The 115343-nt window shown below is 42.8% G+C and carries 114 protein-coding genes, 3 tRNA genes, 1 other RNA gene and 1 pseudogene (2 of these 119 cut by a window edge); 51 read left to right on the forward strand and 68 right to left on the reverse strand.

The genetic code is table 11. From position 1 onward, the window contains the following. Nucleotides 1-2323: the 3' portion of a PAS domain-containing protein gene (locus tag C1E24_RS11225; protein WP_138481482.1), read on the forward strand. 1943 nt of this gene lie to the left of the window's left edge; only the last 2323 of its 4266 coding nucleotides appear in the window; the start codon falls outside the window, past its left edge; the stop codon is at nt 2321-2323. A 59-nt stretch (nt 2324-2382) separates the two neighbouring features. Here the strand turns inward: C1E24_RS11225 and maoP are convergent, their stop codons facing one another. Further along, nucleotides 2383-2727: a DUF413 domain-containing protein gene (gene maoP, locus C1E24_RS11230; RefSeq protein WP_138481483.1), complete on the reverse strand. Its 345-nt coding sequence runs from the start codon at nt 2725-2727 to the stop codon at nt 2383-2385. Between the two features lie 269 nt (nt 2728-2996). On the opposite strand from maoP, the gene C1E24_RS11235 reads away from it, so the two are divergent. The 4 genes from C1E24_RS11235 (at nt 2997) to C1E24_RS11250 (ending at nt 6723) form a co-directional block, all read left to right on the forward strand. Then, nucleotides 2997-3701 carry a spondin domain-containing protein gene (locus C1E24_RS11235; RefSeq protein WP_138481485.1) on the forward strand — a complete coding sequence of 235 codons (705 nt, stop codon included), beginning with the start codon at nt 2997-2999 and terminating at the stop codon, nt 3699-3701. Between the two features lie 10 nt (nt 3702-3711). Further along, nucleotides 3712-4422, forward strand: a complete 711-nt coding sequence (locus C1E24_RS11240; RefSeq protein WP_138481487.1) for a spondin domain-containing protein — start codon at nt 3712-3714, stop codon at nt 4420-4422. Nucleotides 4423-4513: 91 nt separating this feature from the next. Beyond that, on the forward strand, nt 4514-5248 hold the full coding sequence (locus C1E24_RS11245) for a response regulator transcription factor (RefSeq protein ID WP_138481489.1): 735 nt from the start codon (nt 4514-4516) through the stop codon (nt 5246-5248). Further along, complete coding sequence (locus C1E24_RS11250; RefSeq protein WP_138481491.1) at nt 5245-6723, forward strand: sensor histidine kinase; 1479 nt, start codon at nt 5245-5247, stop codon at nt 6721-6723. The genes C1E24_RS11245 and C1E24_RS11250 overlap by 4 nt, the downstream gene beginning before the upstream one ends. A gap of 17 nt (nt 6724-6740) precedes the next feature. Here C1E24_RS11250 and C1E24_RS11255 read toward each other — a convergent pair whose 3' ends face one another. Together C1E24_RS11255 and C1E24_RS11260 are read right to left on the reverse strand one after the other, a co-directional pair. After that, nucleotides 6741-7751, reverse strand: a complete 1011-nt coding sequence (locus C1E24_RS11255; protein ID WP_138481493.1) for a helix-turn-helix domain-containing protein — start codon at nt 7749-7751, stop codon at nt 6741-6743. Next, on the reverse strand, nt 7748-8659 hold the full coding sequence (locus C1E24_RS11260) for a GGDEF domain-containing protein (RefSeq protein WP_138481495.1): 912 nt from the start codon (nt 8657-8659) through the stop codon (nt 7748-7750). Before C1E24_RS11260 ends, C1E24_RS11255 begins: the two co-directional genes overlap by 4 nt. 323 nt (nt 8660-8982) lie before the next feature. Between C1E24_RS11260 and C1E24_RS11265 the strand changes: the two genes are divergently transcribed. Both C1E24_RS11265 and C1E24_RS11270 read left to right on the forward strand, forming a co-directional pair. Then, a complete protein-coding gene (locus C1E24_RS11265) occupies nt 8983-11769 on the forward strand; it encodes a TonB-dependent receptor (RefSeq protein ID WP_138481497.1) in 2787 nt (928 codons plus the stop codon). Nucleotides 11770-11815: 46 nt separating this feature from the next. Continuing rightward, complete coding sequence (locus tag C1E24_RS11270; protein ID WP_138481499.1) at nt 11816-13108, forward strand: metallophosphoesterase; 1293 nt, start codon at nt 11816-11818, stop codon at nt 13106-13108. Nucleotides 13109-13384: 276 nt separating this feature from the next. Here C1E24_RS11270 and C1E24_RS11275 read toward each other — a convergent pair whose 3' ends face one another. From C1E24_RS11275 to C1E24_RS11295, 5 genes and pseudogenes are all read right to left on the reverse strand, one after another. Then, nucleotides 13385-15046, reverse strand: coding sequence for a hypothetical protein (locus C1E24_RS11275; protein ID WP_138481501.1), 1662 nt, complete (start codon nt 15044-15046; stop codon nt 13385-13387). 218 nt (nt 15047-15264) lie between these two features. After that, a complete protein-coding gene (locus C1E24_RS11280) occupies nt 15265-16002 on the reverse strand; it encodes a substrate-binding periplasmic protein (protein WP_138481503.1) in 738 nt (245 codons plus the stop codon). A gap of 124 nt (nt 16003-16126) precedes the next feature. Beyond that, on the reverse strand, nt 16127-16552 hold the full coding sequence (locus C1E24_RS11285) for a group I truncated hemoglobin (RefSeq protein ID WP_138481505.1): 426 nt from the start codon (nt 16550-16552) through the stop codon (nt 16127-16129). A 2-nt stretch (nt 16553-16554) separates the two neighbouring features. Continuing rightward, nucleotides 16555-17387: pseudogene (locus tag C1E24_RS11290) on the reverse strand (DUF3034 family protein). Further along, nucleotides 17384-18046: a methylamine utilization protein gene (locus tag C1E24_RS11295; RefSeq protein WP_138481507.1), complete on the reverse strand. Its 663-nt coding sequence runs from the start codon at nt 18044-18046 to the stop codon at nt 17384-17386. Before C1E24_RS11295 ends, C1E24_RS11290 begins: the two are co-directional and overlap by 4 nt. 196 nt (nt 18047-18242) lie before the next feature. Here C1E24_RS11295 and C1E24_RS11300 point away from each other — a divergent pair, with 196 nt between their 5' ends. Continuing rightward, a complete protein-coding gene (locus C1E24_RS11300) occupies nt 18243-19295 on the forward strand; it encodes a YjgN family protein (RefSeq protein ID WP_138481509.1) in 1053 nt (350 codons plus the stop codon). 4 nt (nt 19296-19299) lie between these two features. Further along, nucleotides 19300-20322, forward strand: a complete 1023-nt coding sequence (locus C1E24_RS11305; protein WP_138481511.1) for a M48 family metallopeptidase — start codon at nt 19300-19302, stop codon at nt 20320-20322. A gap of 249 nt (nt 20323-20571) precedes the next feature. Here the strand turns inward: C1E24_RS11305 and rnpB are convergent. Continuing rightward, nucleotides 20572-20932: RNase P RNA component class A (rnpB, locus tag C1E24_RS11310), an RNA gene on the reverse strand. A gap of 49 nt (nt 20933-20981) precedes the next feature. Continuing rightward, nucleotides 20982-21842, reverse strand: coding sequence for a 16S rRNA (cytidine(1402)-2'-O)-methyltransferase (gene rsmI, locus C1E24_RS11315; protein ID WP_138481513.1), 861 nt, complete (start codon nt 21840-21842; stop codon nt 20982-20984). 64 nt (nt 21843-21906) lie between these two features. On the opposite strand from rsmI, the gene C1E24_RS11320 reads away from it, so the two are divergent. The 4 genes from C1E24_RS11320 to dolP are packed head-to-tail and all read left to right on the forward strand — an operon-like array spanning nt 21907 to nt 25338. Beyond that, nucleotides 21907-23793, forward strand: a complete 1887-nt coding sequence (locus C1E24_RS11320; RefSeq protein ID WP_138481515.1) for a penicillin-binding protein activator — start codon at nt 21907-21909, stop codon at nt 23791-23793. 23 nt (nt 23794-23816) lie between these two features. Then, nucleotides 23817-24182: a YraN family protein gene (locus tag C1E24_RS11325; RefSeq protein WP_138481517.1), complete on the forward strand. Its 366-nt coding sequence runs from the start codon at nt 23817-23819 to the stop codon at nt 24180-24182. Between the two features lie 2 nt (nt 24183-24184). Next, complete coding sequence (locus tag C1E24_RS11330) at nt 24185-24772, forward strand: SIS domain-containing protein (protein ID WP_138481519.1); 588 nt, start codon at nt 24185-24187, stop codon at nt 24770-24772. Next, complete coding sequence (dolP, locus tag C1E24_RS11335; protein WP_138481521.1) at nt 24772-25338, forward strand: division/outer membrane stress-associated lipid-binding lipoprotein; 567 nt, start codon at nt 24772-24774, stop codon at nt 25336-25338. Before C1E24_RS11330 ends, dolP begins: the two co-directional genes overlap by 1 nt. A 431-nt stretch (nt 25339-25769) precedes the next feature. Here dolP and C1E24_RS11340 read toward each other — a convergent pair whose 3' ends face one another. The 8 genes from C1E24_RS11340 to zapE form a co-directional block, all read right to left on the reverse strand. Then, nucleotides 25770-26195, reverse strand: a complete 426-nt coding sequence (locus tag C1E24_RS11340) for a ClpXP protease specificity-enhancing factor (RefSeq protein WP_138481523.1) — start codon at nt 26193-26195, stop codon at nt 25770-25772. Then, nucleotides 26195-26821 (reverse strand): stringent starvation protein SspA, encoded by a 627-nt coding sequence (gene sspA, locus C1E24_RS11345; protein ID WP_138481525.1) that lies wholly within the window; start codon nt 26819-26821, stop codon nt 26195-26197. The genes C1E24_RS11340 and sspA overlap by 1 nt, the downstream gene beginning before the upstream one ends. A gap of 100 nt (nt 26822-26921) precedes the next feature. Continuing rightward, nucleotides 26922-27659 (reverse strand): cytochrome c1, encoded by a 738-nt coding sequence (locus C1E24_RS11350; protein ID WP_058028618.1) that lies wholly within the window; start codon nt 27657-27659, stop codon nt 26922-26924. Then, the gene (locus C1E24_RS11355) at nt 27656-28954 is read right to left on the reverse strand and encodes a cytochrome b (RefSeq protein ID WP_058028617.1); all 1299 of its coding nucleotides are present in this window, start codon (nt 28952-28954) and stop codon (nt 27656-27658) included. The genes C1E24_RS11350 and C1E24_RS11355 overlap by 4 nt, the downstream gene beginning before the upstream one ends. Beyond that, on the reverse strand, nt 28954-29541 hold the full coding sequence (gene petA, locus C1E24_RS11360) for a ubiquinol-cytochrome c reductase iron-sulfur subunit (protein ID WP_138481527.1): 588 nt from the start codon (nt 29539-29541) through the stop codon (nt 28954-28956). The genes C1E24_RS11355 and petA overlap by 1 nt, the downstream gene beginning before the upstream one ends. A gap of 499 nt (nt 29542-30040) precedes the next feature. Then, nucleotides 30041-30430: a 30S ribosomal protein S9 gene (gene rpsI / locus C1E24_RS11365; protein WP_138481529.1), complete on the reverse strand. Its 390-nt coding sequence runs from the start codon at nt 30428-30430 to the stop codon at nt 30041-30043. An 11-nt stretch (nt 30431-30441) separates the two neighbouring features. After that, nucleotides 30442-30870, reverse strand: coding sequence for a 50S ribosomal protein L13 (gene rplM, locus C1E24_RS11370; protein ID WP_138481531.1), 429 nt, complete (start codon nt 30868-30870; stop codon nt 30442-30444). 245 nt (nt 30871-31115) lie between these two features. Further along, nucleotides 31116-32204: a cell division protein ZapE gene (gene zapE / locus C1E24_RS11375; RefSeq protein ID WP_138481694.1), complete on the reverse strand. Its 1089-nt coding sequence runs from the start codon at nt 32202-32204 to the stop codon at nt 31116-31118. 153 nt (nt 32205-32357) lie between these two features. Here zapE and C1E24_RS11380 point away from each other — a divergent pair, with 153 nt between their 5' ends. The 3 genes from C1E24_RS11380 to C1E24_RS11390 all read left to right on the forward strand — a co-directional run bounded on the left by C1E24_RS11380 (nt 32358) and on the right by C1E24_RS11390 (nt 35550). Continuing rightward, nucleotides 32358-32816, forward strand: a complete 459-nt coding sequence (locus tag C1E24_RS11380) for a YhcB family protein (RefSeq protein WP_138481532.1) — start codon at nt 32358-32360, stop codon at nt 32814-32816. 160 nt (nt 32817-32976) lie between these two features. Then, on the forward strand, nt 32977-34329 hold the full coding sequence (locus C1E24_RS11385; RefSeq protein ID WP_138481534.1) for a Do family serine endopeptidase: 1353 nt from the start codon (nt 32977-32979) through the stop codon (nt 34327-34329). A gap of 135 nt (nt 34330-34464) precedes the next feature. Continuing rightward, the gene (locus tag C1E24_RS11390) at nt 34465-35550 is read left to right on the forward strand and encodes a trypsin-like peptidase domain-containing protein (protein ID WP_138481536.1); all 1086 of its coding nucleotides are present in this window, start codon (nt 34465-34467) and stop codon (nt 35548-35550) included. A 144-nt stretch (nt 35551-35694) separates the two neighbouring features. Here C1E24_RS11390 and murA read toward each other — a convergent pair whose 3' ends face one another. From murA to C1E24_RS11425, 7 genes are read right to left on the reverse strand one after another with little or no spacing between them, the layout of a single operon-like run. Beyond that, complete coding sequence (murA, locus tag C1E24_RS11395; protein ID WP_138481538.1) at nt 35695-36954, reverse strand: UDP-N-acetylglucosamine 1-carboxyvinyltransferase; 1260 nt, start codon at nt 36952-36954, stop codon at nt 35695-35697. Nucleotides 36955-36964: 10 nt separating this feature from the next. Beyond that, on the reverse strand, nt 36965-37222 hold the full coding sequence (gene ibaG / locus C1E24_RS11400; RefSeq protein WP_058028609.1) for a BolA family iron metabolism protein IbaG: 258 nt from the start codon (nt 37220-37222) through the stop codon (nt 36965-36967). A gap of 5 nt (nt 37223-37227) precedes the next feature. Continuing rightward, nucleotides 37228-37527 (reverse strand): STAS domain-containing protein, encoded by a 300-nt coding sequence (locus tag C1E24_RS11405; protein WP_138481540.1) that lies wholly within the window; start codon nt 37525-37527, stop codon nt 37228-37230. Then, a complete protein-coding gene (locus tag C1E24_RS11410; RefSeq protein WP_138481542.1) occupies nt 37514-38188 on the reverse strand; it encodes an MlaC/ttg2D family ABC transporter substrate-binding protein in 675 nt (224 codons plus the stop codon). The genes C1E24_RS11405 and C1E24_RS11410 overlap by 14 nt, the downstream gene beginning before the upstream one ends. A 2-nt stretch (nt 38189-38190) precedes the next feature. Continuing rightward, nucleotides 38191-38736: an outer membrane lipid asymmetry maintenance protein MlaD gene (mlaD, locus tag C1E24_RS11415; protein WP_138481544.1), complete on the reverse strand. Its 546-nt coding sequence runs from the start codon at nt 38734-38736 to the stop codon at nt 38191-38193. 15 nt (nt 38737-38751) lie between these two features. After that, nucleotides 38752-39531, reverse strand: coding sequence for a lipid asymmetry maintenance ABC transporter permease subunit MlaE (gene mlaE, locus C1E24_RS11420; protein ID WP_130255578.1), 780 nt, complete (start codon nt 39529-39531; stop codon nt 38752-38754). Next, nucleotides 39528-40334, reverse strand: a complete 807-nt coding sequence (locus tag C1E24_RS11425) for an ATP-binding cassette domain-containing protein (protein WP_083496624.1) — start codon at nt 40332-40334, stop codon at nt 39528-39530. The genes mlaE and C1E24_RS11425 overlap by 4 nt, the downstream gene beginning before the upstream one ends. A gap of 224 nt (nt 40335-40558) precedes the next feature. On the opposite strand from C1E24_RS11425, the gene C1E24_RS11430 reads away from it, so the two are divergent. The 12 genes from C1E24_RS11430 to mgtE all read left to right on the forward strand — a co-directional run bounded on the left by C1E24_RS11430 (nt 40559) and on the right by mgtE (nt 49810). After that, nucleotides 40559-41518, forward strand: coding sequence for a calcium/sodium antiporter (locus tag C1E24_RS11430; RefSeq protein ID WP_138481546.1), 960 nt, complete (start codon nt 40559-40561; stop codon nt 41516-41518). 14 nt (nt 41519-41532) lie between these two features. Then, nucleotides 41533-42504 (forward strand): KpsF/GutQ family sugar-phosphate isomerase, encoded by a 972-nt coding sequence (locus C1E24_RS11435; protein WP_138481548.1) that lies wholly within the window; start codon nt 41533-41535, stop codon nt 42502-42504. Beyond that, entirely contained in the window at nt 42505-43056 is a 552-nt protein-coding gene (kdsC, locus tag C1E24_RS11440; RefSeq protein ID WP_138481550.1) for a 3-deoxy-manno-octulosonate-8-phosphatase KdsC, read from the forward strand. It abuts the gene before it with no gap. Then, nucleotides 43053-43607 carry an LPS export ABC transporter periplasmic protein LptC gene (gene lptC / locus C1E24_RS11445; protein ID WP_138481552.1) on the forward strand — a complete coding sequence of 185 codons (555 nt, stop codon included), beginning with the start codon at nt 43053-43055 and terminating at the stop codon, nt 43605-43607. Before kdsC ends, lptC begins: the two co-directional genes overlap by 4 nt. Beyond that, a complete protein-coding gene (gene lptA / locus C1E24_RS11450; protein WP_138481554.1) occupies nt 43597-44121 on the forward strand; it encodes a lipopolysaccharide transport periplasmic protein LptA in 525 nt (174 codons plus the stop codon). The genes lptC and lptA overlap by 11 nt, the downstream gene beginning before the upstream one ends. Nucleotides 44122-44123: 2 nt before the next feature. Beyond that, nucleotides 44124-44849 carry an LPS export ABC transporter ATP-binding protein gene (lptB, locus tag C1E24_RS11455; protein ID WP_138481556.1) on the forward strand — a complete coding sequence of 242 codons (726 nt, stop codon included), beginning with the start codon at nt 44124-44126 and terminating at the stop codon, nt 44847-44849. Between the two features lie 47 nt (nt 44850-44896). Then, nucleotides 44897-46417, forward strand: a complete 1521-nt coding sequence (locus tag C1E24_RS11460) for an RNA polymerase factor sigma-54 (protein WP_138481558.1) — start codon at nt 44897-44899, stop codon at nt 46415-46417. Nucleotides 46418-46445: 28 nt separating this feature from the next. After that, nucleotides 46446-46733 (forward strand): ribosome hibernation promoting factor, encoded by a 288-nt coding sequence (gene hpf, locus C1E24_RS11465; protein WP_138481560.1) that lies wholly within the window; start codon nt 46446-46448, stop codon nt 46731-46733. Between the two features lie 2 nt (nt 46734-46735). Then, nucleotides 46736-47188 (forward strand): PTS IIA-like nitrogen regulatory protein PtsN, encoded by a 453-nt coding sequence (ptsN, locus tag C1E24_RS11470; RefSeq protein WP_138481562.1) that lies wholly within the window; start codon nt 46736-46738, stop codon nt 47186-47188. Between the two features lie 17 nt (nt 47189-47205). Continuing rightward, nucleotides 47206-48054, forward strand: a complete 849-nt coding sequence (gene rapZ, locus C1E24_RS11475) for an RNase adapter RapZ (RefSeq protein WP_138481564.1) — start codon at nt 47206-47208, stop codon at nt 48052-48054. A gap of 3 nt (nt 48055-48057) precedes the next feature. Then, nucleotides 48058-48333, forward strand: coding sequence for an HPr family phosphocarrier protein (locus C1E24_RS11480; protein WP_138481566.1), 276 nt, complete (start codon nt 48058-48060; stop codon nt 48331-48333). Between the two features lie 118 nt (nt 48334-48451). Beyond that, complete coding sequence (gene mgtE, locus C1E24_RS11485) at nt 48452-49810, forward strand: magnesium transporter (RefSeq protein WP_138481568.1); 1359 nt, start codon at nt 48452-48454, stop codon at nt 49808-49810. Between the two features lie 58 nt (nt 49811-49868). Here mgtE and pmbA read toward each other — a convergent pair whose 3' ends face one another. Continuing rightward, a complete protein-coding gene (gene pmbA / locus C1E24_RS11490) occupies nt 49869-51218 on the reverse strand; it encodes a metalloprotease PmbA (RefSeq protein ID WP_138481570.1) in 1350 nt (449 codons plus the stop codon). A 130-nt stretch (nt 51219-51348) separates the two neighbouring features. Here pmbA and yjgA point away from each other — a divergent pair, with 130 nt between their 5' ends. The 7 genes from yjgA (at nt 51349) to C1E24_RS11525 (ending at nt 55199) form a co-directional block, all read left to right on the forward strand. Then, nucleotides 51349-51870 (forward strand): ribosome biogenesis factor YjgA, encoded by a 522-nt coding sequence (yjgA, locus tag C1E24_RS11495; RefSeq protein WP_138481572.1) that lies wholly within the window; start codon nt 51349-51351, stop codon nt 51868-51870. A 330-nt stretch (nt 51871-52200) separates the two neighbouring features. Beyond that, nucleotides 52201-52277: transfer RNA gene (locus C1E24_RS11500), tRNA-Ile, on the forward strand. Between the two features lie 178 nt (nt 52278-52455). Continuing rightward, nucleotides 52456-53127 carry an OmpA family protein gene (locus C1E24_RS11505; RefSeq protein ID WP_138481574.1) on the forward strand — a complete coding sequence of 224 codons (672 nt, stop codon included), beginning with the start codon at nt 52456-52458 and terminating at the stop codon, nt 53125-53127. Between the two features lie 163 nt (nt 53128-53290). Further along, complete coding sequence (locus tag C1E24_RS11510; RefSeq protein ID WP_138481576.1) at nt 53291-53662, forward strand: rhodanese-like domain-containing protein; 372 nt, start codon at nt 53291-53293, stop codon at nt 53660-53662. Nucleotides 53663-53802: 140 nt separating this feature from the next. Next, a complete protein-coding gene (locus C1E24_RS11515) occupies nt 53803-54237 on the forward strand; it encodes a transcriptional repressor (RefSeq protein WP_058028574.1) in 435 nt (144 codons plus the stop codon). A gap of 69 nt (nt 54238-54306) precedes the next feature. Beyond that, entirely contained in the window at nt 54307-54774 is a 468-nt protein-coding gene (locus tag C1E24_RS11520; protein WP_138481578.1) for a chemotaxis protein CheX, read from the forward strand. Then, on the forward strand, nt 54771-55199 hold the full coding sequence (locus C1E24_RS11525; RefSeq protein WP_138481580.1) for a secondary thiamine-phosphate synthase enzyme YjbQ: 429 nt from the start codon (nt 54771-54773) through the stop codon (nt 55197-55199). Before C1E24_RS11520 ends, C1E24_RS11525 begins: the two co-directional genes overlap by 4 nt. Before the next feature lie 34 nt (nt 55200-55233). Here the strand turns inward: C1E24_RS11525 and alr are convergent, their stop codons facing one another. The 17 genes from alr to orn form a co-directional block, all read right to left on the reverse strand. After that, nucleotides 55234-56322, reverse strand: coding sequence for an alanine racemase (gene alr, locus C1E24_RS11530; protein ID WP_138481582.1), 1089 nt, complete (start codon nt 56320-56322; stop codon nt 55234-55236). Between the two features lie 47 nt (nt 56323-56369). Beyond that, complete coding sequence (gene dnaB, locus C1E24_RS11535; RefSeq protein WP_138481584.1) at nt 56370-57749, reverse strand: replicative DNA helicase; 1380 nt, start codon at nt 57747-57749, stop codon at nt 56370-56372. Between the two features lie 146 nt (nt 57750-57895). Continuing rightward, nucleotides 57896-58834, reverse strand: coding sequence for a DUF4097 family beta strand repeat-containing protein (locus C1E24_RS11540; protein WP_138481586.1), 939 nt, complete (start codon nt 58832-58834; stop codon nt 57896-57898). 10 nt (nt 58835-58844) lie between these two features. Next, nucleotides 58845-59321, reverse strand: a complete 477-nt coding sequence (locus tag C1E24_RS11545) for a hypothetical protein (protein ID WP_138481588.1) — start codon at nt 59319-59321, stop codon at nt 58845-58847. Continuing rightward, nucleotides 59314-59877 (reverse strand): RNA polymerase sigma factor, encoded by a 564-nt coding sequence (locus C1E24_RS11550; RefSeq protein ID WP_138481590.1) that lies wholly within the window; start codon nt 59875-59877, stop codon nt 59314-59316. Before C1E24_RS11550 ends, C1E24_RS11545 begins: the two co-directional genes overlap by 8 nt. A gap of 174 nt (nt 59878-60051) precedes the next feature. Further along, nucleotides 60052-61884, reverse strand: a complete 1833-nt coding sequence (locus C1E24_RS11555; RefSeq protein ID WP_138481592.1) for a DUF7305 domain-containing protein — start codon at nt 61882-61884, stop codon at nt 60052-60054. Next, nucleotides 61881-62417, reverse strand: coding sequence for a prepilin-type N-terminal cleavage/methylation domain-containing protein (locus C1E24_RS11560; protein ID WP_171040877.1), 537 nt, complete (start codon nt 62415-62417; stop codon nt 61881-61883). The genes C1E24_RS11555 and C1E24_RS11560 overlap by 4 nt, the downstream gene beginning before the upstream one ends. Next, a complete protein-coding gene (locus tag C1E24_RS11565; protein ID WP_138481596.1) occupies nt 62401-62826 on the reverse strand; it encodes a type IV pilus modification PilV family protein in 426 nt (141 codons plus the stop codon). The genes C1E24_RS11560 and C1E24_RS11565 overlap by 17 nt, the downstream gene beginning before the upstream one ends. Continuing rightward, complete coding sequence (locus C1E24_RS11570) at nt 62817-63281, reverse strand: GspH/FimT family pseudopilin (protein ID WP_138481598.1); 465 nt, start codon at nt 63279-63281, stop codon at nt 62817-62819. The genes C1E24_RS11565 and C1E24_RS11570 overlap by 10 nt, the downstream gene beginning before the upstream one ends. Then, nucleotides 63265-63690 carry a type IV pilin protein gene (locus tag C1E24_RS11575; protein ID WP_138481600.1) on the reverse strand — a complete coding sequence of 142 codons (426 nt, stop codon included), beginning with the start codon at nt 63688-63690 and terminating at the stop codon, nt 63265-63267. Before C1E24_RS11575 ends, C1E24_RS11570 begins: the two co-directional genes overlap by 17 nt. Nucleotides 63691-63959: 269 nt before the next feature. Continuing rightward, entirely contained in the window at nt 63960-64412 is a 453-nt protein-coding gene (gene rplI, locus C1E24_RS11580; protein ID WP_138481601.1) for a 50S ribosomal protein L9, read from the reverse strand. Nucleotides 64413-64448: 36 nt separating this feature from the next. Beyond that, complete coding sequence (rpsR, locus tag C1E24_RS11585) at nt 64449-64676, reverse strand: 30S ribosomal protein S18 (RefSeq protein WP_010386263.1); 228 nt, start codon at nt 64674-64676, stop codon at nt 64449-64451. Nucleotides 64677-64687: 11 nt separating this feature from the next. Continuing rightward, the gene (gene priB, locus C1E24_RS11590; RefSeq protein ID WP_130254141.1) at nt 64688-65011 is read right to left on the reverse strand and encodes a primosomal replication protein N; all 324 of its coding nucleotides are present in this window, start codon (nt 65009-65011) and stop codon (nt 64688-64690) included. Between the two features lie 29 nt (nt 65012-65040). Continuing rightward, nucleotides 65041-65382, reverse strand: a complete 342-nt coding sequence (gene rpsF, locus C1E24_RS11595) for a 30S ribosomal protein S6 (RefSeq protein WP_058028561.1) — start codon at nt 65380-65382, stop codon at nt 65041-65043. 191 nt (nt 65383-65573) lie between these two features. Beyond that, nucleotides 65574-65649 (reverse strand) — tRNA-Gly (locus C1E24_RS11600). Between the two features lie 173 nt (nt 65650-65822). Next, a tRNA-Gly gene (locus tag C1E24_RS11605) sits at nt 65823-65898 on the reverse strand. Nucleotides 65899-66088: 190 nt separating this feature from the next. Continuing rightward, entirely contained in the window at nt 66089-66634 is a 546-nt protein-coding gene (orn, locus tag C1E24_RS11610; RefSeq protein ID WP_058028560.1) for an oligoribonuclease, read from the reverse strand. 202 nt (nt 66635-66836) lie between these two features. Between orn and rsgA the strand changes: the two genes are divergently transcribed. Further along, nucleotides 66837-67895, forward strand: coding sequence for a small ribosomal subunit biogenesis GTPase RsgA (gene rsgA / locus C1E24_RS11615; RefSeq protein ID WP_138481603.1), 1059 nt, complete (start codon nt 66837-66839; stop codon nt 67893-67895). Between the two features lie 60 nt (nt 67896-67955). Next, a complete protein-coding gene (asd, locus tag C1E24_RS11620; protein WP_138481605.1) occupies nt 67956-68813 on the forward strand; it encodes an archaetidylserine decarboxylase in 858 nt (285 codons plus the stop codon). Between the two features lie 144 nt (nt 68814-68957). Here the strand turns inward: asd and rpmG are convergent, their stop codons facing one another. From rpmG to radC, 3 genes are all read right to left on the reverse strand, one after another. Then, nucleotides 68958-69113, reverse strand: a complete 156-nt coding sequence (gene rpmG / locus C1E24_RS11625; RefSeq protein ID WP_005493124.1) for a 50S ribosomal protein L33 — start codon at nt 69111-69113, stop codon at nt 68958-68960. Between the two features lie 11 nt (nt 69114-69124). Next, complete coding sequence (rpmB, locus tag C1E24_RS11630) at nt 69125-69361, reverse strand: 50S ribosomal protein L28 (RefSeq protein WP_058028557.1); 237 nt, start codon at nt 69359-69361, stop codon at nt 69125-69127. A gap of 272 nt (nt 69362-69633) precedes the next feature. After that, nucleotides 69634-70308 carry a RadC family protein gene (gene radC, locus C1E24_RS11635; protein ID WP_058028556.1) on the reverse strand — a complete coding sequence of 225 codons (675 nt, stop codon included), beginning with the start codon at nt 70306-70308 and terminating at the stop codon, nt 69634-69636. A 132-nt stretch (nt 70309-70440) separates the two neighbouring features. Between radC and coaBC the strand changes: the two genes are divergently transcribed. The 3 genes from coaBC to C1E24_RS11655 all read left to right on the forward strand — a co-directional run bounded on the left by coaBC (nt 70441) and on the right by C1E24_RS11655 (nt 75499). Then, nucleotides 70441-71628, forward strand: a complete 1188-nt coding sequence (gene coaBC, locus C1E24_RS11640; protein ID WP_138481607.1) for a bifunctional phosphopantothenoylcysteine decarboxylase/phosphopantothenate--cysteine ligase CoaBC — start codon at nt 70441-70443, stop codon at nt 71626-71628. Nucleotides 71629-71834: 206 nt separating this feature from the next. Continuing rightward, nucleotides 71835-72425, forward strand: a complete 591-nt coding sequence (gene slmA / locus C1E24_RS11645; RefSeq protein ID WP_138481609.1) for a nucleoid occlusion factor SlmA — start codon at nt 71835-71837, stop codon at nt 72423-72425. Between the two features lie 317 nt (nt 72426-72742). Next, nucleotides 72743-75499, forward strand: a complete 2757-nt coding sequence (locus tag C1E24_RS11655) for a S9 family peptidase (protein WP_138481613.1) — start codon at nt 72743-72745, stop codon at nt 75497-75499. A gap of 75 nt (nt 75500-75574) precedes the next feature. On the opposite strand, the gene C1E24_RS11660 is transcribed toward C1E24_RS11655, so the two are convergent. The 7 genes from C1E24_RS11660 to C1E24_RS11690 form a co-directional block, all read right to left on the reverse strand. Then, entirely contained in the window at nt 75575-76060 is a 486-nt protein-coding gene (locus C1E24_RS11660) for a DUF3016 domain-containing protein (RefSeq protein WP_138481614.1), read from the reverse strand. Between the two features lie 114 nt (nt 76061-76174). Further along, nucleotides 76175-79228 carry an efflux RND transporter permease subunit gene (locus C1E24_RS11665; RefSeq protein WP_138481616.1) on the reverse strand — a complete coding sequence of 1018 codons (3054 nt, stop codon included), beginning with the start codon at nt 79226-79228 and terminating at the stop codon, nt 76175-76177. Next, nucleotides 79228-80292, reverse strand: coding sequence for an efflux RND transporter periplasmic adaptor subunit (locus tag C1E24_RS11670; protein WP_240722003.1), 1065 nt, complete (start codon nt 80290-80292; stop codon nt 79228-79230). The genes C1E24_RS11665 and C1E24_RS11670 overlap by 1 nt, the downstream gene beginning before the upstream one ends. Before the next feature lie 245 nt (nt 80293-80537). Next, nucleotides 80538-81797, reverse strand: a complete 1260-nt coding sequence (locus C1E24_RS11675) for an endonuclease/exonuclease/phosphatase family protein (protein ID WP_138481618.1) — start codon at nt 81795-81797, stop codon at nt 80538-80540. A gap of 182 nt (nt 81798-81979) precedes the next feature. Then, on the reverse strand, nt 81980-83626 hold the full coding sequence (gene groL / locus C1E24_RS11680) for a chaperonin GroEL (protein ID WP_138481620.1): 1647 nt from the start codon (nt 83624-83626) through the stop codon (nt 81980-81982). A gap of 39 nt (nt 83627-83665) precedes the next feature. Beyond that, nucleotides 83666-83953, reverse strand: coding sequence for a co-chaperone GroES (locus C1E24_RS11685; RefSeq protein ID WP_138481622.1), 288 nt, complete (start codon nt 83951-83953; stop codon nt 83666-83668). Between the two features lie 146 nt (nt 83954-84099). After that, a complete protein-coding gene (locus C1E24_RS11690) occupies nt 84100-84642 on the reverse strand; it encodes an FxsA family protein (protein ID WP_138481624.1) in 543 nt (180 codons plus the stop codon). A 188-nt stretch (nt 84643-84830) separates the two neighbouring features. Here C1E24_RS11690 and cutA point away from each other — a divergent pair, with 188 nt between their 5' ends. The 5 genes from cutA to accC all read left to right on the forward strand — a co-directional run bounded on the left by cutA (nt 84831) and on the right by accC (nt 89456). Beyond that, on the forward strand, nt 84831-85151 hold the full coding sequence (cutA, locus tag C1E24_RS11695) for a divalent-cation tolerance protein CutA (RefSeq protein WP_138481626.1): 321 nt from the start codon (nt 84831-84833) through the stop codon (nt 85149-85151). After that, nucleotides 85151-86917 (forward strand): protein-disulfide reductase DsbD, encoded by a 1767-nt coding sequence (locus C1E24_RS11700; RefSeq protein ID WP_138481628.1) that lies wholly within the window; start codon nt 85151-85153, stop codon nt 86915-86917. The genes cutA and C1E24_RS11700 overlap by 1 nt, the downstream gene beginning before the upstream one ends. Nucleotides 86918-87148: 231 nt before the next feature. Then, complete coding sequence (gene aroQ / locus C1E24_RS11705; RefSeq protein WP_138481630.1) at nt 87149-87610, forward strand: type II 3-dehydroquinate dehydratase; 462 nt, start codon at nt 87149-87151, stop codon at nt 87608-87610. A gap of 17 nt (nt 87611-87627) precedes the next feature. Further along, on the forward strand, nt 87628-88089 hold the full coding sequence (gene accB / locus C1E24_RS11710; protein WP_138481632.1) for an acetyl-CoA carboxylase biotin carboxyl carrier protein: 462 nt from the start codon (nt 87628-87630) through the stop codon (nt 88087-88089). A 23-nt stretch (nt 88090-88112) separates the two neighbouring features. After that, on the forward strand, nt 88113-89456 hold the full coding sequence (accC, locus tag C1E24_RS11715) for an acetyl-CoA carboxylase biotin carboxylase subunit (protein WP_138481634.1): 1344 nt from the start codon (nt 88113-88115) through the stop codon (nt 89454-89456). Between the two features lie 75 nt (nt 89457-89531). Here accC and tldD read toward each other — a convergent pair whose 3' ends face one another. The 9 genes from tldD to C1E24_RS11760 form a co-directional block, all read right to left on the reverse strand. Beyond that, complete coding sequence (gene tldD / locus C1E24_RS11720; RefSeq protein WP_138481636.1) at nt 89532-90971, reverse strand: metalloprotease TldD; 1440 nt, start codon at nt 90969-90971, stop codon at nt 89532-89534. Beyond that, entirely contained in the window at nt 90964-91788 is an 825-nt protein-coding gene (locus C1E24_RS11725) for a carbon-nitrogen hydrolase family protein (protein WP_138481638.1), read from the reverse strand. Before C1E24_RS11725 ends, tldD begins: the two co-directional genes overlap by 8 nt. Beyond that, nucleotides 91788-95756: a YhdP family protein gene (locus C1E24_RS11730; protein WP_138481640.1), complete on the reverse strand. Its 3969-nt coding sequence runs from the start codon at nt 95754-95756 to the stop codon at nt 91788-91790. The genes C1E24_RS11725 and C1E24_RS11730 overlap by 1 nt, the downstream gene beginning before the upstream one ends. A gap of 15 nt (nt 95757-95771) precedes the next feature. Then, entirely contained in the window at nt 95772-97244 is a 1473-nt protein-coding gene (gene rng, locus C1E24_RS11735; RefSeq protein ID WP_138481642.1) for a ribonuclease G, read from the reverse strand. Continuing rightward, nucleotides 97237-97815, reverse strand: coding sequence for a Maf family protein (locus tag C1E24_RS11740; RefSeq protein WP_138481644.1), 579 nt, complete (start codon nt 97813-97815; stop codon nt 97237-97239). Before C1E24_RS11740 ends, rng begins: the two co-directional genes overlap by 8 nt. Further along, a complete protein-coding gene (mreD, locus tag C1E24_RS11745; RefSeq protein WP_138481646.1) occupies nt 97812-98291 on the reverse strand; it encodes a rod shape-determining protein MreD in 480 nt (159 codons plus the stop codon). Before mreD ends, C1E24_RS11740 begins: the two co-directional genes overlap by 4 nt. After that, on the reverse strand, nt 98284-99123 hold the full coding sequence (gene mreC / locus C1E24_RS11750) for a rod shape-determining protein MreC (RefSeq protein ID WP_138481648.1): 840 nt from the start codon (nt 99121-99123) through the stop codon (nt 98284-98286). The genes mreD and mreC overlap by 8 nt, the downstream gene beginning before the upstream one ends. Next, nucleotides 99123-100166 (reverse strand): rod shape-determining protein, encoded by a 1044-nt coding sequence (locus C1E24_RS11755; protein WP_058028534.1) that lies wholly within the window; start codon nt 100164-100166, stop codon nt 99123-99125. The genes mreC and C1E24_RS11755 overlap by 1 nt, the downstream gene beginning before the upstream one ends. A 68-nt stretch (nt 100167-100234) precedes the next feature. Beyond that, the gene (locus tag C1E24_RS11760) at nt 100235-102301 is read right to left on the reverse strand and encodes an SUMF1/EgtB/PvdO family nonheme iron enzyme (protein WP_138481650.1); all 2067 of its coding nucleotides are present in this window, start codon (nt 102299-102301) and stop codon (nt 100235-100237) included. Between the two features lie 213 nt (nt 102302-102514). Between C1E24_RS11760 and C1E24_RS11765 the strand changes: the two genes are divergently transcribed. Next, nucleotides 102515-103429: a 1-aminocyclopropane-1-carboxylate deaminase/D-cysteine desulfhydrase gene (locus C1E24_RS11765; protein ID WP_138481652.1), complete on the forward strand. Its 915-nt coding sequence runs from the start codon at nt 102515-102517 to the stop codon at nt 103427-103429. On the opposite strand, the gene C1E24_RS20950 is transcribed toward C1E24_RS11765, so the two are convergent. From C1E24_RS20950 to C1E24_RS11790, 4 genes are all read right to left on the reverse strand, one after another. Beyond that, entirely contained in the window at nt 103415-105064 is a 1650-nt protein-coding gene (locus C1E24_RS20950; RefSeq protein ID WP_206078130.1) for an EAL domain-containing protein, read from the reverse strand. The genes C1E24_RS11765 and C1E24_RS20950 overlap by 15 nt on opposite strands. Nucleotides 105065-105246: 182 nt before the next feature. Beyond that, nucleotides 105247-105912, reverse strand: coding sequence for a single-stranded DNA-binding protein (ssb, locus tag C1E24_RS11780; RefSeq protein ID WP_138481658.1), 666 nt, complete (start codon nt 105910-105912; stop codon nt 105247-105249). Between the two features lie 17 nt (nt 105913-105929). Further along, nucleotides 105930-107297 (reverse strand): MFS transporter, encoded by a 1368-nt coding sequence (locus C1E24_RS11785; RefSeq protein WP_138481660.1) that lies wholly within the window; start codon nt 107295-107297, stop codon nt 105930-105932. 68 nt (nt 107298-107365) lie between these two features. Beyond that, complete coding sequence (locus tag C1E24_RS11790; RefSeq protein WP_240722004.1) at nt 107366-108145, reverse strand: substrate-binding periplasmic protein; 780 nt, start codon at nt 108143-108145, stop codon at nt 107366-107368. A gap of 127 nt (nt 108146-108272) precedes the next feature. Here C1E24_RS11790 and uvrA point away from each other — a divergent pair, with 127 nt between their 5' ends. From uvrA to C1E24_RS11805, 3 genes are all read left to right on the forward strand, one after another. Further along, complete coding sequence (uvrA, locus tag C1E24_RS11795) at nt 108273-111092, forward strand: excinuclease ABC subunit UvrA (RefSeq protein WP_138481662.1); 2820 nt, start codon at nt 108273-108275, stop codon at nt 111090-111092. A gap of 275 nt (nt 111093-111367) precedes the next feature. Continuing rightward, on the forward strand, nt 111368-112345 hold the full coding sequence (locus C1E24_RS11800; RefSeq protein ID WP_138481664.1) for a hypothetical protein: 978 nt from the start codon (nt 111368-111370) through the stop codon (nt 112343-112345). A 53-nt stretch (nt 112346-112398) separates the two neighbouring features. After that, complete coding sequence (locus C1E24_RS11805) at nt 112399-113541, forward strand: hypothetical protein (protein WP_138481666.1); 1143 nt, start codon at nt 112399-112401, stop codon at nt 113539-113541. Here the strand turns inward: C1E24_RS11805 and C1E24_RS11810 are convergent. Beyond that, nucleotides 113522-113911 carry an acyl-CoA thioesterase gene (locus tag C1E24_RS11810; RefSeq protein WP_138481668.1) on the reverse strand — a complete coding sequence of 130 codons (390 nt, stop codon included), beginning with the start codon at nt 113909-113911 and terminating at the stop codon, nt 113522-113524. The two genes, C1E24_RS11805 and C1E24_RS11810, sit on opposite strands and share 20 nt — an antisense overlap. A 29-nt stretch (nt 113912-113940) precedes the next feature. Between C1E24_RS11810 and C1E24_RS11815 the strand changes: the two genes are divergently transcribed. Next, on the forward strand, nt 113941-114657 hold the full coding sequence (locus C1E24_RS11815; RefSeq protein WP_138481670.1) for a 2OG-Fe(II) oxygenase: 717 nt from the start codon (nt 113941-113943) through the stop codon (nt 114655-114657). Nucleotides 114658-114677: 20 nt separating this feature from the next. Here C1E24_RS11815 and C1E24_RS11820 read toward each other — a convergent pair whose 3' ends face one another. After that, nucleotides 114678-115049 (reverse strand): YacL family protein, encoded by a 372-nt coding sequence (locus C1E24_RS11820; protein ID WP_138481700.1) that lies wholly within the window; start codon nt 115047-115049, stop codon nt 114678-114680. A gap of 131 nt (nt 115050-115180) precedes the next feature. Here C1E24_RS11820 and C1E24_RS11825 point away from each other — a divergent pair, with 131 nt between their 5' ends. After that, nucleotides 115181-115343 carry the start of an AEC family transporter gene (locus C1E24_RS11825; RefSeq protein WP_138481672.1) on the forward strand. It continues 749 nt past the right edge of the window, so 163 of the gene's 912 nt are visible here — the first part of the coding sequence; it begins with the start codon at nt 115181-115183; the stop codon falls past the right edge of the window.

Consider the following 115343-nt stretch of genomic DNA (forward strand, 5'->3'; position numbering starts at 1 on the left):
TAAGACAACATATAATGAACGCTGGGCCAATATTTTAGGTTACAAACTAAAAGAACTTGAACCCACCAACACTTTGACTTGGGTTGACCTTGTTCACCCTGAAGATTTTAAATATTCAGAACATGCACTGCGAGAACATTGGAACCGAGAGAATGAGCTATATCTGTGCGAAATTCGCATGAAACACAAACTCGGTCACTGGGTCTGGATATTAGACACCGGCCGTGTGGTTGAGTGGCACATTGATGGCTCGCCAAAACGCATGATTGGTACCCATTTAGATATCAGTGCCTCTAAGCAAGCCGAACAAGAGATCCAAGATAAAAACGAGCGTATGGCACTGGCCGCCGACTCTGCAGGTATTGGTATTTTCGACTACAACTTAGAGGATGACTCCTTAAGCTGGGATAATTGGATGTTTAAATTGTATGGCATTCCGGAGTCTGATTTTTCGGCCGCGTATAACGCATGGGAGCAATCTCTTCACCCTGACGATAAAGTAAAAACAGAAGCATTATTAAGTGACGCGATTAAGCATGATAGTAAATTTGACACTCAATTTAGAATTATCTTACCCAATGGCCAAATTCGACACATAAAAGCGTCAGCCATCAACAAAGTCAATGAACACGGTCTAGTTACAAATGTCGTAGGTGTGAACTATGACGTAACAGAACGTGTGCAATACGAACAAGCATTACAACAAGCGAAAACCGCAGCCGAAACCGCGGTGGTGGCCAAAAATGAATTCTTAGCCAGTATGAGCCATGAGATCAGGACACCAATGAATGGGGTGATTGGTATGCTTGATTTACTCACAAGCAGTGAACTTTCGGATGAACAGCAGCACCGAGTCTCAATTGCACAAAGTAGTGCAAACTCACTACTGACCCTTATCAATGACATTCTTGATTTTTCTAAGATTGATGCAGATAAACTCGAATTAGAAAATATCCCTTTTAATCTTACGACTTTGCTTGGTGAACTGTGCGAGTCATTCGCCATGACCGTCGAAGCTAAGGGGCTAGAACTGATCCTCGACACAACCGAATTACCTAACCAATTGATTGTTAGCGACCCAGGAAGAATTAGGCAAATTCTCACAAATCTAATCGGTAATGCAATTAAATTTACCCATAACGGCGAGATTTTAGTTTCAGCTTATTTACAAGGTACTGACTTAAATAACCTAACTCTTATCTTAAAGGTTAAAGATACTGGCATTGGTATCGCGCAAGACAAGCAAGTACATGTTTTTGAAACCTTCAGCCAAGCTGACTCCTCTACAACCAGAAACTATGGGGGAACAGGCCTTGGCTTGGCCATTGTTAAAAAGCTCTGTAATCGTATGAATGGCTCAATCTCTTTACAAAGTACGCTAGGAGATGGCAGTGAGTTTACCTGTTCACTCCAAGTCTCTAGCTGTGAAAAGAATCACACTAAGGTGCCTGATGTAGACATTTCCTCACTGAATATTTTGGTCGTCGACGACAACGAAACCAATAGAGAAATTATAGACAAGCAATTATCGCAATGGGGCGCAAAAGTCACGACCTGCCATAATGGTGAGCAAGCCTTAACCATTTGTAAGAGCCAAACGGGAGCTATGTTTGATATCGCTATTTTAGATATGCAAATGCCAAATATGGATGGTGCTCAACTTGCACAACACTTGCAAAGTATCCCTGAGTGCGAGCAGATGCAACTTATCATGATGACCTCTATGCAAACCCGAGGTGACGCAAAATATTTTGCCAACTTGGGCTTTAAAGGGTATTTTCCAAAACCCACAACGACACAAGATTTATTAGGTGCACTCAAGATTATCTCTGATCAGGGAGACTCGTTAGAAAACGCCAAACCGCTTGTCACACATCATTATATTAATGAGTTGCAGCAGACTGATGACGCCCCTGAGATGGCTGACCAAAGCCCACTCCCACCATTGAACATTTTGCTTGTTGAGGATAATCCTGTGAACCAAATTGTGGCTAAAGGTGTGTTGAAAAGCTTAGGGCTGGAGTGCGATTGTGCTGAAAATGGGCAACAAGCTTTAACGCAACTAAAATCACAAGCAACGCCTTATGATGTCATCTTGATGGACATACAAATGCCCGAAATGGATGGTTTTCAAGCCACACGTCTTATCAGACAGGGTAAAGCGGGTTCACACCATCAATCTACCTATATCATTGCCATGACAGCCAATGCCATGAAAGGCGACAAAGAAAAGTGCTTAGATGCGGGAATGAACGAATATATTGCTAAGCCTATTAATCTTGAAGCACTGAGAAGCCAACTCTTAACTAGCCTAAAAAACTAATTGTCGGAATATATTAATATAATAACGCCCACGTAATGTGGCCGTTATTACTAAAGATTTTATTCGGAAAAGCTATATTCATTTCCATTATCGTGAAATGTCCGACCACTACTTTTTGAAAAACTATGACACACCTTTTGCTTATCTATCACTTTCAAATACTTTTTCCATAGCTTTGTAGCATATAAAGAGCATTCACCTATTTGACTGAGCTGTTCGACAAATACTTGCTCTTCTTCATTTTCAGGCAATAAACTTTGGTCAGCTAATCCACTTAACGTTTTTCCATATACCTCTAATGCATCAGCTTCTTTTAGAGTGAAATGCCCACTTCTTGCTAATCCATGAGTAAACATCTGATGACCATAGAATAACGTTTTACCTTTTCGAATCGTCGTATTCATATTTCCCCCTATTGGTTAGTCATACAACGGTAGATAAAATAAAATACAGCGCTTTATCTATACTCTGCTTTTATGAAAGAAGTATTTCATTTCTTAAAAATTACAAACCGCGAATATAGCCCAGCACATAAACTATTCTTTGAACTTTAAAATTAGAGTTTTAAAATTCCCCACACTCTTGTGATAAATTTGTGAATAATTAGCCATAGTTTCGCGATAACTGTCTTGCAAACTAGATTTGTGTTTAACAAAACTATAAAGAGCAAGACATGAACAAAGCAACAAGTGCACTCATCGCAGGACTAACATTAATGGCAGGCGGTACAGCAATGGCCGCTGATGTAGAAGTAAAAGTTACCAACCTCACACAAGGTATTTATTTCACCCCGCTCCTTGTCGCAGCACACAGCAGTGACGCACACCTTTACCAAATTGGCAGTAAAGCGTCTGAGCCATTACAAGCAATGGCTGAAGGCGGTGATATTTCAGGTCTTGCAGATGTGCTGTCAGGTATCGATGCAAGCGCTGCAGCAAACCCAGCTGAAGGGTTATTAGCACCTACCGCATCCACTATGGCGATGGTTGAAAGTTCTGAAACTAATTCAACCCTGTCTATTGTCGCCATGATGTTACCAACCAACGATGGCTTTGTAGGCCTGGATGCATGGCCTATTCCAACCGAAGCAGGCACATATCATATCTACCTAAATGCTTATGATGCAGGCACAGAAGCAAACAACGAGCTGGTTGTTGATGGTTCTGGTGCACCTGGCTCATTGGGTATTCCAGCCTCTCCGGGTATGGCTCCTGGTACGCAAGGCAGTGGTGTCACCAGTGAAGAAACCAACATGATGGTACATATTCACCGCGGGAATTTAGGTGATGACGAAGCAACAGGTGGTAAAAGCGATTTACACAATACAGTACACCGTTGGTTAAACCCAGTAGCTAAAGTGACTGTAACAGTAAAGTAAGGGGCCTAACATGAAAGCACTCAAAATATGTGCGCCTGTATTTGCAGGCCTATTACTCGCAGGTTGTGGCAGTGACGACAATGATGTGATGCTAGAAACACCTACGCCAACGCCACCAGCAGCAGAAGAAATTATGCTAAAAGTGACAGCAGTTAACCTCACTAACGGACAGCCACTTTCTCCTATAGGTATTGCACTACATAAAGAAGGACAATTTTGGCAAATCGGTGAGGCGGCCAGCGCCGAATTAGAAACCTTAGCTGAAGGAGGAGATAATTCCGGGCTACTCGGATTAGATGTGGTCATGATGTCGAGTTCAGCAGATGCCCCACTTGCACCTGGTGCAAGCCAAGAGTTAATGCTCACTACCGAAAGCCTTGAAGACTATAAATTGTCTGTAATTACCATGATGGTGAATACAAATGATGGGTTTACCGGTCTTAATGCTATGGACGTATCAAACCTAGCAGAAGGCGACAGTATTTCTATGCGTACCCATGCGTATGATGCAGGTACCGAAGCAAATACTGAAGCACAAGGCACTATTCCTGGTCCTGCAGATGGCGGAGAAGGCTTCAATAGTGCCCGAGAAGCCATGGATAAGGTCGCAATGCATCCTGGCGTTGTTGGTAATGATGACGGGCTCTCTAGCTCAGTGTTAGATAGCACGCATAAATTCGATAACCCACTGATGATGGTCACAATAACAAGAATGAAATAGGCCCTACATGCCCATTACACGGCGTGTAATGGGCATTGCAAAGTAAATCACAGCTTATTAGAGCTGAGATTTACTTTAAGAGGGTTGAAATATGCAGCATAAAGTATTGGTCGTTGAAGACGATCTCGATATTGCAGGGTTAGTTCAAGTGCATTTAAAAGAATTGGCACTTGATGTGGAGCACGTAAGCGATGGGGAAAGCGCCATGGCAAAATTAATGCAAGACCACTTCGACATCGTGCTACTCGATATTATGTTGCCTGGCATGGACGGTCTTAGTGTTTGCCGAGAGATCAAATCTCTATTTCCTCATATCAGCGTGGTATTACTGACCTCTAAAAGCAGTGAGATGGACAGAGTAATTGGCCTAGAGATTGGTGCCGATGACTATATTTGTAAACCTTTTAGCTATCGAGAATTCCAAGCAAGGATCAAAGCACAGATCCGCCATATAAAATTGCTCAAAATGCAGCAACAGCCAACTGATACAATCGCAACAGCGCCAACTGCCTTGATGTTAGGCACGCTGCAAATAGATACCGGAGGTCATGAAGTCTTTATCAATGATCAACTTATTGACCTCACCGCAACCGAATTTGATCTGATCCACTTCTTTGCCAAACACCCCAATCAAGTATTTTCACGTGCCCAATTACTCGAATCAGTTTGGGGTTATGACCACTCAGGTTACGAACATACCGTTAATTCACACATAAACCGTCTACGCAGTAAGTTAGGTAACTTATGCCAACAAGACATTATCGAAACCGTGTGGGGGGTGGGTTACAAACTTAACGCCAAATCATTGCAACAGGCATCATTATGATCCAATCTCTTTATCAGCGCCTCAGTCTGACCATTTCAACGGTGCTTTTCATCATACTCATTTCGTTTGTGACTTGGACACAATGTGTGTCTGAAGTGTCTCGATCTCAAGCTGAGCAAAAACTACATTTAGGCCTTGCAGAGCACCTCGCCAATGACAACCCCTTGCTAAAACAAGGCGTTTACGACTATAAGGCCCTTGAAAGCCTATTTCATACCTTAATGGTACTGGGCCCGTCTTTTGAATTTTACTTTGTCGATCCTAGCGGTAAATTAGTCACCTACTCCGCTAAACCTGGTGATGTTAAAAAGCAAAGTGTCGATTTACGCCCTTTGTTACAGTTGATAGAAGAGCCACACAACTTGCCAATTTTTGGCGATGACCCGCGCAGTTTTGATCAACAAAAAATCTTCTCTGTTGCACCGGTTTATAACAACGACACGCTTCAGGGGTATTTATATGTGATTATTGGCTCTTCAGCCTATGACTCTATTTTTACCCAGATCAGTAGTTCAGATCATTTATTTCAACATTCTGCTGGTTTGTTGATCTTAGTGATCATTTTACTATTCGTAGCGGTGTTATTGTTTCGCTATATCACTTCGCCTCTTAAACAACTTGGCGACTTTATTCACAAAGCAGAAGAGGCTAAATTCAATTTAACTGAGTTGACTATGCCCCAGTGGTCAAACTCTGATAACGAAGTCCACCAGCTTGGCAACAGCGTTAATCAAATGCTGGTGACCATTAATCAGCAGATGGCACAACTCACAGAACTCGACTCACAACGCCGTCAATTATTGGCCCACCTCTCTCATGATTTGCGTACTCCGCTTGCTTCATTGCAAGGGTACTTAGAGTTAATTGAAAAGCAGCATGCTAAGCCCGAGCAACAGATGCATTACCTTCAAGTTGCGCTGAAGAATTGCACCCAATTGAAAAGCTTAATCGACCAAATATTCGAGCTTGCACACCTTGAATCTGGTCATGCCAATGTACAATTTGAAGTGTTTAATTTAGGTGAGTTGATTTATGACATTCTGGCAAAGTTCGCGTTAAAAACTGAGCAAGCCAATATTACTTTAACTGTGCAACCCAAAACCTTTGATGCCCAAGTTTACTCTGACATCGCCAAATTAGAGCGGGTGCTAACGAACTTGATTGATAACGCCATTCGACATATGCCGTCGGGAGGAAACATCACCATCGAAGTCAGCGAACACAATAAACAATATGCGTTAGCTGTGCGTGATACCGGACTGGGTATCAATGCCAAAGAGCTGCCTTATATCTTTGAAGCCCGTTACAAAGCAAGTAACAGTCAGGGCTGTAAAAAGACCCATGCAGGTTTAGGACTGGCGATAACCTCCCGTCTTATTCGCTTATTAAAATCAGAGATCAAAGTTGATAGCGAATTAGGTAAAGGCACTGAATTTACTTTTGCTGTGCGTAAAGCCACAGATGCACTTAATTAGCCTGAACCTGGATTAATTTAATTAAACAACTTTCTTAGCTCGCTGGGCGTCATACCCGTCCAGCGTTTAAAGTTACGGCGAAAGTTTGTCACATCTGCATAATCTAGTTGTTGCGCAACTTGCTCGTTTGAGCACCCACGCTCACTAATATGGATCACCGCTTGCTGCTTTTGCAGTTGATCTTTCAATAACTGCAAACTGGTATTATGGGCTTTTAACTTCCTTTTTAACGTCGCAACACTTACACCTAAACATTCACTGAGCTCAGTTGCAGATTGCTTGGGGTTCAAAGCGAGTAATGAACAAACATACTGTAAAAACCCAACATGAGCTTCTGCATGCTTTGATTGTTGTAAATAGAAACCACGCATAGAAGTTAACGCTAAAGTTTGTGGCCGATACATGTAAGTAGTGGGCACACTCACCATAAAACAAGGCTGTGAAAAATGATATTGCAGCTGCAAATGCGATTGGTATTGTTCCACATGTTCAGGTTGAGTATAGGGCAGCTTGACTGTCAAATGCGACACCATGTCAAAGCGCCATCGGCATAATTGGTCAATCACGGCTATCAGAAATTCGGCCATAAACTCCATGCAAGGTGCTGACACCTGAGCTATCGCGGGATTCACGACAAAATGGTGCGCATTTGCGCTACGATAACTTTGAAAGAACATCAATGGCCAAATTTGCGCTTGCCTAACTTGTAAGACTCGACTCATATCTAACAAATTCCGGCTATTAAGTAGCGCCTGGAAAGCCGCTTCAGGTTGGCTAAATAGCCAATGTCTCGCCACTAAAAAGCTCACGCCATCTTGACGTAGGAGCGTTTGAGCATTGTCAAAAATTTGCGCTACCTGATTAAAACTCACTCGCTTGTTAGGCTGATGTAAGTCTTCATTAAACAGACGACTGCCTTTGAGTAACTTATGACTACTCACACCTCTTTGTTCAGCCATCTCAATCAAAGGCAGTAATAATGGCTGCATTACCAAAATAGGACTGTCATTTTCAAATACTTGCCTCATGCCGCGACCGCCTTGAGTTCTTTTAAGCTTTGGCTTAAACGTTGTAACAGGGTGTTGTGATCGTCATCTTTGCGCCCTGCCATACATTGCCATTGCACACCTTCAAACCCCAATACGCTATTATGATTATCATACGGCGTATGACTGGCCACCATTTGCGCCACCTGTTCAATCACGGCATGTGCTTCCACTAAATCAGTATCAGGTAATAACACAATAAACCTATCAGAGGCATAGCGGCAGGCCAAATCGGACTCCCGCAAGTTAAGCGTGATGATCTGACCAATATCTGAGAGCAAACTATTGCTTCGTACGCCCCCATATTTACGATTAAATTCACTGAACCCTTTGATATCAAGTAAAGCCATACAAAATCCATTACCACTGTCGCGGTAAGCGTGCAACTCGCGAGCGACCTGTTTTTTCATATAATCAGCGCGGTACAAACCAGTAATAAAATCTGTTAAGCCATGCTCACGATAGAAACGCTCTTTCTTTTGCAATAGGTGATTTAAGACCTGCTGTTCGTGATACCAAAAATACATTGCTAAACTCATCAGCCCCATTCCTAAAGTCGCAGGAAGCGCTTCTAAACTCGTTAACCAGTCATATTCAAGATCAAAGCGATAAAACTCATCTAAGAAGTCGAGCAACAAAGAAATATGTAAAGCACTCAAGCCAAGAAACAATAAGTTCGTTACCTTGCCTTTGGGTCGGGTGAGCAAGGTGGCCAGTAACCAAATCAAGGTCATCACCGCGATACCGCCCTCACCAAAGCAGTCAATCCAATCTATCTCGTTGGCAGGCTTGGCACTACCAAAAAGGCTCACCATGCATATTGCTGCGGCAATAAACACTCCTAGCAATAGTAATAGTCGCGTGTGAAGTTTTAAAAATGAATCGGTCATAACAGCAAATAAGCACTTAAAAGTATCACCATGCTACAAAGCTGGCAGGTTTTATCGTAGGGTCACTTTAGCTCATCAAAGGTGCTGCGATTATGACAACTCGGCACTTTTCCCCATGTTTTATGGCACTTAAAACAATCACACCAAGATTGTAGGGGGTCATATTGGCTCAATAAGGCAAAAAATACCGACGAAAAACCTCGTTTTTAGCGAATTTTGCCTACTTTGCTTTTGTACTGACATATTTCTTTAATCTGAGTTCTCTACTTTTGCCGTCGTTATCAATAAACCCAAATACTCCTGTGCAAACTGAGAAGAGAAAGATGAAAACACATAAACCGTCTAGATTTACTCGTTCTAAAATCGCATTAGCTACCACTTGTGCATTATTAAGTTCACACGCTTTTGCCAATACCCTTGAAGGTCGTATTACCGATGCCAATAATTCGGTGTACTTTGAAGGGGCCAAGATCAGCATAAAAGAATTAAACCGCACCATCAGCTCTGAGCGAGATGGTCGATTTCGCTTAACAAACCTGCCAGCTGGTCAATATACCTTGGTCGTGGATTATCTGGGCGCGAAAAGTGTCGAACGTCAAATCACCATTAAAGAGAATGAAGTACTCACTCAACGTATTGCACTTGAGAACCAAGACGCCTACATCGAAGATGTCATTGTGGTAGGTCAACGCGCTGGGCAAGCTGGCGCGCTTAATCGCCAGAAAAATGCCATGGGTGTAAAGTCTATTGTCAGCAGCGACTCTATAGGCCAGCTTCCTGACCAAAATGCGGCTGAAGCGTTACAGCGTTTACCCGGTATGTTTATTCAACGCGACCAAGGCGAAGGCCGATTTGTTGGCATTCGTGGTATCGACCCCAGTTTGAATAATGTCACCATCAATGGCGCAAATGTGCCCTCACCTGAATCTGGTGTTCGTAGTGTCGCGATGGACGTGATCCCAAGCGAGCTGGTGCAGAGCCTTGAAGTCAGTAAAACCGTTACCCCAGATATGGATGCCAGTGCCATAGGTGGCAGCATCGAAGTAAAAAGCTTAAGTGCCTTTGACCGTGAAGGTCAAAGCTACAGCGTGAGTGCACAAGCCACTTACAACGAACAAGTTGAAGCCACCAGCCCTAAGCTCTCTGCCAGCTTTACCGACGTTTATACCCTTAACAAACAGTTTGATCTGGGTATAGCCACAGCCCTATCTTGGTCTGAACGAGAATTTGGCTCGCACAATATGGAAACCGATGGTGGCTGGCAAATGCTCGAGCTTGAAACCGACAATGGTGAAGAAGTAGAACTATTTGGTGCTGAAGAAATTGAACAACGCCACTATAAAATTAAACGAGAACGACTAGGTGCAGCCCTAAACCTTGATTTGCACAGCAATGATTTCAGCAAATACTACCTGCGTACACTGTATAGCGAGTTCTCAGATGATGAGTTCCGTCTGCGCAATGAGTATAAGTTTGATAAAGGTGCATTAGTCTCAGGTCAATTTAACGACGCAAGCGCACAGTTTAGTGGCGCAGAAATGGATCGTGACACCAAAGACAGATATGAGTCGCAAACCATTTTGTCATTAGTAACAGGTGCCGAACACCAACTAAGCGATTGGTTTGTGGAGTATAGCGTGGGGTATTCTAAGTCTTCTGAAGAAGAGCCCAATCGCATTGATGCCGATTTTGCGGGAGAAGACTTTACACTCGGCTACAGCCACTTAGGCCAAGCCCCTGCCCTGACACAATCAGCCAATGCCCACCAGCTCGAAAACTTCGAATTAGATGAGTTGGTTTGGGAAAACAACAATACTGAAGATGAAAGCCTGAGTTTAAAGCTCGATTTAAGCAAGGACTTTACCTTAGCTGGCTACAACACCCAACTCAAATTTGGGGCAAAATATGCGCAACGTAAGAAATTCAATGATGTGCGCACGACAGTGTTCGATGGTGGCTTTAACGATGCCACAGCTGCGCAATTTGCTGCGCCATCGCCCGATTGGTCACTCAGTGCTTTTGGCCCGGGTTTATCGCGCTCTGAGATTGCGCGCTTTGTCGCGACCAACCGCACTGAGTTTGACGTTAATCAATTAGATTCTGATATCGAAACAAAAGGCAAAAGCTTCACTAGCAACGAAGATATCTTTGCCGCTTACGCCATGTTCACTATCGATATGGGCGCTTGGCAAGTGATCACAGGTCTGCGCTATGAAGCGACTGATTACAGCACATCAGGTAACAAAGTTGAGCTAATTAAAGACGAAGTAAACGATGATGAGCGTGTTGAGATTAACCCTTGGGCGGTTGATAAAGACTACAGTCATTTATTACCGAATTTAACTGTTCGCTACGATATTAATGACAAACTCGTGACGCGCTTTGCCTACACCAGCACCCTAGCAAGACCGGGCTTCTCAGATTCTGCGGCATTTCAAATCATTGAATCAGAAACCACCGAAGAAGATGGCCAGATTGAAACCGAGCGTAAGGCTGAAGTCGGTAATCCGCATTTAGACCCATATGAATCGACGAACCTTGACTGGTCAATTGAATACTACCCGGGTCATATTGGCGTAATTTCAGCCGGTGTTTTCTACAAAGACATAGATAACTTTATCGCCACAGAAGAAGTGCAAGATAACGGGCAATGGGATGGCTTTAAAGAAGTGATGCAAGCAGTCAATGGGGGTGAGGCCAGCCTCTCAGGCGTTGAACTTGCTTATACAAAGAACTTCAAAAATGGCCTGATGCTGTCAGCAAATGGGACTTTTATTGATGCCGACGACAAGCTGCCAAATCAGTCTGACACCGTTGCGAATTTAATGTTCGGCTATGAAAGCGATCATTTTAGTACGCGTTTAAGCGCAAGCTATAAAAGCAAAAGCTTCTCTCATGAAGATAACGATGCCCGCGTGATGCAAGACGCACACACTCAGTTAGATTTCAGCGCCAAGTACTATTTTAATGACCAAACGCAGATCTATTTCAATGCGGTCAACCTAACCGATGAGCCTTACTACCTTTACCACGGCCAAAGTCAATATAACTATCAATACGAAACCTATGGTCGCTCGTTTGAGCTGGGCTTCACATTGACCTCTTTTTAAATTTTTAACTTTATGGAGCCGCAAGTAAAAAGCTTGCGGCAGCAGTATGAAAAAGTCTCAGTTAACTTCTCTCATCACAGCCACTTTGCTTACGGTCGGTTGTAGCTCAGTCGCGCTACACGCTAAAGACACACAGCAAAATATCGCCTTTTTAGCTTTTGGAGATGGTGGCTACCATGTCGATTATCCAAAACAAAAGCACATTGATAAACCGAAAACAAAAGAGGAGTTTATCGCCGCAGAAAAAGCCGACTGGCTTGCTGAGCATCGCCCGATTGACGAATTTGGCCATGCACCTATTTATGTTTATCCCGGTACAAATATAGCCACAGAGCAAGGTGGTGCCTTACCTGTCGGCAAAGCCATGGCTGAATTTTGTAAGACCGCACAGTGTCAGTTTGGCATTCAGTTGGGCGACAACATTTATCCCGATGGCGCCGATGCAAAAGATGGTAAAGACGATCAACAACGTATGAACGATCTGATCAAAGCTCCATTACAGCCTTTATTTGATCAAAAACCGGATCTTGTTGTTTACTCTGCACTCGGTAATCACGATTGGAAAACCTCTCGTAAAGGCGTTGCGCTGCAAACAGAATGGATGAAAACACAGCCTAACTTTTACATGGCTGAGCGCGGCTATTACAGCTATAAAAAAGGCTCACCAGGTAATGATGTGGAGTTTTTTGTACTCGACACCAATTTGTTGCTGTCGGGTCAACACTTCTATGAAGTGCCACTGTTGCCTGATGGCTCAGAGCAAGGACTCGCGTCAGCCTTGGCTTCTGGGGCTGCCAGCGTGGAAGACATTGAAAAACATGAAGAGCCTGTAAATGGAGAAGATCACAAGCAACTTGCTTGGCTTGCCAAAGGCTTAAAAAACTCAACAGCTAAATGGAAAATTGTCTACGGCCACCATATTTTATGGTCAATCGGCGGCACCAAGTACGATGAAGGCCATGTCTTGCGACGCTTGATTTTGCCGGAGTTGTGCCTATACGCGGATGCTTATATTGCAGGTCATGAGCACGACTTAGAGCTACTGACCGATGACTGCTCACGCGTACTGCCGGGCAATAACAAACCTAAGCTACCACTTATCATCAGTGGCGCAGCTTCAAAAATGCGTGGCACGCATACCCCCTTTGCCGAGCAGCAAGAAAAGCGTTATCCAGAATATGACTTAGTGTGGTCGAAGAGTTTTACCTGGGGCTTTGCTCACATAGAGCTGGATAATCAAGCAGATGAAATGAAAGTACAATTTTATTCAACACCAATCGATGGCAATGGCAAACCAGTAAAAGAGCATAGTTTTAGCTTCAAGCATCGTAGTGACTAACCTTTTATTTAGTTAACCTGAGCTTTGGTTAAGAGATTTTCTAACATATTGATATTGAAATAAAAAGTGCTTTTCAAGTCTGCAGCCGGAGACTTTTAGCGATAACAAGGCGAATTTACGCGTCAATAGCTGGCCTATTGCAAGTAAATTCAACGCAGTTAACGTTGAAAGTAGCCGCTGGAGATAGATTTATTATCCAGAGCTCAGGTTAGTTAACAAACGCACACAAAAAAGCCAGTGTAAACACTGGCTTTTCATTTAAGTTACGAGAGATTATTACTGCTGAATACGACGTATACTTAAGTTATCACCACCATTACTACTGACTTGCTGAACTAGGCTAACGCCTGCAACATCCAGAACATGGAGTGTTTCCATGGTATGCGCTGTTTCAGAATCTTTAGATGTCTCCTCAGCTAACACATAGAAGTGTTCACCAATTTGACCACCGTTATGATCTATATCCGCACTGAATAGGCTATAAGCTTTGCTGCCAGATTGCGTTTCAAGTGACCCCGTCGAGCCTGTACCTGGCACAATGGCAATGTACGATACAACTTCTGTAGTATGCCCTTCGTTCAATGTATCTTGTTCGAAAAATGCAGCTTTAAAGCCAGTATTTGAGGTGTCTTTCACACGAGTCGCAATCGTGTGACCCCCCTCATAAGTTTGTACTTGCAAGAAGACATACGGGTTATTCGCAAAACTCTCTGCAAAGCTGATGTCTTTGAATGTTTTCGTACCATCTAGTTCAAAGCTTCCCACCTCTAGAATGGTACCGTCAGCCATCGTATAACGACCTTGCTCAAGGGCCATGTAATCAAATGACTCTTTATTTGGATGCACTTGGTCTAAGTAATTCCACTCTTTAAAAGCAACTTCAAAGCTTGTTGGCGTAACATTCTGCAGACGATTCACACCGCCATGACCACCATTAAACGTTGGTGCAGATGTGAATACTGCTGGCTCGTAAAAGTTCGTATCAGCAAAACCATAGGTACGCCAAGTGTGATCTAAGTCGTTCACTATCGTATTCGATAATAGCGTAATTGTGTTGTCTAATGCACAAGGGTCTTGCGTATAGCATGCTACTGCGCTATCTGTTTTAGTTGCTAAGTCATTAATACGTAGCGGTAATGTAGCGACTAAGCAGGTGCCCCCTGTTTCTGGGTTCAACTTATACAATTCAGATTGGTTTTTATGACCATGATCGTTAATAACTGTACGACTGATCAGCATGTCACCATTTTGAGCCAGCGTCGCACCTGTCACAGCAATAAGGTTGTGATCAGATAACTTACTCATGCTGTAATTTTCTGGATCTGAACGATCAATTAGATAAGTTGAACTTGACGTTACTAAGTACAGCTCACCATCTTTAAACACTAAATCGCCACGATATTGCCCGTCAACGCCATCAAAGTGCATGAGCGTTGTCGCGTTGCCATTTGATTTATCAATACGATACAACTTACTATAACTATTCGCGATAAGTTGATCGTTTTCAGCATCATACGCCATGCCAATAACCGACTTCGTTGTGCCCTCAACTCTGTGGTGTGTTTGTGTTGCAAAGTCATAATAAGCCAGACGGCTGTATTTAAAGCGATCGCCCTGAACCGGAATTTGCGCAAGTACTTCTTCTGACACATTCAACCCGCTTAAATCCACTTTATATTCAAAGGGAATTGGTGAAGACGCATAGTACATACGATTTAATGTAGAATCATACGCCATGGCGGCTGAGCTAAATTCAGCCATTGAAAGCGCTGTAGCCGTTTTATCTTGCTCTTGCAGACTAAATAAAACGCCAGGTGCACCGCGACCAGAATTAATAGAAAATAGTTCGCCTTCACAGCTATTAGCTTCTACTTGAGTGGCAAGTGTTGTTGTAGATAATGCAAAAACAGAAAGTAAAGTGTGTGACATCTTAAGCATAATTAGAACCCTAATTCATATCCTAATAAACAAAATGACACAAAGAAATGACACATATAATCCGATTTATGTGGGCCTTAATCCCTAAAGGTAGATGCTTCCATTATAACTTTGTAACCTAAATAGAATATGCCCACCTTAACATTAAGATGCAAATATTTTATTAATGTAAATAATTAAGCGGTCGAATTTAGAGGTTAAGTGGCATTCACCTTACCTTATAATTCATCGACATCATGATATTGCAACAGCTCAGGCTGCGCTAAAACAGCATCTTTGATTGCCTTGTCTAATCGCTGAAGAAGTGTTTTCGGCACACCCTTATTACATGCATACCCAAGCTTTGATTCTAGTAGAGGGAGTAACAAACGATAATTTTGCGGGTCTATTTTTGCGCGCTTAAATTGGTAACGCGCAATCGCATCACCATATGCAATCAAATCAACCCGCTTATAATCGACCATTCTTACTAGCTCAAGGCCTGTTTTCAAATAAACAAATTGAGATTCAGGGATCCCAAAATCCAATAAAGACTGATGACCAATATCGTTTTTAACAACACCAAAAGTTAATGTTTTATCTCGTTTTAACTGCTCAATCGAGATGCCACTATTTTTATGTGCAATCACAGCAACCGTATTGGGAATCACCAAACCTACAAAATTAAATAATTTTGCTCGAGATTCTGTATAAGTCATCGAAAATACACAACTGTTTGCTTGTTGCTGTACCGCCTTATAAGCACGCGGCCATGGGGTTAGCATGATATTTGACGCATCCATATGCCAATCAAGGTTTTGATACGCTGTGCGGAGCACATTAAAAGCTAGCCCGTGTAACTGACCTTGGCTTTGATAATTGAAAGGTGGGTAATCTTCGGTATACCACTGAGTATCAGGTGTAGAGAGTTGTAAGCTTATAGACAGTATGAATGCATTGAGCAACAGACCCGACATACACCTTTCTCTAAAAATTTAACCATGAGAAAAGTATAGGACATGCATCTCAATGAAGGGCACAGATTCTGAATTTTCACTCATTCACTTGCCACTTAGCAGCACTGAAAAAGATTCAAAGTGCCTAGCGCTTAATGATCTCGCTTCTCATTGGTGCCAACTTGGCGAGTACCCGATTTTGCTCACGATAACTGACTCCTGCATCTTCCATCGCTAATACCAATAACTCGACTACACGGTTAAAATCTGCTTCATTGATATTCATGCCGGTGTGAATATCAATCATGGAGTCTCCTGTATATTCACAAGGCCCACCACTGATGTCACACATGTGAGTAATAAAGCCAGCGCGAAAGTGACTGACGCTCGATTTAGCAAAGTACGGTAAAATGGCTTTATCTTTCGCAATTCGCTTAATAAATGCATCAACAATGCGCTCTATACCTTGCTCAGCACCGAGTTGTTGATACAAACTGAGCTTAGGCTTCGACGAACATCCGCTAAGACTAACTATTAATAAGGCGCCTATGATGAAAAGGACTCTACGCATGATTAAAAATATCCTGTAACAGATAAATACCAACCGGTTTGCTTCGGTAATGCTGCAATCGCGCCTAAATCAATATATGCCGCCGTCACACTAACATGCTTGTTGGGAAACCAAGCCACAAACACATCGCGCCAATTGCTTTCTTGCAAACCAAGGTTATCTGGCTTCTGGCGATATTCAACACCCACTGCTAAGTGCTTGTTAAGCAAAACAGCCGACGATAACTCAAGTTGTAAACTGCGATCATGGTTGGCCGAGCCAAAGCCGAGTAGCCCCATTTCATTTGCAGACGTACTGCGTACCGTGGTATTCCATAATAGGTTATACCCAAATGCCGCGCCTAAATGTAATTTACTGGCAGAAAGATAATAGTCATAACCTGATATATCTGCTGTGCCCAGCGCATTGGCAACCCCTGGAGTATCTAGCTTTTTATATTGCACACCAAACGCCAGTTGCGGCCATTGACTATAAACCAAGTCGCCATAGAGCCTGATCTTAGCGCCGGTAATGCTCTGTGAAAGCTCAGTATTCAGCGGGTTAACTTTGAAATCTTGTTTAGCGTAACTCAGCTCTAGCCTGTTGAAAAAGTTTGCTTGCGCGCCACACACATTCAAAGAGAAATCATCCACATCGGCTTTAGTGCAAAACCCAGATATTGACCACTCATCTTCAGTGGCATAGCCAGCTAGTTGTGCCCAAGGGAGCAACCCGCCCCCGCAGCACCCTCGACTTGTGAAACACCCGGCGTGCCGAGCAATTTACCACTAGCTTGCGATGCAAAGCTCACAGAAAGACAAATAACTAACAGAGTATGAGCAATAGCTAGTTTCATAACTTATCTTCGTTAACTGAGTCAGAAAATAGATTTTCGAAACTATCTCGTTTCTCTGGCGGGTTCACTTCAAGTGCGATCTCACTATTGCCATCAACAAACTTTAAATCATCAATTTTAATTGTACGCAGACGCTCAACACCAATTTTTGCTCTCGCATGCCAAATAGTGATCGCTTCAAGCTGCTCTTTGGCATAAGGCATAGTCACTAAACCTAACGCTGAGGTTCTTATTGCAGGCTTATCATCATAAACGTAAATGTAACCCACCATCGAATCATGAATATTACAGCCAAGCACCACAATACCAGGCTCGGAGAAATCTAACGGGGCTTTAGGCTGCCCGTGGTAAAGCTTTAACTCAAATGTTTTGGCTTCAGAAAAAGAGTAAACATGATGGCGAATATCATCACTATTCGGAAAGCTTACCTTCGCCCCTTTTGGCACCACTAGCACATGTGGTAAAAACGCTTTATTGACTTGATCCATCACATAGGGCGTTGAACTCATTGCGCCTCGAGTCTGTTCGCCTTTTAAAACAAAACTTACCACCGCATCTGCAAGTGGCTGATTAAGCTGGTCAACAACCTTAATAGTGGTTTTTGCTGAGGCAAAAACGCAAGAGAACAGCAAAAACGCTGAAATAATTAGACGAGTCATATTGTGTGCTTATAGCGCAAGAATAGTAAAAGGTTAGAAGCATATAAATCGAAAGTCTATAAAAGTGTGTTGAACCACAATAATAAAAAACTGTTCGATTATAAGGTATTACCTGAACTCCCCTTTGAGATAGTCTTTTCTTTTAGGTACAAATGGTATATTTTATCGCCGATTTATAACAACATGGATAATTCTTATGGAAGAAATAAACCAACTCGCTCAACCTGAGCAAAAAACACATCAAGTTCTATTCACTGGTAACACCAAAGACTATTTTGGTATTTGGACGGTAAACATCTTACTCAGTATTCTCACCCTCGGTATTTATTCGGCTTGGGCAACGGTAAGAACAAAGCAGTACTTCTATGGCCACACTTCAATTGACGGTCATCGCTTCAATTATTTAGCGACCCCTATGCAAATTCTCAAAGGCCGTATTATTGCTTTTGCTATTTTTGCACTATACATCATATTAACGACGTATAGCCCTGCAATGGCTGTGGCATTTTTCTTAATTTGGGCAGTCGCAATCCCTTGGTTAATCAATCAAAGTTTACGCTTCAATTTAAGAATGACGAGCCACCGTAATGTGCGCTTCGGCTTTAAAGGGAGTTACTTAGATGCATTGACACATTTTGTGTTACTGCCAATCGTCGGGGCATTAACGCTTTATATCGCGATGCCTTGGGTGATGAAAAAAATCGACACTTATATTCATAATAATATTGAATACGGTAACAAAGCCCTAAAAGTCGAACTTTCAGCAGGCCGCTACTATGGTGCAGTATTGAGATGCTTAATTGTTGCAATTGGCTTTGGTGTCATAAGTGCAATTATTGCTGGCGTAGCAGGAAGTTTTGGTGATCCTGGATCTCTTGGTGTAGCCATGGTGTTTATCTCACTAGGTTTTAACTTCTTAGCGATCAGCCTACTTGCAGGTATTTACCAAAGTAAAATCCGTAATCATATTTTTGCTAACGCTCAACTAGAAGATGTCGCGACATTTGAGTCAAAACTGGACTCTGTGGAATACTCAATGCTACTTGCAACAAATGCGCTAGCCATTATCTTCTCGCTTGGTCTTGCCTTCCCTTGGACAAAAGTACGTAAAGCGAAAATGCTTGCAGCAGCAACCACAATCACATTATCTGAAAATGCCGAACAGGTAATGGAAGTATATCGAGAGTCGCAATCTTCTTTAGCTGAAGAAGCGGCGAATGTGTTTGACGTAGATATTTCTCTAACTTAAGCATATGAAGATATTAGGTACATTATATCCCGCAGGTAGTAGCAAAGCTGTTAACTGCTCAGCTTCGGTATTTGACTCTAAGCTGATGTTGAATCATGAAGACGGTAAACAAGAAAGCTACGACTTTGTAAGTGCGGTTTTAGGAGAGCCTATCTTAGGCCAATCTCAAGAAATTACATTCAGTGATGGTAGCCGCTTTTTACCAGAAGATGCCAAGTTTCGCTGGCCAACCAAGCGCAAACGTTTAAAGCTGGTAGAAAAATTAGAGCAAAATCTATTCGCCGTAGTTGGCGCCATCGTTCTTAGCCCTATTTTAATCTACTGTATCATGTTCAAGGCCGTGCCAGAGTTTGCCGTGCAAACCTACGACTTAGTACCCGATTCAGTGGTGCAAGAGATGGGTGAGCAAGCTATGTTTGCCATAGAAAAAGCAGTGCTCGAGCCAACCACTTTATCAGAGCTAGAACAGCAAGCTGTGGTTCAACTTTGGGACGATAGTTTGCACAAACTGTCTTTATCAAAAGACCACTTTAAGCTAAGTTTTTATCAGTCTGATTTCTTTGGTGCTAATGCGTTTGCGCTCCCGCATGGCCAAATCATAGTGACCGATGATCTAGTTAAAAGCATGCAAGAACATCCATTAGCACTACAAGCTGTCTTACTTCATGAGATAGGCCATGTTGAAAAGCAGCATAGTATTCGAATGGCAGCGCAAGCCGCAGTCGGTGCAATTGCCTTTGCGATGATATTCGGTGATTTAGAAGGCTTCGCCGAAGTGTTACTCGGAACGGGTTCGACTGTTTTGCAGCAACGCTTTTCACAAGATATGGAAAAAGAAGCTGACGAATATGCATTACAACATATGAAGCAGCACGGCCTCGACCCTAAAGAGTTTGCCAAAGCGTTAGAAATAATCGTTGAGCAAGCAGGCATTGAACTAGAGAATGATGAAGAGGGTGCATGGAGTAAGTACTTATCTACTCACCCAAGCATTAAATCTCGCATTGAATATGCAAACGCATTTTAGTTTCTAGCAACTAGAACAAGACTGTAATGCCACCCAACCGAGGTGGCATTTTTATACCAACCGTTAAATAGCTTTTAAGATATGAAGGTTACTCTTAGAGAAAAGCCTTAACTACTCAGAGAGAAAGATATTAAGCAATAAACAAAGACGCTATTTAGTCATAGATTAGTAGTAGAAAGAAGAGAAAATTTTTCTGAGACAAATAAAAAACCCAACCGTAAATATTTAAATCTTAAACATTTACGGTTGGGTGTGAGTCAGCCTGTAAGCCGGGTTCTGTCCCTCTTGCGAGGTGATAATCATTCGTCTAGGCCTAGCATTGCTACTAGGCTCAAGCAACCTACCCGGTTCCGGTGTGGGCCACACCATAAGGAACCCTATTTGGTCTTGCTCCGGGTGGAGTTTACCTTGCAACCAACTGTTACCAGTGGCCCGGTGCGCTCTTACCGCACCCTTTCACCCTTACCAACCTAAGTTGGCGGTCTCCTCTCTGCTGCACTTGTCGTAGGCTCTCGCCCCCCAGCCGTTAGCTGGCACCCTGCCCTGTGGAGCCCGGACTTTCCTCCCCCTGATCATTTTCGTCACAGGCAGCGATTATCCGGCTGACTCAGGCGGGCGATTATACGCAAGATACAGTAAAATCACACGCTTTTTTGCGGTTAATCGTCTTTATCGGCTATCACTGCTTTGTATAGTGCATTTTTCTTAAGGTCAAAGTACTCAGCAACCACACCACAGGCTTTTTTCAGCGGCATTTCAGGCTCAAGTAAACTCAGCATTTTACGTGCATCGGCTGGTATTTCGTCTTGTTGTTTGGCTTTCCCAGGCAGCATTAAAACTAGCTCACCTCGCTGCTTCTCTGGCTCATTGGTCAAATACTCAATCAATTCGCCCACCGAGCCACTAAAGAAAGTTTCGTATGTTTTAGTCAGCTCTTTTGCAAATACAACATGCTGCTCGGCGCCTAATGCGGTTTGCATATCTTCAAGACTGGCCATAATGCGATGCGTACTTTCATACATGATACTGGTAATGCCACTTTCAAACGCATCGACAAAGAATTGCTGACGGGCTTGGCTTTTCGCCGGTGTAAAACCAATGAATTGGAATCTATCTGTCGGTAATCCCGAACAACACAATGCGGTGATCGCCGCACAAGCACCAGGCACTGGCGTGACCGCAGCGCCTTCATTGCGGCATAAATTCACAACTGCATAACCGGGGTCGCTAATAAGCGGTGTGCCCGCGTCTGACACTAATGCAATATCAAGCCCTTCGTTTAGCCAATCTAAAATCTGCTGTGCTTTTTGTTTTTCGTTATGATCATGCAGCGCAAAGGTTTTTGCTTTGATATTGAAATGACTCAATAACTTACCAGTATGACGCGTATCTTCAGCGGCAATTAAGTCAACCTCTGCTAAAGTTGTTAAAGCACGCTCACTGATATCGGCCAAGTTACCGATTGGTGTTGCGACCACGTAAAGGGTACCAATTTTGTCTGTATTCTGTGCTTTTGTCATTGAGCTCTCCAGTTTCAGTCAGTAAGATATCCCTTTGAGGAATGTTTATCGTTAGGAAGTTGCGGTGCGACTGAAAGTAATTTGTCTTGTAATAGGTGTATTGTCGGGTTTATCGGCGTGTAGTACAACCGAAAAATCACTAGCTCAACCTCGTGCGGTGCAGAATCAGCCGCAAACTCAAGCACCCGAAGTCCTCAATGCGGAAGGGCTACTTAACAAAGCGCGAGCCAAACAAGGCGCATCTCGTATCCAGCTGCTTTATAGTGCCCGTGAAAATGCTATAAAAGAACAAAACTGGCCTATTTTAGAACAAGCCTGCCTCGCATTAGAACGAAACGAAACTGTCGATTATGTGCAAAATAAACTTTATATCGCACTAGCAAGAACTGAACTTAATAATTACAGTACAGCACTCAACATTCTTAAAACTTTAAAAGAACGCTTGTCTTTACCTGAGCATAAAGCGTGGCACCAGTATTTAATGGGCCGTATTTATGCATCTCAAGGTATGCCGAAAAAAGCGCTTACCTATTATTTTAAAACGGCCGATTTAAGCTTCACTCATAAGGTAGAGGTGGCAAATTTAAATGATGAAATCTGGCAAGCATTGCAACAACTTTCATCTTATGCGTTAGAGCGCTTCGACCGGGGTACTGTGGTTCAAAGAGGCTGGGTAAAATTAGCAAAATACCAACAAATTTATATCGGTTCAGGTATACAACTTCATCAAGCGCTTAATAATTGGCAGCGTCGGTTTGTTAATCACCCCGCGACTTACATTTTGCCTAAGAAAGTTCAAAACGCGGTAAATCTTGCCCCCTATCAGGCAAAACGTATCGCTGTACTACTACCCCAAAGCGGTAGTAGTAAACGCCTAGGCAGCGCCCTAAAAAATGGGTTCTTAGCAGCAATGGATCACAGTGAGATTACAGAAATCACTTTTATTGACGAGCAACTCAGTGCTGAAGACATAGACAGGCAACTCGCCACTCAACAATTTGACTTTATCATTGGTCCGTTACTTAAAGACAACATTGAAAAAGTGAGTAACAGCAGCGCCATTCAAAGCACACCTACTCTTCACTTAAATACTTCAGAAACCTCTAGCTTAGCAGGTGAACAATACTTTTTTGCCCTGAATCCTGAGCATGAAGTCGAACAAGCTATGGTGCATTTCTTATCGCAGAAATTTCAAAAGCCTATGTTATTGGCACCAGATACACTATCGGGTTTAAGACTCGTTAATCATTTCAAAAATGAATGGCAAAACTATAGCCTAATAGAACCAGAAGTAGGCCTATATACAGATAGCAAAGATATGGCGAAAGTCGTAGCTAACTTACTTGAGGTAGACGCTTCTAAAGAGCGGATCAAAGCTGTAAAAAGCCTATTCAGGAAAGAGGTAGAGAGTGAAACGCGTTCTCGCATGGATATTGATGTCATCTACATTCTAGGCGATGCCATCGAAACACGTTTATTGAAGCCTTATCTTGACGTCAATGTCAGTACTTTTGCCAAACGCATTCCTCTATACGCAAGCTCAAGAAGCTACTCTAAGCGTATGGATCACACTGACAAAGGCGACCTTGAAGGCTTATTCTTTACTGAGCAGCCTTGGATGCTAAACAAATCAGTTGATAAGTTTAATCTAAGAGCACAATACGATGCACTCTGGCCTGAACAAGCAGATATAGAGCAGCGCTTATTTGCCATGGCCTTTGACGCCGTTCACCTTATCCCTGAACTGAAACAATTAGCTAAGATCCCTGGTAAAGCTTACTCTGGCCTAACAGGTAAACTCAGCATTAAAAATAATAATACCGTTGAAAGGCGATTAAACTGGGCACAATACAAACAAAAACAAATTCAACTGGTGCAACTTGAAGAACAAAAACCAACACCGCTGTTTATGCAAAATCATAATCGCTTCCAAGAAAGCTTAAGGGATTAATTCATCATTAAATAAGGGATTGTATGCTAAAAGGATTGTTTGCCAATACACGTGCCAAAGGCATGCACTACGAGCAACTAGCAGAGCAATATTTACAGGCGCGAGGGTTAAGAGCCGTTGCTCGTAATTATAATTGCAAATATGGTGAGATAGATCTCATCATGGAAGATCAAAGCACCCTAGTTTTTATTGAAGTCAAATATAGAAAAAGCCAAAGCTACGGTGGCGCTATTGCAGCTTTAAGCCGGTCTAAGCTTCAAAAGCTGCAGAGAAGTATTTATCATTACTTAGAGTGCAAAAAACTAAAGAATTTACCTATACGAATAGACTTTATTGCTATCGAAGGGGTGAGTTCAGATAATATAAAGTGGATTAAAAACATATATTAATTATGCAAGAATCAATAAAAACAATTTTCACTGAGAGTATTCAAGCACAAATCGCTGCAGGAGAAGTCCTTCCTGATGTTCTTGAAGCTGCAGCTATGACAATCGTGCAAGGTTTAATTAATGGTAATAAAGTAATCTGCTGCGGTGAGTCTAGCTGTAATATGCTTGCTGAGCACTTTGCTGGTCTGCTTATAAACCACTATGAGACAGAGCGACCTTGCCTTCCTGCTATCGCTTTATCACAAAATCATATTCACTTAGACATGCATAATAATGAACATGATAGCGACAAGTTTTCGCGCCAAGTTCGTGCCTTTGCGCAACAAGGCGATTTACTGGTGGTGTTCGCTATTGATGGCAATGAAAAGAATATTATTTCTGCAGTAGAAGCAGCGCTTACCAAAGACATGAAAGTCATTGCGCTAGTGGGTGATGAAGGGGGGGAGTTAATTGGCCTACTCGGCCCTAATGACGTTGAGATATTGACACCAAGTAAGCGCCCTAGCCGTATTATTGAGTCAAACTTATTCAATGTGCACTGTCTTAGTCAATTAATTGATAACACCTTGTTCCCTCAGGATGATCAGTAATGCCATTTAAACACCTAATAATTATTACCACTCTTATCCTCCTTCAAGGCTGCGCTGCCGCCGTTGTAGCTGGTACAGCCAGTGCTGTGTCTGCCGCCAATGATAGACGTACCATAGGCTCGCAAATAGACGATAACAACATTGAAATAAAAGCGACCTTAGCGCTTAAAAGAGTACCTAATCTAAGTGAGCAAGCTAATATCAGTGTCGTCAGTGTCAATGGCACCATTTTACTTGTTGGCCAAGTACCTTCTAATAATCTAATGTCGCAAGCTACACAAGCTGTCAGGAATGCTGTTACCGTCAAGAATATCCATAACCAATTGCGCATTGGTACACGCATTGGCATCGCCACACAAACCCATGACACTTGGCTGACTTCAAAAGTTAAAACCAAGCTACTCACTGCAGAGACCATCACAGGTAATAACATCAAAGTGGTCACAGAGAACAGCGAAGTTTTCTTAATGGGCTTAGTATCAGAAGAAGAAGCTGATATGGCAGTTGAAATCGCTCGTCATGTCAACGGTGTAAAAAGAGTCGTAAAAGCTTTTGAATACTTATAGTGCAAAGGGTTAATGACAAGTGCGTAGCACTCATTTCCTTTGCGCAAGGTGAATTGATTTCGCGATGAAGTCACGCTAATCGTCTCCAACGGCGAACTTACGTACAAAGGGTTAATGACAAGTGCGTAGCACTTCATTTCCTTTGCGCAAGGGCGACGAATGACCGAAGCAACGCTTCGCAGCTTGAGGAGGTGAGCGCAGGACGCGCGATGGAACCAAGCTACAGGATGTATTACAACTAAATTTTAACACTAAGAAAAGTTAACCCTCTACCTCAGCACCTCAACACCTCAACACCAGCTAAAACAGCTCATTCCACCTTGCGCAAAAGAACCGTACTCACTTCGTTCGCAATCGGTAACCTTTTGCACTGTAAATAAAAAACCCGCCGAAGCGGGTTTTTTAAAATACAAATAAGTGCTTTAAAGCACTTATTTCACAACGCGAAGATGAGCGCCTTTTTTCTTTTCAGGCTCTTTGGGCTTCTCTTCAATGGCTTCAACAACCTCTTCAGATTCAACCTGCGGCTCTTCTTCATACTCAGGAAAGGTTTCTTGAGTAAAAACGGTACCTTCACCGTTCTCACGCGCATATATTGCCAGTACAGCGCCCATAGGCACATACACCTGCATAGGTTGACCAGAAAAGCGGGCATTAAAGCTTAGCTGCTGGTTATCCATATCAAAGTGGGTCACTGCACTAGGACTAATGTTTAAAACAATTTGACCATCTTGTACAAACTGCGTTGGTACTTGAACCGCTGGATATTCAGCGTTCACGACCAAGTGCGGCGTGCATTCATTATCGACAATCCAATCGTAAAACGCTCTGAGCAAATATGGGCGATTTGGCGTCATTATGCTCTGATCTCACGCTCAGCTTCTGTTAAAGAAGCTTGGAATGAATCACGCTCAAATAAACGAAGCATGTATTCTTTAAGCTCTTTTGCACCTGAACCATTAAGGTCGATACCCATTTCAGGTAGACGCCATAATAGTGGTGCTAGGTAACAATCTACTAGGCTGAACTCTTCACTCATGAAGTAAGGAGCTTCAGTAAAGATTGGCGCAATTGCAAGAAGGGCTTCAGTTAACTCTTTACGAGCCTGATCTGCATCGCTGCCACCTTGCTTGATTTTAGCTGCTAATGTATACCAATCAGTTTCGATACGGTGCATCATTAGACGGCTACGACCACGCATTACTGGGTATACAGGCATTAATGGTGGGTGCGGGAAACGCTCATCTAAATATTCCATGATGATGTTCGCTTCATATAAACCAAGCTCACGGTCGATCAATGTCGGTACTGTGCCATATGGGTTTATTTCGTGAAGCGCTTCAGGCAGGTTATCTTTTTCTGCTAAGTGAATATCTACACTCACACCTTTTTCGGCTAAAACGATACGTACTTGATGGCTATACATACAGTTAGCACCTGAGAAAAGCGTCATTACAGGGCGCTTATTGGCAGCTACGGCCATGCCTACCTCCATTAAAATTACAATAAGTAATAAATCATTATAAACAGCAATAGGGGCATGCGCCCCTATTACAAAATTACTTTAAGAATGTATCACTGTATTAGTGAACATCTCTCCAGTACTCTTTCTTCAAGAAGAAGGCCAAGATAAATAAGATTACTAAGAATCCTAACACCTTATAACCTAGCGCTTCTGATTTTAAGCGAGTTGGTTCACCAACATAAGCCATAAAGTTCGTTAAGTCACGTACTGCTTGGTCGTACTCATCAGCACTCATCTCACCAGAACCATCTGTTGTGATTTCAACTACTTTTTGAACTTTAACACCGTGCTCTTCAACTTCTTCAAAACGTGCAGTTGGCACACCTTGAAGTTCTTGAAGTACATGTGGCATGCCCACTGATGGGAATACTGAGTTGTTTACACCAAACGGACGACTTTCATCTACATAGAAAGACTTCAGGTAAGTGTAAATCCAATCAGCGCCACGTACACGTGCAACTAATGTTAAATCTGGCGGTGGAGCACCGAACCAAGTTGCAGCATCTTCGATCTTGATTGCATTATTGATATGACTACCAACTTTAGAACCATCAAAGATAAGCGTTTCTTGACCGATCTCTACAGGAATACCGATGTCACGGAAAGTACGCTCATAACGCTGATACTGCATTTGGTGACAACCAAGACAGTAGTTCATGAACAACTTAGCACCACGCTGTAAAGACGCATTGTCAGTTAAGTCATGGTTTGACTCTAATAGTGGTACCGAAGGACCCGCTGCCATTGCAAAAGTAGGCAGCAATGCGAATAAACCAATAATTAGCTTCTTCATCATTTCGTTAACCTCTCAGGCAATGGTTTAGTCTGCTCATTCTTCGAGTATACAAATAGTAATACGAAGAACATGAAGTAAGTTACTGTCGTAATTCTCGATAGTACTGTAGACAAATCAGTCTGAGGTGTCGCACCAGCCCAACCTAGGATGATGAACGTTACAACGAACTGAGCAATGTTCAGCTTGTGCCACTTACTACGGTAACGAATTGAACGAACCTTACCACGATCTAACCACGGCAGTAATGCCAGTAATACGATAGATGCACCCATTGCAATTACACCCATTAGCTTATCAGGGATAGCACGAAGGATTGCGTAGAATGGCGTAAAGTACCAAACAGGGAAGATATGCTCTGGTGTCTTCAGCGGGTTAGCTGCTTCAAAGTTTGGCGCTTCTAGGAAGAAACCACCCATCTCTGGTGCAAAGAACACAACCCAACAGAAGAAGATTAAGAAACCAGCTACACCTAATACATCTTTAACTGTGTAATAAGGGTGGAACGGGATTGCATCAACAATATCTTTTTTGTTTGTGTAATATTCATGGAATTGGAACTTAGGCTTATCTTCTTCAGCCACAGAACCTTTCTTTCGCTTAATTTCAACACCATCAGGGTTGTTTGAACCCACTTCGTGAAGCGCAACAATGTGTAGGAATACTAGAATAACGAGTACAAGTGGTAATGCGATTACGTGAAGTGCAAAGAAGCGGTTAAGCGTCGCACCAGAGATTACGTAGTCACCACGGATCCACTGAGTTAGATCATCACCAATTACCGGAATAGCACCGAATAATGAAATGATTACCTGAGCACCCCAGAATGACATCTGACCCCAAGGTAGTAGGTAACCCATGAACGCTTCAGCCATTAATGCTAAGAAAATTAGCATACCGAATAGCCATAGTAGTTCACGTGGTTTTTGGTACGAGCCATAGATCATACCGCGGAACATGTGTAAGTACACGACCACAAAAAATGCCGAGGCGCCCGTTGAGTGCATGTATCTCAATAACCAACCATATTCAACATCACGCATGATGTATTCGATTGAAGCAAATGCGCCTTCAGCAGAAGGAACATAGCTCATTGTTAGCCAGATACCAGTTAGAATTTGGTTTACTAGTACTAAAATTGCTAAAGAGCCAAATAAGTACCAGAAGTTAAAGTTTTTTGGCGCAGGATATTGCGCGATGTGCATGTTCCAAACACGCGTCATTGGAATACGGTCATCAATCCAGTTGATGACGTTACCAACAACACCTGTTGAAGCGTTATCTTGTTTACCAGCCATTATGCAACCTCTTCTTCACCAACCAAAATGGTTGTATCATCAATAAAGGTGTAAGGTGGGATTTCTAAGTTTAGAGGTGCAGGCACCGCTTGGAATACTCGGCCGGCCATGTCGAACTTAGAACCGTGACAAGGACAGAAGAAACCTGATTCAGTACCTTCAACGAACTCACCGAAGCCACCATTAAAGAAGCTTGGTGAACAGCCTAGGTGAGTACAAATACCAACCGCCACGAAAATTTCAGGGCGCTTAGAACGGTATTCATTCTTAGCTGAATCTAATTGTTGAGGCTCTTCAGACTGCGGATCACGAAGTTGACCTTCGTGAGCTTTCATCTGCTCAAGCATTTTTGGCGTACGATTGATAACCCATACAGGTTTACCTCGCCACTCAACACGAATTAATTGTCCAGGCTCAAGTTTGCTGATATCTACTTCTACAGGCGCACCCGCAGATTTAGCTCGCTCACTTGGATTCCAAGACGCAATAAAAGGAACAGCAGCTCCAGCCGCACCAACACCACCTACAACAGAGGTAGCTATGGTCAAAAAGCGACGTCGGCTGTTGTCTACAGGCGCATTGCTCATCCACTTATCTCCACTATGATCCTCAACACTTGCTATATTGAGAACATCAGTTACAGCAGGTTAAATTAAGAAACTACAAAATAGACGCGATCATAAATAATTACCTTGATGAAAACAAGGTTATTACCCGTATCAAGACTAATAAAGCATGGATTTTACTACCCATTTTAGTCGTAGCCTCGAAAGCTAGTTAGTTATGATAACGTTTTTATAACCACAATATACTGACCAAGATCAACCCCATCTATGAGGAGACGAGGGTACCCAAAAGGGCATCAAACCTTACTCACTTTACTTGCCCCGCAATTGTAGCAAAAAAAAGCGCTGATTTATCGTCAGATCTTCACTAATTACAATAAATATTGAAAATATTAGGTAAACAATAAGTCGAACACAGATTGTTTGACGTGGGTTGGGATAGGAAATGAAAAATATTTGGACTTTTAAAACAAAAAACCCAGCATAAGCTGGGTTTTTGAATTCTTGTAAACGTAAAAAATTAACGCTTCGAGAATTGAGTGTTCTTACGTGCTTTCTTAAGACCCACTTTCTTACGCTCAACTTTACGAGCGTCGCGAGTAACAAAGCCAGCTTTACGTAGAGCAGGACGTAGTGACTCGTCAAACTCCATAAGCGCACGAGTGATACCGTGACGGATAGCACCAGCTTGACCAGTTGAACCACCACCAGCAACAGTGATGTATAGGTCAAACTTTTCAATCATTTCAACAAGCTCTAGAGGCTGACGAACAACCATGCGAGAAGTTTCACGACCGAAGTATTCTTCGATAGAACGTTGATTAATTACGATGTTGCCAGTACCTGGGCGTAAGAATACGCGAGCACTTGAACTTTTACGACGACCTGTACCGTAGTATTGATTTGCCATGAGTTAGCTCCTTAAATGTCCAGTACTTGAGGCTGTTGAGCTGCATGAGCGTGCTCAGAACCTGCGTATACTTTTAGTTTGCGGTACATTTCACGACCTAGAGGGCCTTTTGGTAACATACCTTTAACTGCTTTTTCGATAATCATTTCAGGCTTTTTAGCTTGAAGCTTGTCGAAAGTGATAGACTTAAGGCCACCTGGGAAACCAGTGTGAGCATAGTACACTTTATCAGTTGTTTTGTTACCAGTTACAGTAACTTTCTCAGCATTGATTACGATGATGTAATCACCAGTGTCAACATGAGGTGTGTACTCAGCTTTATGCTTACCGCGTAGGCGACGAGCGATTTCAGTAGCGATACGACCTAAAGTTTTACCTTCAGCGTCAACTACGTACCAGTCACGTTTTACAGATTCTGGCTTAGCAACAAACGTTTTCATTAAATAAAATCCAATGTTTCAAATTAAAACCACAGGTAACAAAAAGTTACCGCTTTACTATGAGTGCTTGAACCCCTTCGAGTTTAAGACTTTTATGCCGCTCAAATCGGTGGCTAAGCCGACGAGGGCTATAGAACGCAACGTGGCAGGCCGCGGATTATAGCAACACAGAAGAGGCTTTTCCAGTGCGCGACTGTTTTTTCTACAAAAAAAATAATCGCGTTGATTTGAGCGAGAAATTTACCTTAGGCGAGATGCTCTCTTGCGAGGTATTCGTGCGACTGCATCTCTTGTAAACGACTGATACAGCGCCTAAATTCAAAATTAAGTGTGCCATCGGTATATAACTCTGTGATCGGTGCGGCGGCTGAGATAATAAGTGTCACATTACGCTCATAAAATTCATCAACCAAAGCGATAAAACGTCTGGCAGCATCATCATTCTGCTGTCCCATCTGTTTTACATTAGAAAGGATCACAGTGTTGTATATACGACTGATCTCCATATAGTCTACTTGTGAACGCGCCGTTTCACAAATTTGTGTGAAATCGAACATCACAATACTATCGGCAACTTTTCGGGTTTTGATCAAGCGCCCTTCGATTTCGATGGCTTCATCAAGTTTGCCCGGTTCAGGTGAGAGCTTATCAAAATACTCAAACAGGTTTTTATCTGCTTGTGCATCGAGCGGGCTGTGGAAGATTTCGGCTTGCTCTAACGTTCTCAAGCGATAATCAATGCCTGAGTCTACGTTGACGACTTCGGTGTTTTCTTTCACTAGGGCGATGGCTGGTAAGAAACGAGCACGTTGCAGACCATTTCGATATAACTCGTCCGGTACTATATTAGAGGTCGCGACTAAAATAATGTCACGTGCAAAGAGTGCCTGCATTAAACCACCAAGTAACATGGCATCGGTAATGTCCTGAACAAAAAACTCATCAAAACAAATGATATCTGTTTCTTTTTTGAAAATATCGGCCACAGTCTCAAGTGGATCTTTGACTTCTTTTAGCATTTTAAGCTCATCATGTACACGATGCATAAAACGGTGAAAATGCACTCGCATTTTTCTGTCTGTCGGTAATGCCTCATAAAAGGTATCAACTAAGTATGTTTTACCGCGCCCTACGCCGCCCCAAAAATACAGGCCAGTAATTTTTTGCTGTGGTTGACGATTAAATAAGCGAGAAAAGAAACCTTGGGGCTGTTCAGGTTGATTCACGATATCATCGTACAAACGCTGCAAATGCTTTACTGCGTTTTCTTGTGCCGCATCATATTGAAAGTCATCTCGTTGTAGGTCTTGTTGATATTTTTCCCAAGGTGTCATCATTTTTCACAAACTAAGCGTTTTTATTTGAGGCATATATTAACACGCATCAAAACTCCGCGTATATTTAGCTGATAGTTTGAATTACATTTTTTATTACGTAGCCGAATAATTGCTACACTTATAGAGCGCGTATTTTTAAGGAGACTCTCTATGACAACATTTGCTTGGTTAGGATTAATTGTAGTAGTTGCTATTGCTGCATTTTTCTTAGGTTCAATGATCACTAAAAAACAACTTAAGCATGACGATTTAGAACAACAAGTACAATCTGCAAAGCACGAATTAGAGCAATACCGCCAAGAAGTAGCAGATCACCTTGCAAGCACTAAGAAGTTAATGACTAAAATGCAAGACAGTTACTCACAGCTTTTAATCCATGTCGAAGAAACAGATAAAGCACTATTAAATGTTAAACCTGCTATGCCTGATGAGCCTTTCTTCTCAAAAGAAACCACGGAGCAACTGCAAGCCTCGTTACAAAGCCGCCCAGAGCGCCGCCGTGAAGCGAAAAACGATACATTGTCAGCTCAACCAAGCGATTATGCCGAAGGTGAAACAGGTATTTTCTCTGGCGAAAGCTCAGAAGTTGAGCAATCAAAAGCCTCTTGATGAACTTTTTTTAGCCCCCATAGTCAGTAAGTACAGTTACCAAAAATGACGAACTGGTAAGAAAGCAAAAAGTTTACTTACCTATCATCAATGATATATGCCCGCTTTTTAATGATTAAAAGAAAATGGGCGTTATTACTTTTCGGAGTACTTATTGACTATGAAACTAAAACTATCGTTATTATCTGCTGCTATTTTTTCAACTGCCCTTTTTCTTTCTCCTACAGCAGTTGAAGCCAAACTTCCCGTTGCTGTAGACGGTCAATCATTGCCTACCCTAGCACCTATGCTTGAACGCGTTACGCCTGGCGTTGTCAGTATTCAGGTTTCTGGCGCAAAAGAAGTCCGCCGTCGTGTCGACCCATTCGACTACTTTTTTGGCAACCCTCAACCTCGTAACCAAAAACGTCCATTCAGTGGTTTAGGTTCGGGTGTGATTATTGATGCTGATGAAGGATACGTAGTTACAAACAGCCATGTTATTGATGAAGCCGACAAAATTATTGTTACTTTGAAAGATGGACGAGAATTTGATGCTAAGTTGGTTGGTCGTGATAAAGAGTCTGACATCGCATTACTTGAAATCGACGCGGACAATCTTACTGAGGTAAAACTAGCTAACTCTGACAAGTTACGTGTAGGTGACTTCTCGGTTGCTATCGGCAACCCATTTGGTTTAAGTCATACAGTGACATCAGGTATTGTCAGTGCGCTTGGTCGTAGTGGCTTAAACATCGAAGGCTATGAAGACTTTATTCAAACCGATGCGGCAATTAACCAAGGTAACTCAGGGGGTGCCTTAGTAAATCTGAATGGTGAACTAATAGGTATTAATACTGCCATTCTTGGCGCTTCGGGCGGTAATGTCGGTATCGGCTTTGCCATACCATCTAATATGATGAAGAACCTGGTTGATCAAATTATCGAATTTGGTCAAGTACGTCGAGGCTCTCTAGGTATTATTGGTCGCACATTAGATGCAGGCCTTGCTAAAGCACAAGGTTTAGAAGTTCAGCAAGGTGCCTTTGTTATGCAAATAGTAAAAGACTCAGCGGCAAGCGAAGCCGGTATTAAGGCCAATGATGTGATTGTCAGCCTGAATGGTGATGAGATCCAAAGCTTCGAAGAACTTAGAGGAAAAATCGCCACCATAGGTGAAGGTAGAACCATTGAGCTCGGTGTGTTCCGCGATGGTAGAAAACGTACTATAGAAGTAACGCTTAAAGGCCAAGGCGAACTGCAAGCTCAAGCAGATAAGGTGCACCCAATGCTACGTGGTGCTGTGCTGGAAAGTGGCGAGCGTAACGGCAACCAAGGTGTCATTGTCTCTAGTATCGAAGAGCGCTCACCAGCTCTGCGAGTTGGCCTTGAAGAAGGTGATGTGATCATGCAAGTAAATCGTCAGCGCGTTAAGAACATTCGCGATATGAGCAACTTAATCGAAGACATTCAAGGCAACATCGTATTGGGAATTAAACGCGGACGAGACTCTGTGTTCATTCTAATTCAATAACTTGTTTTAAGTTTTAGCTAATAAAAATGCAGCGTCTTATTGTCGCTGCATTTTTATTTGTGCCATCATTACTATTCTGCTTTCAGTAAGATAAAATAACTGTTTGTTGTGTAATGAATAAAAATGAGCGATGGCGTGCTAAAACTTTTTAAATTTATTCTTCCCCCTCTGTTTGTCGGCCTTGGGATCGCATTTTTAGTGGTTTGGTTATCACCAAACCTAAAAAGCGTCGTTTTACCAAAGCTCGCGATGCCAAGCCATTACACCAGCAGCCATATGAGCTTTGCCGACTCAGTCGCTAAAGCCTCACCTGCCGTAGTAACGATTTTTTCTGAAAGTATTTCATCCATGCCTCGATACCAAAGACGTAACACCACACAAGAACTCGGGTCTGGTGTGATTATGTCGAGCGATGGCTATATTCTGACAAACTACCATGTGGTTAATGACGCAGACCAAATCATGGTCATCTTGACTGACGGTAGACGCTTCTATGATGTACAAGTCATCGGCTTTGATACCATCACCGATCTCGCTTTGCTAAAAATTCCAGGCCAACACCTGCCTGTAATCCCAACCGACGATGAGTTTATTCCTCGCGTGGGCGATGTAGTTTTAGCGATTGGTAACCCACTTAATTTAGGCCAAACCATTACCCAAGGCGTGATCAGTGCCACAGGTAAGCAAACACTCACTGATAGCCAATATAACAATTTGCTGCAAATGGATGCGGCTGTGAATGTGGGCAATTCAGGGGGGGCTTTAGTTAACTCAAACGGTACTCTCGTTGGTATTACCTCAGCACAATTCAGAACTCGCTTAAATATAGACATACAAGGGATCTCCTTCGCCGTACCTTACCAATTAGCTAAGCAAGTCATGCAAAGGCTTATTGCGGATGGTCGAGTCGTTCGCGGGTACTTAGGTTTTAGAGGCACAGCCGTTGATAGCTCAGGTAATGAAGTAACCGATTTATATACTCCGATTGTTGGTTTGTTGATCAGCGAACTGGACCCGTTAGGCCCTGCTTGGCAAGCGGGTATGCAAGATAGAGATATTATTGTTAAAGTTGCTGGTCAATCGATTTCTAACCCACAAAAAACATTACAGTTTATTGGTAATACTAAGCCTGGCACTGAACTTGAGTTTGAGGTACTGAGAAATGGTGAACACCAAACTATTACTTTGACTGTTGCTGAGCTAGAAATTAACACCAACTAATTCAATTCGTGAACTCAGCTAATTCATACCAAAACATATACAAAAAAAGCGACCTACTCATATAGGTCGCTTTTTTAATTTAGAATATAAAAGCTGTAATACCAATTCTCTTAATTAGGTGTTCTACTTTGAGGATTGATATAATTAGTTGTGACGGCGTTTAATATTCGCACCCAACTTACTTAGCTTATCTTCGATGCGTTGATACCCTCTATCAACATGATAGATACGATCAACCACAGTCTCGCCTTGTGCAACAATACCCGTCAAAATTAAGCTCGCTGACGCACGTAAATCAGTCGCCATGACTTGTGCACCCGATAACTTTTCAGTATCGCCACAAATCGCTGTATTGCCTTCTAAACGAATATTTGCACCCATACGCTGTAATTCAGGCACATGCATAAAGCGATTCTCAAAAATCGTTTCTGTAATCGTTGCACTGCCACTCGCTACCACATTCATAGCCGTAAACTGCGCCTGCATATCCGTTGGAAAGCCGGGGTGAGGCATGGTTTTAATGTTCACAGCTTTTAACTCGCGCTGACGCATATCGATGTAGATGCTGTCTTGTTGAACCTCAACTAGCGCATTGGCATCTCTCAGTTTTTCAAGCACAGGCTCTAAACTTTGGTGGTCAGTGTTACGACATAACACCTCACCTTTTGCCATTGCTGCAGCCACCAAAAAAGTACCCGTTTCAATTCGGTCAGGTAATATTTTATGTTCGCACCCTGATAGCTGCTCAACCCCTTCTATTTCTATGCGATGCGTACCTGCACCTGAGATTTTTGCCCCCATTGCCACTAGGCATTCAGCAAGGTTTACAATTTCTGGTTCGCGTGCCGCATTTTCTAATACAGTTTTACCATCTGCAAGCGTTGCCGCCATCAGTAAGTTTTCGGTCGCGCCTACACTCACGGTTTCCATGTAGATATCAGCACCCTGCAACCGACCCGAAGACGTCGCATTAATATAGCCGTTTTCTACATTTATAGTTGCGCCCATTTTTTCAAGACCGCGAATGTGTAAATCGACTGGACGAGCACCTATGGCACAACCACCCGGCAAAGAAACTTGGGCCTGTCCAAAACGAGCTAATAAAGGCCCCAATGCCAATACAGATGCACGCATCTGTTTTACAAGCTCATATGGCGCTAGCACTTTATCAACAGTACTTCCGTCGACTTCAAGATTATCTCCATGCCACTTTACTTCTGCACCAAGCGTCTTTAGCAGCGCTTCAGTTGTGCCTATGTCACGAAGCTGAGGTACATTCGAGAAAATACTCTTGCCATTACCAAGTAAGGCTGCAAAAAGAATAGGAAGGGCGGCATTTTTAGCGCCCGAAATTGTGACTTCACCAGCTAGGGTGGTGCCACCTTGGATAACAAATTGATCCATTGTGGCTCCGTTATTGAGGAAGGATGAATTTACGTTCTCTTTGCCACTCTGTTGGCGTGAAGGCTTTAATGCTTAAAGCGTGAATGGTGCCGTCTTTGATTACATCCATCAAAGGGCCGTAAACTAGCTGTTGTTTCTTAACTCGACTCGCCCCGTCAAAACACTCACCAACTGCAATCACCTCATAGTGACTACCATTGGCTTTAACTATGACTTCTTCTAGTGACAATGCTTCTTGTAATACTGCTTCGACTTGGTTTGTTTCCATTAGATTCACTCAAATAAGTTAGATACCTGACCCAACTCCATCAATTTATGCAGTTGCTCAGGTATATTTTTCAGCTCAAGGCGCTTACCTTGGCGTTGCAAAAGACCTAAAGAGTGAATTAACCAAGCTAAGCCCGCCGTGTCAACCCTAGAAACCTCAGAAAGGTCAAAATATAGGACTGACTGCGTACTTTGTAGCTGTTGGTTAAGAAGGCGTTCATCTATTAAGCTATTTCGGGTTAATTCTCCCTTAATCGCTACCACACCTTCTTGTTGAGGTGAAAACTGCAAATTAGTTGCCATCATCACCTCTGAATTGAACTGGTAAACGGCTCTTTTTATCTAGAAGATCGATGACATGTTCGATACCTTGTTGACGTAGCACACCATGTAATTCAGTTTGTTTCGCATCAAGTAATGAAATACCCTCTGCCATCATGTCATATGCACGCCACTCATTGCCTTTTCCTTTGCGCACCTTGAAGTCGATTTTAATATCTGGCTTACCTGGCTCAACAATACGAGTTTTCACAACTGCAACGTCATCTCCATCAAAACTGCGGGCTTCTCCGAACTCCACCTTTTGATTTTTATACTGGGTAAACACACCGGCATAAGTTGCTACTAAATAGCGCTGAAATACATCAATGAATGTTTTAATATGCTCAACTGCCTGCTTTTTCTCAGCTGGATCTGTCATGGTACGTACTTTTTGAATATAGCTACCAAGCACGCGATAAGCCGCATACTTGTAATCTACATATGGCATCAGCTCTTGTTCAACAATAACGCGTAAGTGCTCTTTATTTGTAGAAATAATGCCTTGGTCTTTTGCAACACGTTTAAAGGTGTTATCAGCAACCTGCTCAACCATTTTATAAGGATTGGTTAAATCCACCTCTGGTGCTGCCAGCACTTGAGCAGACATCACTAAACCTGCTGCAACCATTAAAAACTTCTTAAACATGATTATTCCCCACCTTGGTTAAACAGGAATTGACCAATTAGTTCTTCAAGTACCAGTGCCGACTTAGTATCAGTCAGCATGTCACCATTTTTAAGTGCGACACTTTCAACACCGAATAAGTCATCTAATTCAGAGCCTGCATTACTTGTCACCTCATTCCCTAAACAACTTTGCTTCGCTGATTCAGCAGCAATAACTGGTGAAAGGCCAAGGTACTGCTCACCTAAAATGCCTGATGTTAAAATAGAGACCGAGGTTGTATCAGAAAACTGACACTCGTAGCTCGCATCAATACTCATATTCACAACAGGTAAAAACTCTTGCGGGTGAATGTAAATACTTTCAACGCGACCAATCACGACACCACCCACTTTAATGGGTGCACGTGTTTTTAGAGAGCCAATGTTTTCAAATTTAGCGCTCAGCGTGTATGTATCACCATTACCACTGATCCCTGAGTTTGCGACTTTAAGCGCTAAAATAGCAAACGCTGCCACGCCAAGTGCGACAAATAAGCCAACTAAAATTTCTATTTTCCGTGTATTCATAATTTCTCAAAACCCTTAACTTGAAAACATCACCGCTGTTAATAAAAAGTCGAAACCTAAAACGGCCAGCGACGAATGAACAACTGTTTCTGTGGTCGCTTTACTGATCCCTTCTGATGTAGGAACACAGTCGTATCCTTTGTAAAGCGCAATCCATGTCACGATCAGTGCAAAAACGAAGCTCTTGATCATGCCATTTAAAATATCTTGCTGGAACGACACCTGAGACTGCATGATTGACCAGAAGCTGCCTGAATCGACACCTAACCAATCTACGCCTACTAAGTGCGCCCCAATAATTGCAACGGCTGAAAATATCAGTGCCAACAGCGGCATACTGATAAAACCAGCCCAAAAACGCGGCGCTACGACCCTTTTAAGTGGGTCAATTGCCATCATTTCTAGGCTTGATAACTGCTCGGTTGCTTTCATCAAACCAATTTCGGCGGTTAATGCACTGCCCGCTCGACCGGCAAATAATAGTGCAGTTACAACCGGACCCAACTCTCGCAGTAGACTCAGTGCAACCAAAGGACCTAAGCTGTCTTCAGCGCCGTACCCCACCAAAACAGTATAACCTTGTAAAGCCAGTACCATACCGATGAATAAGCCCGACACCATGATGATCAATAATGATTGATGACCTACCATGTAAAGCTGCTTAATTAACAGCGGCGTGCCTTTTTTAAAATTAGGCATGCTAAGTAAGGCGCCCAATAACATACGTGTTGCACGCCCTAATGAGGCAAAACGACTCAGTGTTTTATGGCCTAGTGCTTGTAAAAAATCCATTATTGCTGGGCTCCTAGTAACAATTCATCTTCGTAAGGCGCAGCTTTAAAGTGGAAAGGCACTGGACCGTCTGATAACCCTTTTAAGAATTGCTGCACCAGTGGCGAACTATGTTGCAACATCTGCTCTGGCGTACCCGTGCCAATCACGCCTTGTTCAGCAATAATCACCACATGATCGGCAATACTCAGTACTTCTGTTACATCGTGCGTTACGATTAAAGAAGACAAACCTAACACTTGATTAAGCGACTTGATCAGGCGTACTAACACGCCCATTGAAATTGGATCTTGTCCAGCAAACGGTTCATCGTACATGATGAGCTCAGGATCTAAGGCTATTGAGCGTGCTAGTGCTGCACGTCTTGCCATACCACCAGATAATTCTGACGGCATTAAATCTCTGGCACCACGAAGACCGACAGCTTGAAGCTTCATAAGCACAACAAGGCGAATTAGTTCTTCACTTAACTGCGTATGTTCTCTAAGAGGAAAAGCGATATTGTCGAATACTGACATATCTGTAAAAAGCGCACCGCTTTGAAAGAGCATACTCATTTTCGTACGGGCTTCGTAAAGTTCAGCACGGGTCATACCCGGTACACTTTGCCCTTCAAATGTAATATCGCCACTATCTGGCTTTAATTGACCACCAATAAGGCGCAACATGGTGGTTTTACCAATACCACTCGGGCCCATAATTGCGGTTATCTTCCCCTTTGGTACCGAGAAACTCATGTTCTTATAGATGGTCCTATCACCTCTGGAGAAAGTTACATCCTTGATTTCGATAATTGATTGCGACAAGTCGCGCTCCACATTCTGGTTCACCAATTTGTATATCATACTTTTTTTTGGTTTTAGTGTGAAAAGAGAATTCGTAAAATTTTGTAAGCGATAGATACAGCTCTGCTTTAGTAATAGCTCACTTCATGAATAAAGCTTTTTACCTAGCGTTTTGTTTATACTTTTTTTTATGCTTTTGATACTATTTGCCGCAATTTTGTTTTCGTTGTTGGCATATTCTTTTTATGATTTTATCTTTCATCATTTTGATACTTGGTTTTGCCGCGTTAGTTTGGAGTGCGGACCGCTTTGTCTTTGGCGCGGCAGCATTGGCAAGAAATTTCGGTGTACCGACATTAATCGTAGGTTTAACTATAGTAGCAATGGGCTCATCGGCTCCGGAAATGATGGTTGCAGCGCAGGCTGCTTTTGCAGATAAAACAGATACCGCAGTAGGTAATGCGGTGGGCTCGAACATCGCCAATATATTACTGGTATTAGGTATTACCGCACTATTGCGTCCACTTTCAGTTGGCTCTGGTATCTTAAAACGCGAAATGCCATTACTTGTAATTGTCTCTTTAGGTGCTTGGTTCATCGTCAGTGACAATCACTTTAGTCGCACTGAGGGCCTGGTTTTATTTGCTGGCTTTATCACTTTTCTCGCAACCTTACTCATTTTAACCAAACGCTCAGGCAACCAAGACGATGACCCTTTAGTTGCTGAAGCATGTGATGAAGTACCTAATGATGTACCAACCAACAAAGCTATTTTATGGTTAGTCGTGGGTATGATCATGCTTCCTATTAGCTCAGGTTACCTTATTGATGCAGCCGTTGATATTGCCAAATATTTTGGTATGAGCGACTTATTAATTGGCCTGACAATCATTGCGGTTGGTACCAGTCTTCCTGAACTAGCAGCCTGTATTGCTGGCGTACTTAAAAACGAAGACGACCTAGCAATGGGTAACATCATTGGCTCAAATATTTTTAATATTCTCGCAGTGCTTTCTATAGCGGGGATCTTAAATCCGGCAGATATAGATGCAAACATAGCACAACGCGACATTTACATTATGCTAGGCGCGACGTTCATCTTAATCGCGATGAGCCTAAGCCTCAAAGGCACTCGCCGCATCAACCGCGTTGAAGGGGGCCTGCTTCTTGCCGCGTTCATCGGGTACATGTATTACATTATTTAGTTGTTGGAGTGCACATGACTGCTGAACAATTTACTAAAACGGCTTTAAATGTCATCGATATTGAAAAACAAGCCATTGATGAAATTACACAATATATTGATGAAAGCTTTGTTGAAGCATGCCAAGCTGTTTTTGACTGCCAGGGCAGAACCATAGTCATTGGGATGGGTAAATCTGGGCACATAGGTAACAAAATAGCTGCGACGCTGGCCAGTACGGGCACCCCCGCTTTTTTTGTTCACCCAGGTGAAGCAAGCCACGGTGATCTAGGAATGATCACCAAAGACGATGTGGTATTACTGATCTCAAATTCGGGAGAGACCAGCGAAGTTGTCAATATTATTCCTGTTATAAAGCGCATTGGTGCAAAAACCATTGCTATGACAGGCAACCCTACATCTTCAATGGCTAACCTTTCAGATATTCATCTATGTATCGCGGTCTCGAAAGAAGCTTGCCCACTAGGGTTAGCGCCAACAGCGAGTACGACGGCCACACTGGTCATGGGTGATGCACTTGCCGTTGCCCTACTAGAAGCACGCGGTTTTACTGCCGATGATTTTGCTCTTTCTCATCCTGGTGGTTCACTCGGTCGACGTTTATTACTTACATTAGACGACATCATGCATCAAGGTGAGCAAATGCCAATTATTGAAACAGGTAAACTCATCAAAGATGCGTTATTTGAAATCTCGAGCAAAGGCTTAGGCATGACTGCAATTGTCGATGAACAAGGCATTCTGGCCGGTATTTTTACCGACGGAGACTTACGCCGTATTATTGAGCAAAAACTCGATTTGCACAGCGCAAAAATTGATGATGCAATGACGGTCAAATGTACAACAGCAAAAGCTGATATGCTTGCGGCTGAGGCGTTAAATATCATGGAAAACAAGCGTATTAATGGTTTAATCGTGGTTGATGAAACTAATCGCCCGATTGGCGCTCTGAACATGCAAGACTTATTAAAAGCAGGGGTTATTTAAATGCAATTTGCCGACTTATATCAGCCAATCAGCGAAGATGTAGTGTCTAGAGCGAAGCAAATTAAGTTGCTTATTTGTGATATTGACGGCGTATTTTCTGACGGCCGTATTTACCTTGGCAATAATGGCGAAGAATTAAAGGCATTCAACACCAAAGATGGATTTGGCATAAAAGCACTTATCAATGCAGGAGTTGAAGTTGCCGTGATCACCGGTCGCCATTCACAGATTGTTCAGCAACGTATGACTAGCTTAACAGTAAAGCATATTTACCAAGGGCAAGAAGACAAGTTGCAAGCCTACGAAGAGCTAAAAGCCAACCTGAACCTGACAGATGTCGAGATTGCTTATATTGGTGACGATGGTCCCGACCTACCAGTCATGGAGCAAGTAGGCTTTGCAGTGGCCGTAAATGATGCTCACCCTATCATTCGCAACCTTTCACACTACACGACTTTACTGCCCGGTGGATTTGGTGCTGTGAGAGAGTTAACTGATTTACTCATGCTGTGCCAGGGCCATACACTCGGCACATCAGGAACAAGCGCATGACGGTCAACCGCGTCATATTATTAATTATTTTTGCACTGACCATGTATTGGATATGGTCACCGTATTTTGATCAGCCTAAAAAGCAAAGTTCGACCGAAGAAGAAAGCATCGCCACGCCAGATTATGTTGCTACAGAATTAAAGCAAACTAAATATTCTGAAGCCGGTATGCGAAATTACTTAGTCGAAGCGAATAAAATGGAGCTTTATCAGCAGCTCGGATTTAGCCATTTTACATCGCCTACATTTACCCTGTTTAATGGCCCACAAAATTGGCAACTTTCGGCCAATGAAGCCACTTTATATGAAAATAATATGCTGATTTTAGAGGGAGATGTTAAAGCCCTAAATCTGACTGAAGGTGCTATGATAAGCCAAATCAGCGCAGACCATATTCAAGTAGATATAACTCAGCGCGCCATGCGCTCAGATCTACCCGTAGAAATTGTGGGCCCTCACTTAAATATAAAAGGGCAAGGCCTCAATGCCGACCTCAATACTGAGATTATTGAGCTCATTAACCATACGCGAACCATTTACTATGACCAATAAATTACTTCTTTCACTGCTACTACTCGGCTTTTCTAATTTAACTTTGGCAGAAACAGCGTCTATGTCACAGGTATCAATTAAAGCAGGTAAGCAGCAAGCACAATTAAAGACAAACATTGGTATCTTTGAAGAAAATGTTGAAATCATTCATGGCAACCGTGAAATTTATGCCGATAGATTAGAAGTACATCAGCGTGAAGAGCTCGGTGAGAACAAGCAGCTTTTAGTCGCAACAGGCAAACCAGCTCGCTTTATCGAAAAGCAACCGGATGGCACAGTACTCAGTGCCAGCGCAGAAGAAGTCAGGTATGACGTTGCCAATAGACTACTCACCATCAAAGGCAAAGCTGAAATCAATCAAGCCGGTCAAGTTATCAAGGCTGAAGCTATTATTTATGATATCGAGAAGCAACTTATCAGTGCCGAGCAAAATGAACAAAACAAACAACGTGTACACACAATTTTAGTACCAGAGAAAAAAGCATCAAAGTCTAACCCTGAACAAGGTCAATGAGCATGAGTGTGTTAACTGCCACAGCCCTAGCAAAAAGCTATAAAGGCCGCCAAGTCGTAAAAAATGTCAGCCTAAGTGTGGAAGCAGGAAGCATTGTTGGTCTTCTCGGCCCTAATGGCGCAGGTAAAACCACCAGTTTTTACATGATCGTTGGTCTTGTGCCTAGCGATAAAGGCAAAGTCACTATAGATGATGAAGATATCACTTTGCTACCTATGCACAGTAGAGCACGCATGGGCATTGGTTATCTGCCTCAAGAGTCTTCAATCTTCAGAAAGTTGACTGTTTATCAAAACTTAATGGCTATTTTAGAGACCCGTAAAGACCTCAATAAAGTACAAAGAGAGCAAACTTTAGACGACTTACTGGATGAGTTTAATATTCAACATATTCGGGACAGTCAGGGCATGGCTTTGTCAGGTGGTGAGCGTCGGCGAGTTGAAATTGCTCGCGCTTTAGCCGCAAACCCTAAATTTATTCTTTTAGATGAGCCTTTTGCTGGCGTTGATCCGATTTCGGTGTTAGATATAAAGAAAATTGTTGAGCACTTAAAAAATCGCGGCATTGGTGTTCTTATTACAGATCACAATGTGAGAGAAACCCTTGATGTTTGTGAGAAAGCTTATATTGTTTCACATGGTGAATTAATCGCGTCAGGTACGCCTGAATCAGTTTTAGCTGATCAAACCGTAAGAGACGTCTACCTAGGTGAACAATTCCGTCTATAGTTAAAGCAAGACATAATCCAAATAACAAAAAGGATTGTTAGAAATACATGAGGCAATCGCTACAGCTGCGCATGGGGCAGCAACTAACCATGACACCACAATTGCAACAAGCCATTCGCTTGCTGCAATTGAGCACACTAGATCTACAGCAAGAGATCCAAGAAGCGCTGGATAGCAACCCTTTACTCGAAGTGGATGAATCGGAATTAGAGCCGAGTGCTGATGGCAATGATTCAGACAAAGCAACCAAAGACACTGATTCTAAAGAGCAACTCTCTAATTCTGCTGATGATGGTCACGGTGATGAACCGACCAGCGATTACGAACTCGATAGCGATGCAGCGCTGAGTAAAGACACTGTCAGTGACGATCTCGCGATGGATGTGACATGGGACGAGTACATGAGTGCAGCACCGAGCACCAGTAGCGGCCCAATGCCTGAAGACGAAACCATTTATCAGGGCGAAACCACAGAAACATTACACGAATATTTAATGTGGCAATTAGAACTCACCCCATTCAGCCCAACCGATAAAGCCATTGCCGTTGCCATTGTTGAAGCCGTTGATGATGCAGGTTTACTTACTATTAGCACTGAAGAGCTCCTAGAAAGTATTAATGAAGGTAATGACGAAGAGCTAATTGAACTCGACGAAGTTGAGGCTGTCTTAAAGCGTATTCAACTCTTTGACCCTGTAGGAATTGCAGCTCGTTCATTACAAGAATGTTTATGTATTCAACTCAATCAGTTTGATGCTGGTACAGCATTCATTGCCGAAACAAAAATGGTGTTAAGCGAGCACATTGATCTACTTGCTAGCCGCGATTATCGCACCATCATGAAAAAGACCAAGCTCAAAGAGCCTGAGTTAAAAGAAGTGATGACACTCATTCACAGCCTTAACCCAAAACCTGCCGCCAGCATTATTCGTGAAGAATCTGAGTACGTTATTCCTGATGTGTCGGTGAAAAAAGTAAAAGGTCGCTGGGTTGTTGAGCTAAATCCTGAATGTATGCCTAAAATAAGGGTAAATGATCATTATGCGGCAATGTCACGCTCAGTGAAATCAAGCACAGACAGCCAATTCATTCGCTCTCATTTACAAGAAGCAAAGTGGTTTATCAAGAGCTTAGAAAGCCGTAATGACACTTTAATGAAAGTTACTAATTGCATTGTGCAACAACAACAGGCATTCTTTGAACATGGACCTGAGGCAATGAAGCCTATGGTTTTGAATGATGTTGCTGAGATGGTCGAGATGCACGAGTCTACCATTTCTCGTGTCACCACTCAGAAGTACATGCATACACCCCGTGGCATTTTTGAGTTGAAGTACTTCTTCTCAAGTCACGTAAGCACTGAAAACGGAGGTGAATGCTCATCGACTGCGATTAGAGCATTGATCAAAAAGCTAATTGCTGCAGAAAATACAGCTAAGCCATTGAGCGACAGCAAAATTGCAGATATATTGGCAGAACAGGGAATCAAAGTGGCACGTCGTACAATTGCAAAATACCGCGAGTCACTCTCTATTCCACCGTCAAATCAGCGTAAGAGCTTGATTTAAGACGTAAACCAAGAGAAGGAAAATGCTTATGCAACTAAATTTAACTGGTCGTCACGTAGAAATTACAGATTCATTAAGAGACTATGTAAACACGAAGTTTGCAAAGCTAGAAAGGCATTTTGATCACATTAACAACGTTCACGTGATCTTAGATGTTGAGAAGCTGGTACAAAAAGCAGAAGCGACCGTTCATTTAAGTGGCGGTGAAATTTTCGCTTCAGATGAACACTCTGATATGTACGCAGCCATTGATAAACTCGTTGATAAACTCGATCGCCAAGTTATCAAGCACAAAGAGAAATTAACTCGACACTAACCATGAAACTTAGCTCGATTATCAACAAGGACTGCACTAAAGCTGCGGTCCTTTTTAATAGCAAAAAACGTGCGCTAGAGTACATTAGTGAATTAGCGAGCGAACACCTTCCAAAACATAACGCCCACGAAATATTAGATGCATTCCTAACACGAGAAAAGTTAGGCAGTACAGGCATAGGCAAAGGTATTGCTATTCCTCATGGCCGCATAGCGGGCATCGATACTATTTTTGCTATTTTAGTGACAAATCAAAGCGGTATTGATTTTGACGCAATAGACAACCGACCTGTCGATATTCTCTTGGCAATGCTTGTACCTGAAGGTAATAATGCAGAACATCTAAAGACCTTAGCTGCAATTGCTGATAAACTAAACAACAAAGAGTTTTGTAAGCAGCTTCGTCATGCAAAAGACGATGACGCACTCTATCAACTTATTGCACTTCAAGATTAATTAACAGAGAGGAATCCATGGAACTGATCATCATTAGTGGTCGCTCAGGGTCAGGCAAATCCGTTGCCTTAAGGGTATTGGAAGACCTAGGTTATTATTGTGTTGATAACATTCCAGTTAATCTCCTTCCCTCTTTGGTTAGAAGTGTTTCTGATAACTATGACAAAATAGCCGTCAGTATCGATGTTCGTAACCTGCCAAAAGAGCAACAAGAATTTAATGATATTCTTGAATACTTACCAGGCTTTGCCAATCCAACGCTGTTCTATTTAGATAGTGATGACCAAGCACTGATCAAACGCTTTTCAGAAACACGCCGATTGCATCCGCTTTCTTTAAATAACCTGCCGCTTGATTTAGCAATTAAAGAAGAAAAAAAATTACTCGATGTGTTAATCACACGAGCAGATGTGCTGCTCGATACGACAGATTTAAGTGTACACCAGCTAGCAGAAACCATTCGAGAGCAGATCCTTGGCAAAAAAGATAAGCAACTTATCATTACTTTCTTATCTTTTGGTTTTAAACATGGGATCCCTAAACAAGCCGATTATGTATTTGATGCGCGCTTTTTACCAAACCCGCATTGGGAGCCTGAACTAAAACCACTGACAGGTTTAGATCAACCAGTTAAAGATTATCTGGCAAGCCACAGCATAGTGCAAAAGTTCACGTGGCAGATCCAAACCTTTGTTCAGACTTGGTTACCTCATCTAGAGCGCAATAATCGCAGCTATTTAACCATTGCAATTGGTTGTACTGGCGGACAACACCGCTCTGTTTACCTAGCACAAACCATTGGTGAAAGCTTTGCTAAAACTCATAACAATGTGCAAATACGTCACCGCGAACAAGACGTAGACTAAAGCATGGTTAAGGCAGAAGATACTTTTCTAATCCAAAACAAGTGTGGTCTGCATGCACGCGCAGCCACAGTACTTGCACAATTAGCCCAACAGTTTGATGCGCAGATCACCCTTTACCAAGATGACAAAGAAGCTCCTGGTGATAGTGTACTCGCTTTGCTCATGCTTGAAAGCAGTCATGGTAAGCAGCTTCGAGTTTGCTGTGAAGGTCCAGATGCCCAGCCTGCACTCACCGCCATTGGCGAGTTAATTGCACAAAAATTTCATGAAGATGAGTAATCAAGCACTTGGTAACTCTGCAAAAATTACGTTAAACTTAAGGCACTCTTTTTAGGCGCCCACAGTAACTGCCTAAACCTTTATTCTCGGTGCACACCACCTAATAAATGGATTGCCTATGCCAGAAGCCTTAGAACAAGACTATACGTTGCAACAATTACAACAAGTAACACACGCAATAAACAATGGTCAGTTTGTTCAGGTTAGGCGTATTCTGGCTGAAACTCCCCCCTGCGACACCGCATTACTACTTGAATCTTCCCCGCACAAAGTGCGTACACAGCTATGGCAATTAGTTGACCCTGATATTCAAGGTGATGTACTCGAAGAGCTATCTGAAGACGTTCGTATTGGTATTATCAACCAAATGGATCCAGAGCTCATTGCAGCCGCTACTGAGGATATGGATGACGATGACTTAGGTGAAGTTCTAAGAAGCTTACCTGAAGAGGTCTACCAAGACGTTGTCGGAGCAATGGACGCCCAAGATAGGGCAAGGGCAACCCAAGCGCTTTCTTATCAAGAGCGCTCTGCGGGTGCATTAATGAGCACAGATACGGTCACCATTAGGCCTGATGTGACGCTCGACGTGGTACTGCGTTATTTACGCCTACGAGGCAAGTTACCCGATGGCACCGACGATTTATATGTCGTCGATAAAGAAAACCAGTTTATCGGGGCGCTGCCTGTCGCAACCCTTTTAACGAACTCACCCGATAAAGTGGTTGCAGAACTCATGGATGATGAGAAAGAAACTATTCCCGTTTCAATGGATGAAAGTGACGTGGCGCAACTCTTCGAACGTCATAACTGGATTTCAGCAGCGGTTGTTGATGATAACTTACAACTGCTTGGTCGAATCACCATTGATGACATCGTAGACGTTATTCGTGAAGACGCTGAACACAGCTTGTTAAGCATGGCGGGTCTAGATGATGAAGAAGATACCTTCGCACCGGTTTTGAAAAGTAGCCAGCGCCGCTCTATCTGGCTTGGCATTAACCTTTTAACGGCTTTGCTTGCCGCCTTTGTCGCCAGCTTTTTCGAAAGTACCCTAGATATACTCCCTATTTTAGCGGTGCTTAATGGCATTGTACCTAGTATGGGTGGGGTGGCTGGTAGCCAAACCCTAACTTTAGTTATTCGTGGTATTGCCCTTGGCCATATCAACAACACCAACCAGAAGTTCTTGCTTGGTAAAGAGCTCGCCATCGGGGCATTAAATGGGGTGCTTTGGTCTCTGTTAATCGCAGGTGTTGTTGCCATATGGCAGTGGGATTTCGTACTCGGTGGCGTGATCGCCTTTGCTATGTTCATGAACTTACTTGCAGCCGGTATAGCCGGTGCCAGTATCCCCATCATCTTAAAGCGTATGAACATAGATCCAGCCCTTGCGGGCAGTGTGGTACTCACCACAGTCACAGATATTGTGGGTATTTTTGCCTTCTTAGGCACAGCGACCTGGTTCTTAGTTTAGCCCACTCCAAACACAAAAAAGCCCGCTCAATGTCGCGGGCTTTTACTTTAATTAAGGCCTATTCACCTGCGATCTGCATTGACTCAATTAATATCGACCCCGTTTGCACACTGCCACGCGCTTCGATATCTCCACCAATGGCCTGCACATTCATGAACATGTCTTTTAGATTGCCAGCAATGGTGATCTCACTTACTGGATATTGGATCTCGCCCTGCTCAACCCAAAAACCTGCTGCGCCTCGAGAATAATCTCCCGTTACTGTATTCACACCTTGACCCATTAGCTCAGTGACTAATAATCCGGTGCCCATTTCTTTAAGCACAGCTTTCAGGTCATCATGGGTTTGTTGCACTAACCAATTATGAATACCGCCAGCATGGCCTGTGGCTGTCATACCCATTTTTCTTGCCGCATAACTTGCAAGTAAATAGGTTTGCAATTCACCACCGTGAATGATTTCACGATCCAGCGTTTTTACCCCTTCACTATCAAATGGGCTAGACGCTAATCCTTTCAATAAATGTGGGCGCTCTGACACATTTACTTTGTCACTAAAAATTTGCTTACCCAAAGAGTCTAACAAGAAGCTCGACTTGCGATATAACGCACCACCACCGATTGCTGAAACCAAATGCCCAAACAAACTATTCGCAATATCCGCTCGAAACACCACAGGCGTCTTCATGGTGGTAATTTTTCTACTGTTCAAACGAGCAATGGTTGACTCAGCGGCTTCAAGGCCGACCGATTGTGCCGATCTTAAACCAGATTGCTCACGACTGAGAGTATAAGCATGATCGCGCTGCATTTGCTCGCCATCTTGACCAATCACCATAGTGCTTAAGCTATGACGTGTTCTCGGGAAGCCCGCCAAAAAACCGTGGGTATTACCATAAACTCGTAAACCTTCATGACTAGAGAAACTCGCACCATCTGAGTTAACAATACGCTCATCAAACTCTAATGCCGCTTTTTCAGCTTCAATACACAGCTCAACACCCTGCTCTGGCGTTACTTCCCAAGGGTGATATAAGTCTAAATCTGGCGGAGACATCTCAAGCAGCGCTTTATCAGCTACGCCATTACAAGGGTCATCCGAAGTAAACTTCGCAATATCAATGGCTTTTTCAACCACAGAGCGAAGCGCTTTAGGGCTCAAATCAGCGGTAGATGCAGAGCCTTTATGATTGCCCACATAAACACTGATCCCCAAGCCGCCATCTTGGTTAAACTCAATGGTCTCAACCTCACCCATACGCGTACTCACAGACAAGCCTGAAGTACTCGACATTGCGGCTTCTGCTGCTGTTGCACCAAGTTTTGTTGCGTGGGACAACGCCTCTGATACGGCCTGTTTGACTTCATCTATTTGAGTAAAAATCGCACTTTGCTGTTCAGATTTCATAGTTATGCTCTCTAAAAACACCTTTAATATCTAAATGCTAACACACATATTCGACTTCGCCTTATCAAGGCACAGCATTTATGACGTATAATTGTTATAATCCGCAAAATTTTTATAGAAACTCCGCACCATGGCTAAGAAAAAGAAACCCGTTATTGAAGAAGAAATTATTTACGTTTCAAAAAGCGAGCTAAAACGCGACGCACAGCAGTACCAACAACTAGCTATCGATTTAGCAGCTATGAGTAAAAAGCAGCGTGATAAGTTACCGCTAAGCGATGACCTTATAGAAGCCATGGTTGTTGCTGACAAAATCAGAGCTAAATCTGAAGCGTATCGCCGTCATATTAACTACATCAGTAAAACACTCCGCCTCACAGACAATGTCGCCGACATTGAAGCTGCGATTGAGTTAATGCTGAACAAAAACAATCAAGCCGATGTTTTACTTAACAAGATTGAATCAACCAGAACTGAGTTAATCAATAATGGTGACAGCTTAATTAACGCTCTTTTAGAACAGTACCCGTCGCTGGAAAGACAAAAACTTCGCCAATTAGTTCGCCAAGCAGCGAAAGAAGCCAAAGCCGAAAAGCCAGCAAAAGGCCATAAAGATCTATTTCAGTATCTTAAAGAAGTCATGATGCCTTAATCTCTGAGTGTGCTTGCTGCGGTTGAACAGTTAGCCGCAGTTTCTCCCCTCTTTAAAAAATGATTCTTTATTAAGCAATTGAACAAGATAAGTAGATTTTTTCGACTTTAAGTGGTGACAAGCCTTATAAAAATTTTTATACTGCCTGCGCTTTTTACGATTCCATTCGGTTTCAAGCACTTCTAAATGGCCCTATAGCTCAGTTGGGTTTTCTTTTGAAAAAAGAAAACGTCGAGGAAGCGAAGGGATATTAGCGAAGCGACCCTAAGCGTTCATTCCGAGACCGGAAAACAGCTTCAGGACGAAATACAAAAAGCAAAAATTTCAAATGGCCCTATAGCTCAGTTGGTTAGAGCACACGACTCATAATCGTTAGGTCCCTGGTTCGAGTCCAGGTGGGGCCACCATTTACTCCAAAATTCATACTTCATTCAAATTCATCTTTTTATAATCAAAGCTTTTTAAACTCATTACTCATATTACAATATACATGTTTTTAATGGCTTAAAGTCTAGCATCTAGGCCTTAGCTCATTTCTAACTCTATGCGTTTATTTTAACCAGAACATCAAGTCGAGAACATTACGTGAAAAAATTAGCAGTAGCACTGAGTGCATTAATTTTAGTTTCAGGTTGTCAAATGTCGCAGCGTCAAAATGCGGCTACGGGTGAGACCGAAACAAACTCAGCAACAAGAGGCGCCATTATTGGCGTAGTATCGGGTGCCATCGTAGGTCTAGCGACCGGTAAAGATGCTGATGATCGCAGAAAGCGTGCGCTAATTGGTGCAACTACCGGAGGTGCAATCGGTGCAGGTGTAGGCTATTACTTTGATAAGCAAGAAGCTGCACTTCGCGAAGAGTTAATGAACTCTGGCGTTCAAGTTAAAAGAGTGGGTGAAGATAAACTCGTATTAATTATGCAAAACGGTATCGGCTTTGATTCTGGCTCAGACAAATTAAGCACTTCAATTTATCAGACACTAGATGGTGTTGCGAAAGTACTTGTTGAGTACCCTGATACGCAGCTATTAATCGAAGGTCATACTGACAGCTCAGGTAGCGAGTCTTTAAATAAAGCTCTCTCTGAAAAGCGTGCGAACTCAGTAAAGGCATACCTACAAAGCCAAAAGGTTGCTGCAAATCGTTTATTCACCGAAGGTCTAGGTGAGTCTCTGCCTATTTGCGATAACAGCACCAAAGCTGGCCGCACTTGTAACAGGCGTGTTGAAATCAGCATCTTCCCAGCGAAGAAGTAAGTTCATTTCATACTTTAGCCCAGCTCACACATAAGAGCTGGGCTTTCTAATTTCCAATGTATTTCCCTTTACTGAGCCTATTTGGATAGGTTTTCTTCTTGAACTTCTAAACCTTTTCTTCATTTTATATGTATGATTACTCATATATGAATAGGAGATAACTATGCGCTTTTTTCTACTACTTTCAATACTGTTATGTAGTTTCGTTGCTTTATGTAAAACTGAGCAAATATCCCAACAGGCACTACTAATTAATCAAATGTCTGCAACGCCGCATCAAATTATCGATGTCAGAAGCCCTGAAGAATTTGCAGCGGGACATGTAAAGGGGGCTATTAACATTCCTTTTAATAAGATCGAACTACATCAGGATTTACTCAATTCTCTTAAACAAAAAACGCTTGTTGTATACTGTCGCTCAGGTCGTAGAGCGGGAATCTTTGAACGTGCGCTGTCTAAAGACGGATTTAACCTTTTACACTTAAGTGGTGATATGAATGCTTGGCAGGCTGAGAGTTTGCCCACCGTGAAATAACACTTTAAGTATTTTATTTGCCCTCTTGTCACCACTTCAAGATGATTAAACATGCTGAGATATCGGAATAAATCATCACGAAAACAAGACTATTTTAAAGAATGTGATAGTATTGTTTGGCAGTGTAAGGATTTTAAAGTATGAATGTTGAACAATTAGTCGATAAAGCAAAACAAGTCTGTGATAACCGTGGCGCACGTTTTACGGCAATCCGTGAAAAAGTCTTCCGTCTACTTGCTGCTAAGCAAGGCGGCGTGGGTGCCTATGATCTTTTAGAAGAATTAAAAGTCTCTGAGCCTGGTGCAAAACCTGCAACGATTTATCGCGCTTTAGACTTTTTATCTGAGCTTGGTTTTATCCATAAAATTGAGAGCACCAATGCATTTATGCTGTGTCATCATTTCGACCATATTCATCCTGTACAGTTGTTGATCTGTGATGATTGTGGGCATGTTGACGAGCTTCATTCAAGTTTAATTTCGCATGAACTGAATAACTTAGCGTCTGAGCGAGGCTTTCAGGTAAGTAACCAAACAATAGAAGCACATGGCAAGTGTGAAAAGTGTAAAGACTAAGTGCAGTTATGCAATTAAACCACTACACTTAACCTAGAACTGAATAATTAAGAATCAAGGGAACAGCACATGAAAGTAGAGTTCATAAACCCTTTTTTATCATCATTAATAAATGTCTTAGCAACCATGGCTCAAACAGAGCTGACACCTGGTAAACCAAAAATCAAAAAAGGTGAAGTTGCGCAAGGTGATGTATCGGGCTTGATCGGTATGGTGGGCCCACAGACTAAGGGTTCTTTTTCTATTACCTTTGATGAGCAACTAGCGCTAACAATCATGGAGCGCATGCTTGGCGAGCGCCCAGATGCAATTAATGAAGAAGTGACAGATATGGTGGGTGAAATCACCAATATGGTCACTGGCGGTGCAAAAAATTTACTCGGTGAAAAAGGCTATGACTTTGATATGGCAACCCCGATTGTAGTGTCGGGTCCAGGTCACACCATTACGCACAAATGTGAAGGCGCTAAAATTATTATGCCATTCACTTCAGCTGACGGTAATGCCAATATCGAGGTGAGCTTCGATAAGTTATGAGTTGGCAGCAAGCTAAATTCACCCTAGCCGCGAAGTCTCGCGGCTTTCACCTAATTACAGATGACATTCTCAAGCAACTTCCAGAGGTCCATAACTATCAAGTGGGCCTTTTACATTTATTCTTGCAGCATACGTCAGCCAGTTTAACCATCAATGAAAATGCCGATCCGACCGTGCGTATGGACATGGAAAGCCATTTTAATCATTTTGTACCCGAGCGTCAGCCCTATTATAAACATGATTATGAGGGTGACGATGATATGCCTGCGCATATTAAATCGAGCACACTAGGCTGCCAAATTACTATACCTATCAGCCATGGCCGTTTAATGTTAGGTACTTGGCAAGGTGTGTATTTAGGTGAGCACAGAGACTACGCCGACGGCAGAAGTATTATTGCTACCTTGTCTGGCGAACTTTATTGATTTTACATCAAAAAATAAGCGGCATATTGGCCGCTTATTTTTTATCTTTTATGTATTGATAACTTACTCTCGGCGTGACATTACACAGCAGTTCGTAAGGAATAGTGCTAGCACACTGTGCCACTTCTTCTACAGGTAAGTTTACACCCCACATTTCAACTTCGTCACCGACCTGAACTGAGTCATTCTCTGCGCCAATATCTACCGTGATCATATCCATCGACACACTGCCGACAATACCATATCGTTTGCCATTGATCACAACCGGTGTGCCTTCTTGCGCATGACGTGGATAACCATCACCGTAGCCCATGGCAACTACAGCAAGCTGCGTAGCTATCTGACTCTGCCAACGACCGCCATAACCTACCCGCTCTCCCGCAGGAATAGCGCGCTTTGCTATCACGCGGGTTTTTAAAGACATCACCGCTGATAAGCCATGCTCTGAGCCGACTGAGTCAAGCATAGGTGAAACACCATATAGCATGAGCCCTGGTCTTACCCAGTCGCCATGGCTATCTGGCCAAGCAATTATGCCCGCAGAATTGGCCAAACAAGTTTGTTCGACTTTGTTGCTCACTAATTTGGAAAAATGTTGGATCTGAGAAAGCGTTTTTTCGTTATTAGTATCGTCAGCGCAGGGGAAGTGCGTCATTAAACGCACATTACGCTTAGCATTTTTAGTGGCTTTAAGGCGAGCATAAAACTGCTCTAGTTGTTCAGGCTCAACCCCTAAACGATGCATACCGGTATCTATTTTAAGCCAAGTAGCAATCGGTGCATCTAAATTTGCCTGCTCTAGTGCACTTAGCTGGTGCTCGTCATGAATGATGGTTTCAAAGTTATTCGCCAATAAGATGGGTAAATCACTCGCTTCAAAGAAACCTTCTAATAAGACGATAGGTTTGGTCAGGCCACCAGCTCGAAGTGCCAAGGCCTCATCGATTCTAGCTACAGCAAACGCATCTGCTCCCTGCAAATGCTGTGCAATCGTCACCAAACCATGCCCATACGCATTGGCTTTTAATACCGCCATCACTTTGCTGTTTGGGGCAATTTGTTTGATACGTGCGAGGTTTTGTTCCAGCGCGGTTAAGTTAATTTCTGCGGTTGCTAATCTCATACAGCCTCTCGTGTGCGACCTGCAAAAAAGTGTTAAGCAGTTAGTGCTTAATACTCATCATCAAATGCAGGGCCTGCGTAATTGTCAAAACGAGAGAATTGCCCCTGGAAGGTTAACCTAACCTTACCAATTGGGCCATTACGCTGTTTACCTATGATTATTTCTGCTACGCCTTTATCTGGACTGTCTTCGTTATACACTTCGTCACGATAAATGAACATGATTAAGTCGGCATCCTGCTCGATTGAACCCGATTCACGTAAGTCAGAGTTTACCGGGCGTTTATCGGCACGTTGCTCTAGTGTACGGTTAAGCTGAGATAGCGCGATAACCGGGCATTGTAACTCTTTTGCTAGTGCTTTTAATGAACGAGAGATTTCGGCAATCTCAAGGGTACGATTATCTGATAAGCTAGGTACACGCATTAACTGCAAATAGTCGACCATGATCATGCTGATACCGCCGTGGTCACGAGCAATACGGCGTGCACGAGAACGAACATCGGTTGGTGTTAGGCCCGAGGCATCATCGATGTACATCTTACCTTTTTCCATCAATAGGCCCATGGTTGACGATAAACGCGCCCAATCTTCGTCATCTAACTGACCTGTACGCACCTTAGTCTGGTTAATTCGGCCTAGAGAGGCCAGCATCCTCATCATGATCTGTTCTGAGGGCATCTCTAGTGAGTAAATCAGTACAGGCTTGTCTTGGGTCATCGCCGCATGCTCAGCCAAGTTCATCGCAAAGGTGGTTTTACCCATTGAAGGACGTGCCGCAACGATGATTAAGTCTGACGGCTGTAAGCCTGCTGTCATTTGGTCTAAATCGTTATAGCCAGAACTCACCCCTGTTACACCATCCTGCGGAGACTGATAAAGCTCTTCAATCTTATCGACTGTTTTTTCTAAGATTGAGTGAATACTTTGTGGGCCTTCAGTGCTTTTCGTTCGCTGCTCTGCGATTTTAAATACTTTACTTTCAGCTAAATCGAGTAGTTCATGGCTATCACGCCCTTCTGGATTAAAACCGGCTTCGGCGATTTCATTTGCAACGCCAATCATTTCACGTACAACCGCACGTTCACGTACAATTGACGCATAAGCATCTATATTCGCGGCACTTGGCGTATTTTTGGCTATTTCTGCTAAATAAGCAAAACCACCAATCGTGCTTAGCTGATTATTTTTTTCAAGGCTTTCAGAAATGGTAATTAAATCGATTGGCTGACTTTGTTCAACCAACCTTTCCATCGCTTCAAAAATTAATTTATGCGTGCGAGTGTAAAAGTCTTGCGATACCACCAATTCGGCAACACGGTCAAACGCCTGATTATCAAGCATTAAACCACCAAGCACTGACTGCTCAGCTTCGATTGAATGAGGGGGAACTTTGAGGGTATCGACTTGATGATCTGGTTTAGCCATAGCACTACACAATCTGAAAGAATTAAGAGGGTTATTTTAGCCCCTAGCGGAGCAACTTAAAAGCGTAAAGCGACTTTCTCATTGTGACAAGACCAGAAATAAAAAGAGGCCTCACTTTGAGACCTCTTATAAACATTACAATTTGTTTAATTTTTCTTTAACTCAATACGACCACTGACGGTATCAATTTCAACATCTGCATCACCGCCATTGAGAATAAATTCTAATTCACGTGATGGGCCATACTTGGCTTTCTTTACTTTATCGCTACTTAATTCGTTGATAATACGACCACCAGAGTGCGCATCAATATCAAAGCGAGCTGATACGTCGCTCGGAAAGTACAAGCGAACATCACCACTCACGGTATCCATATTGATACGCGCATTAGACTGTAACTCTTTAACTTGCACCTTAATCTCACCATTCACGGTATTTAGACGTAAGTCCCTTAAAGAGGCAACTTTGAAGTCTACTTCGCCGTTAACGTTTTCAAGACGAATATCTGTCGCTTCAGTGTGACTTTCAATATCACCGTTTACGGCATTGAATCGCAACTCACCTTTAGAGTTCATATCATTGATGTCACCGTTAACCGTTTCAAAGCGTAAATCACCCGATAACTTGTTTGCATCTACATCGCCATTGACCGTTTCTAAACTTACTTTACCTTCTAGCTGCGTCGCTTCGATGTCACCGTTAACCGTTTTAATACGTGCACCTGCCAGTAATTCAGTCGCAGAGATATTCACATTTATGCCTTCAAAGCTCAACTCACTGTTTTTTGGCATGTAAATAGTCAGTTTAGAGCCATCGCCTTTGTTCCAGCCTTTATAACGCTTAGGCATTTCGACAATAAACTCAGTGACAGAGCCATTGTTCTCAAGTTTATAGCCCTTCGCAATATCATCGAGTGAGCCTGTAACTTTAAATTCTGACTTATCCCAAGATTTAATGTCTACTTCACCACGTTGGTTTTCAATGACAATCTTGCCATTGGCGGGTACTGAAATTTGCTTATCAATGGCTTCACCGGCAAAACAAGCAACTGGGAAAAATAGCAGTCCTGTTAGTAGTTTTTTCATCTTTCTTCTCCTAAATTTGTTGCCAACTTGGTGCATGTACACGGTTGATTAAATCTAATTGCTGCTGATAAACCTGCGCGAGCATTTTCAGTAACGCGGCATTTTCTGGGTCGTTTTGTAAGGCAAGTTTCACAGCTTGCTCAGCCTGCTCTAGTTCATCAAGTTGTTGTTGCCAGTCATTTGTTAAAGCTGGCTGTGCTTCGTACTGTACGAGTAATGCTTGCTTTTGCTGCTCAAACAAAGCACTTAAATCTCTCATCGTGTTTTGCTCAGGGCGCATTACACTGACATTCCATGCCAATAGCCCTGCAATAAAACACGCTGCAATACCCGTTACTTTGGGCCAATACTGTCTGTCATTTATACTGCTCTTGGGTGGCTCTGCAATTGCTCGCTCAATACCAGGCCATAAGTCGCGACTAGGCGCCACCTTACTTGGTTTTGCTAACTCTTCTTTTAAGAAGTCGTCAAAGTTGACTTTACTCATGCTCGTACCACTCCTGTAATAATTGTCTTGCGCGATGATATTGCGACTTACTTGAGCCAACAGCCATGCCTAACATATTGCCGATTTCTTCATGGCGATAGCCTTCAACTGCATGAAGTACAAACACCAAACGTGCACGCTCAGGCAAACGCAAAATTAGCTTGTCTAGCCCGTTTAACCCATTACACATGGCTAAGCTTTGTTCATCCATGCCGCTTTGTTCAAAGCTCACAACTTTTTGCAGCCAGTTTTTATGTTTGCGTAAATAACTAATGGCAATATTGCTCGTTACACTGTGCAGCCAGGTTGAAAACTTTGACTGCCCCTGAAACTGTGAAATTTTATACCACAACTGTACAAACACTTCTTGCGTGACATCTTCTGCATGCTGTTGATCTGCAAGCAGCCTCAAACATAACGCAAATACAGGTTTTTCATGCTGACGGTAAAGCTGGGCAAACGCAGCCTGATCACCTTGTTGTACTTTATGTACTAGGTCATCTGCTTGCTCGTCTTTATTCGTATTCGAGAATGCCTGTTTGGCATCGATTAACATGACGTTATTCCTTTATCGGGTTTGCACCCAGTTTGACGTTTTGCTTCATTGTTATTATCTAAGACGCCACCTTGGCTTAAAAAGGTTTAAAAGAAATTTAAAAAATTTGAAGAGACAGCATTACAAAGCAAAAGTGGTTTTGCAATGAAATGCTGTTAGTTACATTCTATAGTGTCAGTTACCAGTATTACTGCTATCAGAATTGTTAGCTTCACCTTCGCCAGCGTCTAACTCAGGCAAAGGTTTGGCAGGCTCAAAAGCCCAACCTTTGAAAATAAGCTGAGGTTTCTCATTACTACCGCCGCCAGAGCCAAAATTCACATCTTTCAGTGCTGAGTCAAAATGCACACCACTCCCCCCTGAGGAGTTGATAATAGACCCTCGGACAGTACCATAGAGTTGCCCACTTCCTGAGAGCTTCACTTGTGTGAGAGGCGCGTAAATTGTCGCATACATATCTGATGCACCTTTTACCTGAAAGCCATCTCTGCCAGAGTATGAAGAAAAGAAATTCAAACTAGGGATGCCACTGGCTGTCATACCTTCTTTTTCTGTGATTACTTGCCCGCTTGCGCCTAATATCACTTTACCTGTGGTAAACACGGTTAAACTACTGCCGTCTTTAATCGTTAATTTAGCATCGCCATCAAGGATAAAATTACCATCGACCAGAAAAATAACATCGCCGCCAGCAATGGTCATTTTTCCATCGCTATACAATTTGAAGTTTTTCATGCTAAACACACGCTCTTCAGTGGTTTCAGAAATACCATGTTGCTGGCTTAAATTATCAAACAAGTAGATTTGTGCCGCTTTAGAGTTTAAATCCAACGCTTTTTTTCTACCATTATCAGTTAATAGAAGGCGGCCTATAGATGGTGTAAATTGATAAACTTGGGTTGCACCCACTTCAAAATCACGCTTTTGCGCTTCCCCTTGCGCTATCACGTTTGGCATGTTTTTAGGTAACTCGAATGGATCACACTCTTTATTTGGGCGAGCAGGATCATAGTCTGGCGAACTTGGGTCATATACCTCGACTGGTTCCACTTCAGGATTCTTTTTAAAGTAGGGATTGGAATAAGAAACATTATACGCAACGGTACCATCAGAAAACTTAACACTATCTTGTACATGTTCACTAGAAGGAAAGCTTCCTGTACCGCCATACATAATGTCATAGGGATCGTTTGTAGGATTCTTAATTTTACTCCCCCACTCCATCTTCGCATTACCGTTTGCCCTCACTACCCCATCAATTTCTCCACCGCGATGAATATAAAAACCGTTTGAGAACACGCTCCCCTTAACTCGTACACCACTACCCCAAGAGATATCTACCCCTGTATTTGAGTGCACATCGCCTATTACTGGAGATGAACCTTTCAGATAAACGATACCCGAGGCTTTAATATCGCCTTTTATAGGTGAATGGCCGTCAATTGTAACGCTTGAGTCACCAATCACAGTATTTACATGACCAGAAGAATCGCGGTTAGTTTCAGAGTATGGGCCTTTACTAGAGTCATAACTATCAACGACACCACTGCCTGATAAATTAACACCTTTACAACCTGTAACGGCATGTTGAAAGGGGGATTTAACCTCTCCTGGTTTTAATTCAAAACGGGCAACAAGTTGTTGATTCGCATCACCATAATAGCGCTGACCTAGACTCGTAATTTCGAGTAACCCATCAACATTTTTACTCAAACGTGCTTTATAGGCCGTGTCATCGCCTATATCACCGTTTCCGGCGTGTAAACCATATTGATTAACTAATTCATCAACGGTCAAGTTGTTGTTATTTGATACTGCTGTTTGCAAACTTTTAGCTGCCGTAAAAATACCTTTTTCAGCGAGTAAACGCGCATTCATGTCTTTTTGAAAGTTACCCGTTAAACGCTCTTGGATCACAGTTTCTTTAAGTGCACCAAACACCACGACACTGGCCATTGTGCTCATTAACATGACCTTGATTAAAGTGAATCCTGACTGCTGCTTCATACGCTTTCCTTAAATGCTTCGAGCAGAATTAATTGCGTGGTGGCAATATCTATTTGCAGCCCTACTCCAAAGTGACTTGGCATATTTAGCGGTTTGACCGTCACGCTGACTAGATGATTATTATATGCAAAGTTAATGGCCTCTATGCCCTTGAGCAGTTGTAGCGCGCCGTTACCATCGCCAATGTCACAGGTTAGAAAACCATTTTCCAGTGCATAAATTTCAGTGTAATCCACAGCTGGGGTCGTGCCCTGGCAAGATAATACATTGGCAAGCTGCTGAAATTGAATCGTCAAAGGGGCAGCGCTAATAATAGGCTCACTGTTCGTTTGCTTCACACTACGCGTAAATACTTGGCTGGTATAACGGATCACCTCTTGTGCATCTGATAGCTCTTGAGTCATTCTTACTGTGCTTTTTATCGCCGAATAAGACATGGCAACACCAGCCAATAGAAACAAGCCAACTGCCATCGCAACCAACATCTCAAGTAATGTATATCCTGATTGTCTCGCTTTATGGGTTACACACATTCGGCACCTCGACGAAACTTGCATTCAATGTGACCTGATTAAGCAGTTGCTTTTGAGCCTCCTCTGGCACACGTAAATCTTGCCATGCCACAGTGATGGGCATCTCATCGCTATAAGTTTCAGGTAATGTTAAAGCGTATCTAAAAGACAAGCTTTCTGGTGGTTGTAATGACTCTCTAAACGCTTGTTCTTCGAATTTTGATGGGGAGTTATGTTGTATTTCGCACAGCTCCGGCCACATACGCTCAATCGCATTCTGTGCCTGCACCAGAGAAACGGTATAATCGAAGCTATTATTGGCGAACTGCAGTGACTTCAGCTGTGTGACACCCAAACCAATCAGCGCTATGCTCGCAATAAACATAGACACCAATACTTCTAGCAATGAAAAACCAGCATTTACGCGCAATTTTCTTCCGCCTTACCTAACCAACTTTGACCACTACGCAAAATACACAAACGATAATCGTCGGTATTAGTATCGTTATCAGAGATTAAAATATTGCTTTGTAAATTTAATTCACCCGTTGAACGTATCATACGATTAACCAGCTCTGCATTGACTGTTGGGTAATTAGAGTCGAACTGTCGTAACGTCTCCCTGCCACCTGCGACTTCAATTTCTACTAACCAAGAAGTGTCTTGTTTAGTAAGAATAACTGTTTGAGCTCGCTTTACCGCTTCACTTCTGGCGTAACGATACACAGCGTTTAATTGGTTGGCTGTTTTAGTCAGGCGTTCTTGTTTTATAAACTGAGCAAATGACGGGGCTGCAAGCATGGCTAAAATACTCACTAAACCAAGCGTGATTAATAACTCAATCATAGTAAAGCCGCGTGACTTTTGCTTATTTCCAGCAGTCATTGCCATTCCCACTTGCTGTTGTTTGTCCCGCTTGGTCGATAGACAAGTCAGCGCATCTATCAGTCGCTTGTACACTACCCGTTTTTGGTCTTGCAGTTAACACAAACCCCAAACTTCTAAAGTTTGCTGCACCTGCTGGCTTATTTGTATGTCGATAAGTGAAATCATAAACTGCTGAATTTGGTAAATCGTTAAATTGATCGCTATCTGGGTAACCACCGTTTCTTGAGTAGACTCGCTCTAAAATGGCCGCAGTTTGCAACATGGCTTGCTGTGCATCTGAGCGATGCCCATCTTGGATATACCTTTGATAAGACGGATACGCCAGTGTCGTTGTAATCGCAACAATTGCAACCACAATTAACAGCTCAATTAGCGTAAAACCTTTTGTATTTACTCTAGAATTCATACTCTACTCAAATTAAAACAGCGCTGTCATTTTTAACACAAAGCTAACAAGAAGCAAAATCTAAACTTGTTCTTAGCTATGCCAAAATCTGCAGTCAAAATACCACATTATATATGTTTATGAAAAAGGAACGGATTACATGTAATTACACAATGCGCCGCTTGCTCAGATCCGTGAGATATTTATATGAAGAGAGAGTGTGATAGTTTTTATTTTTTTATATAAAAACCGCGTGCATAACACGCGGCTTTTCAACACTTAATCAGAGATTAAGCTTCAGCAATAACGATTACTTTAATAGTAGCAGTTACGTCTGAGTGTACAGAGATTGCAACGTCAAATTCGCCAGTCTCACGGATAGTACCTAGAGGTAGACGAACTTCTGATTTAGCAACTTCAACACCAACAGCTGAGATAGCGTCAGCGATGTCACGTGTACCGATAGAACCGAATAGCTTACCTTCGTCACCAGCTTTAGATACTAGAGTAACTTCAGCTAATGCTTCTAGCTTCTCAGCGCGTGCTTGAGCAGCTGTTAGTTCTTCAGCAATCTTCGCTTCTAATTCAGCGCGACGAGCTTCGAAAGTTTCGATGTTAGCTTTAGTCGCTGGAACTGCTTTACCTTTAGGGAATAAGAAGTTACGAGCGAAGCCAGATTTAACTGCAACTTGGTCACCTAAGTTACCAAGGTTTGCGATCTTGTCTAGTAGAATAACTTGCATGTTTCTACACCTTTTAAAAACGAGTTAATCCGCTGCTTACTTATGTAAGTCAGTGTATGGAAGAAGGGCTAGGTAGCGAGCACGCTTGATAGCAGTTGCTAGCTGGCGCTGGTATTTAGCGCTAGTACCTGTGATACGGCTAGGTACGATTTTGCCACTTTCAGTTACATAGTTTTTAAGAGTAGCTAGATCTTTGTAATCGATTTGTTGTACGCCTTCCGCTTTGAAACGGCAGAACTTACGACGTCTGAAATAACGTGCCATGAGTAATTTCCTCAATTAATTCTTTCAATATGTTGTGCATGTAAGACAAGTTGACTTAAACCATTTCGGTTTTCGTGACGATTTAAAAAACCGCGTACTTGTATTGCCTGCCCAACGTATAAATGCTGTGTTTGATTCTGTAATTGTGCACCGCTTGCAACCACACTTAGACGAACATAACTATTTCTATTTAGTTCGGCTTCGACTTGCATTGATTTGTGCTCAAGTACAAACGTGCAATGTGGAATACCAGCTGGGCTTTGACTAAATTTGGGTGTTTTACAAACCGTACCCGAAAGTACATATTGATTTGTATACAGATCAGGCTGTGTCACCTATTTAATCAATCCAGATTCAATAACGATTAAGCAGAAGCTGCTTCTTTTTTCTCTTCTTTAACAAGAGGAGACGCTTCAGTAACAGCGTTTTTAGTACGCATAACTAGGTTACGTAGCACTGCATCGTTGTAGCGGAAAGAAGTTTCAAGCTCGTTGATTACTTCAGTTGGTGCTTCAACGTTCATTAGAACATAGTGTGCTTTGTGAAGCTTTTCGATTGGGTAAGCCAGTTGACGACGACCCCAGTCTTCTAGACGGTGAATTTGACCACCAGCTTCAGTGATAGAACCAGTATAACGCTCGATCATACCAGGTACTTGCTCACTTTGATCTGGGTGAACCATGAATACGATTTCGTAATGACGCATGGATATTCCTTACGGTTAATATAGCCTTGTCCCGTTTCGGCCAGTCGGGGGAAGGCAAGGAACTAAATGTGATAGCCGAAATGAGCGCGTATTTTACGTTGAGTTGGGAGTTTTGGCAATGAAAAAAGCAAGAAAAGACTAATTATTAATCAAGATTATAAGTGAGTAAGGATATATTTGAAGCAGAAGATTGGAGCGGCACACGAGGTTCGAACTCGTGACCTCGACCTTGGCAAGGTCGCGCTCTACCAGCTGAGCTAGTGCCGCATTCCATAGTTAGCTCTATGTTGTTGGTAACATTGCGAAGGTCGCGTCTATTACCCGAAGCAGCTGAGCTAGTGCCGCATCCCATAGATAACCCGAGGTTTTTAGCAGCTGAGTTAGTACTGCATATAATTAGTTAAACACTAATTAACTTGTGTAAAACAAGATTAAGAATTTGGAGCGGCACACGAGGTTCGAACTCGTGACCTCGACCTTGGCAAGGTCGCGCTCTACCAGCTGAGCTAGTGCCGCATTCCATAGTTAGCCCTATATTATTAGTAATATCGCAAAGGTCGCGCCTATTACCTGGAGCAGCTGAGCTAGTGCCGCATCACAATATTTAGCAATATAATTGCTGCGCTTTAAAACAAGAAACCCCGCAGAGTTACTCTCTTAAGCGGGGCAGGATTGTACAATAATGCAGGTGCTTTGCAAGCAGTTTTTAAAGATTAAAGAACTTTTCTTTATAAACCTTTAATTCCATTATTGAATCTTTTATATCGTCTAGTGCCAAGTGTGAGCTTTTCTTTTTCACTTGACCTAGTAACTCAGGCTTCCAACGACGTGCAAGTTCTTTCACTGTACTCACATCTAGGTTGCGATAGTGAAAGTAAGCTTCAAGTTCAGGCATATACTTATTCAAAAAGCGGCGGTCTTGACCAATAGAATTACCACACATAGGCGAACTCCCTGGTGGTACCCACTCTTTTAAAAACTCTAAAGTTTGTGCAATGGCATCGTCTTCAGTGAACTTGCTGGCCTTACAGCGAGCTGTCAAACCTGAACGACCGTGTTGATTGGTACACCATTCGTCCATGTTATCTAACAACTCATCACTTTGATGAATAGCAATAACAGGGCCTTCAGCTAATACATTTAAATCGCCGTCAGTAATAACCGTAGCAATTTCTAAGATTTTATCTGTTTTAGGCTCTAAGCCCGTCATTTCAAGATCTAGCCAGATCAAATTTGATTCATTAAAAGACATAAACTACCTTAGCGGTACTTCCTTTAGATCCAATGCAATTAGATATATCATATTAGCTTCACTTGTTTACCTAAAGCTTTTTTTTTAAAAGCGCTTAATTTAATTGAGTTATAGCCCATTTAAGCCATGCTCACAAAGTAAACAGAGTGATTTTAGGCAATTTTATTAATTGCATTTTTGATCAGTGACAAGCTAAGTAACTATGGCAAAACAAAAGAAACTCAGTAAAGGCCAATCCCGTCGGATCAGTGCCAACCATCAAAAACGCTTGCGTAAAGCTAAACAACAGCATAGCGAGCAACAAGATACTCAGTGGCAAACCGACAATTTAGGTCCAACTGAAAATGCAGTGGTGATCAGTCGTTTCGGCCAACATGCCGATATAGAAACGTCTGATGGCGAAGTTTTGCGCTGTAATATTCGCAGAACTGTTGGCGGTTTAGTATGCGGTGATGAAGTATTCTTTCGTCGTGCCAAAGTCAGTGATGGTGACCTCGCTGGTGTTATAGAGGCCATTGAAGAGCGACGCTCACAGCTTACCCGCCCAGACTTTTATGATGGCGTTAAAGTTGTTGCAGCAAACATTGACCAAATTTTAATGGTGTCTGCAATTTTGCCTGAGTTCACCCCACAAATTATCGACCGATATTTAGTGGCTTGTGAAGATATGGGTATCGAGCCCATCTTAGTGCTCAATAAAATCGACTTGATTGATGACGAAGGTCTCGAGTTCATTAACGAGATTTTAGATATCTATCGTGAATTAGATTATAAAGTTCACCTTGTCAGTACTAAAACCGGCGAAGGTATCGACGCGCTTAAGCAAGTATTAGTGGGTAAAAACAACATCTTTGTAGGTCAATCTGGGGTCGGTAAATCAACACTCGTCAATACCGTACTCCCTGATGCAGATATTCTTACCAAAGAAGTCTCTGAAAATAGTGGCCTTGGTCAGCACACCACGACGGTGTCACGATTACACCACTTACCTAGCGGCGGAAACCTGATTGATTCACCGGGGATCCGTGAGTTTGGTTTATGGCACTTAGACGTTGAACGCGTAACTTGGTGCTTTAAAGAGTTTCGCGAGTATATAGGCGGCTGCCGTTTTAGAGATTGTAAGCACCTTAATGACCCAGGATGCATTTTGGTCGAAGCGGTTGATGAGGGTAAAATTACTGAGTTACGTTTTGACAGCTACCACCGTATTCTAGAATCAATGGCTGACGGCCGCGCGGGTGCTCGTGCGCCAAGAGTTTAAAAAATTTACAGTTTATATGTTAGTATCTGCGCTAATTATTTTTAGGAATTTATAGTCCCCATGGATAAATTTAAAATTGCCATGCAATACGCCATGCCTAAGCATGGGATCTCTCGCCTAGTTGGTAAATTGGCTGCTGCCGAAGCAGGCTCCGTGACAACTTCTTTAATTAAGGCGTTTATCAAGCAGTATAAGATTGATATGAGCGAGGCACTTTACGAAGATCCTGCGCACTATAAAACCTTTAATGAGTTCTTTACTCGCCCATTAAAACCAGGCATTCGCCCGTTAACAGAAGATGAAAGCATCATTACTCACCCAGTAGATGGTGCTATCAGCCAGTTAGGCGACATTATTGATGGTCAGCTTATTCAAGCTAAGGGCCACAACTACAGCTTACAAGACCTACATGGTGGTGATAAAGACGATGCAGAGCCATTTATGGGCGGTAAGTTTGCCTGTATTTACTTGGCACCAAAAGACTACCACCGTATTCATATGCCAATTGACGGTACGCTACGTAAGATGATTTATGTACCGGGTGATTTATTCTCGGTAAACCCACTTACAGCGAAAAATGTGCCTAACTTGTTTGCGCGAAACGAGCGTGTCGTGGCGATTTTCGATACCAAAGTGGGGCCACTTGCGATGACCTTAGTAGGTGCAACGATTGTAGCAAGCATCGAAACGATTTGGTCAGGGACAGTTACCCCACCTGCAGGTCGCGACGTAATGACATGGAATTACCCTGTTGAAGGCGACAAAGCTATACATTTAAAGAAAGGCGATGAAATGGGCCGCTTTAAGCTAGGCTCAACGGTCATTTTAGCTTGGGGTAAAGATCAAGCAGATTTCTTAGATAGCGAGCAGCCTGAAACAGTAACCCGTATGGGCACGCCATTCGCAACAATTAAATAAAACCAATTGAATTTTAAGAAATTGGTATAAAAAGAAAAGCCATCCATACTTTGTATAGATGGCTTTTTTGGAATCTAAAAACTCGCTTTATTAAAAACAAAAAACCCAGCCGAGGCTGGGTTTTTGAATTCTTTAAAACTAAAATTACTTGATTTTAGCTTCTTTGAAAATCACGTGCTTACGTACTTTAGGATCGTACTTTTTGATTTCCATTTTTTCAGGCATGTTACGCTTGTTCTTGTCGGTAGTGTAGAAATAACCAGTACCAGCAGTTGAAACTAAACGGATCTTATCACGCATGATTCAGCTCCTTAAACTTTTTCGCCGCGAGCACGGATATCTACTAATACCGCGTCGATGCCTTTTTTATCGATAATACGCATACCTTTAGTAGTAGTACGTAAAGTAACAAAACGTTTTTCGCTTTCAACCCAGAAACGGTGCGTTTGTAGGTTAGGTAGGAAGCGACGCTTAGTAGCGTTGCGCGCGTGTGAACGGTGGTTACCTACCACTGGGCGCTTACCTGTAACTTGACAGACTTTAGACATGTCTATATATCTCCAATAACTTCGCTCGAGCTTAATTTTCCCTTGGGCCTTAACTGTTTGCCCTGGGGTAAATCAGAGGGCGCTCTTTATACAGCATTAGCAGGCAAAGATCAAGGATCTAGTCCTATCAATCAGCTCATATGTAAATTTGATAGCGGCCAATTATAATGATCGAATCGTGCTTAGGAAAGTAAAAACTGCATTTAAATTAAACTAATTTGCAATATTTTGAGCAAAGCTGCGTTTTTTAACGTTTTCTTTCTATAAATCACTTAAATCAAGCCTCGCTGTGCAAAAGATATGCAGCGATTCCCTGCCACAATAAGGTGATCTAATACATGAATGTCCACTAAAGCGAGGGCTTTTTGCAATTTTTGGGTAATTAACTTATCGGCTTCGCTTGGCTCAGCAATGCCACTGGGATGATTGTGCGCAAAAATTAATGAGGCCGCATTATGCTTCAATGCCGCTTTTACCACTTCTCTAGGATAAACACTCGCCGCGTTTATTGTGCCATTAAATAAAATCTCGTCATGAATAAGTTGGTTCTGGTTATCTAAATACAGCGCCATAAACACTTCATGTTCTAACCCTTTTAATTGCAAACACAGGTAGTCATTCACCGCATCAGGCGAAGTGAATACCGTGTCGCGCAAGCATGCTTCACGCATATAGCGTTTACTCAATTCAAGCACGGCTTGTAATTGTACATATTTGGCCTCCCCCAAACCCTTCAACGCTGAAAACTCTTTTAGACTGGCATTAAATAAGTTTTGTAATGACCTACTTTGCGTTAGTAGTGATTCTGCCAATTCAATGGCATTCATGCCGGCGATTCCAGTTCTTAAAAATATTGCCAAAAGCTCTGCATCACTCAATGCATGCGGGCCTTTTTTCAGTAACTTTTCTCTCGGTAGGGTGTGTTTTGGTAATGCACTCAATTGCATAGTTTGTCCTTAATTTCTTTGTTCCTAGGCGCTAAAGTGTAGTCAAAGGATCATAAAAGACAAAAGCAGGTTACCCCTCCGTCACTTCTCTATGGTAGAGTTTAAGCAAGTTTTTACTGGATTTAACAAGCTATGAAACAGGCAAAAAATATTGTTTTGGGGATCAGTGGCGGTATTGCTGCTTATAAATGTGCAGAATTAGTTCGACGATTAAAAGAGCGCAACTGCAATGTCAAAGTGGTTATGACCGATTCTGCCAAGCATTTTATTACTCCCCTGACTATGCAAGCGGTATCTGGAGAACCTGTTTCTGATTCTTTACTCGACCCGAGTGCTGAAGCGGCCATGGGCCATATTGAGTTTGCCAAATGGGCTGACTTAATTCTCGTTGCCCCAGCAAGTTCAAACATCATCGCGAAAATGGCAGCAGGTATTGCCGACGATTTACTCACCACATTATTACTTGCCACACCGGCAAAAATAGCTATTGCACCCGCAATGAACCAACAAATGTACACCCACGCAGCAACGCAAGCCAACTTAAAAACCCTTGCTGATCGTGGCGTGGATATTTGGGGTCCGGGTAAAGGCGAACAAGCATGTGGCGATGTGGGTGCGGGTCGAATGTTAGAGCCAATGGAACTCGTTGAGCTTTGTACGCGCGATGACATTGAACCCGTACTGGCAGGTAAAGCCATTGCAATTACTGCTGGCCCAACCCGTGAACCCCTTGATCCAGTGCGTTATATCAGCAACCATAGCTCAGGCAAGATGGGCTATGCCATTGCAGAAGCAGCCCTTAAATTAGGTGCAAAAGTGACCCTTATTTCTGGCCCTGTGACTTTAACACCTCCTACAGGAGCTAAAGTCATCAAAGTCAGTAGTGCACTAGAGATGCGAGATGCCGCGCTTGAGCATGCGCAAAACTCAGATATTTTTATCGGTTGTGCTGCGGTTGCTGACTACCGTGCAGCCAATGTGGCAGAGCAAAAAATCAAAAAGCAAGGCGACGAAATCACCCTCTCTATGGTGAAGAACCCTGACATCATTGCCGAAGTTGCCGCCCTTCAAAACAATCGTCCTTATACGGTAGGTTTTGCGGCTGAAACACAAGATGTTGAAAAATATGCCAAAGGCAAATTAGAAAAGAAAAATCTGAATATGATCTGCGCCAATGATGTCTCTCAAGAAGGACTTGGCTTTAACTCAGATCACAATGCGTTAACATTGTTCTGGCATAATGATCAGCGTAATTTAGGGGTTAATAGTAAAGCCGAGCTAGCAACGTCTCTACTAAAGGCACTTGCCGAAAAGCTATAAAAACCCTTAAAACAAAGGCTTACAAAGGTGTATTTTTTTCAGTACAAAACATGAATGAAAGTCACTTTAAAACACTAGCACCAAGCTGAATAAACCATTAACATAACCCCAACAAAGTGTGAGCTTGTTGGGGTTTACACTAAATTATGCGCCGCATAATACAAAGTATAAATAGAACATAATAACGATAAATTAAAGGACCATTCATGCCAGCGACTAAGCGCAGTAATCGCAAAGAGCAAATACTACAATCTCTCGCACAAATGCTTGAAACCAGCCCTGGTCAACGTATCACAACTGCAAAATTAGCAGCTGAAGTTGGTGTATCTGAGGCGGCGTTATACCGCCACTTTCCAAGCAAAGCACGCATGTTTGAAGGTTTAATTGAATTCATTGAAGACACTCTACTTTCTCGTATCAACATCATTTTAGATAACGAAAAAGAAACGCAGGGTCGTATTTATAACATCTTGCTTCTCATTCTTGCATTCGCAGAGAAAAACCCTGGGATCACTCGTATTTTAACGGGTGACGCACTGCAAGGTGAACAAGAGCGTTTACGTGAACGCATTCAAGGCCTGTTTGAAAAGTTAGAAACCCAATTCAAACAAGTTCTTCGTGAACGCAAGCTTCGTGAAGGTAAAACCTTTACCACCGACGAAGCGGCATTAGCCAATTTCTTCTTGGCTTACATTGAAGGTAAGATGAACCAGTTTGTTCGCAGTGATTTTAAAACCCGCCCAAGCAGTCAATTTGAAGCACAGTGGCAAGAATTACAAAAAATTTGGTTAGCTTAATAGCCTAGTAAATTCTAAAAAGCGACGGATGTCGCTTTTTTTGTGTCCAAAAATCACTGTTTCACCTCTCATACCAATCCTCTTAATTAAGTGATCTATTTTGAGGCAAGTAAAATTTGTCGGTAGCAAGGCGAAAATTTTGCTATTTAGTTGTTCTAAATAAGAAATTTTCAACGAAGCTAACGTCAGTTTTAATCCCTCAAAATGATTAAGTATTATTGAGGATTGGTATCTTACTGTTATTAACCGCATCGCCCTTTTGTCTTTGCCTGCTGCATGATAAAAAAAACCTTTATAAGTAAAATTAGGTTTGCACCATGAAGGCGTTCCACTCTCTTATTGCAGCCAGTGTGCTGTGCAGCTTGCCTGTTGCGGCGAAATCAAATCTCGAGTTTAAGGATGTATTTGATTTTCGTTATGCACAAGGTCAGCAACTTTCTGAAAACGGCCAATTTCTAACTTTTTCTGCAAAGCCCTATCGCGGCAACAGTGAAGGCTTAGTCTATGACTTAACAACAAATAAAATCATTGCGCGTGTTCCACAAGGCACTAAACCACATATCAATAAGGCTGCAAACTGGGTGTCATTCACACAGGTGCCTACTCTATTAGAAAAAGAAACCACCAAGAAAAAAGATAAGAAGAAACTAAATAACCAGCTTATTCTGATTGATACCCAAACTCATAAGCAAACCACCTTTACTGAAGTAGTTGATTACCAAATCAGTGATGACGGTAACTGGCTTGCTTATCGCACCAAAGAAAAACCAGAAGACGATAAAACAGACAAAAAAGCTGACAAGCCTGAAAACGAAATCAAGGCCGATAAAAAAGACAAGTTTTATTCACTGGTAATCGTAAATCTGCGTGATATGAGCAAAACCACCATTGAACACGTCGGTAAGTTTGCGCTAAGTCCTAAAGAATATGGCGTACTATTTAATGTTCACGATGAACACGGCGCAAAAAACCACATTGGCTTTTTTGATTTAAACACGCAAACGCAAAGCAGTTTATTCAACGAGCCTGGTGTCACCTTAAGCCAAGCAGTTTGGCACCCTAGCAAGCCTATTGTTGCCTTTAACATGGCCAATTATGTCAACGACGATACTCGCCGTCGCGACCATCAAATTACCCTATGGCACAGTGATACTAATACCTTAAAAGAGATTAATAACCCAACAGGGTGGTTCACTGGTAAAACAGCGAAACTAACCTGGTCTGAGCAAGGCGAGCGCTTATACTTCCAAAATCGACCAGAGCTTGAAGCTAAAGAAAAAAAGCTAAAATACGAAGACGAGGCATCACTCACTGACTTCGACACTATTCGTGCGCAAAAAGGCTTACAGGTTTGGCACAATAATGATGCTGAAATTAAAACCCGAGAAGCCAAAACATGGCAACAAGCGAACAAAAACCGCCACTATCAAGCGGTTTATCATCTAAATGGTGAGCAAGTTGTGCAGCTTGCTAACGAGCAAGCGCCAAATATTCGCTTAAACACCGAAGCGAACTTCTTACTCGCAAGTAACGATAAGCCACATTTAGAACGCATCATGTATGAAGGTTTCTTCAACGATTATGCTGCCATTAATGTGAAAACCGGTGAGCAAACTCAAATAATCGAAGGCTCACCGTTTAGACCAAGCCTGTCTCCGACAGGTAGCCATGCTGCATTCTTTAAAAACCAGCAGGTTTGGTTAAAAGACTTATCATCTCAGTCTCTGTCACCACTAACTAAAGCCATCAGAGAAGCGATTTTCGCCGATGACAAGCACGACTACCCGAGCGAGCAGCCGGGCTATGGTTTTGCGGGTTGGCAACTTGATGGTTCAGTTGTGTATGTCTACTCGAAGTTTGATATTTGGGCGTTCGATGTAAAAACGCAACAAGCTACGCGCTTAACAAAAGGCCGTGAAACAAACACCCAATACCGCGTAAAGTATCTTGATAAAAACCAGCTTGGTTTTGCTGCAAACGACACCTTAATGCTGCATACCCACAATACTGAAAATAAGCAGTCGGGCGTGGCTACGCTGAACCTAGCGACAGGTAAAGTAAAAACAGTACTCAAAGGCGAAGCCCGTTATGCGCTAGTCGCTAAAGCTAAACATGCCGACAAACTGATTTTCACCAAAGAAAGCTATCATCAGTTTCCTGATTTTTGGCAAACCACCAGCTCATTCGCAAAGACTAAAAAAGTGACAGATTTAAACCCACAAGTTAAGAACTTTGCATGGGGTGGCAAACCTGAATTAGTGCAATATAAAGGTTATAACGGCGAAGACTTACAAGGTGTGCTAATCAAACCTGCTGGCTATAAAGAAGGTGATAAAGTACCTACGGTGATTTATTTCTACCGCTATATGAGCCAACGTATGTATAACTTCCCGAAAATGGAGTTAAACCACAGACCGAACTTCCCAATGTTTACCTCGAACGGTTACGCATTGTTCTTACCTGATATTCGTTTTGAAATTGGTAAGCCGGGCCCATCATCAACTCAAACCATGATCAACGCCGCGCAAAAGCTGATTGATATGGGGGTTGCACACCCTGATAAGATTGGTTTACAAGGTCACTCTTGGGCAGGCTACCAAAGTGCCTTTATGATCACGCAAACAGATATGTTTAAAGCGGTTGTATCGGGCGCGCCAGTGTCTAACATGACATCAGCTTATAGTGGTATTCGTTTAAAGTCGGGTCTTGCTCGTCAGTTCCAGTATGAAACTGGCCAAAGCCGTATTGGTAAACCACTGACGCAAGCGCTCGATTTATACATTGAAAACTCGCCTGTATTCTTTGCCGACAAAGTAAATACACCCGTGCTGATCATGTTTGGTGATGACGATGGCGCGGTACCATGGCAAGAAGGCATTCAATACTACTTAGCACTTCGCAGACACAATAAAGATGCCATTTTCTTACAATACGAGGGCGAGCCACATCACTTGAAGAAATTCCCGAACCAAGTGGATTTCTCAATTCGTATGATGGAGTACTTTGATCATCACCTGAAAGGAAAACCTGCGGCTGATTGGATCAAAAATGGGGTTAAACACCAACCTGAGTAATTAAACAATTACTCATAACAATAATAAAGCCTGCAACTGCAGGCTTTATTATTTGATTTTAAGTGCGTTAAAAGTTTAAGCGCTGGTTTTGACCAAAACCTTATCTTCAAACCACTCACTCAATAGCTGCTTTTCATAATAGAAAGACGTCTCACGACCTCTCTTGATACGATCCATAAAGCTCATATCTTTTAATACTAGCTTTTCAGCACTGCTTACCGTCGCGCCTGATTTATCTTGTACTGTATAACTTATGGTCAATCTTGGAAAATAGATTGGCTTTATTACGCGTATATCTTGCATGTTCATTCTCGAGTCGCCGGCAAGATCGATATCATCAAAAGTCACATTCAGTGTATAACCTTCAGGTAACTGCTTAGCCAGTTTGCTGATGTGCTTTTCAAACTGCTTAGCGACGCGTTTGTGATAAGCCCCTTTTACTTCATTTGCAGGGTGCACATCGCGGTAATCGTTAAAGTCTTTCCAAGTAACTTTGGCCTCTCCAGCGATACTTAAAAATGGCATACTCAAAGCGAGTAAGGTGAAACATAACTTTTTCATGATGACCTCCTAAAAGACTTTCGTCTCTATAATGAGCAAAAAAGTGCGTAATGGAAACCTTTTTAGGGCCATAATTACACACTTTTACACTTAGACACGAACTGTTCTAGATTGTTACTTTTTCATTCCAAATAGCAACGCATATAGTACTGGTACAACACCTAAAGTTAAAAGTGTCGAGAATAGTAGCCCGCCCATAATTGTCAGCGCCATCGGCTCCCACATTTCGCCGCCACCTAAGTACAGAGGAATTAATCCCAAAACTGTTGTCGCGGTTGTCAGTAAAATCGGTCGCATACGCTGTTGTGCAGCATAAATAATGGCTTGTATAGGATGACTGCTATCTTCATCTAACTCCATCTTAATACGTTCAAGCAATACAATCGCGTTGTTGATCACGATACCCGCCAGCGAAATCACACCCAGCAGTGTCATAAATCCAAAGAATGACTGCCCAAGTAATAGCGCAGCCACAACACCAACAAAACCAAGCGGGATTGTCGTTAAAACAATGACCGACTTACGGATCGAGTTAAACTGGCCAATTAATAGAATCACGATAATAAAGATAGCAATCGGCATTTTGTCTGCAATTGACTGGTTGGCTTTGCCCGATGACTCGGCTTCACCACCGAGCTCATAGTCATAGCCATATGGCCAACTTGCTTTTTGCTCTTCAAGCCAAGGGAGCAGCTGGGCAAACCCTTCATTGGCGGTAATACCTTCGATTTGCGCCCCAACTTTAACGGCTTTTAAACGATCGCGACGTAAAATCTGTGCGCTTTCCCAAACAACTTCAATGTCAGCAACTTGCTTCAGTGGCACAGAGCGACCTGTTGCTTGTGAATACACCACCATAGCCTCTAACTTGCCAATATCTTGCCTGTCACCTGCGATTGAACGCAAGGTAATCGGAATAAGCTCATCGCCTTCTCGGTACTTGGTAAGCTCCATACCGCTCAAGCCAGTTTGTAAAGAGTTTGCGATATCTCGGCTAGACAGGCCCGCTCTACGAGCTCGTGCTTGGTCAATTTTGATTTGTAGCTTTTTAATTGGTAAGCCCCAATCGTCGCTGATTGACTTTAAGCCCGCTGTTTCGCGCATTTTCGCTTTTAATTCATCAACAATCCCCATAAGTACATTGATGTCATCACCAAGTAACCTCACTTCAACCGGGTTGGCTATCGGTGCGCCATTTTCGATTTTGCGCAACTTTAAGAGCAGATCAGGGTGACGCGCCAACGCATAGTCTTCTATTTGCTTCATCACTTTATCGATGTGCTTGTACGATGTCGTGGTGATGATCATTAAGGCATAATTAGAGCTGGTTGGCTCAGGGCTATGCGTTAACAAAAACCTAGGTCCACCATTACCGATATAGCTTACCCAGTCCGTAACACCTTGCTCCGTTTGTTCGTTTACTTTTAAGTTGTTAGCAATAAACGATTCTACATCACGCACAACCGACTCTGTCGCAGTAATGCGCGTGCCAATAGGGAGCTCTAATTCGACTTTAAAATAATCACGGTCTGATGGCGGGAAGAACAATTTAGGCACGTACTGCATACCTTGGATAGCAATAAACAACATACCCACACAACCTAAAACCGTGAACCAACGATACCTAATCAGTCCTGCTAAAATGTTTTTATAGAATAGGTAAAAGCCAGTATCGTAATTAGCTGACTCTTTCTTCACTTTAGTGAAGTACACACATAGCATGGGGATCATGGTCATCGCCAATAACCAAGAACATAGCAAGGTAATGGTCACAACTTTAAATAGCGAGGCGGTATATTCCCCCGTCGTCGACTCTGCTAAGAAGATAGGTAAAAACGCCGCGCCCGTTGTGAGAGACGACACTAACAATGGAACTTTCAGCTCTTGTGCCGAATCAACCGCTGCGTCTATAGCCGCTTTCCCTCGTTCCATCTGAACCATGATGTTTTCAGACATCACGATACCGTTGTCTACCAGCATGCCTAATGCGATGATCAATGCTGCCAAAGAGATTTGGTCTATGCTGATATTGAAAAAAGACATCACCAAAATGCCTAACACCATACTCATTGGAATAAGACTCGCGACAATCAGGCCTGTTCTTAGACCAAGACTAAACAACATGACCACTGTCACGACTAAAACAGCTTGTACAAGGTTAGACACAAAGTCCGAGACTTTCTTTTCAACTTCTTTTGGTAAGAATGACAGCAGCTTGAACTCAACCCCAATCGGATAAACCGATTCAAGATGGTGCAGTGCATTAATGACTTGCTCACCGAGTAGCAGGTTGTTACCACCTTGACGCATAGAAATGGCGATAGTCATGCCACTTTGCTGCTCAACTCTTACCTTGCTCTTCGCAGGATCAACATAATCGCGATAGACACGGGCAATATCACTGAGCAAGATCACTTGCTGACTACCCGACACATTGATAATGGTATTGGCAATATCTTCTACTGACTCAAAATTACCACTAGGCTCTAACGCCAAAGTTTCATCTTCAATGTAGATTGAACCGCCAGGGTTTACGATGTTACGAGCCGCAAGTTGATCTTTTAATTGATTTGGGGTGATACCCAATGCCGCCATTTTGGCATTTTCAAACTCAATAAAGACACGCTGCTCTTGCACCCCAAAAATGTCGACTTTGGCGGCTTCTGGTAAGCGCAATAATTGATCTCGCACTTGCTCTGCCACTTCTTCCATTTCGCGATAGGTGTAACCTTCGGCGGTTAACCCAATCACAACGCCAAACACATCCCCAAACTCATCATTGACGATGGGGGCTTGTGCGTCGCTCGGTAAATCTTTTTCTATCGACTGAATTTTACGGCGCAAGTTATCCCATATCGGCCGCATCTCTTTGTAGCTTTCTTTAATGTTAACACTGACAATCGATACCCCTGTTTTTGAGGTACTACTGACAAAGTCGAGTTCAGGGATCTGCTGTACTACTTTCTCGATTTTATCTGTCACTAACTCTTCAACACGATGCGGACTAGCGCCAGGAAAGTAAGTCACTACTTGCGCAGTACGGATAATAAACCCTGGATCATAGTCTTTCGGCATTTTGTCAAAAGCAGCGATCCCTGATAATAAGAGCACCAGGATCAGCACCCATGTGGTGCGATTGTTCTCTAGCGCGAGACGAGTAATATTCATTACTTACCTCCTGAGAACTTCACTATTTGCCCATCGGTGACCTTACTCATACCCGCGGTAACAACAAAATCCCCTTGCTCTACGCCTGAAATAACAGGAAAGCCTAGTGATGAAATTTCGCCAATGACGACTGGTGTTTTCGTTATTTTACCCTTGTTTTCTCCTTGAGGTTCGACCGTCCAAACATAATTACCTTGGCTATCTTTTAATACGGTCGCCAATGGTAAATACAGGTTTGCTGCTGTACGACTTGGCGTACCCGCCATCACTTTTGCTGTCATACCAGGTAAAATATTGTAGCCCTCAGGGGGTAACATACTAAAAGTCACTTCATAAGTTTTTGTCGCTTCATCCGCTTGTGTACTGACTTCGACAAATTCCAGCGGAAAACGCGCTTCTTTTATCGCAGCAAATTCAGCAAACACCTGTTTTGGCGCTTCTTTACTGACGCGGATCATGATGCTTTCAGGCACATTCACTTTTAAGTTAATGTGTTCGATATCTTGTAATGTCGCAATGGCTTGTTTGGCTTGTATCTCTTCAAATTGTTCTACATGAGTTCGTGATACAACACCGGTAAATGAGGCTTTTAAGGTGGTATATGCAAGATTGTTTTTCGCATTTGCTAACTTGGTTTTAGCGCTAGTAAATTGCGACTTTAATTTATCGTAATCTGACTGACTAATGGTACCCGAGACAATCAATTGCTCTGCTCGAGCAAAATCAGCTTTGGCCTTATCAAAATTTGCTTGTGCTTCGTCTACAGCTAATTTGTAATCTGTATCATCTATATGCGCAATCAAATCACCCGCTTGTACCGGTTGACCTTGCTTTACATATAAGTCAGTAATAGAGCCTGACACTTTGAACGACAAGTCTGCGGTGCTCGCCGCATCCACAACAGCTGGAAATTCCTGTAATGGTCCTTCAGTTTGCTTTACAAGTTGCAATGTTCTGACTGGCCTTAGTTGTTCTTGGTTGGCCATATCACTTTGCGGTTCAGAACAGCCTGTGAGTATGATCGTCAGAGTTGCGACCATCAAAAGCATTTGTCTTGTTTTCATTGTCTTATCACCATGATGTAGTTGTTATTTCAAAGGGCAGGATGTAACACGCTATAATTACATGCCGTTAATTCTAGTCGACTTTTCAAGTTTTATGAGAATAACAGGCTGTATTCTAAAAGTTTATTACCAACTTAGATGCCATATTTTACGTTTTCAGGCATAAAAAAACCGAAGCCTTTGAACTTCGGTTTGCAAGAAAGTTTCAAAATAAATAACACGGTGCAATAAATTATTTTATCGCTTTACTGGGTATCGTCAGTTGCCTTTTTATTTAATGTAATATCACACCAAACCAGACGATGATCTGAACTTTGCAGGCCCGGCCCGACTAGATGATAGTTCTCGTCGGTTTTACTCGGCCAAAATACCGCGGTTTGCTCAACCTGAATGCCAAATGTTGATGGGATCACATAATCAGCACGCATCTTCCAATCGGCAGTATGCGTTGCTGCAAATTGATTATTGGGTGCATTCTCAACGCCGCCCACACTAACAGGCGTGAGTTTGCCATTGATATATTCACTGGCAAATAATTTAGCCATTGGGTTGCCCGTGCCATTGCCTTCATCAGGAGAGGCATTTAAATCGCCCATGATCACAAAGCGCTTATTCTTACCTAACCCGCCCTTTTGACCGTGCTCGTCATAAATGTAGTCTGATGCATTTGGATCCACATAATCCCACCAAAAGCGAATTTCATCATGGTTACGTAAGCCATTCCTATCTTCTTTACCGTCAAATACGGGTGGTGTTGGGTGACTGGCAAGCACATGAATGACTTCATTCCCCACTTTTACTGGCACATCCCAATGGCTTTTCGACGACAACCTAAATATTTCAAGCTCTTCCTCGTTATACCAGGCTTCACCCGTCTCTGGGTTTACTGGCAGCGTTGCATTGGGCATGTCTTTCCATAAGAACTTTTGAAAGGTGCGTACTTCATCAGTGATGATTGGATGCTGCGATAACAACACCATGGCATATTGCCCAGGAAAAACCCCAAAGCCATACGCATCGCCACCGCCGATACCCGCTTTGCCGTCATTGTTTAAATCAAATTCAGTGACAATACCCGTGTTAGATTCTGCAAGGTAAAAATAAGGGTAATCAATACCTTTTACGCCATTTTGACTGACGTTTAAGTAATTTTTAAGCAGTGCTCTAACCGCACTACCATCAGCCACATAATCGAACTCGGCCAGTAATAACACCTCAGGGCGAACACGTTGGATGATCTCTGCTACTTTTTTTATTTGTGTATCGTCACCGCTTTGCACATCGGCCAGAATATCACCGGCATTTTTTCGATTTAAGTACGCATTAAAAACCGCAACTCGAAGCTCACCTTGCTTGGCAGGCACACCCAAATCACGGGTTTGTGTTTGGCTTTGTGTTTCTTGAGATGACAATCTAGTCGACTCATTGGTGTTTGAATGATTCAACGAACACCCTGCCACACTTAAACTGACTAATATGCTAAACACCAATACACTTTTATTCATGAAAATATCCTTTACGTGCTGAGCCCGGTTCTCAGCAGCTGTTAGAATTTAAAATCACCTTAGAGTAAATACTTAATTCCAATAACTCAACGCATTACGACGAGTCACTAAGCATAGCCCCAAACGCAAAAAACCTCGCAAAAGCGAGGTTTTTTTATAAGCGTTTAGTGCTTGGGTTCGGACTACATCATCCCGCCCATGCCACCCATTCCGCCCATGCCACCCATGTCTGGCGCAGCTGGTGCTTCTTGCGGGATTTCAGAAACCATTGCTTCTGTTGTGATCATAAGACCCGCAACTGATGCAGCGAACTGAAGTGCTGAACGCGTTACTTTAGTTGGATCTAGGATACCCATTTCGATCATGTCGCTGTAAGTACCGTTTGCCGCGTTGTAACCATAGTTACCTTCGCCGCCTTTCACGTTGTTTACAACCACTGATGCTTCGTCACCTGCATTTGAAACGATTTGACGAAGTGGTGCTTCCATTGCACGAAGTGCTACTTTAACACCGTGGTTTTGGTCTTCGTTGTCACCTGTCAGCTCAGCAATCTTGCTTGCTACGCGAACTAGTGCAACACCACCACCTGGTACAACACCTTCTTCAACCGCTGCGCGAGTTGCGTGTAGTGCATCTTCAACTCGGTCTTTCTTCTCTTTCATTTCAACTTCAGTTGCAGCACCTACTTTGATTACTGCTACGCCGCCAGCTAGTTTAGCCATACGCTCTTGTAGCTTTTCTTTGTCGTAATCAGAGGTTGCTTCTGCGATTTGTGCTTTGATCTGCTCAACACGACCATCGATTGCCGCTTGCTCGCCAACACCATCGATGATTGTTGTATCATCTTTAGTGATAACAACGCGCTTAGCTGTACCTAGGTCTTCAATTGTCGCTTTTTCAAGCTCTAAACCAATCTCTTCAGAGATAACTGTACCGCCAGTTAGAATCGCGATGTCTTGTAGCATTGCTTTACGACGGTCACCGAAACCAGGGGCTTTAACTGCAGCTACTTTCACGATGCCACGCATGTTGTTAACTACTAGCGTTGCTAGTGCTTCACCTTCAAGGTCTTCAGCAATGATAAGTAGTGGCTTGCTTGTTTTAGCAACCGCTTCTAGTGTAGGCAGTAGTTCACGGATGTTTGATACTTTTTTGTCTACTAGAAGAATGTGTGGGTTATCTAGTTCAACTTGGCCTTTTTCAGCGTTGTTGATGAAGTACGGAGATAGGTAACCGCGGTCAAACTGCATACCTTCTACTACGTCTAATTCGTTCTCTAGAGACTGACCTTCTTCAACTGTGATAACGCCAGACTCACGACCTACTTTTTCCATTGCGTTTGCAATGATGTCGCCGATTTCTTTGTCTGAGTTTGCAGAGATAGTACCAACCTGTGCAATCGCTGTTACGTCAGCACACGGTACTGAAAGCGCTTTTAGCTCTTCAACTGCAGCAACTACGGCTTTGTCGATACCGCGCTTAAGGTCCATTGGGTTCATACCCGCAGCAACCGCTTTAAGGCCTTCGTTTACGATAGCTTGTGCTAGTACTGTTGCAGTTGTAGTACCGTCACCTGCAGCGTCATTTGCTTTAGACGCTACTTCTTTAACCATCTGAGCGCCCATGTTTTCAAACTTGTCTTCAAGCTCAATTTCTTTCGCTACAGATACACCATCTTTAGTGATAGTTGGTGCGCCGAATGACTTATCTAGTACTACGTTACGGCCTTTTGGACCTAAAGTTACTTTTACTGCGTTTGCTAGTACGTTTACGCCCGCTAACATTTTTGTGCGTGCGTCACCTGCGAATAATACTTCTTTAGCTGCCATGTCTTATATTCCTCTAAATTCTTTTAACTGTGCTCAGACTTATTCAACAATGCCTAGAATGTTGAACTCACGCATGATTAGGTACTCTTGGCCTTCAATCTTTTCAACTTTATCAATGTTTGAACCAAATAAAACAGTGTCGCCAGCTTTTACTTCTAAAGCACGAACTTCGCCATTTTCTAATGCTAAGCCATTACCTACAGCGACAACTTCACCACGAGTTGATTTTTCTGCTGCAGAGCCAGTTAATACGATACCGCCAGCAGATCTTGTTTCTTCTTCTAGACGCTTAACAATAACGCGATCATGTAAAGGACGAATGTTCATGTGTGTAGCTCTCCTAACATTTTTGAACAATGACAGAATGATTTTTATTACTCACTCCGAACTCAGTAGGTGGAGTGTGCATAATTAAGTTGCTTTACTTTATGGGGATGTATTTTTCAAAACCCAAGAGAAAAAATTAAAAATTTTTAATCTTTACGCTTATATTCACCTTCAAAGGTGTTCGACCTGTCAACATTACGCTCTGGTTGACGAGGCTGTGCATCTTCAAACGGACGATTTGCTTGCTGCTCAAACGGATTGTTTTGCTGAGCGCTTTGTTGGCCGCTTTGTCCAAATCCTGCGCCGAAACCTCCACCAAAGCCAGTTTGTACTTTGACTGATGCTTGTGCCAATAACGCTTTGGATAAAGAGCGGCGCACAGCTGGCGTTAATAAAAGAAAACCAAGTACGTCTGTCATGATACCCGGCGTCATTAGTAAAACACCTGCGATGATCACACACAGACCGGTAAAAATGTGCTCGCCCGGCAGCTGCCCCTGCGCCATTTGTTGTTGCACATTGGTATACGCGCCTAAACCTTGTTGTTTAACACACTTAGCGCCGATGATGGCGGTAATAATGACTAATGCGATGGTCGCAAACCCACCAATCACATCACTCACTTGAATCAGTAGCGCAATCTCAATAATGGGAACCACAATAAAAAGCAAAAATAAAATACGGAACATAGGGTCTCCTAAAGTCAATGAAAGAGAAATATGGCTAGTTCGGTCTATTTTCAAGTAATCTGGCGCAAAATACACCTTTATATGACAACTATATTGTAAGTTTGCGTAAACGAGCGTTTGGGCTAGCCCATTCATTGCGCTAGTATGATACGTGGTTTTGGTGAACAGGTTTTAGAGAAAAACACCTTATGACAAGCGATTATAAAATTGTACTCACTACATGTGAGACTAAACATGACGCGCGCAAACTTGCTGCGATACTCGTTGAAAAAAAATTAGCTGCCTGCGTAAACATTTTGCCCGAAGTGGAGTCTGTGTATGTATGGCAAGGAAAAGTTGAACAGCAAACAGAAAGTAAACTTTTCATTAAGACCAACGTACAACGCTTGGAAGAATTAATGGCATGTATTAAATGCCACCACAGCTATGATGTGCCTGAGATCCAAGTTCTTGATGTATCGACTGGCAACCCTGACTATTTTAATTGGATAAATGAGGTACTGAGTTAATGCGCATAGTGGCATTTTTGCTTTGCTTGCTGTTTATGCTTCCCGCACAGGCAGCGAACAACACGGTGTTAAATAGCCTTTTAGCCCCAAAACAACAAACATTTTTACCGGTTAACGAGGCCTTTCAGTTCGATTTCGATCAACAAGGCACCATCTTATTCACTGGCTGGGAAATTGCACCTGGTTACTACATTTATAAGCATAAGCTCGAAATCATTGCTAAGAACGCCAAAATCAAAGTGCCGGAACTCGACCCAGGTGTTGAAATAGAAGATGAGTTCTTTGGTAAGACCGAAGTGTATTTTGATGAGCTAGTTGTTGTTTCTAGACTGAGTGAAATTGGTGAAGATGCCGTCGTTAAAATTCGCTATCAAGGCTGTGCCGAAGCTGGACTCTGTTACCCACCTGAAGTGATCACTATTCCGCTTTCGATGCTGAACAAAGCATCAGATAAGCCAAGTAAAACAACTGAAACTACTGCGCCAGCAGGTAATAATAGTAACGACTTCGTCAATAAGCTCGCAGAGCAAGACTTTTTAACTAACCTTGCTGTGTTTTTTGGGGTTGGCGTGCTGTTAGCATTTACACCGTGCGTGTTTCCTATGTTCCCTATCCTATCTAGTTTGATTGCCGGCCAATCAAAGTTATCGACGAAAAAAGCATTCGCACTGTCATTTGTGTATGTACAAGGCATGGCCGTCACTTACGCAGCGCTTGGCTTAGTAGTCGCTGCTGTTGGTGGGCAAATTCAAGGTTACTTACAAAGCCCTGCAGTACTTATTAGCTTCAGCTTGTTGTTCGTATTACTCGCTTTTGCCATGTTTGGTTGGTATGAAATTAAACTGCCAGAGAAGTTTATGACGCGTCTAACTAACGTCAGCAACCAACAAAAAGGGGGGAACTATACGGGCGTATTCTTTATGGGTGTGCTATCTGGCCTAATTGCTTCACCGTGTACCACGGCTCCGCTCTCTGCTGCCCTACTTTATGTTGCGCAAAGTGGCGACTATCTCGTGGGTGGTTTAACTCTCTATGTACTAAGCCTTGGCATGGGTCTACCGCTGTTACTATTGGGGACTTCTGGCGGTAAATTACTGCCTAAAGCAGGCGCTTGGATGGAACAAGTAAAAGTGCTGTTTGGATTTGTGATGCTGGTAGTGCCTTTAGTCTTGTTAGAGCGTATTCTTGAGTGGAATACTATTCTTTTACTTGGCAGCGTATGGCTGATTATTACCGCACTCTTTTTGCACCATTGGCAAAGCCAAGAGCAAGCCAGCAAACTTAAGACAACACTTTGGGCTGCTGCCGTGTTATTCATGATAGGTGGTGTATTAACGGCAAAGCATGTATTAATGCCACCAGCCAAAGTAACAGCGATTACCACAGCATCTGATGGTAAGTTTAAACTGCTGCCTGATTTAGCTGCACTGCGTGAAGAAGTCGCCCAAGCTAACCAACAAGGTAAAATTGCCATGGTCGATTTATACGCTGATTGGTGTGTCGCCTGTAAAGAGTTTGAGAAATACACCTTCTCAGACGAAAAAGTGAAGCAAGCGTTTAAAGACTTCTCTTTGTTGAAGCTCGATCTGACCGTGACCAATGAGGTGAGTAAAGAGATTTACCAAACCTTTAATGTGGTTGGTTTACCTGCCATCCTATTTTTTGATGCGCAAGGCAACGAGCTGAGCAATTTACGGATCACCGGCTTTCAAAGCGCCGAAGAATTTACATCTCATCTAGAAAAAGTCCGCCAAACCGTACAATAAGCATACAAATATTAGGCTGTGAGCTGATAAATTCAGCAAGCAGCCTAGGCTATTGACCTACCCCATCACCTTGCTGATTAGACCAGTATTTTGCTGCTATTTAACACGAACTCTCTATAATAGTCTGCGAACGTGAGAAAAAGTTGCTATTTTCAATCGAACGGCTTAGTTTAACGAACTGAATAGTGTGAATTTTTAGTTTGTTATAGCTTTTAAGGAATTTCGCGAATTATGTCTGCAAAATTTAAGATTTTAGTACTCAATGGCCCAAACTTGAATATGTTAGGCCGTAGAGAGCCTGAGAAATATGGCTCACAAACTTTGCCAGACATTGTGAACAACCTTGAAAAGCAAGCTGAGCAACTGAGTATCACGCTGACACATGTACAAAGTAATAGTGAAGCAGAGCTAATAAATACAATTCATGATGCATGGCAAGCTATCGATGCCATTATCATTAATCCTGCCGCTTTTACGCATACCAGTATCGCACTGCGCGATGCGCTGTTAAGTGTCAGTATACCGTTTTTTGAAGTGCATATTACTAACGTATATGCACGTGAACCTTTTCGTCATAAGTCTTATTTTTCTGACGTGGCCGAAGGGGTGATATGTGGATTAGGCGCACTAGGTTATGAAGCAGCATTAAATGCCGCACATCATCTACTGCACAACAAAAATAACGCAAATTAACTAACAGGCGGGCCATCATGGACATTCGCAAAATTAAAAAACTCATCGAATTAGTAGAAGAATCAGGTATTGCAGAGCTAGAGATCACTGAAGGTGAAGAGTCGGTACGTATTAACCGTCACAGCAGCGCTCCAGTTATCGCAGCACAACCACAGCATTATGCAGCACCAGCACCTGTAGCAGCGCCTGCGGCGGCACCTGCGCCAGCAGCTGAAGCGGCTCCGGCAGCAGCGGCAGAGCCTGCTGGTCATAAAGTACTTTCTCCAATGGTTGGTACTTTCTACGCAGCAGCTTCTCCTGAAGCACCTAAGTACGTTGAAGTTGGTCAGTCTGTAAACGTTGGTGACACACTATGTATCGTTGAAGCGATGAAGATGATGAACCAAATCGAAGCTGACAAAGCGGGTGTAGTTAAAGCTATCCTAGTTGAAAACGGTGAGCCAATCGAGTTCGACCAACCACTATTCATCATCGAATAATCACGCAATAGAAGGCAAATGCTATGTTAGACAAAGTAGTCATTGCGAACCGAGGTGAAATTGCACTTCGTGTATTGCGTGCCTGTAAAGAGCTAGGTATTAAAACGGTTGCTGTGCATTCAACAGCTGACCGTGACTTAAAGCACGTGCTACTTGCAGACGAAACGATTTGTATCGGTAAACCAGCGGCGTCTGAAAGTTACCTAGATATTCCTCGTATTATTGCAGCCGCAGAAGTAACTGACGCAGTTGCAATTCACCCAGGCTATGGTTTCTTATCAGAAAATGCAGATTTTGCAGACCAAGTTGAGCAAAGTGGTTTCGTATTTATCGGTCCTAAAGGCGACACAATTCGTCTAATGGGTGACAAAGTGTCAGCCATCGAAGCAATGCGTAAAGCGGGTGTACCTTGTGTACCAGGTTCAGACGGTCCACTGACTGAAGACAACGAGCGTAACGTTCAAATCGCTAAGCGTATTGGTTACCCGGTAATCATCAAAGCAGCTGGCGGCGGCGGTGGTCGTGGTATGCGTGTTGTTCGCTCTGAACAAGAGTTAATTGATTCAATCGCATTAACTCAACAAGAAGCAAAACAGTTCTTTGGTAATGGCATGGTTTACATGGAAAAATTCCTTGAAAACCCTCGTCACATCGAAGTTCAAGTGTTAGCTGATGGTCAAGGTAATGCAATTCACTTAGGTGAGCGTGACTGTTCAATGCAGCGTCGTCACCAGAAAGTCGTTGAAGAAGCACCAGCGCCAGGTATCACTGCTGAAATGCGTAAGTTCATCGGTGACCGTTGTACACGTGCATGTATCGAAATCGGTTATCGCGGTGCAGGTACGTTCGAATTCCTATACGAAAATGGCGAATTCTACTTCATCGAAATGAATACGCGTATTCAGGTAGAACACCCTGTAACTGAAATGGTTACTGGTGTTGACCTAATCAAAGAGCAGCTGAAAATCGCTGCGGGTCAACCTCTATCAATTACACAAGATGACGTTGTGATCAAAGGTCACGCAATTGAGTGTCGTATTAACGCAGAAGATCCTGTGAGCTTTATTCCTTCACCGGGTAAAATCACACGCTTCCACCCTGCAGGCGGCTTAGGTATTCGTTGGGACAGCCACATTTATGCTGACTACAGCGTACCACCACATTACGACTCAATGATCGGTAAGCTTATCACTTATGGTGAGAACCGTGATGTTGCAATCGCGCGTGCACGTAATGCTTTAAATGAATTAGTGATCGATGGTATTAAAACCAACACACCATTACATAAAGACATCTTAGCGGATGAGCACTTCCAAAATGGTGGCACGAACATTCATTACCTAGAGAAAAAGCTAGGTCTTCAATAAGACACTGCTTTTACAAAAAAACCGATATCAATGATATCGGTTTTTTTATGTCTTTAATTCAAAGCTAACTGAAATTTAAGCTGTACCGCCAACTGTGATTTCGTCGATCTTCAAGCTTGGCTGGCCTACACCAACCGGCACACTTTGGCCATCTTTACCACATACGCCAACACCGCGATCTAGCTCTAAATCGTTACCGACCATAGAGATCTTATGCATTACATCTGGTCCATTGCCGATTAAGGTTGCGCCTTTAATCGGTTGCGTGATTTTGCCATCTTCAATTAAATACGCTTCAGAGGCTGAGAATACAAACTTACCCGAAGTAATATCAACCTGACCACCCCCAAAGTTTGAGGCAAACACGCCTTTTTTCACAGTGCTAATGATCTCTTCTTGGCTGTGTTCACCCGGTAGCATATAGGTATTGGTCATGCGCGGCATAGGTAAGTGCGCGTAAGACTCGCGACGACCATTACCGGTTGGAGCCACACCCATCAGCCGCGCATTCATCTTATCTTGCATGTAGCCTTTCAGAATACCATTCTCAATAAGCACGTTATAACCCGCTGGCGTGCCTTCATCATCAATATTCAAAGAACCACGACGGTCAGCCATAGTGCCATCATCGACGACTGTACATAGGCTAGAAGCTACTTGTTCGCCCACTTTACCGCTAAATGCCGATGCGCCTTTACGGTTAAAGTCACCTTCTAAACCATGACCTACCGCTTCATGCAACAGTACGCCCGGCCAACCAGCACCCAACACAACAGGCATAGCACCTGCTGGCGCGTCAACCGCCTCCAGGTTGACCTTTGCCATACGAACCGCTTCTTTGGCGTATTCCATCCAGCGCGGCTTGCCGTCTACTAGCTCTTTAAAGTAGCCATAATCTAGACGTGCACCGCCACCTGCACCGCCACGTTCACGGCGGCCATTCTTCTCAAGTAATACAGAGCAATTAAGGCGGATCAGCGGACGAATATCGGTTGCAAAAGTACCGTCACTGGCTGCCACTAACACTTCTTCATAAACAGCAGACATCGAGCTGACAACCTGCTGTGCATCAGGCGCAAGCTCACGAATGTAGTTTTCAATCTCTTTTAATAGTGCAACTTTGTCGTTATCGCTCATGCTGGTGATTGGCTGTAATGGTGCAAATTGCTGCTTTGCTGAGACATCACTAAATACTTGTACTGTTTTGCTTTCACCCGCTTGCGCAATACTACGCGCCGCCATTGCCGCTTTATTTAATGCTTCAATATTGATGGCATCTGAGTATGAAAAACCCGTTTTTTCACCTGATACCGCACGCACACCGACGCCGCGCTCAATGTTATAACTGCCTTCTTTTACAAGACCATCTTCTAACACCCAAGTCTCGTTATAACTTGATTGAAAGTATAAATCTGCGTAATCAACTTGATGTTGGTGAATATAGCTTAAAGTTTGCTCAAGTTGCTCTCTGGTAAGCTGGCTATCCGTTAATAAGTTCTGCTCAACATTATTCATAAAACGTGCTCTTAAATCGGTTATGTTGGTGCACAGGTAAACTGGCACGAACTTGTTGGAGTTCTGATAAATCTAGCTGACACTCTATGTTTGTCAGCTCAGTTTTGGCATTCGCTAACACCTCACCCCAAGGTGAGATAGCAACACTGTGGCCGTAAGTCGCTCTGCCATTGTCATGCTGTCCTACTTGTGCTGCCGCCAGTACATAGCATTGTGTTTCTATGGCTCGGGCTTGTAGTAAAGGCAACCAATGCGCTTCGCCAGTGACTGTGGTAAATGCGCTAGGGACTAAAATGATATCTGCACCTTGTGCCATCATCTTCTGATAAAGACCAGAAAAACGCACATCATAACATACGCTTAAACCAATTCTGCCAAAGGGCGAATCGACAACTACCACATCACTGCCCGCTTGGGTAAACTTGGACTCTCGATAGCCACCACTGCCATCTTGTACTTGCGCATCAAATAAGTGGATCTTGTTATATTGCACTACAACCTCACCCTGCTCATTAAAGAGTAGGCTGGCAGCATAGTATTTACCAGTATTTTCAGAGGGTAATGCAATGGTGCCTGCCGCGAGCCAAATATTAAATTGACGACAAAGCTGCGCTAATTTCTCAACCCAAAGGTGATTGCTTTTACTCTGTTCAAGCGTGGTTACGCCATCTTTGTTAAAACATAACCAAGTTTCTGGCAAGCAAACAAGTGTTGGTTTACTGAGCTGGGCATCTGTGAGTTGACGTTGTAAGTAGCTAAAGTTTTGCTCCGCGCTCATGGTTGAGCACATCTGCACAATAAAAGCTTGAGGATGCATTAATTTCCTCCTTCATTCGCTTTATCTTCGCTTTTGCTTTGAACGTTTTGTTGTGTTTTCATTGGGGTTTGACTTGTCTCTAACGTCTCAGCCTTAACCGGACTGGCACTCGAAGAAGACAGGCTTTCGGCCTCACCTTCAACAACTGACTGCGAAGCAGGTTGCTCACTCGGTGCTGGAGGTTCACTTTGTGCAGGTTTAGGGATCTCGATTTCGCGACTCTTTCTGTCAATCTCAGTTACCACAGGCTCTTGCATGGTGCCTGTGACTTTAAACTTAATTTCAGAAATAACCCTTGCCGAGTGCAATACTTGGTCGAGTGCCAAAGCGGCAATCCCCGTTACTGGGTTCACCATCCACCCCACAATCACAGGTAAACTCGACGTCACCTGAGGCGCAACCGCTAAATCATAGTTAATTTCTTGGGTATCTAAATTGGCAAAACCTTGAATGGTCAAATCGGCTGGCACACCGTCCATACTGGTGTCTTTAGTATAGGCTATGCCTTCTGCGATTTGCATGCTGCCTTCCATACTGTTATAGAAAAAACCTTTTGAGAAGACATCACGAAAATCGAGTTTTAGTTTACGTACTAGCGAGTCTAAACTCAGTAATGAGAACACTCGGGCACCTTTGTCACTGATCTCAGATAAGTGACCTTCGCCCAACTCCCATTGAACGTCTCCCGCTAAGCTAGGCACATGGACTTTATAAGGCGCGCCTTGCCAACTCAGTTGATAGTGCATATTGGCTTTTGAATCTTTAATTGAGGAGGTTAAGTCGAACTCAGAAAGCAGCTCACCAATATCACGACTATTCATGATGCCGCTGATCTCCGTCATGCCGTCTTGCCAGCTACCTTGACCTCGAAATACATGATCTTGCTTATCAACCACTAACTCTGAAATATTAAACTTTTCCCCATCACCAAACATAGACAATGACACTTTATCTAGTTGGTAGGTTTTCACTTTGCAATCAGCACACAACATCTCAATGGCAGGCATGCGGGTGAGCCATTGTAACGACTCAGCACTGTCTGGTTTTGAGGGGGCAGTATCCGATTTGGCCTCAGGGACGTTTAAACGTAAATAATCACTGTCTATCTGGATAGGTCGACTTGAACCACCTTCTGGTACTGCGACCGTCGCACGTAACTCTTTGGCATTGAGACGGATTTGCGTGCCTGTTGCAACTGGCTCTAAACGCATTTCAAAATCGTTAAACGGTAAGCCTGAAACTGTTAATGCATCAATTTGCGCAGTAATTTCGTGAAGCTTTGGCAACATACTAGGATTGTCTGAAGGCTGAGCGCTGATCTGGATTAAACGATCAATAAAATCTACCCACGGCACCAATGCTATTTCAGGTAACTCAATAGACACCTGAAAATCTTGTTGCGCTAAACCTCGGTCTTGTCGTGCTGCAATGATATGGGTATTGCTAAAGCGACCTGTTTCATTTTCTAAAATGGCATTGAAGAATAGCTTTTCTTGAATACTCGCCGTGATAAGGTTTGAAATGTCGTCACCACGCACTTGACCAGATAAGGGCCAACTGGTTGCAGCTTCTTTACTGTAAGGCGGTGGTAAACTACTTTCTAAACCGATTAAGTCCGATGTAAATTTGGCGTTATATGTAAATCCTTGTGGTGCAAAGTCTAATGTAACTAGCGTGTTTAAGTCGGTTGCTCCTACTAGGTAACCGTCCATGATCCCATGCCCATATGGTAATAACTTATCTGTACTCGCTTTAAGTAAGGTATCGATTTCCACCTTGTAAGCTTGCGCCTGTGATGCGCCATGTACAGACAAGGTTAGAGGCATCTCTAGCCAAGACGCAGTCGCCGACTTTAAATCTATAACCTCATCATCAAATGTTAGTGTCCCGCTCACCTGATTTAACTGCATGCCCGGTTGAGCCAAATAGACAGAGTTATCATTCAATAGCACTCGACCTGTGGCGTTTACGGCGAGACTTTTAAGGTCAATATCAAGTAACACATCTCCCGTCACCGCACCTTGTGCTTGTACCACATCAAAGACGTTTGTTAAGGGATCTTTTAAAGGCGTTTTGGCAAAAAATGTACCTAAGCTTTGTGCTTGCGTTGTTTGTTTGATATCGACAGCGAGGTTATTTGCCTGTTCTAAATTTGCCAGACTCACTTGCACACCACCGTCAATAGACTGATTGATCAGCTTGCCCTCTTCAACGTAAATGTCCATGCGCTCATTGACAAAATGCAGTGTCGCAGCCGCTTCTTTGACTGCGGGCCATTCGGGCGCAAAGGCAAACTCTGTCTGGCTGAGTTCAGATAAAACTTCGAATCGACCTGTTTTATCAATATATGGAAAGTCTGTTAACCTGCCAGAAAGCAACACTTGAGAACCCAGGTGCTGACCCGCTTTGATGGCACCATTTAAGTAATTGATGAGTGATTCAGCCATTAACGTCTGTGGAAAATAGTTCTTCGCGATTTGCCCGTTACCACCTTTTACTTCAACGTATAAATCAAGCTCAGGTTGCTCAAGTAACCGCAACTGCATTTCTGCTGCGAGGGTTAAGTCTTGATTATCTAGCCAGATAGAGTCACTGGTGACACGCCAATGACCATTAAATTTATCTATATCAAAACGCCCTGCTAATTGCTCATAAGCAATCGGTTTGGCAAACATATCCTCAGTATGTAATTGCCCTTGTTGCGAATATAGCTCTATGACAGCCTGCTCACCTATCGCTTTCACTTCTAAGCGTAGTGACTCAGTGGCTGGGATACCTCGAGCATACTGCCACTTTAGTTTGTCAGAGTAGAGCCACACTTTTGGTTCGGTATTGGTTTCAAATTCTAACTTGCCTTGTAGTGCCCCCTCTGGGGCTAACTCAGCAATTAAGTCAGTATTTGGTAAATTAGTTAATTGTATAAACTCTGAAATAAGTGGTAAGTCCAGCCCCTTAAACCATACAGATTGGCGCTCTGCCAATTCAGCAACTATCGAAATATCAGTGTAAGCAAGATTATTGCGGGTGAAGTTAATCTCTGAACTTTGTAACGACCACCCTGATTTGTTTGGCAACATCAAGCCTTTTGCCTGCATTAAGCTAAGTTGCTGTGCCTGATTATCTTGTTGCCAATAAATATGGCTCGGCTGCATATTCAACTGAATGTTTTTGACCTTACCATGTGCCAATGACATCCACATTTGACCGTTGATATCGGTGTGTAGGTCTTGTTTATTTTCGTCTAAATAAGGCGATAGCCAATCTTGCAGATCAACTTGGAATGCATGAAAGTAAACCTCTCCAGCTAATTCAGCCAATGTCTTACCCGTTAAGAGTAAATCTGCACTTAATTGCCCTTCGGTGAGTCCAGGGATCCCAACCACACCTGTGCCTCGGTGTGCCAACACATTATTTTGCCAAATAACATCCTCGAGAAGCACGGTATGCTCTTTGCCATTGCGCATCGTGAGGTTAAGACTACTATTTTTGATTGCAAAGTGCCCTGATTCCCCCAGAAATAAACTTTCTATTAAGGCCTGTTGTTCAAACTCGGTATCGCTTTGTTGAGTTGAGATATCTAGTGCATTTAAATCGACATCTGCAGCAAAGCCTTCTAAAACAAAATAGTCAGATCTCAGCTGCAGAAAGCGCAAAGACTCAATAACGTTAATTTGTAGGCTGGTGTTATCGATACGCAGTCGAATTGGCGAGTTGTTGTTATCGTCAAAGGTGACGTCTTCTAGCACTAAGGCAGGACCTACGCCCTCCCAACTCGCAGTGATTGAGCCGATACGTAAGTCGACGTTAAACTGCTCATTGATGAGCACTTCTAGGTCGTGTTTATAGTCATTCGCATAAGGCAGGCTATAGCGAAAGACAGAGACCAAAACGGCAAGCAAAACTAGTGTGACAGCAACCAGTTGCCACACTTTTCGCAAACAAAAAAAACAAACCGCTTTGACTTGCATGGGTGTTTAATCGCCTTACATCATGACAACGTCAAACTGCTCTTGGCTATACAAGTTCTCTGTTTGAATACTAACTTGTTTACCAATAAACAGCTCAAGCTCTGCAAGGTTGTGATACTCGTCATTAATTAACGCTTCACTCACCGCTGCCGATGCATAAACCATGAACTTATCAGCATCATAAGCGCGGTTTACTCGCACAATTTCACGTAGGATCTCATAGCAGACTGTCTCAACGGTTTTCAATGAGCCGCGGCCTGAACATGATGGACATACATCACATAAGATGTGCTCTAAACTCTCGCGCGTTCGCTTGCGCGTCATCTCTACTAAGCCCAAAGCTGATAAGCCATTAATATTGGCTTTTGCTCTGTCTTTAGCTAATGCTGTTTCTAGAGAATGTAATACTCGACGCTTGTGCTCATCTGACACCATATCGATGAAGTCGATAATAATAATACCACCTAGGTTACGCAGTCTTAGCTGACGCGCAATTGCAGATGTAGCCTCAACATTGGTATTAAAAATGGTTTCTTCTAAATTGCGGTGGCCAACAAACGCACCGGTGTTTACGTCAACCGTCGTCATCGCTTCGGTTTGATCTATGATCAAATAGCCACCAGATTTTAATTCCACTTTTCGATGAAGCGCTTTTTGAATTTCACTCTCAACGTCAAATAAATCGAAAATCGGTCTTTCACCCGGATAATACTCTAGCGCATTAGACAACAGCGGTACGAACTCTTCGGTGAAGGTTTTAAGCTCTTGATAGGTCAGCTTCGAATCAACACGGATACGCTCCATGTCTTCACCAACATAATCTCGTAATGTTCTAAATGCCAGAGTCAGATCTTCGTGCAAAATGGCTGCTTTACTGGTTTTTCGACGACGGCCAATGATTTTTTGCCATAGTTTTTTCAAAAACTCAGCATCGTGTTGAAGTTCAGCCTCAGTCGCGCCTTCTGCAGCAGTACGAACGATGAAGCCGCCATTTTCATCATTGTATTGCGCCACAATCTTTTTAAGGCGACTGCGCTCCTCTTCGGTTTCAATACGCTGACTTACTCCAACATGCGTGGCATCTGGCATAAACACCAAATAACGCGAAGGGATGGTAATGTCTGTGGTTAAACGTGCCCCTTTGGTGCCCAGTGGATCTTTGACCACTTGTACCATTATGTATTGGCCTTGCTTAACCAATTCACGAATATCTTGTACTTTCTTGACTGGCTGCTCGTCCACGCCTTCCACAACAGAGGCACTGTTGACGATATCAGAAGCGTGCAAAAATGCAGCTTTTTCTAGGCCTATATCTACAAAGGCGGCCTGCATACCTGGTAACACTCGGCTTACTTTACCCAAGTAAATATTGCCTACAATACCCAGGTTGCCCACTCGCTCAACTTGTATTTCTTGCAGCACGCCATTTTCGATTAATGCAACACGACTCTCACTAGGTGTCACATTAATTAATAATTCACTACTCATGCGCCCCCGCTATAAATGCTTTTATTAATTCATCTGTCTCATATAAAGGTAAGCCGACTACGGCAAAATAGCTACCCGACATCTGGGTAACAAAACGACCTCCAAGACCTTGGATCCCATAACCGCCGGCTTTGTCTTGCGGCTCGCCTGATTGCCAATAAGCGGTAATTTCTTTATCTGTAAGCGCTTTAAACGTCACATCTGTCGCCACAACTTGACTCAAGACACTGTTTTTATCGGCAACAGCAATGGCGGTTAAAACTTGATGAGTTCGCCTCGATAAACGCTGCATCATAGCGGTAAAATCGACTTCATCAACAGGTTTACCGAGCGCTAAATTATCTACTACAACCACAGTATCACTACCTAGTACTGGTTTATCATCATACCCCATAGCCACACCTGTTTGAGCTTTAAGGCGCGCCAAACGTTCAACTAATTGTAATGGCGTTTCTCCAGCGAGTTGCGATTCATCTGCGTCGACTGAAAATTGGGTAAACTCATAGCCCAATTGCGCAAGGAGTTGTTTACGTCTTGCTGAAGCTGAAGCGAGGTAAAGCGTGGTCATTATCTGATCCTAAATTGTCTTCGATATTTACGCAGTAGTAAAAAGATCCATGGCCAACAAAACATCCCCGTGAGGGCAGGCCATAAATACTCAGGATTAAAATAAATATCGAGTAAGAAGTGATTCAACCAAAATTGTAACAAATGATATAAGGCTAAGAACAAACCGACTAATACTGCTTGCTGCCAAATCGAAAAGTTACGAATTTTTTGAAAGTTACTCACGGTAATATAAATACATATCGAGTAACACAATGAGTTAACCCCCAGCGGCGAGCCGGTTGCTAAATCAATAATAAGCCCTGTTACCCACGCCCAGCCAATGTTAACTCGGTGGGGTAAAGCCAATGACCAATACATGAGCACTAGCAGTACCCAGTCAGGTCGAAAGATATCTGTAGACAAGGGTAAAGGCATCAGTGCCATGACTAATGCTAAAAAAAGCGAAAAACAGATCAATAAATAATGACGCTTAATCATTACGATTTTCCAAGCTTTGTTTACCTAATACCACCAATAAGCGGACTCGGTCTAATTGTGCAATCGGCTCTGCATACACTTTCGCAAAAGGCACACTTTCATCACGATCAATGGAAGTTACAACTGCAACTGGGTAGCCCTCAGGAAAAGTGCCACCAAGTCCTGAAGTCACCAACACATCCCCTATTCTGACATCCAAACTATGAGGTACATGTGACAGGGTTAACTGATTTAATTTACCCATACCCTCAACGACCGTACGCACATCATTTCTTAAAATACGGACTGGCGTTGCATGTGTGGTGTCTGTCACGAGTAAGACGCGAGAAGTTGTGGTGCCGGTATGCGTCACTTGACCTACAATACCAAGCTCATCAATAACCGCTTGCCCTACTTGCAAACCATCTATAGTGCCGCGGTTTATCACCACTTGATGACTATATCGATTTGAATGCACAGAGAGTACTTGACCAATAAGACGCGAGCTTTTCTCACGCGAAGAGGCATTTAATAACGCTCTTAACTCTTGATTTTCTTTTTGTAGGAATTGTAGTTGTTGCAGCTGCTCACTCTGAAGTAACTGCTTTTCTCTGAGCGCTTGGTTTTCGTCAAGCAGTTGATCTCGAGTTTGTAAACTGCGCGCACCTAGGCTCAGCACCTCATAAGGCACATTAGCAAAGTACAACAGTGGGCTTACCAGTGTATGCAAGCTGGTACGCAACACAGTACCGCCGCTCGTATAGCGATCACCAAGTATCAGTAAAATACTTAAAATGACCGCCACGGTCAGCCGAAATTGTAGTGATATCGTACGGCCAAATAATAAGTTCATTAGTCGTAACTAAATACATCACCACCATGCATATCAATCATTTCAAGCGCTTTACCACCACCTCTAGCAACACAAGTCAGTGGGTCGTCAGCAACCACAACTGGAATACCTGTTTCTTCCATAAGTAGTCTATCTAAGTCTTTAAGTAGTGCACCACCACCAGTTAGCACCATACCGTGCGCTGAGATATCAGAAGCAAGCTCTGGTGGAGATTGCTCTAGTGCAACCATTACCGCACTCACGATACCCATTAATGGCTCTTGTAGTGCTTCTAAAATTTCGTGTGAGTTTAGAGTAAATGAACGTGGTACACCTTCCGCTAGGTTACGACCGCGAACTTCAATTTCAATAGGCTCTTCGCTCTTAAATGCCGAACCAATTTCATGCTTGATCGTCTCTGCGGTTGCTTCACCGATTAAGCTACCAAAGTTACGACGAACATAGTTGATGATCGCTTCATCAAACTTATCACCACCGATACGCACAGATGACGAATAAACCACACCGTTTAACGAGATAATCGCAACTTCGGTTGTACCACCACCAATATCAACAACCATAGAACCCGTTGCTTCAGATACTGGTAAGCCAGCACCAATTGCAGCAGCCATAGGCTCTTCGATTAGGTAAACCTCGCGTGCACCAGCGCCCATTGCAGATTCACGAATAGCACGCTTTTCAACTTGCGTTGCACCACAAGGTACACAAATAAGTACGCGTGGGCTTGGGCGCATGAAATTATTATTGTGCACTTGCTTGATGAAGTGCTGTAGCATTTTTTCAGTCACATAGAAGTCTGCAATCACCCCATCTTTCATTGGGCGAATTGCTTTAATGTTGCCAGGTGTACGACCGAGCATTTGCTTTGCCGCAGTACCCACTGACGCCACACTTTTAGGCCCACCAGCTCGCTCTTGACGAATGGCCACTACTGAAGGTTCGTTTAGTACAATACCTTCTTCTTTAACATAAATAAGGGTGTTTGCCGTACCTAAATCGATTGATAGGTCGTTAGAGAATAATCCGCGTAATTTTTTAAACATGAGGTTGAATAACCTTAAAGAATTCTTTTAAACACAGTGGCAGCCAACTAGACTGCCACTAATAATTTTTAGCGCTCTCGTACTAAACGAAAGCCGATATAATTTGCTCTGAAATCGGGTGCTAACGCCAAACGTGTCGATACACGCGCAAGACTTGGTGCAAAGTTCCAAGCACCACCGCGTACAGTAACATCATTCTGAGAGGCACGTTTTTGTGTCCACTCCCACACGTTACCTACCGTGTCATATAGGCCATAGTTATTAGGTGCAAACTCACCAACAGGGGCTGCACTCTTATTTGACCATTCACTGCCACACCAACCACAGTTTGCTAGGTTTTTACCAATCTCATTACCCCAAGGGTATTCTGACGTTGTGCCTGCACGCGCTGCGTACTCCCACTCAACCTCATTAGGTAAACGATATTGTTTACCTTCTTCACCTGATAACCAGTTTGCGTAGGCTTTTGCGTCTTCATAAGACACACAAACAACTGGAAAGTTCTCACTTTGCTCATAACCTGGGTTTTGCCAGTTATAATCTAGCTCCCATACTGGTTCGCCGTTTCGATAGTAAGCACAGCCTTTTGCTTTTTCAGCATCTGTTGTAAACCCAGTGCTTTGTACAAAGCGTCGAAATTCAGAAACAGTCACTTCTTTGCTTTGCATCGCGTATGAGTTGCTCAGTACCTTCTCAACAACGGGTCTTTCATTCGCCAAACCATTACCCGTTAGGTCACCCATTTTAAATGAGCCCGCAGGAATAATACTGATTTGGTTGTTCACTGACTGATTAACCAAACTCACTGCCTGAGGTGTAACTGGCGACTCTGAAACTAGGCTTACTGCAGGTTGCTCTACCTTTTTAGTCTCGACTTTTGGGTTCGACGACAAAGGTTGAGCTACCTTTGCCGCTCTAGGCTTTTTTACAAGCTGCGCATGGATAGTTTGTGCACGGCGAATGTTCACGCGCGTTTTATAAGGTTCATATCCCAACTTGCGCACTTCAATTTCATGCATGCCAACCGGGATTTGTAAATTCAGTTTTGTTGAGCCGTAGCTCACACCATTAATGAATACTTCATCGTCGTATACGTTAGAGCGCAATGTTAGCTCAACCAGTTTATCTGTCTGTTTCTGAACCGGTGCTGATGCAACAGGTGTTGGCGCTCGCTCTACCACTGGCATAACCGCACGTGGTTGCGTCACAGCGTTATCTTCTGCGTAATTAAACTGGGTGTCAGAAAACGTTGTTGGGTAACTATTTTGATATCCAATACCACCAGATAATGGCGTGCCATATTCTGAACAGAAGCGGTTATCAACGCTCAGTAAGCCACATAAACGACTGGCATTGACATCGCCGCGCATCGTTACACTCAAGTTTACGCTGTAATTACCTTGACCACTGAAAGAGCTTGCGGTGACATGACTACTCACTACCTTCACTTGCGCACCAGCTAAGTTGCGTTTCGGCTCAACTAAACGCTGCTCAGTCAAGTTTGCAAATAGCTGGTCAATAAAACGTTGCGTCGACTTTTGCAGGCCCATCTGCTGACCACGTTGCTCACATGCCGCTAGCGTTTCTGTACGCTTACAGTTAATGGTATGTTCGATTTCTAGCGTGCCTTCACGGCTAAATTCGTTTCTTAAGCGCTCGACTCGGGCGGTGCTTAATTGGTCTTTTAAGCTTTCAAGAGTGTTAACTAAGGTGTGTTTGGTAATGCGAATCTGTTTGATATCTTGTCGATGTGATGCAATCGCCGCCAATTGCATGGTGATATCTTCTTTATTCTGTTTGTGTAAAGCAACCGCTTCTTGATATCGCGTTTGAGCGGCTGAAATGTTTAAAGAAGGATCATCGATAAGCCTGCGATATAACTCGTTCATTGCATCGAGCGCTTGGTTTTTTTCTTTATCTAGCTCGGTAGAACGGTTTCTTAGTAAGTCTAATTGTGACACTAAACGTGTTTCTTCACTGAGATGCTTATCTAAAATCTGAGTATAGTTTTCTAATTCGTTTTGCTTGACTGACAATTCAGCTTCGATTGCTGTGACGGTCGCGGTATCTTGTGCAAATACATTGGCTGCCAGTAAAGTAGCAGATATCAAGAGAGATAAAGGAGCGATTCGCATATTTTCCATTCCCAAAAGCGGCGATTATTTGGTCTTTGTTATTTTTTATAATTAATGCTTTATGCTATGTACTTAAACAGTAAAACACAAGCTTTGAACACACTAATATGTGAGTTTACAACTATTATCCACCCGCTTGCTACCTTTCTAGAAATATTTTCATCTCAAGATCTCAGCTGTTAGACTGAGGTTTTACACTCAATCATCATTAGTATGGATAATAATCAGTTTGTATTGCCTGAATCTCCTGTTCAAGAAATTCAACATCCGTTACTTGAACAAAAAAAGATCAAGCTCGCAATTAAACGAGATGACTTACTGCATCCTGCCATTTCTGGTAATAAATGGCGCAAGCTCAAATACAACTTGATCAATATGAAAAGCAAAGGCTATGACTCTTTCGTCACCTTTGGCGGTGCTTTCTCAAACCATTTATATGCCAGTGCAATGGCATGTAAAACTTTCAACTTAACTGGCCACGCAATTATTCGAGGGCCAGACATTGATGAAAATAACCCAACCATTAAGATGGCGCGTGCCTGTGGTATGAACTTATATGCGGTAAACCGCAAAACGTATCGATTGCGCCATGACCCTGCTTATCTGAAAAGCCTGCAAACTGAATTTCCTAACAGCTTCATCATTCCCGAGGGTGGTACTAATAAAGCGGCACTGAGCGGTGTGGCTGAATTAGCGAAAAGCTTACCTCAATCAGACTATGTGATTTGTGCAACAGGTAGTGGAGGTACTGTCGCGGGGCTTGCCAAAGGGTGCGCGCACAGTACCCAAGTTATGGGCATCGCTGTCTTAAAGCAAGCTGACTATCTTAATCAAGAAATCGCGCAACTACTGACAGATAAGCACAGTGGCGCACCATGGCAGTTATTAACAGATCATCACTACGGTGGATATGGTAAATTCACAGAGGATGTCTGGACATTTTGTCAACTTATGAGGCAAACATATCAACTGCCTTTAGAGCCTATATATACAGGTAAAATGCTGTTTGCTGTATGGCAACTCATAAGCCAAGATTATTTTCCACAGGGCAGTAGTATCATGACCATTCATACTGGCGGTTTACAAGGTCTTGACGGTTTGAGATATCGCGGCTTAATAACCCGCTAGCTCTAATTGCTGAAGTGGCTCCGAAAAATAATACCCCTGAGCCCCTTTTACGCCTAAGCGCTGTAAGCATTCTAGTTCGGTTTGCGTTTCAACCCCCACAGCATAAACAGGCAACCCAAGCTGTTTGCCCTGCCTAACGATATGACGTACAACCTTTTGCTGGGCATGTGATTCATCTATGTTATGTACAAGATCAAAAGATAGCTTTAAGGCTTTAATACATTTCACTTGCTTTAAGTCCTTCACATTAAAGGACTCTGATACTTGGTCAAGTACTAACCCCGTACCAACTGTTTCTAGTCTGAACACTATGTCTTCAAGTAATACACGTTGCTGACAAAAGTCATCCAAGGTCATTTCAAATAACACCCGTTTTGCCAACTGACTTTGTGCTAACTTTTCCAAAAGCCAATTAGCAAACTTAGGATCGCACCAATTGATAGTATGAATGTTCACACTCGCCAACAAATGGCTTTTATCTTTACCCAAGACCTTAAAAGTGTGCTCAACAATAAAAGTGTCTAATGTCCACAAGCTTTCCTTGCTATGTAACTGAGGAACAAATTGCTTGGCCGCAATTAAACCTAGCTTCTCATGCCTCACTCTTAATAATGCTTCACTCTGAGTAATTTCTTGAGTCGCAAAACAGAATAAGGGTTGGAAAAAGAGAATAAACTGGCCATTCTCAATATACTTAATGAAGTCTGATTCTGAATTTTGCATAGATATTTCGTGCGTTTTATTGAGTGGCGTAAGGTGAATATGCTGCCACACGTTATTAGTCGCAACACTCAATGCTGAACGTGCAAGCTGATACACCTGAGTTTGATCACATTTTGACTGATAATAACAAGCGCCTAATTTAACCACTTTGCGTGAGAGGTCGCCGCGAATGGCAAACAGGATCTGATACACCACTTCGTGCATTTTTTTACTGACTGCTGAGACATCCCCCCAAGCAACTTGCTCGATAGTGACTGCCAAAGCACCTGAGTTTAAGTATTTAACTGAACATTTGGCATATTTAGAAAAGTGCTTGTGGAATTGAATCGCGAAATGCTGCTGTGCGTCGATACCTTCTTCTAGGTGATAGCTCCATTTGATCAACGCAAAAATACTAAACAAGTTCTCGTCTGTACTTCTTGGTTGCTGGATTGAAGGCAGCACATTTTCTCTTTCGATAGGCAAAGACTTCTGTGGTTGGCGAAAAAATGGTTTTGGTCTCACTCTATATATCAGCCACCAGCGATAACCAAACACAATTAGACCTATAAATAACAAATTAAACATCAATAAAGTGCTTGCATACTCCCGCAATACTTTTGGGTGTTGTACGTAAATAGTGGAGCCCGCAAACTCAAAGGTGTCTAGGTTTTTTATATTTGAACTTGGTTTTGTGCCGAATGAGACAAACTGCAAGTTAAATTGTCGCGCCAATATATCGAGTTTGTCATCTGTTCGCTCTTCTTCAGACAGTAAACTCACTTGCTGAACAAACTGCATACCTCTTTGATGGATCTGTAGGTGGAATAAATGAATGAGCAGTGCATTAAGAAAGCATACAAGCAATATCGAGGCAATCGCTAAATACCACTTGGATAATGTGTCTGTTACGCGTTTAAATAGCGGCTTCATCACCATACAACACCTCAATCAACATTGACTAAGTGTTGTTCACAAGTCTTAAAAACTCAAGTTTAGTGCACGGAAAGCCTTGTATTAGGTTACTGGCAAATAATTTTAACTAATAGAAAAAATAAAACCCTGCAAAAGCAGGGTTTTATTAAGTCTATTTCGTTTCATTAACGGGTTACTCGTTAGAACGGAATATCGTCATCAAAGTCGATTGGTGGCTCCATCGGGTTTGATGCGCCGCCTTGTGGTGCTGATTGTGGTTTAGGTGCAAATCCACCTTGCTGTTGACCCGACTGCTGCTGAGGTGCAAAGCCGCCTTGCTGTTGGCCCGACTGTTGCTGAGGTGCAAAACCGCCTTGCTGAGACTGCTGCTGTTGCGGTGCAAAACCACCTTGCTGTTGCGGTGCCTGCTGTTGCTGTGGCGCTTGGTTATACTGAGACTGTTGATTATTAAAACTACCAGACTGCTGACCTTGATACTGGCCACCACCTTGCTGTTCGCCACGACCGCCAAGCATTTGCATCTGACCGCCCATGTCTACAACGATTTCTGTTGTATACTTTTCTTGTCCGCTTTGGTCTGTCCATTTACGAGTCTGTAAGCGACCTTCGATATAAACTTGTGAGCCCTTACGTAAGTATTCACCTGCAACTTCAGCTAATTTACCGAACAACACTACACGGTGCCACTCAGTACGCTCTTGCATTTGCCCTGTGTTTTTATCTTTCCAGCTATCTGTTGTAGCAATGCTGATGTTTGCTACACCGTTACCATTTGGCATGTAACGAACTTCTGGGTCTTGGCCTAAGTTACCAACCAAAATTACTTTGTTTACACCGCGTGCCATGACGCACTCTCCTCACACTAATTCAAGCCAAGTATTTGCTTTGCTTGGTTTATATCAAATTCTTTATCATTTACTTTTAGGTAACTACGATTCTCATCGTTTACCATTGTTGCTTCGATCACTCCCGGTAGCGCCACCAATTGCTCAGCTAACTGCTCGGCTCTATGTGGGTCGGATAAATCAGCCATTAAACTGATCACTTTACTCTTAGGAGGGATCTGCATTTGCCATGCAATAAATAGCCATATTACCCCAACTCCTGCTGCAGCCGCAAACACTGTATTCGCTTCACCGATTTGCGCTAGATAACCCCCTAAAATACCACCTAAAAATGCCCCGAAGAACTGTCCCGATGAGAACACTCCCATGGCAGAGCCCTTCTGATTAGCGGGGGCTATACGCGATACCAAGGCCGGCATGGTCGCCTCAAGGAAGTTAAAGGCAATAAAGTAAAACAACATACACAAGGCAATGCTCATGATTGATGTTGGCAATAAGATAAGACCTAACGCACTAAAAATTAGCACAAAAATCGAAAGTAAAAAGACCTGTTTTTCTTTTTGTTTTTTGATGGCAATGATCATTAAAGGCGCCATTAAAATAAATGCCGCTAACAAAACGGGAATATAGAGCTGCCAATGACTTTCAGCCGCTAAGCCGCCAATTATTAACTGACCAGGCAAAACCACAAATAAGGTTGTGAGCGTGAGGTGAAGTAACATAACACCAAGATCTAAGCGAAGTAACTGCGGATGCTTTGCCAGTCTTTTTATATCAGCAACAGATGCGACTGTATCTCCTTTTGGGGCGCGATTTAATGCATTAGGAACCACAAAAGACACTATCACAATACCTAATATTGCTAACCCTGCCGTTAACCAGAATACCCCGGAAATACCAAATGATGCAGCCACCATAGGCCCAAGTAACATTGCAACCGCAAAGCTTAGACCGATACACATACCTATCACGGCCATCACTTTAGGACGTTGCTCATCTCGACTTAAATCTGCCGCTAAAGCCAACAAAGCACTGGCGATGGCGCCCATACCCTGTAGAGCTCGGCCAACCGTTACCCAGTAAATTGAATCTGCGACTGCGGCAATCACTGAGCCGATAGCAAACACGACTAAGCCACCAATAATGACCGGCTTTCTCCCCACTTTATCGGATAGCCAGCCCATCGGGATCTGCAATAAAGCTTGGGTTAAACCATATGCGCCGATTGCTAAACCGATCCACATTGGCGAGACATGCTCAAGTGACTGACCATAAATGGCGAGTACAGGCATCAGCATAAATAAACCGAGCATTCTGAATGCGAATACACTGGCTAGCGAAAAAGCAGCGCGTTTTTCTAAGGCGTTTAATGATTGGTTAGACATAATTCTCGTTATTACTGGCTCGCAAATGCGCGCGACAGTTTAACAAAAAAATAGCCGTTGCAAAAAACTTAATCTAATTTGTATTTTTTTAGGATCTCACTGATCTTGCCAGTTTGCTTTAGCGCTTCTAAAGCTCGCTCCAAACGCGCTTTCATTTTCGGAGAGACACTCTGCTTGCTAAGAGCAATGTAAACAGGCTCTCGATTAATGACGAAGGGGTTTATTTCGACTTGCATGTAATCTGGATTATTTTCAGATTGATAGAGCATGTTATATTTCTCAGCAAAAAAGCCTGATATTCGACCATGCTTTAACATGCTAATACGCAATTTGTTATTTGTGATCACTGTAAAGCGTTCTTCTATATTGGGCGTGTTTTTTAACAGTGCGTCGACCTCATGTCCATAAAATGCATCTCGATGAATTGCGATAGGTGCTGGTAATGTAAGTAAATCTTGATAACTACTTAATTTGTAAGGCCGAGACTTGTGAGTTACAAATACGATGGTCTCGTTACGTTGAGGGCCAATAAAATAAGCAAACCGTTCACGTTGCTTGGTTGGTGACATACTCAACATCATAGCTATCTCACCCGTCTCAAGCATTTTAATTGAACGGCCCCAAGGTAAATTTACAAATTTATAGCTACAGTTTGCTTCTTCTAAAAGCGCTTTGGCAAAATCAACATCTAGACCATACCAGCTCAAAGCATCAGTTTGGTTGTTATAACGGGCAAAATTTTCAAAACGCACCACTAAATTACAGTCAGGGTTAATGCGCGTGCCCGTAAGCGCTTGCACATTGAGACTGAAAACCAAAAAGAGAAGGTGTACGTATAGTCTTTTCAAAATTTATTAGCCACATTTTTACCACCTATTCAGTGTAGATGCTTTTACAAAGAAGCGATAATTTTCACAAAAATGTGCGATACTGTGGCGAAGTTTGATTACACCCTCAAGCAGTTACTGGAGCATCATGGATAATATAGAAGTAAGAGGCGCCCGCACCCATAACCTGAAGAATATTTCACTGACTATTCCACGTGATAAACTGATTGTTATCACAGGCTTATCTGGTTCAGGCAAATCCTCTCTCGCGTTTGATACTTTATATGCAGAAGGCCAACGTCGTTATGTTGAGTCGCTTTCAGCTTATGCGCGCCAATTTTTATCTTTGATGGAAAAACCCGATGTAGACCATATTGAAGGTCTTTCACCTGCAATTTCTATTGAGCAAAAATCAACGTCTCACAACCCTCGCTCTACTGTCGGTACTATTACCGAGATTTACGATTACCTGCGCTTGCTATTTGCCCGCGTTGGTGAGCCCCGCTGTCCAACTCATGATTTGCCTCTAGCAGCACAGACTATCAGCCAGATGGTAGACACTGTTTTAGAGCAACCTGAAGGTAGCAAGCTGATGCTGTTAGCGCCTGTGGTAAAAAACCGTAAGGGTGAACACGTCAAACTATTCGAGCAATTGAGTGCTCAAGGCTACATTCGCGCCCGTGTTGATGGTGAAGTGTGTGATTTAAGCGATCCACCAACCCTCGAATTACATAAAAAACACACCATTGAAGTGGTTGTTGACCGCTTTAAAGTGAAAGATGGCTTACAACAACGTTTGGCTGAATCATTCGAAACCGCCTTAGAATTATCGGGTGGTGTGGCTGTTGTTGCGAATATGGACGACACTGAACAAGCAGAGCTTACTTTCTCTGCTAACTTTGCCTGCCCGACTTGTGGCTATGCCATGACTGAACTAGAGCCGCGTTTATTCTCGTTCAATAACCCGGCAGGCGCTTGTCAAAGCTGTGATGGCTTAGGTGTAAGACAATATTTTGACCCAAGTCGCGTGGTACAAAACCCAGAACTTAGCTTAAGTGGCGGTGCAATTAAAGGCTGGGACAAACGTAGTTTCTATTACTTCCAAATGCTGCAATCTGTGGCTGAGCATTATGAATTTGATTTAGAAATGCCTTTTGAGAAGCTATCTAAAGATGCGCAAAAAGTTGTACTAGAAGGCTCAGGTAAAACTAAGATTGCCTTTAACTATCGCAATGACCGCGGAGATGTGATCACTCGTAATCACGAATTTGAAGGCGTGCTAAATAATATGAGTCGCCGCTACCGTGAAACTGAATCAAGCTCAGTGCGCGAAGAGCTTACCAAGTATCAAACCAATCAAGCCTGCCCTAGCTGTAATGGCTCGCGTTTGCGTGAAGAAGCCCGCCACGTGTTTATTGGTAAAACAACGCTGCCAGATGTGACATTAATGAGCATCGGCGACGCAATGACCTTCTTCGATGAGTTAGAACTTACAGGGCAACGTGCACAAATCGCTGAAAAAATCTTAAAAGAGATCCGCGACCGTTTATCTTTCTTAATCAATGTTGGCTTGAACTATTTATCACTAGAGCGTAGTGCCGATACCCTTTCAGGTGGTGAAGCGCAGCGTATTCGTCTTGCCAGTCAAATTGGTGCCGGCCTCGTCGGCGTTATGTATGTGCTTGATGAACCTTCAATTGGTCTTCATCAACGCGATAATGACCGCTTACTTAGCACGTTAACTCATCTACGTGACTTAGGTAATACCGTCATTGTGGTTGAGCACGATGAAGATGCCATTCGCGCGGCTGATTATATTATTGATATTGGCCCAGGTGCAGGTGTTCATGGCGGCCATGTTGTCGCACAAGGCTCGCGTGACGACATTCTTAATTCACCTGATTCTTTAACAGGTCAGTATTTAAGTGGTGCAAAAGCCATTGTCGTGCCTGAGCAACGCCACCAGCCAGAAGATAAGTGGCTAGAACTCTTTGGCGCCACAGGCAACAACTTAAAAAATGTCGACCTGCGTATTCCATTTGGCTTAATGACCTGTATCACAGGTGTATCGGGCTCTGGTAAATCAACCCTTATTAATGACACGCTATTTAAGCTGGCTCACACAGCACTCAATGGCGCGACCACGGCTGAGCCTGCACCACACAAAGACATTCAAGGCCTTGAGCATTTCGATAAAGTGATCGACATTGACCAAAGCCCGATTGGCCGAACACCGCGTTCAAATCCTGCAACCTATACCGGTATCTTCACGGCTATTCGTGAACTGTTTGCGGGCACACAAGAAGCGCGCTCACGTGGCTATAAAGTGGGTCGTTTCAGCTTTAACGTAAAAGGTGGTCGCTGTGAAGCGTGTCAGGGCGACGGTGTTATCAAAGTAGAAATGCACTTCTTGCCTGACGTATACGTACCATGTGATGTGTGTTCAGGTAAACGTTATAACCGTGAAACCTTAGAAGTACTTTATAAAGGCAAAAACATCCATGAAGTGCTAGAGATGACGGTTGAAGATGCCCGTGAGTTCTTCGATAAAATTCCAGCGATCAGCCGCAAACTGCAAACACTAATGGATGTAGGCTTAACCTATATTCGTTTAGGGCAAGCAGCTACTACGCTTTCTGGTGGTGAAGCGCAACGTGTAAAACTCGCTAGAGAATTATCGAAACGCGACACTGGTAAGACTCTATATATTTTGGATGAACCTACCACAGGCTTACACTTCCACGATATTCAGCAATTACTGGCGGTACTGCACCGCTTGCGCGACCATGGCAACACTATAGTAGTGATTGAACACAATCTAGATGTGATAAAAACCGCAGATTGGATTGTAGACTTAGGCCCCGAAGGCGGTGCCGGTGGTGGTCAAATTCTTATCTCGGGCACACCTGAAGCGATAGCTGAGTGCGACGCATCTCACACAGGTAGATATCTAAAACCTTTGCTTTAGAAGGACTGCACTATTTAGCATAGTGTTAAATTTTATTTAATTTTTTAAGGCTTGCTTTCATAATAGGGGCAAGCCTTTTCTTATCTTTGAAAAATTGAAAAGCCAGAATAAAAATAATAAAGCGAATAACGGATGTATTCATGCAAGTTTTAATAAATATTAAAAGCGCCTCTATAACAATAAAAAATTTAGCCAGTAAAGTTGTGAATTGTTGGCAGTCTTTGACACTCCCACAGAGATTTTATCTAATTGCTTTTCTGATTTTTTCTCCTCACATGCCTGATTTTATATCAGGGCTTTTTGGAGGCCATGACGCACATAAAGATAGTGAAAGTATAATTTGGGCCGATTCATTAAGCGCGAGTACTTACTTACTTACACTGACTATTCTTATTGGATTAATATGCGAGCTTTGGCCAAGAATTGTAAAATTTTGGGAGAGTGCTGTTGGTAAAACCGTTACTTTTATTTTTTATGCTTTTTTAGCTAACTATGCGCTGGCTTATGCCTCAGGCACCATTAATGATATTACGGGTGTCAGTGCTGAACACTTCCCATATACCCATAATTTAAGCTTAATCTTATCAGTACCTACTTGGTTTATGATCAGCACCTCTATGGTGCTTGTTCTGATACCATTATTACAACCGATTTATATGGTCTTTTTATTGTTAATGAGACCCTTCGGGCTACATACTCACTGGCATCCACCAGAATATAGGTTTCCTATTATAACCAGTGTTGTGCGTATGTTTTTATGTACACTTCTCGCGGTCTTTTTTTTCGTTATGAGCATATCTTCTGGTGTCGCTGGCAGCATGAATACCATTTTCAGCACCCTAGTCAGTAATTTTACGCCGGTAAAAGTAACCTATGGCATAAGCAATTTTGACCAAGAGCAGCCTTCAGCTATCGATAACTCAGCTTTGTCGAACCCTGAAAAAAGTAAAGCAACACTCAATACAGACTCTGATGAAATTGATAAAGAGATAAAACTCTACAACGAACGTGTTAACAGCTACGACAACCGTATAAAGCAAATTCTTGCTTACTTTATTTATGAACTGGAAGCCGATAGCTACTCTCGATGTCAGGTCACACCCGGAAGACGTGTTGTAGAGCTCAATGATTACGATATTCTGGAAATCTGGCCGGTAGAAGGCAAAGAAAAAGCCTATCACTTTGAAGTGAAGCCTTGTATTTCACCCGGCATAAAACTTCATTTATCTAGCCAAGCTAAATCGCTATATTAGTTTAAAATAAAGATGTGCTAACAATGATAAATAATAAGAAAACGGACCAACTCATGGAAAAGCTCCCTTCTCCCAAGCACCTATCAGGTTTTTACTATAGCTTAAAAACGCGGTGGCTCACGTTCTGGCGTTCATTGACGTTTTCTCAACGCCTATATTTCACGGCCATTGTATTGTTTTTCTTATTATTAAACGGCGAATCTGAACCTGTAACTGGTGTCTCTGAAAATGAACAGCTTTTAAATGACTTGTTTTCACCCTCTACGTTTTTAATGGTTGCGATCATCATCATCGCACTACTGAGCGAGCTGTGGCCAAAATTAATGAAGTTCTGGGACAGTCTTCCTGGCAAAGCCGTAATATTGATCTTCTATGCATTTATCGCCAACTACGCTTTGGCTTATGCTGCAGGCGCAATCAACGATATTACGGGAGTCAGTGCCGATCACTTCCCGTATACCCATAACCTCAGTTTAATGTTGTCTTTACCGTCTTGGTTCTTCATCAGCACACTTAGTATTTTACTATTAGTGCCACTATTACAGCCCTTTTATGTCTTATTGTTAATATGTATGCGGCCTTTTGGTTTGCACACCATGTGGCACCCGCCTGAATATCGCTTTCCGATTATCACCAGTTTTGTGCGTATGACACTGTGCGTCATGCTCTTTGTTTTTGTACTTATGTTCACATTTACGTCGGGTATGTTTGGTGGTATGAGCACTATGTTCACGAATGTAATTGAAAGTTTTAGCAATACCACAGTAAGTAATAACGTGACCGAAGAGGTTGACAAAGAACTGTCTGAACCAGCTAAACCAAAAGGAGCGCATACGGAGCAAGTCGATCAAGCCATTGCTCAAGCACAACAAGATCAAAGCCCAATTCTATCTTTGAATATCGGAGAAGGTGACGCGGAAACCATTTCACTCTCTGAACGTGCTGAAGCATACGATAATAAAATCAAAACCATTCTGGCTTATTTTATCTACGAGCTAGAAGCCGATAGCTATTCTCGCTGTCAGGTCACTGAGGGGAGCCGCATGGTAGAGCTAAATGATTATGAGATTTTAGAGATCACGCAACTGTCCGAGCAAGAGCGTACCTATAAATACGAAGTCAAACCTTGTATTTCGGTGGCCATTGGCCACCAATTTAAATCTTCGGCTTTAATACCTACAGAAGAAAAGCAGTAAGCTGCTGTTTTTCTTCTTCACTTAATGGTTGTGAGCCTTTATTCGCAAAATCATAACGTACCATCACGGTTTTGCCCTCAGCGCAGCACGCTCCGTGCTGCCAAGCTTGCTGTAAAATTACAAATGAGCTTGACCCTATGCGCTCAATGGCAGTTTTAACTTCGACTTCTTGACCATAAAACAACTCCCCTTTAAAGGTCACTTCGACCTTGGCAACAATCAATTTCCATTGTTTTGGATCTAGGTCTGGGGTAAAAATCTTAAAAATAGGCACACGCGCGGCTTCAAACCAAACCGGTAGTGCGGTATTGTTGATGTGTCCGAGCACGTCGGTTTCACTAAAACGCGGCATGAGTTTTTCTGACAACATAATAATTCTAATATCCTGTAGGTACTCAGATGACAGATTTTATTCGCGTTTACGACAACGCACTCTCAACTGACTTTTGCGATACATTTGTGCAGCAGTTTGACCAAAGCCCTCACCTAAAGCAAGGGGTCACGTCTGGCGGTGTCGATCTAAACAAAAAAATTAGTCACGATCTGTATTTAAATGCGCACCCTGAGTACGCACAGACTTTACAACACATTCAACAAGTCACCGCACAGCATGTTTTTAAGTATATTGAAGAACACTTCTTTATGATGATTGGTGCGTTCGGTTTAAAAGTGTATCACCCAAAAACAGGGCAACCTGTTGACCTAACTGTCGATAATTTCGAAGAAGTCGGTAAACCACAAATTCATGTACTTACCCAACAGCTATTTCGTTTGGGCAACATTCAAGCGCAAAAATATCAAGCTGGTAAAGGCGGTTATCCGTATTGGCACAGTGAAGTATATCCTCAGCTTGGCCATAATGAAGCGCTTCATCGCGTACTGTTATTTATGTTTTATTTGAATGATGTTGAAGAAGGTGGAGAAACTGAGTTTCACTATCAGAATAAAAAAATAGCCCCTAAAAAAGGCGCTATGGTTGTCGCTCCGGCTTATTTCACCCACACACACCGAGGCTGCATTCCAGTTTCTAACGATAAGTATATATTAACGTCTTGGGTACTGTTTAACAGAGCCGAACAAATCTACGGCGCGCCACCAGAGCAGGCTACGATGTAAAATTAAACTTGGAAGAAGCCCTAGCGGCCTCTTCCAATAAAGTCATTCCAGGCCTCTAACAGCTCAACAAAATCTTCAAAACCACAGACTGCCATTAGACCATGCTCGTCGAGCTCAAGTGCATCATCTTGATATTGCGCTAAGTCATCGCTGTTATGAAATAAACTATGCGCTTCAAATAATGCCTCTTGCTCACATAACTTAAAGCGTACTTCTTTGCCCAATCTCACCAAAGGTGTGTTTAATGACTTAATGTTACGGCATTGCGCGAGTAAGTCTTTAACTTCATTGTGAGCCAACTCTTCGTTAAACCAGCGACCAATCAAAGCTTGCTCGTCACTGATCTTGACCCTGAAACCACTGATTGGATCACGAATAAATTGATACTCCATACGACTGTCTCTCACAATTAAAAACTTATAAACAAAGAATATTATACTTTGCATGGCATAAACTGCCCAGCGACTTGAGCTTTCATAGCGTAAACAGGATAATTCACGCTCCGACACCACTTCGAGTTGATATGAACCCAATTGATATTCTGTTCCCGCTGATCTTCGTGGTCACCGCTGGGTTTATTTGTGCCAAAATACAATTCTTATCCTCGGTCCATTTTGAAGGGCTGCGCACCTTTATTTTCAATTTGGCCATTCCCGTTTTTCTTTTTCTTAGTATGTACAAAGCCG

This window comes from Pseudoalteromonas phenolica, assembly GCF_005876835.1.
In the GTDB taxonomy this organism is placed as follows: Bacteria; Pseudomonadota; Gammaproteobacteria; order Enterobacterales; family Alteromonadaceae; genus Pseudoalteromonas; species Pseudoalteromonas phenolica_B.

Coding starts and splice junctions, on each gene's coding strand:
- asd (WP_138481605.1), top strand. CDS start 67,956: ATGGATAAATTTAAAATTGCCATGCAATACGCCATGCCTAAGCATGGG.
- C1E24_RS11405 (WP_138481540.1), bottom strand. CDS start 37,527: ATGATGGCAACTAATTTGCAGTTTTCACCTCAACAAGAAGGTGTGGTA.
- rpsI (WP_138481529.1), bottom strand. CDS start 30,430: ATGGCAAATCAATACTACGGTACAGGTCGTCGTAAAAGTTCAAGTGCT.
- mreD (WP_138481646.1), bottom strand. CDS start 98,291: ATGATTAAGCGTCATTATTTATTGATCTGTTTTTCGCTTTTTTTAGCA.
- C1E24_RS11685 (WP_138481622.1), bottom strand. CDS start 83,953: ATGAACATTCGTCCTTTACATGATCGCGTTATTGTTAAGCGTCTAGAA.
- dolP (WP_138481521.1), top strand. CDS start 24,772: ATGCCATTTAAACACCTAATAATTATTACCACTCTTATCCTCCTTCAA.
- C1E24_RS11765 (WP_138481652.1), top strand. CDS start 102,515: ATGGATAATAATCAGTTTGTATTGCCTGAATCTCCTGTTCAAGAAATT.
- C1E24_RS20950 (WP_206078130.1), bottom strand. CDS start 105,064: ATGAAGCCGCTATTTAAACGCGTAACAGACACATTATCCAAGTGGTAT.
- rapZ (WP_138481564.1), top strand. CDS start 47,206: ATGGAACTGATCATCATTAGTGGTCGCTCAGGGTCAGGCAAATCCGTT.
- C1E24_RS11355 (WP_058028617.1), bottom strand. CDS start 28,954: ATGGCTGGTAAACAAGATAACGCTTCAACAGGTGTTGTTGGTAACGTC.
- C1E24_RS11270 (WP_138481499.1), top strand. CDS start 11,816: ATGAAAAAGTCTCAGTTAACTTCTCTCATCACAGCCACTTTGCTTACG.
- C1E24_RS11675 (WP_138481618.1), bottom strand. CDS start 81,797: ATGAATAAAAGTGTATTGGTGTTTAGCATATTAGTCAGTTTAAGTGTG.
- C1E24_RS11520 (WP_138481578.1), top strand. CDS start 54,307: ATGAAAGTAGAGTTCATAAACCCTTTTTTATCATCATTAATAAATGTC.
- accC (WP_138481634.1), top strand. CDS start 88,113: ATGTTAGACAAAGTAGTCATTGCGAACCGAGGTGAAATTGCACTTCGT.
- mgtE (WP_138481568.1), top strand. CDS start 48,452: ATGCCAGAAGCCTTAGAACAAGACTATACGTTGCAACAATTACAACAA.
- murA (WP_138481538.1), bottom strand. CDS start 36,954: ATGGATCAATTTGTTATCCAAGGTGGCACCACCCTAGCTGGTGAAGTC.
- C1E24_RS11560 (WP_171040877.1), bottom strand. CDS start 62,417: ATGTGTGTAACCCATAAAGCGAGACAATCAGGATATACATTACTTGAG.
- cutA (WP_138481626.1), top strand. CDS start 84,831: ATGACAAGCGATTATAAAATTGTACTCACTACATGTGAGACTAAACAT.
- rpmG (WP_005493124.1), bottom strand. CDS start 69,113: ATGCGTGATAAGATCCGTTTAGTTTCAACTGCTGGTACTGGTTATTTC.
- C1E24_RS11480 (WP_138481566.1), top strand. CDS start 48,058: ATGGTTAAGGCAGAAGATACTTTTCTAATCCAAAACAAGTGTGGTCTG.
- sspA (WP_138481525.1), bottom strand. CDS start 26,821: ATGGCCGTAGCTGCCAATAAGCGCCCTGTAATGACGCTTTTCTCAGGT.
- C1E24_RS11295 (WP_138481507.1), bottom strand. CDS start 18,046: ATGACTCGTCTAATTATTTCAGCGTTTTTGCTGTTCTCTTGCGTTTTT.
- C1E24_RS11300 (WP_138481509.1), top strand. CDS start 18,243: ATGGAAGAAATAAACCAACTCGCTCAACCTGAGCAAAAAACACATCAA.
- tldD (WP_138481636.1), bottom strand. CDS start 90,971: ATGAATAATGTTGAGCAGAACTTATTAACGGATAGCCAGCTTACCAGA.
- uvrA (WP_138481662.1), top strand. CDS start 108,273: ATGGATAATATAGAAGTAAGAGGCGCCCGCACCCATAACCTGAAGAAT.
- C1E24_RS11330 (WP_138481519.1), top strand. CDS start 24,185: ATGCAAGAATCAATAAAAACAATTTTCACTGAGAGTATTCAAGCACAA.
- zapE (WP_138481694.1), bottom strand. CDS start 32,204: ATGACACCTTGGGAAAAATATCAACAAGACCTACAACGAGATGACTTT.
- C1E24_RS11755 (WP_058028534.1), bottom strand. CDS start 100,166: ATGTTTAAAAAATTACGCGGATTATTCTCTAACGACCTATCAATCGAT.
- C1E24_RS11785 (WP_138481660.1), bottom strand. CDS start 107,297: ATGTCTAACCAATCATTAAACGCCTTAGAAAAACGCGCTGCTTTTTCG.
- petA (WP_138481527.1), bottom strand. CDS start 29,541: ATGAGCAATGCGCCTGTAGACAACAGCCGACGTCGCTTTTTGACCATA.
- groL (WP_138481620.1), bottom strand. CDS start 83,626: ATGGCAGCTAAAGAAGTATTATTCGCAGGTGACGCACGCACAAAAATG.
- maoP (WP_138481483.1), bottom strand. CDS start 2,727: ATGAATACGACGATTCGAAAAGGTAAAACGTTATTCTATGGTCATCAG.
- C1E24_RS11555 (WP_138481592.1), bottom strand. CDS start 61,884: ATGAAGCAGCAGTCAGGATTCACTTTAATCAAGGTCATGTTAATGAGC.
- C1E24_RS11815 (WP_138481670.1), top strand. CDS start 113,941: ATGACAGATTTTATTCGCGTTTACGACAACGCACTCTCAACTGACTTT.
- C1E24_RS11435 (WP_138481548.1), top strand. CDS start 41,533: ATGACTGCTGAACAATTTACTAAAACGGCTTTAAATGTCATCGATATT.
- C1E24_RS11665 (WP_138481616.1), bottom strand. CDS start 79,228: ATGAATATTACTCGTCTCGCGCTAGAGAACAATCGCACCACATGGGTG.
- C1E24_RS11305 (WP_138481511.1), top strand. CDS start 19,300: ATGAAGATATTAGGTACATTATATCCCGCAGGTAGTAGCAAAGCTGTT.
- ibaG (WP_058028609.1), bottom strand. CDS start 37,222: ATGGAAACAAACCAAGTCGAAGCAGTATTACAAGAAGCATTGTCACTA.
- yjgA (WP_138481572.1), top strand. CDS start 51,349: ATGGCTAAGAAAAAGAAACCCGTTATTGAAGAAGAAATTATTTACGTT.
- accB (WP_138481632.1), top strand. CDS start 87,628: ATGGACATTCGCAAAATTAAAAAACTCATCGAATTAGTAGAAGAATCA.
- C1E24_RS11350 (WP_058028618.1), bottom strand. CDS start 27,659: ATGATGAAGAAGCTAATTATTGGTTTATTCGCATTGCTGCCTACTTTT.
- kdsC (WP_138481550.1), top strand. CDS start 42,505: ATGCAATTTGCCGACTTATATCAGCCAATCAGCGAAGATGTAGTGTCT.
- dnaB (WP_138481584.1), bottom strand. CDS start 57,749: ATGGCTAAACCAGATCATCAAGTCGATACCCTCAAAGTTCCCCCTCAT.
- C1E24_RS11325 (WP_138481517.1), top strand. CDS start 23,817: ATGCTAAAAGGATTGTTTGCCAATACACGTGCCAAAGGCATGCACTAC.
- mreC (WP_138481648.1), bottom strand. CDS start 99,123: ATGAACTTATTATTTGGCCGTACGATATCACTACAATTTCGGCTGACC.
- C1E24_RS11235 (WP_138481485.1), top strand. CDS start 2,997: ATGAACAAAGCAACAAGTGCACTCATCGCAGGACTAACATTAATGGCA.
- C1E24_RS11670 (WP_240722003.1), bottom strand. CDS start 80,292: ATGAAAACAAGACAAATGCTTTTGATGGTCGCAACTCTGACGATCATA.
- C1E24_RS11690 (WP_138481624.1), bottom strand. CDS start 84,642: ATGTTCCGTATTTTATTTTTGCTTTTTATTGTGGTTCCCATTATTGAG.
- ssb (WP_138481658.1), bottom strand. CDS start 105,912: ATGGCACGCGGTGTAAACAAAGTAATTTTGGTTGGTAACTTAGGCCAA.
- C1E24_RS11545 (WP_138481588.1), bottom strand. CDS start 59,321: ATGAGTAAAGTCAACTTTGACGACTTCTTAAAAGAAGAGTTAGCAAAA.
- C1E24_RS11575 (WP_138481600.1), bottom strand. CDS start 63,690: ATGAATTCTAGAGTAAATACAAAAGGTTTTACGCTAATTGAGCTGTTA.
- C1E24_RS11385 (WP_138481534.1), top strand. CDS start 32,977: ATGAAACTAAAACTATCGTTATTATCTGCTGCTATTTTTTCAACTGCC.
- rsgA (WP_138481603.1), top strand. CDS start 66,837: ATGGCAAAACAAAAGAAACTCAGTAAAGGCCAATCCCGTCGGATCAGT.
- alr (WP_138481582.1), bottom strand. CDS start 56,322: ATGAGATTAGCAACCGCAGAAATTAACTTAACCGCGCTGGAACAAAAC.
- C1E24_RS11280 (WP_138481503.1), bottom strand. CDS start 16,002: ATGTCGGGTCTGTTGCTCAATGCATTCATACTGTCTATAAGCTTACAA.
- C1E24_RS11760 (WP_138481650.1), bottom strand. CDS start 102,301: ATGCGAATCGCTCCTTTATCTCTCTTGATATCTGCTACTTTACTGGCA.
- C1E24_RS11550 (WP_138481590.1), bottom strand. CDS start 59,877: ATGTTAATCGATGCCAAACAGGCATTCTCGAATACGAATAAAGACGAG.
- lptB (WP_138481556.1), top strand. CDS start 44,124: ATGAGTGTGTTAACTGCCACAGCCCTAGCAAAAAGCTATAAAGGCCGC.
- C1E24_RS11380 (WP_138481532.1), top strand. CDS start 32,358: ATGACAACATTTGCTTGGTTAGGATTAATTGTAGTAGTTGCTATTGCT.
- C1E24_RS11245 (WP_138481489.1), top strand. CDS start 4,514: ATGCAGCATAAAGTATTGGTCGTTGAAGACGATCTCGATATTGCAGGG.
- C1E24_RS11340 (WP_138481523.1), bottom strand. CDS start 26,195: ATGACGCCAAATCGCCCATATTTGCTCAGAGCGTTTTACGATTGGATT.
- C1E24_RS11410 (WP_138481542.1), bottom strand. CDS start 38,188: ATGTTTAAGAAGTTTTTAATGGTTGCAGCAGGTTTAGTGATGTCTGCT.
- rpmB (WP_058028557.1), bottom strand. CDS start 69,361: ATGTCTAAAGTCTGTCAAGTTACAGGTAAGCGCCCAGTGGTAGGTAAC.
- rng (WP_138481642.1), bottom strand. CDS start 97,244: ATGAGTAGTGAATTATTAATTAATGTGACACCTAGTGAGAGTCGTGTT.
- C1E24_RS11800 (WP_138481664.1), top strand. CDS start 111,368: ATGCCTGATTTTATATCAGGGCTTTTTGGAGGCCATGACGCACATAAA.
- C1E24_RS11525 (WP_138481580.1), top strand. CDS start 54,771: ATGAGTTGGCAGCAAGCTAAATTCACCCTAGCCGCGAAGTCTCGCGGC.
- lptA (WP_138481554.1), top strand. CDS start 43,597: ATGACCAATAAATTACTTCTTTCACTGCTACTACTCGGCTTTTCTAAT.
- C1E24_RS11240 (WP_138481487.1), top strand. CDS start 3,712: ATGAAAGCACTCAAAATATGTGCGCCTGTATTTGCAGGCCTATTACTC.
- C1E24_RS11805 (WP_138481666.1), top strand. CDS start 112,399: ATGGAAAAGCTCCCTTCTCCCAAGCACCTATCAGGTTTTTACTATAGC.
- C1E24_RS11655 (WP_138481613.1), top strand. CDS start 72,743: ATGAAGGCGTTCCACTCTCTTATTGCAGCCAGTGTGCTGTGCAGCTTG.
- C1E24_RS11430 (WP_138481546.1), top strand. CDS start 40,559: ATGATTTTATCTTTCATCATTTTGATACTTGGTTTTGCCGCGTTAGTT.
- C1E24_RS11285 (WP_138481505.1), bottom strand. CDS start 16,552: ATGCGTAGAGTCCTTTTCATCATAGGCGCCTTATTAATAGTTAGTCTT.
- mlaD (WP_138481544.1), bottom strand. CDS start 38,736: ATGAATACACGGAAAATAGAAATTTTAGTTGGCTTATTTGTCGCACTT.
- rsmI (WP_138481513.1), bottom strand. CDS start 21,842: ATGACAAAAGCACAGAATACAGACAAAATTGGTACCCTTTACGTGGTC.
- rpsR (WP_010386263.1), bottom strand. CDS start 64,676: ATGGCACGTTATTTCAGACGTCGTAAGTTCTGCCGTTTCAAAGCGGAA.
- C1E24_RS11515 (WP_058028574.1), top strand. CDS start 53,803: ATGAATGTTGAACAATTAGTCGATAAAGCAAAACAAGTCTGTGATAAC.
- rplM (WP_138481531.1), bottom strand. CDS start 30,870: ATGAAAACGTTTGTTGCTAAGCCAGAATCTGTAAAACGTGACTGGTAC.
- C1E24_RS11275 (WP_138481501.1), bottom strand. CDS start 15,046: ATGCTTAAGATGTCACACACTTTACTTTCTGTTTTTGCATTATCTACA.
- rplI (WP_138481601.1), bottom strand. CDS start 64,412: ATGCAAGTTATTCTACTAGACAAGATCGCAAACCTTGGTAACTTAGGT.
- C1E24_RS11660 (WP_138481614.1), bottom strand. CDS start 76,060: ATGAAAAAGTTATGTTTCACCTTACTCGCTTTGAGTATGCCATTTTTA.
- C1E24_RS11250 (WP_138481491.1), top strand. CDS start 5,245: ATGATCCAATCTCTTTATCAGCGCCTCAGTCTGACCATTTCAACGGTG.
- pmbA (WP_138481570.1), bottom strand. CDS start 51,218: ATGAAATCTGAACAGCAAAGTGCGATTTTTACTCAAATAGATGAAGTC.
- C1E24_RS11730 (WP_138481640.1), bottom strand. CDS start 95,756: ATGCAAGTCAAAGCGGTTTGTTTTTTTTGTTTGCGAAAAGTGTGGCAA.
- hpf (WP_138481560.1), top strand. CDS start 46,446: ATGCAACTAAATTTAACTGGTCGTCACGTAGAAATTACAGATTCATTA.
- orn (WP_058028560.1), bottom strand. CDS start 66,634: ATGTCTTTTAATGAATCAAATTTGATCTGGCTAGATCTTGAAATGACG.
- C1E24_RS11460 (WP_138481558.1), top strand. CDS start 44,897: ATGAGGCAATCGCTACAGCTGCGCATGGGGCAGCAACTAACCATGACA.
- C1E24_RS11255 (WP_138481493.1), bottom strand. CDS start 7,751: ATGAGGCAAGTATTTGAAAATGACAGTCCTATTTTGGTAATGCAGCCA.
- slmA (WP_138481609.1), top strand. CDS start 71,835: ATGCCAGCGACTAAGCGCAGTAATCGCAAAGAGCAAATACTACAATCT.
- lptC (WP_138481552.1), top strand. CDS start 43,053: ATGACGGTCAACCGCGTCATATTATTAATTATTTTTGCACTGACCATG.
- C1E24_RS11700 (WP_138481628.1), top strand. CDS start 85,151: ATGCGCATAGTGGCATTTTTGCTTTGCTTGCTGTTTATGCTTCCCGCA.
- C1E24_RS11820 (WP_138481700.1), bottom strand. CDS start 115,049: ATGGAGTATCAATTTATTCGTGATCCAATCAGTGGTTTCAGGGTCAAG.
- ptsN (WP_138481562.1), top strand. CDS start 46,736: ATGAAACTTAGCTCGATTATCAACAAGGACTGCACTAAAGCTGCGGTC.
- aroQ (WP_138481630.1), top strand. CDS start 87,149: ATGTCTGCAAAATTTAAGATTTTAGTACTCAATGGCCCAAACTTGAAT.
- C1E24_RS11810 (WP_138481668.1), bottom strand. CDS start 113,911: ATGTTGTCAGAAAAACTCATGCCGCGTTTTAGTGAAACCGACGTGCTC.
- C1E24_RS11540 (WP_138481586.1), bottom strand. CDS start 58,834: ATGAAAAAACTACTAACAGGACTGCTATTTTTCCCAGTTGCTTGTTTT.
- radC (WP_058028556.1), bottom strand. CDS start 70,308: ATGCAATTGAGTGCATTACCAAAACACACCCTACCGAGAGAAAAGTTA.
- C1E24_RS11510 (WP_138481576.1), top strand. CDS start 53,291: ATGCGCTTTTTTCTACTACTTTCAATACTGTTATGTAGTTTCGTTGCT.
- rpsF (WP_058028561.1), bottom strand. CDS start 65,382: ATGCGTCATTACGAAATCGTATTCATGGTTCACCCAGATCAAAGTGAG.
- C1E24_RS11260 (WP_138481495.1), bottom strand. CDS start 8,659: ATGACCGATTCATTTTTAAAACTTCACACGCGACTATTACTATTGCTA.
- C1E24_RS11265 (WP_138481497.1), top strand. CDS start 8,983: ATGAAAACACATAAACCGTCTAGATTTACTCGTTCTAAAATCGCATTA.
- C1E24_RS11570 (WP_138481598.1), bottom strand. CDS start 63,281: ATGACTGCTGGAAATAAGCAAAAGTCACGCGGCTTTACTATGATTGAG.
- C1E24_RS11725 (WP_138481638.1), bottom strand. CDS start 91,788: ATGCATCCTCAAGCTTTTATTGTGCAGATGTGCTCAACCATGAGCGCG.
- coaBC (WP_138481607.1), top strand. CDS start 70,441: ATGAAACAGGCAAAAAATATTGTTTTGGGGATCAGTGGCGGTATTGCT.